Source organism: Pedobacter sp. BS3 (assembly GCF_008274585.1).
Taxonomy (GTDB): domain Bacteria; phylum Bacteroidota; class Bacteroidia; order Sphingobacteriales; family Sphingobacteriaceae; genus Hufsiella_A.
Genome location: NZ_VTRT01000006.1, coordinates 288358 through 382644 on the forward strand (window position 1 = coordinate 288358; position 94287 = coordinate 382644).

Below are 94287 nucleotides of genomic sequence, written 5' to 3' on the forward strand. Positions count from 1 at the left end.
GGATGGCGGAATACACCTGATAAACGGTAACCAGATAGAAATTACCACCAATGAACTGATCGGTAATGATAAGCAGATATATATTACGTATGAAAGTTTCCCTAAAGATGTTCGTGCCGGTGAGGTGATTTTGCTCGACGACGGTAAGATCCAGATGCGTGTGATAAGTAGCAATAATAAGGATACGGTATTGTGCGAAATTATTCATGGCGGCGTGCTGACATCCCGTAAAGGGGTAAACCTGCCTAACACCAAGGTTTCTATTCCTTCGTTAACCGAAGAAGACCTGGCAAACCTGGAGTTTGCGCTTCAGAATGATGTGGAGTGGATCGGCTTATCGTTTGTACGAACTGCCGATGATATTATAGAGCTTAAGCGCATTATTTCGCGTAGCGGAAAAACTGCCCGTGTGATAGCTAAAATTGAAAAACCCGAAGCCATTGATAACATCGACGCTATTATTGAAGCTACCGATGGCGTTATGGTTGCCCGTGGAGACCTGGGTGTTGAAATGCCGATGGAACAGGTTCCGGTACTGCAAAAAATGATTGCAAGCAAATGCCGTGAAGCCTCAAAGCCGGTAATTGTAGCAACACAAATGCTCGAAAGCATGATCACCACGCCGCGGCCAACACGTGCCGAGGTTAACGATGTGGCCAACTCGGTACTGGATGGTGCAGACGCCGTGATGCTGAGCGGTGAAACATCGGTAGGCGAGTTCCCCGTAATTGTGATTGAAACCATGAGCAAGATCATTCGCAATATCGAGGAAACAGCTTATCCGTATCATACACCAAAACATCTTAATCCTGATTCTCCAACCTATATGTCTGATGCGGTATGCGGCTCTGCCGTTTACCTTTCTGAAAAAACCGGTGCCGTAGGTATTGTGTCGATGACTTCTTCAGGCTATACTGCTTTCGAGATCTCAAGCCATCGCCCAAAAGCAAGCACATTCATCTTTACCAGCAACCAGGCGCTGCTCAACTCATTAAGCCTGCTATGGGGAGTCCGGGGTTTTTATTATGATAAATTTGAAAGTACCGATAACAGCATAAGCGACGTTAACCGGATATTAAAAGCCGAAAATATGATTGCTGCTGGCGAGGTGGTGATTAACACTGCGGCTATGCCGATTGAGAAAAAGGGCAAAACCAACATGATCCGCGTTACCGTGGTTGATTAATAAAGCGCACTGCTCTGTAAGCTAAGGGTTACGAAGTTAAGGCTTGGTAACCCTTTCTGTTTGTGATGTGTAAAGCAAGTATTAAAAAGCACCCGGAAAAGCTTCAGAACGAAACCTTCCGGATGCCCTCAAACATGAATTAAGGCTGGGAGTTTATGATACTTTTGCGGTAAGGGTATTGCCGCTTATGGTAAGCGGATAAATTTTCAACGTACGTGTACTGCCGGCAGCTCCCTGCGGCCCCTGTATAACGCTTCCGCTGGTCGAGTATTCGGAGTAATGCGTCTGGCACTGGATCAGGTTTTGTGACTGTAACCAAACCAGTTCGCCTCCTTCATGCGGACAAATGGATTCGGTGGCTACAAAGGATGACGTAGTATTTCCGGCGGCAACCCTGAAAAACAACACGCCATTGGTGGCGGTCTGGTCGCCAACATTCTGTAACTTGCTGCTTAGGTCTACGCTTACCGTACTACCATTATTGCCACCGCCATTATTGCCATTGCCGCCGTTTCCGCCATTATTTGAAGGGGAGGCATCATTTTTCTTTCCGCACCCTTGCATGCAGGCCCCGCTGCAAACCAGGACAACTCCTAATCCGAGAGATTTAATAAATTCATTGCGTTCCATATTTTTATCGTTTTAATTGGTTTAATAAATTTTTGACCGGGTATCGGCATTTTTTGATTTAAACAGGGTGAAATTCCGGGAAATGGTAAACCCGAAGCGTACGCCACCATTGGTCCATGATTTTTTAGTGTTCGGAATAAAATTATTTTCCAGGATAGATTCTGAGTTCATGAAATCCAGGGAAAATACATGGCCGCCCGTTTCTATTTCAATACCTACGCCAAGCGGATTATAATAGGTTTGCGATACTATCGGGGGGCGTGATAAACCGTTAACCCAGGTATAATCGGCAACAAAAGAGATCCGCCTGGTCAGCTTCAGCCGTCCGGCAATACCTATGCTGAACAGGTTTTCAGGATCGTCCGGGTCGGTGGTTATATTCCGGTGAAGCCATGCTGGCAAAAGCTCAACGGATAAGTGAGAGGAGAATTTGCGGGCTATAATTGGTTCAACAAGATATGAGAGCCGGTTTGAATACGGGCTAAACTCGCTGCTGCTGCGTGGCTCACGCATGATCCATCCCGTTTGCACCAGCGCTGTGACGGTAACCGGCATAGAGCCATCGTTTTTCTGCTGCAACACTTTGTATTTTAAAAAGGCATTGTAGGTTTCGTTCTGCCTGCTGCGGCCTATCCCTATGGTTAACCGGTCTGTAATACCGTAATCCAGCCCGATGAACAGATCTGAAGCCACATCAAGCCCGAACAAGGTGTGCGAACCGCCAAACTGTCCGCCGATATCGCCAAAATGATGACGAATACGAAGATCCAGGTCGTGTTTTTTCTGGGTTTCCGATGAATGGGATAAGACAACCCGCGTTGATTTAAAAGTAGCCTCAACAGTATTGTATGCGTTACTGCTGTCTAACTTTGCCAGTAAAGAATCTGCCTGCTGTGCCTGTGCCGTAACAGCCAGAAACAACGGTAGCATCCATCCTAATTTCATATTAATATTATTTATGATCATTGTATTTTTATATAGATCTGATAAGGAACTAACCATTATGTTGAACCACATTGCTCCCTTTAAGACTCTGAGCTGCAATTACTTCACAGCTTAAACTGGTTAGCACGGGCTTCGCCTTTTGATTTTTTAATTCTGACTTATTTATCTATTTAACCGGGCTCAGTGTTCCGTTTACATGCACCTGGATAACCTCTGCTATTTTGGTGATAATAAGCGTCGGGATTTTGATCTGGTGATCGGCACAGGCAACATCGAAATTAGCGTTCAACGTTACAACACCGTTTTTTACCGTCAGCGTTCCGGGAATACTGCGCTGTTTGCCGATACCGTGAATTAAAAGTGTCCCGTTGGCCGTTACGTGATATTCGCCATCTTTACTCAGGTCAACAGGCTTATTAAAGCTTCCTGTAAACCTGGCCTGCGGGTATTTATCGCTTTCCATATAATTTTCATTAAAATGTTCCTGCATCAGCCCTTTATCAAATTCAAAGCTTTTAACAGGCACCTGAAAGGCGAATTTCCCGCCGGAAGCAACCAGCACGCCGCTGCCTTTATTGCTGGCGGCCTTAATATCTTCAATAGGCGTTGAAGAGAAAAAGCTGATCTTTAACGCTTTGCCGGCATAGTTCTGCGCTTTAAGAAATAAAGGCGCCATGCCGCACAGCATGATAAAAATGCTACCTGTTTTTTTTAGGGATATCATAACGCAGGTTTAATGAAATTCCACTGGAGTTTAGATTTACTTTACCTTCCCCAACGCCCGTTAACGGGATTTTGACATAAGGTTCGATGCCCAACTGGAAGCCTTTTTTAAGCTTCGTATAGTACGTTGCCGAAATACTGCTTACGCTGAAATAGTGCTGATTCTGATTGATCCTGGTCAGTGTATAACTATCCCGGCCGGATTGGGGCGTGTAGTTGAACACGTAATTCTCTCTGAGCATGAAATAGCTCGACAGCCCGGCATTGATGGCGATGCTTCGCCGGCTGTTACCGGCAACGGTATATGAGCCTAACACCGGTACTTCAAGCACATTGCAGGATGCATCGATGCCTGCAATAGCGCTTCTGCGTGACGGATTATTAAATGTGTAATTATACGCAGAGGCCGAATATCGTTTTTCGCTGTACCGTAACCCGGTCTGAATGCCCAGCTTTTTGGTTATCATCAGGTTGGCCATCACGCCAACGCCCAGGCTACCTTTACCGCCAATAACGGTGCTGGCGGAATTAAAGTCGGGGCCTACATTAAATACAAGGCTTAATGCCGGCTTTTGACGGGTTGTTTTTTTACCGGTAGACGCAATTTGTGCCGCTGAATCTGTCCTGGCACCTGGAATTTGTGGATTATTATCTATTCTGCCTGGCTGGATATCCGAATTCAGCGCTGGCTCAACGTTTTGTATTGCAGGTACATTGGCCAATGGAGCTGATTGATCATCGGCAGGATGATGATCAAATCCGTCCGGAACATTGATTGGTTTGCGAACCTGTTTCACGGACGGATTTATTCCCTTTTCGTGATATAGTTTCTGATGCTGAATATTGCGTCCAGGTAATGCCGCTATTTTTTCTGTTTTAGCAGGTGCTTGCTGTATCTGCTTGTTCTTTTCGGGTTTATCTAATTTCTTATTGTGAGACGAATATATTTCATGCTGTGCCGGGAATTGATTGTACAGAACCAGGCCCGCCGCCAGGAACAGCAGCAGGATTGCCGCATTTCTGAACAGGATAAAACGATCCCGTTTACGGAGCATTTTCTCCATTTTCGCCCAGGCTTCGGCATCAAAGTCCAGATCGGCCTCTGTAACCTTCTTCCTGAAAGCATCATCAAACCTGTTATCGTTCAGCTCAGTCATTGACGTTTATGTTTAATGAATGAGAAACAGGACTACCGGCTTCCCTCAACATTCTTTTTAGCTGCTCCCTTGCCTTAAATAAATTAGACTTGGAAGCTCCTGTGGATATAGACAGCATTTTTGATATTTCCTCATGCGAATAACCGTCTATCACAAAAAGATTAAAAACAGTACGATATGCCAGCGAGAGCTTTTGCACCAGGCTGATCAGATCTTCGTAATGCATCCGCGATAAAATGCTTTCTGCGTCTTCCACATCATGTTTATCATTTAATTCTTCCATTTCAATACTTTTAATTCTTCTCCTGTAATAATCTATTGCCGTGTTTATCATGATGGTGCTCAGCCAGCTTTTAAAGCTTTTTGCCGAATCATAACGGCCGATATGTGTAAAAACCCGCATAAAACCATCGTTCACAATTTCAATTGCCTCTTCTTTGTCTTTGGCATACCGGAGACAAATTTTCATCGAAAAGCTATAAAAGAGCTGGTATAGCGCTTTCTGGCTTTTCCTGTTGTTTTTTCTACAACCGCTGATGATATCCTGAATTGGCAAAATGTTCACGTGCAAATTCTAATTGCTTTACTGACAGGTACGCAATACCTGATATGCGGGTTGCCTGTGCAATAAGAAATTTATAAAGAAATTTTCCGGGAACAAAGAACATGATGCTAATGCGCTTGTATATCAATTGCTTACATATTGTATTCCTGGTTCGTCCTGAGTGATTTTTACGCTTAAAGCTCAGCCATTTCAGATCACGGCACACAACATTTTGCCTGTAAGCCTGTTATTAGAGCTGTTATGCCGGAGCATCCTCAGCATGTTAAATTAAGGTGGGTAGAACGGGTATCCCGTTTAATGGATAGCCAGTTCAGGTTACCCGGCACTCATTTCAGGTTCGGGCTGGATCCTTTATTAAACCTGATACCGGTTATAGGCGATCTGTCGGGTTTTGCCGTTTCGGCAGCGCTGGTGATAACTATGGCCAAATACGGCGTCAGCAGGAAAGTGCTTATCCTCATGGTTATTAACGTGCTGGCAGATGCGCTGATAGGTGTTATCCCGTTTATAGGGCAGGTTTTTGATTTTGTGTACAAGGCTAACGACCGCAACATCAGGCTGCTTAAAGCGCATTACGAGGAAGGTAAGCACCAGGGTAGCGGCAACGGTATTCTGCTGCTTTTACTGATACTGTTCCTGGTTTTTGTATTCGCACTTGCTTTTATTGCCTGGTGGCTGGTACGGTGGCTTTTCTCCCTGTTGTAATTTTAAACCGGCTGAGCCACAGCTCTCATGGTTTCTTCGGCCGCGGTAAACAGCTCATCTTTGTATGAATGATAATCGCTGACAAATTTGGTTACCCGGCTCTTGAGCACTTCCCATTTTTCATTTATCTCCAGCCCTTCTTCGGGGAGTATGTTCCTGAAAACAAGCTCCAGGTTCTCAATATAGTTCTGCAGGTATGCACACATCAGCTCGCGGTTGGCATCCAGAACGCGTAGCTTACCTCTCAAATGTTCTATCTTCACAGAACGGTTTCCGCCCGGACTCACTACATTGCTCTCTAACAGTTTTTTAAAGAAGCTTATTTCGTTGCCAAAGTACCTGTTGTCAGACATCCATTGCCGGGTAAGGTTATATTTTTCCTGTAAAGTGATAGGTTTATTATTCATGGTTATAATTGCTAAGTAAAAATTCAAAATTCAAGTCCCGTATCCCGAATCGTTCCTCTCGGGACAGGCAGTACGGGAAAATCCCGGGCATTCGGGATAAAAACCCATAATAGTTTTATAGGCAACAGTATAAAAATATATTTACGCGTTAGTTTATAAGCCCTGTTTAAATTTTATATAAGGGTTTTACAGGCTTAATTAAGAGGGTGTCTCAAAAGCCCCCTATGGTCATTCTGAGCCTGTCGAAGGATTGGCTCATTATGGCTACAGGCGCTTCCCCCGAGACTTTGGGGTCAGCGTGACTGTGAATAGATGGTTTTACTGACTTTTGAGACACCCTCTGGCTTCCCGCCGCTGCTGATGTCCCCACCAGCAGTTCTGCATAACTTCACTTTTTTATTTTTAAACAGACTCTATAATTGATTTGACACTAAATGTTAGGTGAAAAAAATATCCGGAAGCCTTTCACCTGACTTCCGGACAAGGGACTTATTAATTACAACACGGTTATTTCTTTTTTTACCGATTTTTCGGAAGCTGTTTTTCCAAGGTGCAGCTTCAAAATACCATTGGCGTACCTTGCGGTTATGCCGTCTTCGCTAACATTTTCGGGCAAGCTGAAAGAACGGGTAAATGATGTTTGCGTAAATTCTTTGCGGGTATATACTTCATCATCCTGCTGTTTCTCCGTATGGGTTTCTGCGCTGATGCTCAGCACACCATTTTCAATGGCTACTTTAAAGTCATCTTTCTCAAAGCCAGGTGCAACTACTTCAATGTCATAATTCTTCCCCCGGTCACAGATATTTACCGCCGGGATCTTTTTTAGCCACTTTTTGTCAAACAAACTTTCGGTGTTTGTAAAATCTTCCATCAACGACCATATTGACGGAACGGCCTTGTTTTTTACTAATGTTGACATGATGAAAAAATTAAGATTACCGGCGTAAAATTCTGTAAGGCAGCGTGATTTAAAAATGATGGTAATCATTTAATAATATGATGTGCGGAACGGAATTAAAGCATGAGGAGCTCTCACGCCGGGAACGCAAAAAGTTATCTTTGAGCACTGTATGTAAAAACCTCTGCAAACTGTGTGTGAAACATGCCACGCTAAGTGGCCAGGTTCTTTCTGCGTAGTGCTTACGAGGAATTATATTCATACACCTGTCTTATCAGGATGCAATTCATCATCCTTTTGATAATTAGTAAATTGTAATATTTATTCTAACCTAATATATGATTTAGGATTGTATATTTTATTTTAAAATGGTGCGGTTTTAACAGCCATACCCGGTTATCTTTGATAAGATAAGCAAAGGCCGGTTAATCATTAGCCCGATTAATTTGTCTAACCGTTAAAATTATAAGCACTAAATAATGAAGAAGCTAATTGTATATTTTCTTGCCTTTGGCCTGGGTTTAGGCCTTCATGCTCAAACCTCCGTTAAAAAAAATACCCGTACAAAACCTGTCGTTAATAAGCGGATGAATGTGGTATTCTTCCTGGTAGATGATATGGGTTGGACTGATATTGCCATAAACGGCAGTAAGTTTTACGAAACCCCTAACATCGACCGCTTTGCCAAAGAAAATGTACGTTTTACGCAGGCTTATGCGGCGTGCCATGTTTGCTCGCCTTCCCGTGCCAGCATGTTAACCGGTAAATATCCGGCTCATATTAACCTGACCGACTGGCTGCCCGGGCGTAAAAATTTCCCGTTCCAGAAGCTGCAGAACGTAGTAGTTAATCAGCATATTCCTTATGAGGAAATTACCTTGCCCGAAGCGCTGAAAGCCAATGGCTACCGTACCGCTATTATCGGCAAGTGGCATTTGGGCGATGATTCAGCTTCCACTGCCCGCCAGGGATTCGATATCCACATCCCGTACGGTTATAACCGCGGATGGCCCAACAAAACCTATTTCTCGCCTTACGGGATGGAAGGCCTTGAGGGTGGCCCTGACGGTGAATATCTGACCGACCGTATTACCAACGAAGCGCTGAAATATATCGAGCAAAATAAAGACAATCCCTTTTTCCTTTTCCTGTCGCATTTTGCCGTTCATGATCCTATCCAGGGACGTCCGGACCTGGTAAAAAAATATCAGGAAAAGCTGAGATCCATGCATTACGAGGGTAATCCCTATATCCTGGAAGGAAATCCCGATACCAGCCACGCCTATACGCGAAGTGAGCTGGATGCCCTGCTGAAAGATCCGCGTTATAAAGGCTATGGCAATTTGCCCAACCGTATTGTTAAGATCAAGCAGTTCCAGGACAATGTGAATTTTGCCGCGATGGTTGAAAGTGTCGACGAAAGCCTCGGGAAAGTACTGGCAAAGCTAAAGGCACTGGGCATTGACGACAATACTATCGTGATATTTATGTCAGACAACGGCGGAATGTCGGCCATGAACATGGGAAACCCTAAACGTAAAATATCGCCGGACCGGGTTGATAAAGAATTTTCAACGGCCAACCTGCCGTTACGGGGCGGTAAAGGCTGGATGTATGAGGGCGGCATCCGTGAACCTATGATCATGAAATGGCCTAACCACAGCAAAAAAGGAGCAGTATGCGATGTGCCGGTTGACGGTGTAGATTTTTATCCTACCATCATGAATATGCTCGGTCTTAAAGTCCCCGCCAGCCAGAATGTGGATGGAGTTGATATATCACCGCTGCTAACAGGTCAGAATATTGAAAAAAGAGCTCTATACTGGCATTTCCCGCATTACAGCAATCACGGTTTGCAAAGTCCCGGTGGGGCAATACGCTATGGCGATTACAAGCTGCTGGAATATTTTGAAAACAATACAGTGCAGCTGTTCAATCTTAAAAATGATCCCGGAGAGCAGCATGACCTTTCAAAGTCAGAGCCGGCCAAAGTAAAAGAGCTAACCACCATGTTGCACAATTGGCGTAAAAAGGTAGGCGCTAAAATGATGCCCCCTAACCCCGATTACGTTCGTACGCCATAAGTTGGTCGGCAAAAAGGGCTATAGCATGATCAGGTCATTTTGTCTTTGGGCTCTCCTGGTGTTCCCGTTGCAGGCAGTTTTTCCTCAGGCAACGCTGAAATCGGGAAGAAGCTCTACGGTCAAAGAGCTGACCGTTTCCGGGGCCCAATACCGGGATCGTGTTCAGGCAGTATGGATTGCCCAGATGGCCGCGGCTATAATGGGTTTCCCGTTCGAGCATAAAACCGCATCGGTAAAGTGGATAGGTGACTATACAAAGCCACTTGCTGCCGCGATGGTCGACGACGACTGGTATTATGAAATGGTAGCCATACGGGCATTTGAGAAATACGGCATCAATATGAGCGTTCAGCAGTTGGGCAAACAATGGCTGGAAAATTCATGCGGAACCTGGGGATCAAGTGAGCAGGCCCGGTTGCTGATGCAGCGTGGCGTTGATCCGGCAGAGACGGGGCATCCCCGGTATAACAAATTATGGTTTTCTATCGGGCCGCAATTTAGCGCCGATGTTTACGGAGCGCTGGCTCCCGCCATGCCCAATGTTGCCGCTGTCATGGCCCGCAAGTATGGCCACATTAACGGTTATGCCGAGGGTGCCGACGGCGCTGTTTTTATCGCGGGTATGGTGAGCCTGGGTTTCTCGGAGAAAGATCCGCAAACCATTGTTCGCAAAGCAGCCCGGCTTATTCATCCCTCATCACCATACCGGAAATGTATTGACCTGGTTATCCGGCTGGCCGATGCAGGTAAGCCGGCTGCAGAAATTTTCAATGCGGTTGAAGATCGCTGGCATATCGAATACCCGGCAACCAACAACGCCGTTGCCAATGGCGGTATTGTAGCTGCCAGCCTGTGGTTCGGCAAAGGCGATTTCCTGAAAACGGTAAACCTTGCCTTTGGCGCTGCCGATTTTACAGACGCCGACTGCAATGCGGCAAACGCCGCCGCCGTAATTGGGGCTATGCAGGGCATGAAAGGTATTCCTGCCAACCTGGTTGACGGCCTTCATGACCGGGTAAAAGGCGAGAAGATGGGTAGCCTGGTATTAACGCCGGCTGTTGATGAATCTATTTCCGGCCTGGCAGAACGTACCGCCGCTATCGGGATAAAAATCCTGCAGCAGCATGGAGCAAAGTTTTCCGGCAAGCAGCTAAGCATCCCGGTTCAGGAGCCTGTAACGCAGCCGGCAGAGCTGTTCAAGCTGGCCGATCTGATGCAATACTGGAACCCGGACTGGACATTGGAACGTGCCGGATTTGGCGGTGCGGGCGGTGGTATGGGCGGCATCCGTGGCAACACCTATTTAGACGGCGAAGTGCTGGCAACCTATCCCCGCGATGAAGTGAAAGGCCTGCTATTGCGCCGGACGCTAAAAGTGAATGGTGAAAAAGCACTGGCTCTTGATGTGGCCGCTGACCCGGGAAGAGTGTGGAGGTTGGAAGTATATGCGGATAACGAAAAACTGCTGAACAAGCTGATAACGGAAAATGAGAAGGAACGCCAGTGGCAGCATATCAGCATTGGCCTCAGCCAGTTTGAAGGACAGACCATTGTGCTGCGCCTGTATCAGCGAGTGCTGGTTAAAGGCAGGGAAGCCGGAAATGCCTATTGGAAGAGTATTAAAATCAACTAATCACAAAATGATATGAGAAAGATATTTTCGTTACTGATCTTAGCTGTTGTATTTACTACGGTTAAAGCTACAGAGCCGCCAACTCAACGTCCTAATGTGATCATCGTATTATCTGATGACCAGGGTTATGGCGATTTGTCCTGCTATGGCAACCCGGTTTTAGAAACGCCTGCGCTGGATAAGCTGCATAACGAAAGTGTGAGCTTCAGCAACTTTCACGTATCACCGCAATGTACGCCCTCACGTGGCGAGCTGATGTCGGGTTTGGATGCGCTGCATAATAAAGCCTCTTCGGTTGGAGCCGGACGTGGCATTATACGCCGGGATGTGATTACCATGCCCGAAGTATTTAAAGAAAACGGTTACCGCACCGGGATATTCGGAAAATGGCACCTGGGCGATGGTTATCCCGACAGGCCTATGGATCGCGGCTTTGAAAAATGTGTCTGGTTCCAGGGTTGGGGTTTGCTTTCGGAGGCCGAATTTGACAACGATTATTACCGTACACGTTACCTGGATGGTTTAAAACCGGTGCAATCAGAGAAATACTGCACCGATCTGTGGTTTGACCAGGCTATGAAATGGATGGGCGAAATGGCGGATAAAAAACAGCCGTTCTTTACCTATTTATCACTCAACGTAACACATGGGCCTTTTTATTCGCCTCAGGAAGATTTCGACTATTACAGCAATAAGGGTCAGGAAAGATCGGTAGCCTCCTTTTTCGGGATGATCCGGAACATGGACAACAATATGGCCAGGTTGGATAAATGGCTGGAGGCAAAACACCTGAAAGACAACACCATTTTAATTTTCATGAATGATAACGGCGGTACAGGAGGCATAACAGTTTATAACGCGGGCATGAAAGGACGAAAAGAAAGCAACTATGATGGCGGGCATCGTGCAATTTGTTTTATCCGCTGGCCCCAGGGCTTTGGTAAGCCCCGTGTTGTAACCGATGCTGCCGAAATTCAGGATCTGCTGCCATCGTTTATCGACCTGCTGGATTTTAAGCTGAAGAAAGAGCAGCAGTTTGACGGGGTAAGCCTGCGCCCGGTTCTTCGTGATCAGAAGCCCATGGCCGACCGCATGTTTGTGGTGCAGTTTGGCGGAAACAAACAACCCGACAAATATTTCGGCTGCGTGGTTTGGAACAACTGGAGGCTGGTTGGTAAAAGTGAGTTGTATGACATTAGCAAAGACCCCGGCCAGGAGCATGATGTATCCGGCAGCAATCCCGATATACTGCACAAAATGCAGGCTTTTTATGAAAACTGGTGGAAAAAGGTTGAGCCCGATACCCGCGAACTGGTTCCTGTAGTAATAGGCTCTGATAAAGAAAACCCGGTAACACTGCTCTCTAACGATTGGGCCGAGGGTTATGTGAACACGCAGTGGGCTGTGGCGCAGGGCAAAGGTGAGCCAAACGGCGGCCCCTGGCATATCTATGCCGAAAAAAGCGGAAAATACCGCCTGGAATTAAGCCGCTGGCCGTTTCATCTGAACCGTGCTTTAACCCTTGCCGGGCCGGCTAAAGCCGTTGGCGGAACAAAGCTGCGAACCGGCAAACCCCTGGATATTGCTTCGGGTTGTGTTTCGTTGAATAACGGCGCCGCGGTTACAGTTAATAGCAAGCCAAACGCTACAGCTATCCCGGTAGAAATCAATATCAAGGCGGGCGAGAATACCTTACAAGCCTGGTTTAAAGACAAAAACGGGCAGGATGTGTGCGGCGCCTATTATGTGCGTGTAACACGGCTGGGAAATTAGACAGTTGAGATGTTCCATATTAAAAGCTTTTTTCAAAGTAAGCGTACAGGCTTGTTAGCTACTGTATTGATGTACATTACAGGCTCACAGTTGCTCATTGCGCAAACGCTCCCAATAGATGATGTAAACCCCTTTATAGGAACCGCGAACCAGAAAAGTGCGAAACCAAACTGGAAGAATGGCGAAACATTTCCCGGGGCAATGGTGCCCTGGGGAATGGTTTCTGTAAGTCCGCACACGGCGCCCGATTCTAAAAGCGGTTACCGGTACGGCGAACCGTATCTGTATGGTTTTGGACACGTACAGCTCAGTGGCGTTGGCTGCGGCGATTTAGGCAACATTGTGCTAATGCCGACTTCAGGCAGTGTTGCCGCAACTCCCGAAGGCTGGAGATCAGCTTATCACGATGAAAAAGCGTCGCCCGGTTACTATAAAACCGTGCTGCAAAGCGGTATTATAGCCGAAATGACGGCAACAACCCGTACAGGTATCAGTAAATATACCTTTCCGGCAGATACCGGTAATATCCTGATAGACGTTTCTGCAACGCAGAATAAACGCATGATGCCGGCTCCCGGTTATGTCAAAATTGTATCGGGCACCGAGGTAGAAGGCTGGACAGAAAGCGGGCACTTTTGCGGAGCGCCAAACCAGGTGCAAAAAGTTTATTTCGTAGCCCGTTTCAGTCAGACGGCAGTTAGCAGCGGAACCTGGACAGCTACTGGTATCGCTGCCGCAGCAGAGCAATCAGGTCGTGGCGTGGGAGCTTTCCTGCGTTTTAATACCAGTCGCAATAAAGTGGTTGAGGTAAAAGTCGGTATATCTTACGTCAGCATAGCAAATGCACGCTTAAACTTAGCTGCCGAGCAAACCGGTTTCAGCTTCGATGCCATTCATCATAAGGCCCGCGAACTTTGGAATACTACGCTTTCGCGGATTGAAGTTGAAGGCGGAACACAGGCACAAAAAACGATATTTTATACCGGCCTGTATCATATACTGCTACATCCCAGTGTATTTAACGATGTGAACGGCGATTACCAGAAAATGGGACATACCGGCATCGCGAAAGCCAGAGGCTATACCCGTTATAACGTTTTTTCGCTTTGGGATACCTATCGCAACCTGCATGTATTTTTAACACTCTTTTATCCCGAAAGGCAGCACGATATGGTTAAAACGCTGCTGGAGATGTATAAAGAAAGCGGCTGGCTGCCCAAATGGGAGCTTGCCGGAAATGACGCCCTGGTAATGGTCGGCGATCCGGCGCCCGTTGTGCTGGCCGGAACGTATTTCAATGGCCTCCGGGATTTTGATATTAAGCTGGCTTATCAAGCTATGAAACACAATGCTACAGATACGGCCAATAATCCCATCCGGAAGGATCTAAAAATCTATCTTGAGCATCGTTATGTGCCGGTAACCACCCGCGGCTCGGTATCAGAAACATTAGAATATGGCATATCCGATTATGCCATCGCCCAAATGGCCAAAGTAGCCGGTAATGAAAAAGACTACCGGCAATTTATGGAGCGGTCGCAGTACTACAAAAACTTATACGATCCCCAAACGGGATTCCTGCGGCCTAAAAAAGCAGACGGAAGCTGGGTTGAGCCGTTCAACCCCGATGAATTTAAGGGGAACGGATTTATAGAAGGCTCGGCCTGGAACTATTTATTTTGTGTGCCTTACGATATACCCGGCCTGTCACAAGTAATGGGTGGTGATAGCGTGTACATAAAACGCCTTCAGCAGACTTTTGACGAACGTAAATTTGTGCTGTACAATGAGCCGGATATTGCATATCCCTATTTTTTTACGCATTTTAAAAACGAGGCATGGCGTACCCAGAAAGCTGTACGGGAAGGCATGAAAATGAATTACAATACCACACCCGGCGGTCTGCCCGGCAATGACGATTGCGGGGCGTTATCGGCGTGGTACGTATTCAGCGCTATGGGCTTTTATCCGGCCAACCCGGTCAGTGGCGAATTCAGGCTGGGAAGCCCGGTTTTTAGTAAGGTCACTATACACCTCAATCAAAACTATTATAAAGGCAGAACCTTTGTAATCAATGCAGCCCGTACTTCTGAGCAGAATAAGTATATTACGTCACAAAAATTAAATGGCCGACTGTATGAAAAACCGTATATTACCTACCGGGATATTGAAAATGGCGGTGTAATGGAGCTAAATATGTCGGATACGCGGAGACCTGCCACTGTTTCAAAAAAACTTTTGCCACGATGACAAAAATAATGAATATGAAAACGCTGTTTTTCTATTATCGATATTTCTTGCTGAATTGAGCTATGGGCAGGTAAATTATTATACGTTTAATTCTGATTCAATCTTGACCGAGGAGGGTGTTCGCTCAAGCTTTAATGTAGCTATGAAAAATATGCCGGCCAATTTTATAATTGTGCCAACAATCTATCATAGAATAACTAAGAAAGACTCTATCCTAAATTATGTATCCTTTGTGGCGCAAAGATGTGATTCCTGCACTGATAAGACATTCAAATTTACATTTAAGCAGGATTCGGTTTTTTTTATTGCTTGGGAAAAAATTGCCTGAATTTAAATTAACTGATTTAAGGGGAGATGAGTTCTCTTCTTCTCAATTAATTGGTAAATCAGCGCTGCTTAATTATTGGGCGATATACTGTGTTCCATGTGTTGCAGAAATGCCGGAGCTGAATAAATTAAAAGAAAAATATGGAGACAAAATGAACTTTGTAGCCTTTACAGAGAACACTTGCAAGGATGATGATTTGATTAAATTTCTTGAAAAACACCCCTTTAATTATTATATATTACAAAATGCAGAGAATTATAAGAAAACTTTAAAGATATCTGCTATACCTCGTAATTTATTCATAGATAAAGAAGGGTATGTTAGGTATATACAAGGAAATTTTCCTTATACGGCATTTGATCTGGAAAAAGGAATTAAAAAGTATGACGACAATAACTATTTTGTAAAAATAATTGAGGAATTAACAGCTATACAGTAGCTAATGACAGAAAAAGGGTAGAATGTTATGAGATAATAACAGAGCACTTTCCTCCTCTAAAATTTCTTTGTAGAAGGGATTTGGGATGAGGCTGACCAACCTAATGACAAATAATATAGCAATGAAGCACCTCAGTAAATTACCAATTAAACAATTCATTCAACGTTATTTATTAATTGTACCGCTTTTGTTTAGCACCTTATGCTATGGCGAAGCCTCGGCCGGCATTTTGCTGGCTAAAAGCAAAGTAGCGCAACTGGCTATTGTTTTGCCCGGTGAGCCTTCTCCTACCCGTCAGTTCGCGGCGGCGGAGCTGGCAAAATATCTGCAAAAGATCAGCGGGGCCACGTTCCAGGTTGCAGGTTCTCCGGCAAAATCCCGCAAGGTGATCCGGATAGAGCAGCGTAAAGAAATGGCCTACGAAGATTACCGCATATCCGTTCGCGATGGTAACATTGTGCTGGCCGCCGGTTCAGACCGTGCGGTGTTGTATGCTGTTTATGATTTTCTGGAGCGTTTAGGATGCCGCTGGATCGCTCCGCAACTTGCTTTGTATAACGGTTTATCAGAGTACATTCCACATCAGCCCACCTTATATTACAAGGTTAACCATGAAATAAATGAGCATCCGGCGTTCGCCTATCGTAAGCTGGATATTGAAGAGGGAAAATCGCATACCATTGAGAACCTGAAACAGTTGGTTGACTGGATGCCCAAATTGCGGTACAACACCCTGATGGTTCCATTGAATTACCAGGGCAAAGGCCGGGTAAAGTGGGATAAATGGCGTGAAGCATTAACCCCCGAATTACGGAAAAGAGGCATCCTTATTGAAGTGGGTGGGCACGGCTACCAGAATTACATTAATCCGGGTATGGAGAACGGTAACCTGTTCAAGCAGCATCCTGACTGGTTTGGGCTGGATAAAGACTGTAAGCCTGCAACAGATGATTACCTGGTTTTCAATACCGAGAATCAGGATGCCGTAAATTATTTCATCAAAAGTGTATTGGAATACCTGCGGCAGCATCCGGAAATTGACATTTTTGATTTATGGCCTCCGGACGGCGCCCGTTGGGCCGAATGTCCCGACTGGCTGAAACGAGGTACGCCCGAAGACAGGCAGGCCAAGCTCATCAGCAAGGTTGACTCGGCTGTTAAGGCGGTATATCCTCATTTAAAGCTGCAAATCATTGCCTACGCTAAAGCATTATTACCGCCTCAGCATGAAACGATCAGTAAGCAGGTGATGGTAGACTTTTGTCCCATAGACCAGAATTTTGAATACCAGATCAACGATAGCCGCTCTGCGGCTAATCAAGAGTACGTAACCGCCTTACTGGACTGGCGTAAGAAGTTTGACGGAGATATCGGCCTGTATTCCTATTTCAGGAAATATGCCTGGAAATCCCTGCCCAACGTAATACCGCACTTCATACAGCGGGATATGCAATGGTACGCCAAAGTGCCTTTACAGGGGATTACAACGTATGCCGAACCCGGCGACTGGTACACGTATGAGCTTAACCATTACATATTGGGTTATTTAGCCTGGAACCCGGATGTTAAGGTAGATTCATTGATACAGCTATATTGCAAAACCCGCTATGGTGCGGCTTCAGCTGTAGCCGAAAAGGCGTATGCTGCCCTTGAAAATACGGTACGCATTTACGGAAGCATCCGGTTTTCAAGCCTGAAATCGCCCGAAGCTATCAGCAAGGCAGTAACCCTGTTACGCGACCGGCAACAGGCTGTTAAAGAGGCCGCGGCTTCGGCTCCGGCAGAAATACAGGCTAATTTCGGCAGGCTTCAACTGATGCTGCAATATGCCATTCTTGATATACGGGTACGGGAAGCACTGGCTATCAATGCTTCACCGGAAGTACTTTCAGACCGCGTACAGGAAGTGTTAACGTTTTTTAAGAATAATGGCGATAAAGGTATAGTGATCGTCAACAAAGAGGATAATGTTAAAAGCTTAACGCGATATTACAACAGGTATAAGTAAGATTTAATTCTCTTATCTTTACTTACTTTGCTCATCGGGATTTATAATCCAGGTGGCCATAATTCCGGATTTCAAATCCGGCACTAATAAGGTCAGGATTTCAAATCCTGACCAGTAATAATTAGTTACCTATTAATGATATGAATAAATCAGTCTGGCATATCGTTAGAAAGGCAATACCGGTGGCAGCGTTCTTGTTCGCAGCAATGAGTATACCGGCATCCGCACAAAAAGCACGACTAAATAGCTTACCCCAGCTTCACCTGGACAAGCAGCAGTTAGATAAGCTTATTCTGCCCGTTAGCAGCTGGAAACCTTACCCGGATATTACCCGTGCGGAGAAATTCGAGGCTGTTCCCTTAGCGGTGAGGCAGGCTTATATTCATGAAGCGGAGCAGCTATTGTCAAAAAAATGGGAACCTTTGCCGGCCAGCGTTTTCCTGGAATATGTACGCAGTGGCAACCGGAGCAATTACGAGGATTTGTCGTTTGAGCGAAGACATCGCCTGGCGACATTCGTACTGGCTGAATTATTTGAACATAAAGGACGGTTTACCGATGAAATTATCAATGGAACATGGGCAATTTGCGAAGAATCTTTCTGGGGGGTACCGGCACATTTATCGCTTCAAAAGGCAGGCTCTGGTTTGCCGGATGTGAATGACCCGGTGGTGGATTTATTTGCCGCCGAAACAGCTGCCGAGATGGCCTGGGTATATTACCTGTTTAAGCCAGAGTTGGATAAAGTTAATCCATTGATCGCGGAACGTATTCACGATGAGGTCAACAAACGTATTTTAATTCCCTATCTAAACCATACTGACTGGGCCTACCTGGGCTTCCAATGGCAAAAAAATCCGGGTTCGCTACGGCGGGTAAACAACTGGAACCCCTGGATCAATTCGAATGTGTTAGCTGCCGCACTGATCCTGTCGGAAGGAGAGCAGCGCAACCAGGTGATCTATAAAACCATGCAAAGCATCAGTAATTATATAGCTCCGTTCCCTGCTGATGGCGGAAGCGATGAAGGGCCGGGTTATTGGGACAGGGCGGCAGGTGCCTTACTGGATTACCTGCAGCTGCTCAAAAGCGGCTCCGGCGGTAAAATTGACGTATTTGGGAACAGCCTCATTAAAAAGATGGGTGCTTATATCTACAAAGTATACATCAAAGACCGGTATTTTATTAATTACAGCGATGCCACTCCGCGTACAGATCCTGACCCTGCTTTGCTTTACCGTTTTGGCCTGCAAACCAAAAATGATACGCTGACTCATTTTGCAGCATATATCGCCGGAAAATCCGGTTACGGACAATCCACATTGACCAGTTATTTTGGCGTGCTGAACCGGGTACTGCCCGCTTTATTTGTTTTGAATGATCTGTTGAAAACAGAAGCTAAAGAACCATTGCTCAGGGATGTATGGTTTCCCGGTATCCAGGTAATGGCGGCACGAAGTCGTGCGGGAAGCGCTGAAGGGCTTTATCTTTCGGCTAAAGGCGGCAATAATGATGAAAGCCACAATCATAATGACGTAGGCAACTTTATTGTTTATGCAGACGGCAATCCGGTGCTTATTGATTTCGGACCGCAGGCGTATACGGCGCAAACGTTCAGCAGCAAACGCTACGAGCTGTGGAATAATCAATCGGCTTATCATAATCTTCCGACTATTAATGGCGTGATGCAGCAGGCCGGGGCCAGCTTCAAAGCAGAAAACGTATCATATTCGGCAGATTCGCGTAAAGCACAGCTGGCTTTAAATATAGCGCCGGCATATCCCGAAGGGGCAAAAGTAACATCGTGGATAAGAACCATTACGCTGCACCGGGGTAAAGAGGTAACGCTTAACGAAAAGTTCCGGTTAAAAGAGGTGAGCCAGCCTGTTATAGAAAACTTTCTGACGCTGTTGCCGCCAGATACAGGTAAGCCCGGTGTGATCAGCTTAACCGATACCCTGAGCGGGAAAACACACCGGATATTTTATGATCCGAAAAAATTTTCGGTTGGAACCGATACCATGATATTGCCAAAAGAGGCGATAGATGATAAGATCAAAATTGGTGGTTGGGGAAATGTGCTGTACCGGCTAAGGCTGGCTTATATGCCGGAAAAACCTGAGGATGAGATCCAGATTGTAATTAAATAATATTACTCCGTCACCTTATCGCCACGCAATAACCTGTAGCGTTGCCGGGCTTCGGCCAGTAACAGGCTGCCTGGATAATCCGTAAGTATTTTCTGGTAGCAATCTGCCGCTTTTTTGGTATCGTTAAGCTGATGCTGGTAAATATCGCCGAGCATGAACCAGGCATCATCTGCCCAGATGCCGGTGCTGTAATTGCTGGTTACTTCCTGTAACGCGTTAACCATTTGCTGCCAGTTATGTTGCTGCTGGTATATTTTCGCCTTAGCCATCAAAATATCATCGGCAAGCGAAGTTCCGGTTTGTTCTTTGGTAATGCTGTCTAAGCTGGCAATGGCTTCATCAAGCCTGCCTTTATAAATCAGCAGATCCGCGTAAGCGTAATGTTTTAAAGCCATGCTATCGGCTGGATTGTCGCTATGCTCGGCAATAAGCAGGCTCAGGTTCAGCGCATCGTTGGCAATAAGCTGCGATGTGGAGCCTTTCAGTACATCCGTTTGCGCCTTTGCCCAGGTAAAATCGCCCATAAAATAGGATAAACGGGCGTTTCTGAATTTTGCCTCCTGAGCCAGTGGATCGCCGGGAAACTGCTTTTCAACCTGCCCGTATAATAAGCTTGCCTCCCAGGGGCTATTATCCCGGATGTATATATCGGCAAGATCCAGCTTTGCCTGAGCCAGCATGGAAGCCGGCAAACGGGGCAGTGCGATCAGCTCTTTTAATAAAGTTTCTGCTTCGGCGGATTTATTTAAGTGATAAGCCTGCAAATGTGCCAGCTGTTTCATAGCAAAGGCTGTGCTGACCGATCGACCGTATTTGCTTAACAGCTCCAGGTAACCGGCTTCCAATTGTTGCAGTTGTGCTGCCGAAAATGTGCTGCCTGTGGTAAGCAATTGGTACTGGCAGTTTAATAATTGCACTTTTGCCGGGATATAGTTTGGATTACCTTCGCCTTTGCCAATAACATATTGCAGTGCCTGGGTGGCTTCCTGGTATTTATTATTCGCCATAAATATGCCTGCCATATCATATATCCGCTCGCCATTTTCGTTAAGACGTTTATCCAGGGCAATAGCCTGTTTCAGGGCCATGTCGAACTGTTGCTGCTGTAAATATTGCCAGGTGAGCAATTCTGCGTAAGCGGTATTCTGCGGCTCTTTCTGAATACGTTTTAATAAAGCTGTTTTTAAAAGATCGTAATCCTTATTATCGTCAAATACCGATGCCATTACTTTTTCGGCCTGCGGCAGCAAAGCCTGGTTTTTACTCATAATGTTCAGGTACTCTTCAACCAGCATGGGCTTATTTTTGGTAAACCGGTAAACCGATACCAGCTCAAAGGCAAAGGCGTCGTTGTTATGAAGGCGCTCACGACCATTTAGCAACGTTTTTACAACATATTCAAAATTTTCTGTCCGGTAAAATGCAGTTGCCAGGTTGCGTATGTCTTCTTCGCTGGCCGGCATTGTCCTGATCAGCCCGTTCAGCCAGTCCTCGGCCTGTTTTTGCTCACCTTTTTGCTGCAAAACACGGCCATAATCTATCGCGTAAGTGTAATTATCGGGATAGGTTTTACTTAATTTTCGCGTGAGCTTTTCGGCTTCGGCATACTGCTTCAGTTGCAGCAGGCTGTTAAGGTACGGCTCGTAGTAAAGTGAAGCATTATTATTGTATAATTTCTGATATAGGGTTAACGCTTTCTCAAAATCGCCATTGCGGTAATATTGTGCGGCAAGAGCATCGTCTGCACTATATTGTGCCGAAGCCGATATGGCGATGCTGATGCATATTAGTATTGCCAGGAGTAATCTCATAATTATAGCGTTTAAAAGTAACGATTTATGGGCATGTTTATTGAGCTTTTATATACCCGGATGCTACGTGGACGATGTAAAATTATAGTTGCATAGCAGCGTTTTAAAAAATAACCAGTTATAATTACTATCGAAGCAAATAAGCAGGTGAACGGATATGATTAAAAGGATAGGACGATATTGCCTAATGTGTTTGAGTGTGTTGTTAGTGCAATGCGGTTACCAGAAGAAAGCAAAAACTATTCCCCTGGAAGTGTTTTTCCAGAACCCGGTTAAAACCAGTTTCCGGATTTCTCCCGACGGTAATTATATTTCGTTTCTGCAGCCTTACGCTAACCGGCTGAATATTTACGTGCAGGCCCGTAACGGCAAACCGGTTCGGCTAACCCACGAAAAGGAGTTTAACGTTGCATCGTATTTCTGGGTGAATAACGATAAGCTGTTTTATACCAAGAACAGTGTAGATAAGCGGGTTACGCAGCTTTTTTCGGTTGAGCGTGCTAATGGCAACGTAACAGATCTGCTGCCTGCGGGCAATTTTAAGGTACTTTTTTTAAACCAGTCGCGGGTAATAAATAATGAGCTGCTGCTGGCTATCAATATGCGTGATTCATCGGTTTTTGATGTGTACCGGCTTAATGTAAATACATGCAGCCTGCGTTTAGCAGCCGAAAATCCCGGCAATATTGTTGACTGGCTTGCCGATAGTAAAGGCCAGATCCGGGTGGCCCGGGCCAGCGATGGTGTGAATGAAACTTTACTGTTTCGCAATAGCGAGAACGAAGCGTTCAGGCCGGTACTATCCAATAATTTTCAGACCCGTATAGAGCCTATCGGCTTTTGCGAAAAACGGGCTGACTGCATTTTTGCGCTATCCAGTAAAAACCGCGATAAGGCGGCGCTGGTCGAGCTGAATTGTTCTACCGGCAAAGAGGAGAAAGTGATTTTTAAGCATCAGGATGTGGATGTTACCGGAGCCAGCTATTCGCAGAAAAACGGGAAACTGGTTTACGCTACGTACGAAACCTGGAAAAAACAACGGTTTTACCTGGACGATACGTTAAAGCATCTTTACCAGGACATTGAAAAACTGCTTCCGGGTAACGAGGTTAGCATTGTGAGCACAGATTCCGCACAAAAGCAGCTGATTGTACGTACGTTTACCGATAAAACCCCGGGCGCTTATTATTGCTACACACCGGCTAACAAAAAGCTGGTCAAGCTTGGCGATATTAATCCCAACCTTCCGGCCGAAGAAATGTGCGCCATGAAACCCGTTTCGTACAAAAGCCGCGATGGTATTACCATTAACGGCTATTTAACCCTGCCCAAAGGCTCAAAAACAAAAAACTTCCCCGTCGTTGTTATTCCGCATAGCTGGCCGCATAACCGAAATTCATGGGAATACAATGCCGAAGTGCAGTTCCTGGCTAATCGCGGATACGCCGTTTTTCAGGTAAATTACAGAGGATCGAAAGGTTATGGAAAGCAATTCTGGGCGGCCGGCTTTAAGCAATGGGGCAGCAAAATGCAGACTGATATTACCGATGGTGTTAACTGGTTGATTGAAAACAAAATTGCCAACCCCAAGCGGATAGCCATCTATGGCGCCGGTTTCGGCGGATATTCTGCGCTGTGGGGTGCCACTTTTGAGCCTGGTTTATACCGTTGTGCGGCCTCCTATTCGGGCATTTTAAACTTATTTACGTTCATTAAATCCATTCCCCCGTATTACCGGACATCGTTAAAAATGTATTACGAAATAGTGGGAAATCCCGAAAAGGATATGGATTATTTCAGGGCTGTATCCCCGGTATTTCATACTGATAAAATAAGGGTACCTTTGCTTATTGCCCAGGGGGGCAAAGATCCGCGGGTTAACATTAGCGAGGCCAACCAGTTTGTTAAAGAGGCAAAAAAACGCGATATACCTGTAATCTACCTGGTAAAAGACGAAGAAGGCATCTATTTTGTTAAACCGGAGAACCGGGAGGAATTTTATCGTAACCTGGAGAAGTTCCTGGCCGATAACCTGGGCAAATAGTTAAGCGTATGGCCGCCGAGAAATCCTTTTACCGTAAAAACTTTGCGCTTATCGTTATCTTTTTGCTGCTGGTGACGGTATCGCTGGTAATTGCCTGGCTGCTGGCCTATTCGCTTATAAAACGGAACGTTGAAAACGATTTTTCTTCGGCTAAAATAGATGTTCAGGAAGAAGTGGTACAGCCATACAATGATTTTTTCCAGAACCGTATTCCCGAAATATCCTTTTACCAGGGCTACCTGGATTCCTCATCGGTTGCTAAATACATCGATACCGCATTTACCAGATATGCCTTTGTGAGCAAGGTGATATTTTACGATACCCAGGTTAGCAATCATAAAATAAAAGACGGTCTCCGGGTAAATAAATTTGCCATCGGCCCCAAGGTGGTGATGCAGTTTAAGCGAAATACTAAACCGGTAGTGCTTTTCACCAGCACCCATCCGCATACGCTTTCGCTCAAGCTGGCTGATGAGTTCAATAAAATAGCCATCAAGTTTTCCGCCTATATTGAATCTGCCGATACCACTAAAGTTTTGAGTAACGATGATATTTTCAATACGTTTTATGCTATTACGCCTAACCGTATTACCTATATGAACATCCCGCGAAGGGAGGAGATCAGGATATATAAGGATTTGATGCTGAAAGAAATGCCGTTTTCTGCGGTATATGAGCAGGATGTGCTGACATTTTATATCGACCCGCTGAAGTTACGCATTAAAAATCCGCACCCTGAACTATACCAGAATATCAGCATCAGGCCTTTGGTGTATGAGGAGCTGAACAATAATCCTGAATTTATTTCAACCGATATTCCATTACCGGGAGCATTGGCCGATTATAAATTGTATTTCAGCTCGCTGCACAGCTACCTTAACAAAGAAATCAACCGGCGTTTTTTGCCTGTGGCTTTTATGATATTGTTAATTTACAGCTTTTTGCTGGGGATAGCTTACCTCATTTATCGCAACCTGAACATTAACAGCAAACTGTTTAAGTTGCAATATGATTTTATCAATAACCTTACGCACGAGTTTAAAACACCGGTTAGCGTGATAAAAATCGCCGGCAATAATATTCGTAGCAGCAAACAGTTATCTGATAAAGAACGGGCGCATTACGGAAAGATTTTAGATGAAGAAGCCGATAAGCTAAACGATTTGATGAATAAGCTGTTGTCGTTTACACAGATAGAAAACCGGTCGATCAAGTTAAAGGAAGAAGAAATTAACCTGGAAGTGTTTACACAGAATATCATTGATGCCTACCAGATCAAGCATCCGCAGTTTGATATCAGTTTCGATATTGATGAGGATATTACCTATTTTAAGTCAGACCCGGTATTGTTGAGCAGTGTATTCACTAATTTGATTGATAATGCGTATAAGTATTCGCCGCCCGACAGAAAGATGTTACATATATCGATACACAGGATCAAAAAAAATATCCTGTTTAAGTTTACAGATGAAGGCATTGGCATGGAAGAAAGTGAATTAAAGCATATTTTTAAGAAGTTTTACCGTATACAAAGCCAGTACAATCAGCAGGGTAGTGTAGGCCTGGGACTGGCGTTTTGTAAAGAGCTGATTAATTTTATGAACGGCGAAATTACCGTGAGCAGCAAACCCGGTAAAGGCTCTGAATTTATCATCAGCTTACCGGATGATTACTCGCTGTAATATCGTGATTTTTCAGTTACTTTTACCCGGGGAAGTTTTGACTTTTGATTTTTAACTTTTTACTTAGCAATTATGAGCAGTAAAATAAAGATAGCACTTATTGAAGACGATGAAAACCTGCGGTTCCTGGTAGCGCATCGTTTAAACGAAGAAGGATTCGAGGTAGTTGAATCGGGAGATGGTAATGCTGCTGCATCGCTCATTATGAGCGAAAACCCGGATATTGTGCTGTTAGACTGGATGCTGCCGGGAAAACAAGGCGATGAAATATGCCAGATTTTACGTGAGCAGGGATATGGCGGACTGATCATTATGATGACTGCCAAGGCACAGGACGTAGATAAAATAGAAGCGTACGGGCTCGGCGTGTCTGACTATGTCACCAAGCCTTTCAGCATGGATGTGCTGGTAGCGCTGATAGATAATAAGATAAAGTATCTCATTAATAACGAAAAGGCAGAAACTTATCGCTTTGGCGATATGGAGCATCATCCCAACACGCACTCGCTGATGCGTAACGGTAAACGGATAGAATTGACCATCCTGGAAAACCGGATTTTGCTTTATTTCATGAAAAATAAAAACCAGGTTATTAACCGCGATGATCTGATGATGGAAGTGTGGGGCTACAACTCTGATGTAAACACCCGCACGCTGGATATGCATGTGGTACGTTTACGCAAAAAGATAGAAGATAACCCCGATACGCCCCGCTATTTGCAAACCGTACGCGGTATAGGCTATAAGTTTGTAGTGTAACCGGTCGCTTCCAGCTCACGCCAAGTGCGTTAAAGATTGCTGAATTGTATTGTTAAATTGTTCTGTTTGCGCTCGTTTGTAAAACGAGCGCATTAATATCCGGCGTTTGTAACGCCGCAAATGATATGAAAAGTTACAACTAACGGAGGTGAGGACGGACAACGAACGACTTATCTCAAATCTCATCTCTCAAATCTTACAGCTGATAATAAAAAAGCCGCCCGAAGAATCGCTCTGCGGACGGCCAGATTAGGGTAACCGGAAAAACTAAATTATGGTGATAACTTAGTAAGGCTTTTTATTTCTTCTTTTTGTGTACTTTTTTTGCCGGAGCCTCTTTTTTTGCAGTGTCTGCTTTTGCTGTTGCATCATGTTTTGCATGTTTTACAGCTTTAGGTTTTGCTGCTGGAGCGGTTTGAGCGAAAGCGCCGCAAGTAAGGGCTGCTAATGCTACTGCTAAAATTGTTTTTTTCATAATTATATAATTTGATCTTTTTGTTTCCTCAAATCTGCATTAGTAATATGAAGATTTGGTGAAGAAACGTGAACAAATTCATTACAAAAAAATACGCTGGTGTTAGTGGGTTTTAAATTCCAGACCGATGCGTGTTCCCTGTCCAATTTCGGAGCTTATGCTGATACTAATATCATGGAATGCGGCAATGCTTTGTACAATAGCCAGACCCAGGCCATAACTTTCGGTATCGGTAGCGTTGAATTTAGCAAAGCGGTTAAATGCCTGTTCAATTTGCCGGTTATCCATGCCAATGCCTTTATCGGTAATGTAAAGCTGATAGCTGTGGTTGGTGAGGTTATCGCTGATGATAATTTTGCCATTATCTTTATTGTATTTAATGGCATTGTTAATCAGATTAATGCACAGCGTATGCAGTAAAGCCTGGTTGCCGGTAAGGCCGAAATTATGCTGCAGCCGGTTTTCGAATGTAATGTTGCGGCTTGCTATGCGGTCTTCCAGTTCCTCGTAAATATCGGCTATCAATGCCGGCATAGAAACCCGGTCTGTTTTATTGAATTGCTGATTCTCTATTTTAGATATCAGCAGCAGGCTGTTTGTAATGGCTTTAAGCCGGTTGAGTGTGCGCAGCGAAGCGGAGATCTTATTAAGGTTCTCTTCCGAAATATCCGGCTGATTAAGCAGATTTTCAAGGCGGGTACGCAATATCGAGATGGGCGTTAGCAATTCATGTGATACATTGGTGATGAATTGTTTTTGGTTAAGCAACTGGTCTGATATGCGTTGCATCAGTTTGTTGATGCTGCTATCAAGCAACCTGAAATCGTCGGTAGTGGTATGAGCATAATCGTAATTAAAATGAATAGGATCATCCACCTTATTTAACTTCTGGTCGATAATGCGGTAAAATGGCGCCAGCAGAAAACGGGTAAAGGCCAGATCGGCCGCCAGGGTTAATATTACCGATGCCAGTAAAATGATCAGTGTATAAAACATGATGGTATTTTCCAGCCGGTCAAGCGCAAGCATGGTTTCGCCAATTTCCAGCCGGTATGTTTTTCCGCCATAGCTAAAGTAGTTTGCCAGCACCAGGTAATCCTGGGTTTCGTCTTCTATCTTTCGTTTTTCTTTAGTGAAAACCGGGGCGGTGTTCACCGAGGCGTTGTCGCTTACCTCGTTCAGCTCAATATATTCTTCTTTTAAAATGTTGTAATCGGTAAAGGTAGATTGTTTGTTCAGCAACTCCTCAATTTCCTCGTCAGAAAGGTGTGATACCAGCTTATTACGTTTATCAATTAAGCGTTGTTGCAGGTTACTGGTAGAAATACGATCAATAAAAGCAATGATCAGGACACCTAAAATAGCAATTACAGCAATTTTGGTGAAGGTATTGTAAAGCGCCAGCTTATGTTGCAGTTTCACAATATAAAATATTAAACGTAGCTATATTCCGGATTACAAATCCGGTGTTTATAACCACCGGGATTGCAAATCCCGATGAGCAAATATGGCTTAATTTTTTACTTTTTACTTCTGAATTTTTACTTAACTATCAGATATTAATGCGGTATCCGATACTGCGTACGGTTTCAAACCAATCGATAGGTGCGTGCTGTGCAAGCTTTTTACGAAGATTTTTTACATGAACATCCACAAAATTAGAATCGGAATTAACTTCCAGGATATCACCCCACACGTGTTCTGTAATATTTAGTCGCGGAATTACCCGGTTCTTATTTAATACCAGGTAGTTGAAAATCTCAAACTCTTTTTTGGTGAGATTAATGCGCTCTCTGCCAAAGCTTACGGTACGGTTCTGTATGTTCAATGTGAAATCGTGCACTTTAAACTCGTTCTTTTCCAGCTTATGCTTACGGCGGGTAATAGCGTGCATGCGGGCAAGTAGTTCGCTAAGCGCAAATGGCTTGGGCAGGTAATCGTCGGCGCCGGCTTCAAGCCCGTTAATGCGGTCGTCGAGGGCGCCGCGGGCAGTTAATACAATAACTGCATCATCGCGGTTTGGCAGCTCTTTCAGTTGTTTAAGCAGGTCAAGCCCATCGCCATCAGGTAAGCCTAAATCGAGCAAAATGAAGTCGTAATTATTAATAAATAATTTTTCTTCGGCCGATTTTTTTCTTCGGGCCATATCGATGATAAAGCCTTCTTTAGCCAGGTATTCCGCAATCTCAAGGCCCAGGCTTTTTTCATCTTCAATAATAAGTACGTTCATTTCTGAATAAAATTACAAACAAATTCATTAGTTTTTAAAACGATAATAAGTATTTGTAGTTTTACTATGTAGTTAAAACAACAAGCATCATTTTTCATGAGATTACCAATAGAGCGTAAACCTGTTAAAGTTTATCCGGATTCAAAACGTGTAATAGCCCGGTTCTTTTATAATGGCGAAGACCGGGCAAAAGAAGTTATAGCCCGTGTAATGGACATCGAAGAAAGTGCCGTTTTTACCTTTATTTCACCCATACTGCAGGAGTACTCCAAGCGCCACCGCAACATTACCCGCATTTTGCAGCGCCACTGCGATAAATTAAAGCACCTTTTCGAAGATTTGGATATCGATTATCAAAATCTGACGCTTTACCGTAAATTACTTATCGGTTCTTATTTCACTCATGAATATTCTATTGAATCGGCGGCATTTTTTAACCCATCCATTATTGAAGACCCTAACCAATCGGGTTTGGAAGATGGTGAAAAACGGCTGATCATCAGTTACCGGGCCGTAGGCGAGGGGCATATTTCATCCATTGTATTCAGGCATGCATTGATAGACCGGCATCAGAATATTACGGTTATGCCTGTAGGCGATTATGTTGACGAAGCCGAGATTGTGCGTAATGCCCGTTATCATAAGAAGCTGTTCTTTGAAAAGGCGCTGGCATCGATGATCGATGTGAATGTGCTGAAAGAGCTGGAAGCCAAGCTGGATGAGCATTTTGAATATACCACGCTGCGAAAGATCATCATCGATTCGCAAAACGGCGAAACCGACCAGCTTAAACGAATGGAATATGAAAAAATATTATGGCTTTCTGATTCATATTACGAGATCATTTTTTCATTAGATACGGATATTTCAGACCGGGTGATATTTCCCATATCTGAGTTTGAACGGAAAGGTATTGAAGATGCCCGTTTTGTAAAATTTGTTGAAGATGATGGCCAGGTGATGTATTACGCTACCTATACAGCTTATGACGGCTCCCTGATCATGCCTAAGCTGCTTCAAACTAACGATTTTTATGATTTTAAGATCCGCCCCTTATTTGGCGCCGGAGCGCAGAATAAAAACCTGGCCCTGTTTCCGCGGCGTATTAACGGGCAATACGCCATGATGTCGCGTATTGACGGCATTAACAACTACATTATGTATTCTAACAACATTAATGTGTGGGAAAAGCCTATCAAATTGCAATCGCCAAGGTTTACCTGGGAATTTGTTCAGATAGGAAATTGCGGTTCGCCGATAGAAACCGAATACGGCTGGCTAATGATCACTCATGGCGTTGGCCCGATGCGTAAGTATTGTTTAGGGGCGAGTCTGCTGGATTTAGAAGATCCTACAAAAGAGATCGGTCGACTTTCTGAGCCTTTGTTAGTACCAAACAGCGACGAGCGTGAGGGTTATGTGCCAAACGTGGTTTACTCCTGTGGTTCTTACATTAATAACGGTCAGCTGGTTATTCCGTATGGCCTGTCGGATTATTCGTCATCGTTTGCTACCGTTGATATGAATACGCTATTAGATAAGCTGAGACATTCGGAAGAGTAGTATTTGTTGCGAAGGTTGCATCTTGTTAGCGCTCGTTTGAAATACTGTCTGTGGTAACTTTGACAACTTTCTAAAAGTTGTCAAAGTTAAAGTCTTAGAAAAGTAATAGCAGTACTACTTTAACCAAACTAAACCCGACAGGAGCGGCAGCCCCGATTGCAATGAGGGCTATAGCGGATGGCGGGACTGCTTTCATCGATATTATGCTGTCGGTGCTTTTCAAAACAATATTTTTGAAATTTTATTTTTTACCATTACCTTAACGGCATGTACGCATATATCAACGGGCGTTTGGTGTTTAAATGTCCCACGTATGTGGTAATAGATGCCGGTGGCGTTGGTTATCATATCAATATTTCGCTCAATACCTATTCTAATTTGCCCGATCACGAACATTGTAAGCTGTACACCTGGCTGCATGTAAAGGAAGACGGGCATACGCTGTACGGTTTTGCCGATGAGGGGGAGCGTCGTTTGTTTCTTCACCTGATCTCCGTTTCGGGTATCGGGCCGAATACCGGGCGCATGATACTTTCGTCCATAACGCCGGCGGAGATACAAACTGCCATTGTAAAAGGTGATGTGCCGCTGATACAACGTATCAAGGGCATCGGGCCAAAATCGGCGCAGCGCATGGTGCTTGAATTGCAGGATAAGCTGAAAAAGGAAGGGCCGGATACATTGATCGCTGTTCCGCAGAATAATTCGGCACGCGATGAAGCCCTCTCGGCATTAGTGATGCTGGGCTTTGCAAAAAATATGGCCGAAAAAGCGCTCGATAAGGCCATTCAACAAAATAATGAAAAATTATCGGTTGAGCAATTGATAAAAATTGCGCTTAAAATATTATAATTACGCCTCAATTTCGATTAGTGGGTTTGAAAAGGATAATACCCTATAAACTTTTAGGAGCTTTAGGTTTTGTCGGTTTGCTCTGGCTGGGTAAGGCAAATGGGCAAACTGTGCCATCGGGAAAAGCCGATAGCCTGGACCTGAAATATCCTTTTAAAGACTCCCGGCAGCTGGAGCTTAATCCAACGCCGGGCTTTAAGCTGCCTAATCCTTCTAACATTCAACGTACGGTAGAGTTTGACCCGGTTTTAAAATTATACGTTATTCGTGAGAAGATCGGTGAGCATCTATACCGTCCGCCGCAATACCTTACCATTGAAGAATACCAGAAATACGAGGATGAGCTGGTTAAACAGAGCTACTGGCGTGAGCTTTCAGATTCGCCGATAGCCGAGGCCCGTGCGCCCGGTTTCATTCCACCTATCCAGGTTAACAACAAAGCGTTCGAGAAATTATTTGGCAGCTCGGTTATTGATATCCGTCCGCAGGGTTCGGCAGAAATGACCCTGGCGGGAAAGATCAATAAAAACGAAAATCCGTTATTTAACGAGCGCCAGCGTACGCAGGCCAATTTTGATTTCGACCAGCGTATACAGATGAACGTGGTAGGCCAGATTGGCGATAAATTGCGTATAACTACCAATTACAACACCGAAGCACAGTTTGATTTTGAGAATCAGGTGAAGCTTGATTATACCGGTAAGCCGGATGAGATCGTGCAGAAAATAGAAGCCGGTAACGTAAGCCTGCCGCTCAGCTCGACGCTTATTACCGGTAGCCAGGCATTATTTGGGTTGAAAACACAATTGAAGTTTGGCCGCTTAAATGTAACCAGCATATTTACTCAGCAAAAATCGCAATCCAAGGAAATAACCATAACCAACGGTTCTCAGCAAAACGATTTTCGTATAACGGCCGATAATTACGAGGCCAATAAGCACTATTTCCTGGCTCAATATTTCAGGAATAATTATAACAAAGCCCTGCAAAATGCGCCACTCATTACCTCGAATATTAATATCACTAAAATTGAGGTTTGGGTAACCAACCGGAATAACAGCACTACCGATTCGCGTGACGTGCTGGCGTTTCTGGATTTGGGCGAAAATGCTCCTTACAACACGGCCATGGTGCACGGCGGAACGTCGGTTTACCCGGCCGGTTTCCAGGGCCCGGGCTTTACCCAGCAGTCTAACGACCTGCTTGCTAATCTTCCGCCCGATGCACGGCTAACCAACTCCAATGCCATTAATGCCTATTTCCAGGCTAACGGCGCTACCGATAACTATGTCAAGCTAACTTATGCCCGCAAGCTTACCGATAAGGAATTTACGCTGAATACCAAGCTGGGCTACATCTCGTTAAACGCGGCGCTGAATGCCGATGAAGTGCTGGCTGTGGCTTACCGGTATACCGTAAACGGTGTGGAATACCAGGTGGGCGAGTTCAGCACCGATGTGGCTGTTGACCCGGCAACGCCTAAAGTGCTTTTCGTAAAATTATTAAAGAACGAAACCCTGAAAACCAGGCTCCCTACGTGGGACCTGATGATGAAAAACATTTATTCATTAGGAGCTTACCAGGTAAGTAGCAGTAATTTTAACCTGAACATTGTCCGGCTGGATGAGAATACAGGTGTAGAACAACCGGTATTGAACGAAGGTGCTCAAACAACCGGTAAGCTCTGGTTGCAGGTGTTGGGTCTGGATAACCTGAACCAGCAGCAGGACAGAAAGCCCGACGGTTATTTTGACTTTATTGATGGCGTAACCATCGATGCGCTTAACGGGCGTGTTACGTTCCCAACCATTGAACCCTTTGGCTCAGACCTGGCCGCTAAATTTGCCGGGGAGCAGAACCTGATCGATAAATATGTGTACCAGGCTTTGTATGACTCTACCAAGGTGATTGCGCAGCAATTGTTTACCCGGCAAAACCGGTACATCATCAAAGGTACGTACCAGTCTGAGGTAAGCTCAGAGTTCCAGCTAAACGCTATTAATATTCCTCCCGGTTCGGTGCAGGTTTACGCCGGTACGCTGCCATTGCAGGAAGGCGCCGATTTTACAGTCGATTACAATATCGGGCGGGTGCGAATCCTGAATCAGGCGCTGTTAAATTCAGGGCAGCCCATACGCATTAAAATGGAGAACAACGAGTTGTTCGGGCTGCAGCAGCGTTCGTTGTTTGGTTCGCGGTTTGATTACCGGGTGAACAATAAGCTGAACCTGGGCGCTACCATCATGAACCTTACCGAGAAGCCGCTTACCCAGAAAGTAAATATCGGCGAGGAGCCTATCTCTAATACCATTTGGGGAATGGATCTGAATTACAGCTCTGATTCACGCTGGCTTACGCGGATGATAGACAAGCTGCCGTTTATCGATACCAAAGAGAAATCAACCATTACCTTTAGCGGTGAGTTTGCCAACCTGATCCCGGGACATCCGGCCGCACTTAATTTTGCAGGCAGCAAGGGCGGCAGCAGCTACCTGGATGATTTTGAATCGTCACGCTCTGTAATTGATATTAAAAGCCCGGTGAACTGGCAGATAGCCGGTACACCACAGCTGTTTGCCGAGGCCAATGCGCAGGATCTATCGTACGGATTTAACCGTGCCCGGCTGGCGTTTTACACGATAGACCCTATTTTCTTTAACCGGAGCAGCTCACTGAACCCCGGTAATATAAAGAATAACCGGAACGAGCTGTCAAACCACTACGTTCGCGAAGTGATGGAGCAGGAGGTATTTCCGTATAAGCAATCTACAACGGGGCAGCCGTTAACCCTGCCAACGTTCGATTTGGCATTTTACCCCACCATCCGCGGGCCGTACAACTATACTACCACCGGTTTAAATGCCAATGGAACCCTGACCAACCCGAAAAATCGCTGGGGCGGTATTTTCCGTAAGCTGGAGTCAACCGATTTTGAAGCGTTGAATATTGAATACATTGAAATGTGGCTGCTGGATCCGTTCTTGTACAAGCCGTCGGCGCAGGGCGGGGATTTGTATTTTAACCTCGGAAGCATCAGCGAAGACATTCTGAAAGATGGGCGGAAATCGTTGGAAAACGGCCTGGCCCCTGATGGCGACCCGTCAAAGTCTGATGTAACCATTTGGGGCCGGGTTCCGAAATTGCAGCCGGTCATCCAGGCATTTGATAACAATCCATCGTCCAGGGCTTTCCAGGATGTGGGTCTGGATGGTTTATCAAGCACCGAAGAGCGCAGCTTTTTTGCCGACTTTCTGAACCAGGTTCGTGGCCAGCTCAATGCCCAGGCTATGGCTGAACTGGAGAATGACCCCTCATCCGATAATTACCAATACTATCGCGGAAGCGCCCAGGATAACATCAGCGCCGGCATTTTAAAGCGCTATGAACTGTATAACGGAACGGAAGGCAACAGTAAAACCACCGAACAATCAAAAAGCGAAACCGGCATAGAAAATACGGCATCAACTTCTTTGCCTGATGGCGAAGACATTAACCGCGACAATAACATGTCGCTGACGGATGAATATTTCCAGTATAAAGTTTCTATCCGCCCGCAGGATCTGATTGTGGGACAGAACTTTGTTACCGATAAGGTTGTTGCCAATGTAAAGCTGGCTAACGGAAGCACGCAGCAGGCAACCTGGTACCAGATCCGTATTCCCATTTCGCAATTCCAGGAAAAAGTGGGCAATATTGAAGACTTTAAGTCCATTCGCTTTGTGCGGATGTTCATGACCAATTTTGCCGATACAACCGTGATGCGCTTTGCCAAATTACAGTTGGTTAGAGGCGACTGGCGTGGATATAATACTGAAAAGGCTTTGGATAAGGTGATTGCGGATCCGGGTTTAGGTTTGAGCCCCGGCCTGGATAATTCTACGTTAGAAGTAGGAACCATTAACATTGAAGAAAACGGTAAACGTACGCCGATACCTTATGTCGTTCCGCCGGGCATTGAGCGGCAGCGTGATTACAGTAATTTCAGGGGCGAAACACAGCAAAACGAGCAGTCCTTATCACTAACCGTAAAAAATCTTCGCGATGGTTACGGCCGGGCGGCTTTCCGTACCACGTATAACGATTTCCGTTCATATAAACGCATCCAGATGTTCATCCATGCCGAGGGCGACCAATTGCGTGATAAGGACCTTTCGGCATTCATCCGCATTGGTACCGATAACCAGGATAACTATTATGAATATCAGGTGCCGTTAAAAGTAACACTTCCGGGCTCACGCGATCCGTATGCTATATGGCCGGAAGACAATAATCTCGACCTGGAATTAAGTAAGCTGCAGCAGGCCAAGACTGCCCGGAATGCAGCCATCCTTAACGGAACGGCAGCGGTAAATGTGCCGTTTTACTACAGCGACGGCAGCAACGTCATTGTGGTAAAAGGTCAGCCGGATTTGAGTAAGGTCAAGGTGTACATGCTGGGTATTTTAAACCCGTTAAAAGGTGCGGTTGGAACCGATGACGGCCTGGATAAAACCGGGCAGGTATGGTTTAACGAGCTCCGCTTAACCGATTTTGACGAGCGTGGCGGTTGGGCCGCGACAGCCCGTGTAAATGCCAAGCTGGCCGATTTTGCCGATGTAACCGTTTCGGGAAGCATGAGCACCATCGGTTTCGGTTCGATAGACCAGCGGGTGAGCGAGCGTAGCCGAAGCGATAACCGCCTGTTCGATATTTCATCGTCCATGGAACTGGGCAAATTTTTCCCGGCCAAAACCGGCATCAAAATACCGATGTATATTAATTACTCATCGCAGGTTATTACGCCGCAATACGACCCGGCGAACCAGGATATCGAGCTTAAGAATGTAATTAAAACACTGCCGCGTTCACTGGCAGATTCCATTTTGTTTGTCTCACGTGATTATACCACCCGGCGGGGCATTAACTTTACCAACGTGCGCAAGGTAAAAACAAATCCCAATGCAAAATCGCATTTGTGGGATATTGAGAACCTGAGCGCTACGTATGCCTTTACCGAATATTATCACCACGATTATATCAATTCCCTGACGTTGCAGCGCACCTACAGGGCGGGATTGGCCTACACGTATAACGGACAGCCCAAAGTGTACACGCCGTTTGCCAAGCTGATAAAATCCAAGCAGCTAAACCTGCTGCGTGATTTTAATTTCAGCCTGCTGCCATCGGTGCTTAATTTCCGGATTGATGTAGACCGTTTGTACTCTGAAAATACCTTGCGGGATAACGACCCGAACAATACCATCCCGATAGCTACCACGTTTAACAAAACGTTCAACATGACGCGGGTATACGGCATTAGCTGGAACCTGAGCAAATCGCTTCAGCTTGACTTTAATGCAACCAACTACTCGGTTATTGATGAACCTGAGGGACGCATTAACGGGTTAAAACGCAATACCATCTGGCAAAATCTTAAAAAACTGGGTCGTACCACCGACTATACGCATACGCTGAATATTAATTATAACCTGCCTGTTAATAAAATCCCCGGACTGGATTGGGTAAACGTGGTGGCCCGCTACGGTACAACGTTCGATTGGCAGTCTGAACCGTTATTAACTCTGCGTGACCCCAATATTGATTACGGAAATACTATCCAGAATTCACGCACTATACAGGTAAATCCAACGCTTAATCTGATAGGATTATATAATAAATTTGGTGTTATCCGTCGCAGCAATAATGCTAAGGAGAAAGATTTTGCAGGAGTAATGCTCGGTTTACTGACCAGCATAAAAAATATCAGCGGGGCTTATACCCGTACCGAAGGTACTTTCCTGCCGGGATATTTACCTAAAACAAATATCCTGGGATACGATTTTGACGCCAATGCCCCGGGCTGGGGATTTGTGCTGGGCAGCCAGCGTGACATCCGTGGACGGGCGCTTACCAATGGATGGATCACATCAGATACCCTGCAAAATCAATATTATTTAACCAGTTACAAGGAAGAAATTAACCTGAGAAGTACGCTGGAGCCGGTGCGTGATCTACGTATTGAGCTTACAGCATTACGCAGCCGCAGCTTTAATTACTCCACCAATTTCCGGTTTGATAATACCATAAACGATTTTGCCAATTTAAGCCCCGTAACTACCGGCGATTACAGCATATCGTATTTTTCATTGCGTACGGCATTCAGCAAAACCAAGGATAACGGTAAGTCAAATTTATTCACGCAGTTTGAGAACTACCGGGCGGTTATTTCACAACGCTTAGGAGCGATGAACCCCAACTCATCCGGCCAGACCGACGGTTACGCCGATGGTTACAGCAAAAACTCGCAGGATGTGATTGTAGCGGCGTTTATGGCTGCTTATACCGGTAAGGATGCTAATAGTTCCAGCCTGGATAAATTCCCGAGAATACCTGTTCCCAACTGGCGTATTACGTATAATGGTCTTACTAAAAATGAGTTCTTTAGTAACTTGTTTGCCTCTGTTGATTTAACGCATGGTTATAATTCTACGTATAACGTAAACGGCTTTACCACGCTGATACGTTACCAGGAAACGAATGGTCATTCGAGTGCCCGCGATGTTAATAACGACTTTTTGCCTTATTATCAGTTCTCGCAGGTGACCTTGTTTGAGCAGTTCGTTCCGCTGATCGGTATTGACGTGCGCATGAAAAATAACATGACGGCCAATTTTGAGTATCGCAAATCACGGTCGTTGAGCCTGAGCTTATCCAACAGTCAGCTGGCGCAGCAGAACGAAAATAATATTGTGTTTGGCTTAGGTTACCGTACTACTGGCTTCCGTTTCCCGTTTGGGTTGTTTGGCGGCGCTAAGCTGAACAATGACCTGAACTTCAAACTGGATTTCTCGTTAAGCGACCTGAAAACCATCATTTACCGTGCCGATGTGGAAGATCCGGAAGTATCCTCGGGAGCTAAGAACATCAGCTACCGGCCATCCATAGATTATGTCATCAATCAGCGTTTTAACCTTCGGTTGTATTACGATGGCACCATTACCAAGCCTTATACCTCGCAAACGTTTAACACCTCGTACAGCAATTTTGGTGTGACGTTACGGTTTATGCTGCAGTAGTAATTCTGATACAGCGGTGCATATAAGGCCCGGCGGGTAAGTCGTAATAGCTGCATCCCGGTAAGAATTTATCCCTCCTTTTCGTCAATAATATGTTATTACAAAATTGTGATATTATTATCCAAATAGTCTGCCAATAATAAAGCCGCTTTTTATATTGGTTCTAAATCTGGAATCTTGCGCTAAATGGTTTATATGAAAAATAGAGCGGCACTCTTGTTTATTGCACTGCTAAGCTATATATCTCTGAGCCTGTATAATGTGACTGCACTTGCGCAAACTATCCGGCTCACAGCAATGAAACCGGTGTTTTATACACAAAATGGAAAGAAGTTTATTACAAGTAATGATAAGGAAGGCTGGCTGCCGCAGATTGCCGGCAGACAATTTACTGATGGAATTAATACGTATCTCAACAGTGAAATAACCTATCTATTGAACGGTAAATACAGCCGTTTTGAAGTGTGGGTAGGTGTTGAACATAAACTGGAAGACGACAAGACAATATCATCTGCTGACCAGAAAGAGGATGCTGCAGAAAGATCAAAACCTAAGCGGAGAGTGGTTTTTAAGATCTTTGCCGATGGAAATCAGGTGTTTGACAGCGGTATGATGGATTGGGAAACCCCGGCCAAAAAAGTACAGGTAGATGTTTCGCACGTTAAAGAGCTTGAGCTGATTGTGCGTGATGCCGGAATCGCCGGTGGCTCTAACCGTTCAAAGGATATAAAGGGTGTAAACTGGGCTGAGCCTGTTTTAACCATTGCAAAAATAGCTGCTTCCCAGATGACCTCAACGGAAACTGCATACCAGGTTAAAGGAAATAATGCCACGTTAAGCCTGAATAAAAATGGTGAAATAATGGGGTTGATCATGGATAAAAACCGGGTTGCCTTACGCGGAAGCACACGGTTGGCCCAATGTCGCCAGCTAAAACCGGCAGAAGTTAAAAAGCTGCCCGATGGAGGTATCCAGTTTACGCGGCTCGTAGAAGATAAATCGGGTAACCGCTGTACGATAACCGACAGGTTCAGGCCAACGGTTAATTCTATACGATGGGAAACGGATATTTATAGCAGCGGAAAACCCTGGTCAACAGCTATTATCACTTCATTAAGCTATCCTGTTACTGCCGGTACCCGGTTTTGGACATCATGGTCGCACCCGGACCTGGAAGGACAGGGTGGATGGAACAATACTGATTTGAAGACCGAATGGAGCGATCCGCTGCAAACCAGAAAATTTACAAACAGTTCCCGGTGGTTTGGTGGCAACCCGATAATGAGTGTACCCACTTCGGGCGATATATTTTCAATCCCGATCAGTACTATTATTGACTCTAAAACCGCGACAGGTTTAAGCTTTATACAATCGCCGGAAGATAGTTTGCTTTACATGAAGCTCATCACAACAGCCGATGGAACCGTAGAGTACCAGCGACGCTATCATCGTTTAGGAGCTGAAAAGCACGTCAGATTTGCGATAGACCTGGTTCCTCATGTTGATGACTGGCACAGCGGTTTAGCCTGGATGGTTAACCGTTATCCTCAATATTTTGAACCTGTAAATGCGAAAGCGCTGGATGTTGGGCTGTGGGGCTTATTCCAGTTGGGAGGGTGAGCTGGATACTGCCAGGCTAAAAAAAATGAATTTCAGATTCAACTGGAAAGCAAGCTTTGATTTTCCTTATATGGGTATGTTCCTGCCTCCGGTAGAACAATGGCAAACCTTTGCTACTTCTGCCGAAGCAGCAAAGGATCCGTGGGTACGAAGCCCTTACAAGGGAGCGCCAACATCGCGTAAGCAATTAGAAGCCTATTCAAAACTGATGCGTGGTTACGGTTTTCATGTGCTTAACTACTTTAACGTCACCGAATTTGGCACGCGTGTTAAGGGCCCCGAAGCCGTTAATAAGAATATCAAGGAAGAAGATCTATGGAAAAACTGCACCGATTTTCTTTACGCAAAAATAGCCGATGGTATTCTTTACAATGACAATGGGAGCTACTATAGAACCTGGGGACAAGCTGTGGTGATGGATGCGGGGGCAAAAAATTACCAAAACTTTTTGCTGGAGCAGGCAAAACGGCATATCGATTATCTGCCATCCTCATCTGGTATTTGCATCGATCGCATGGATTGGCTGCGTTACTTTAATACCCGTGCTGACGATGGTATCTCATGGTATGAAGGCCGACCCGCCCGATCACTGTTCAATTCCTGGAAAAACCTGATGGATAAAATAGGACCGATGATGCATGATAACGATAAGGTCATTTTTGTCAACCCGATGGTTTCTATGCGTTTAGACATGATGAAACAGGTAGATGGAATTTACAGTGAGCATAATGAACACGGCCCCGGACTTAACTCCAGCGTATTTCTTGGATTATGCATGCCGGTTTGTGCCTGGACCTGGAGCGAGAGCTCGCTGATGCCCGATCCCGATTATTACATGCAGCGCTTTTTGTACCTGGGTGTATTTCCTTCTGCACCTGTACCGGACAATAATCATGAAATTCGCCCAGGTAAATTTGCAGATACATGGTATTTGAAATACGGCCCTTTATTTAAAGCATTAAATGGCAGAAAGTGGTGCTTAAAACCTCATGCCGCGGCGGTGGTTAAAAATGATGCCAAAGCGAACCTGTTTGAAGTTCCCGGTGGGTATGCCTTAGCTATTGTATTGGCCGATAGTAATAAAACCAGCACAAACATAGCTTTAAATGCGAAGGAATTAGGCTTATCTGGTAAGTACAGTATTGATGCGCTGCTGCCAGGGGGTGAGAGTGCTGTTCCGGTTAAATCTGAAATGATTAAAAATACAATTCTGTTGACGGTTCCATTGCAGAGCCGTTGTGCTGTGGTGAGAATCAGGCAGTAATTTATAATAAAGAATAACCAAACCATTAAATCTAAAGTTTCAATGAAATTTAACCAGGCGTACATACTCTCTATATCGTTTATTTCGGCATTAGGAGGGTATCTTTTCGGCTTTGATTTTGCAGTAATATCCGGAGCCTTACCATTTTTAAGAGCAACATTTGTCTTATCAGCAGCATGGGAAGGCTTTGTTACCGGCTCTCTCGCCTTGGGTTGCATAGCAGGCTGTTTATTGGCGGGCAAGCTGGCCGATCGTTATGGGAGAAAGCCGGGTTTGATCACCTCGGCCGGGATTTTTGCGATATCTTCGCTCGGGATGGCCTTTTCACACAGCCTTACTCAATTTATCAGTATGCGCTTTATGGCCGGCGCAGGTGTGGGCATGGCGTCTATATTAAGCCCTTTATACATTGCCGAAATATCGCCGGCGCACATGCGTGGACGAAATGTGGCCATTAATCAGCTAACTATTGTTATTGGAATATTTATAACCAATCTGGCTAACTATTGGCTTGCAGGTATAGGCCCGGCTGCGTGGCGATGGATGTTTGGCCTGGGAACAATTCCTGCTACCCTGTTTCTGATCGGGGTGATATTTTTACCGGAAAGTCCGCGATGGTTAGTTAAGGCCGGGCGAACGGAGCAGGCGTTTCACATCCTGCAAAAGATCAGTGCCGGAGAATTTGCCAGCTCAACGCTGAAAGATATTGAGCAGAGTATGGATCACCGGATGAATGTTTCATATAAGGCAGTTTTTGCAAAAGCGGTAAGGCCTATTGTTATTACAGGCATGATACTGGCCGCCTTTTCACAGTTTTGCGGTATCAATGTGATCTTTAATTATACCTCAACCATCTTTGAATCTGTTGGTGCAGATCTTAACCGGCAGCTGTTTGAAACCGTAGCTATCGGTATGGTGAATATTCCCTTTACGTTATTGGCAATGTGGCAGGTAGATAAGTTAGGCCGGCGACCCTTAATGCTTATAGGAACAATAGGGTTGGCGATACTCTACCTGATAATAGCTTTTCTGCTGCGGGAGCAGGCAACTGCCGGTATTGTGTCTGTATCTGTACTGATCGCCATTGCCCTCTATGCTACAACACTGGCACCGGTTACATGGATATTGATATCTGAGATATTCCCTAATAATATACGCGGTACCGCATCTTCGGTAGCAGTTGTCAGTTTATGGGGCGCTTATTTTATCCTGGTATTTACATTCCCGATTCTTGCCCATTACCTGGGTACATACGGGCCGTTTTACCTGTATGCAGTTATTTGCTTTGCAGGATTTTTGTTCGTGAAATTCAAAATCAAGGAAACCAAAGGGCAGACACTTGAGCAGTTAGAGCATACTATCGGGCATTAACAGATTTTCATAAATGCCGCCAATGTTTAGTAGGTTGTTGCGGTAAGACTTTAAGTTTGGCTGCCTTTTGACAGGCAGCCAAAATTTATACTGTAAAATTGAAATTTTAACAAAATACAAGGGGGGAACTATCCTGTATAGAATGCCCCCCTGGGAGTTTTATATCATTCTTTTATAAAAGTTTGTGAAAGCGGTTGCCCGTTAATTTCTAATTTTAAAATATAGGCGCCTTGGGGCAGTTTATTAATATATAGTGTGGTTTCTGTTGTATTGGGTTGTGCAATGGTTTTTAATACAACTTTACCGTCTGCCTGTATAATGCTGATAGCAGCCTTATTTGTAATGTTTTCGTGCCGGATGGTTAATTTATCTGTGGCCGGGTTAGGGTAAACAGAAAATCTGTACGAATCAGCATTTTTCACAGATTTTACTTCACTATAAGTATAGCTTCCATCCAGATCGAGCATTTTTAAACGATAGTAGGCAACTCCTGAAAAGTTAATTGCATCGCTGCCTGAATACGTATGTGTGCCCGAAGTGTTTTTAGCAGGTACTGTATTTACAGGTGTGAAGCTTTGACCGTCTAAGCTGCGTTCAATGATGAATTTATCGGTGTTAAGCTCTGATTCTGTAGTCCAGCTTAAAGCAACAGTATTCAGCTTTTTAACTGCATTAAAAGAAGTTAGCTTCAGTGGCAGGGTTGAGCCTGGTGTGAAAGAAATGCCTTTGAAAATATAGTTTGCAGACGGAGCGGTGATCAGTGTGGTAAGGCCCGGAGCGGCTGTTGAGTTGTATATATCGGGATCGGTAAACTTCAGCACTTTGTAAACGGAGTTAACCGGGTCGTATGCTGTGGCATACAAAGTGGCGTTACCTGTAGCATTTAGTTGTCCTACCAAACCTCTGAATTTTAAATTGTTTGCATCGTTAGCATCGGTCCCGGTATAGATCTCGTATTTTAAATCCCAGTACCCGGATACATTTTTGACGTATTTTTTAATACTTCCCTTGTGCCCGGCTGTTGTACCGTCATCGGTGGCAAATAATACATCGTTACCTACAATTGAAGCATTGGCATCGTAAATTACATATTGGCAAATATTAACGGGTACGCCTCCCGAGCCTGTGGCTACAGAAAAATCGGCTCCCAGAAGGTTAGTGACTGTAGCTCCCGATGCAGTGGTTGGTATCGCGGTAGAAAACTCGCCTAAGCGAATAGCTGCGGCATTGCCCAGGGCAGCGGCGTTGCCCGAAGTATATAGCTGTCCTGAAAAAATACCGGGAACCCGTAAATTGCTTTGCGTGGTTTGTACCTGGTTAAACACATCAACATTTCCGGTGCCTGCATTATTATTGATGTAAAAAACACCCCCGGTAGTAAGGTTTGCGGATCCGCCGCCGGCATATAATCCCGTGCCGTCGTTTAATGCGACCGTTCCGGTTAGCCTGGCGTTGGTGACATTGCCGGCAACACTACCATCTCCGGTTGAAAACACGCCGGCCGGCAATGTATACGATTTCAGGATACTTGATGTGCCACTGCTGCCGTATAGCTGTATTTTAGCCAGATCGCCTGTGCCGTTGGTTGCAATGGTTCTGCTGTCGCCGGCGTTTTTTGCATAACCGCCAACGGCCAGGTACATGCCATTAGGTGATAGCTGGTAATAGCCTTCATTTGTACTACCTCCATCGCCCACAAGGCCACTAACGGTATGTGTATTGACTAATACACCACCGGTAGTATATTCATCCAGGTAAATGGTAGAATAAGTGCCTGAAACGGGGGCGGTACTGTTATCGCCGGAGCGAACTATTAGTAAATTACCTGGTGAAAATGATTGCGAATACGCTGAAACAGCGGATAGCAATGCCATACAAAGTGTAAGTTTTTTCTTCATGATGTTTAAGTTTATGGCTGATTACAGCCGGTTTTATAATTTATTGTTTAGTTTTCTGAAGCAGGTTGATATAATCTGTGTAAACCAGTGGATTGGTGTAAAACTCTCCGTTGCTATTCAATCCAAATGATTTTTGCAGAAATAACGGGTTTAAAAACCAGGAATCGGATGCCGGAGTAACACGTTTTACATAGCCTTGCTGTAATAACGGATACGTTGCCAGAACTACATTATTCTGCTTAAAATAACGATAATAGGTATTCAGGTAATGCGGAATATACCAGGATTGAGAGAGGAACATCTCTTCCCATTGCTGGTATGGTATTTTTCCAGTATTCACTAAGCTTAGCCATTCATAAACTTTAAGATTTTGCGGCAGGTTATATTTTTTTATGAATGCCTGTCCTTTGGCACTTGCAGCTATAACATCGTTAAAGTGCTTATTGTATAAGCGGAATAAGGAGAATTCGGGAACAATAATGGGTTTGTCCGGCATTAGCGTGCGTACGTAACGGAATGCCTCTGCTATTTGCAGGGTATCTGCAATGTGCAGGTGGATGGCTAAGCCGGTGATCTCCTTATTGTTTTGGGCAAACTTTATTAATTCTGAAACGCCCGGTTTTTGCTGCTGCTTTTTTTCAAAAAGTGCCGGAAGAGAGCCTGCATAAAGCTGGGGTTGTTTCCATCCGGGATGATTTTTATAGAAGCTGATCACATGGTGCATTAAGCGCCGGGTAAAAATTACCAAGGGTACCTGATGTTCCTGGTTGTATTGCAGATCGCTTTCAATAGTTTCCAGGTTGGGCTCGTTGCCTAACGTAAAAATATTTACGTACGGGCCAACGCGGTTCAGGATGTTATCAACAGCAGCGAAATAGGTTTTTTCTCTTTCAGACCCGGGCTCCGGCATGGCCAGCTTTCTTTGCGCAAAGTCCCACCTGAGCCCGAATACAATTTTATATCCTTTTTTGCCGGCTTCTGTAACTTTTTGTATTGCCGTATCGGTTTCAAGATTTAGTTTGCCGTCGACATAATCTAAAATACGTGGCGTTGTTCTGAGCCATTGCACCTGTGTTTTAGCAATGTATTTGAAATTAATGTTTTCGGGATTGTGATTGAAATTCAATCCCAATTGCTGTGCGAATGTGGTTGCTGTGCAACAAACGCTTATCAAAATACAGGTTAAATACTTCATAGTTTCATTAATGAGCATAAAAGCTGTTCGCCCTCCTGATATCGGGCATTAATTTGTTGTTTTCCCATTTTACAGGTACCACTGCGGGGCGGCAGGTTACAGGGAACTTATCGGCCATCAGTCCACGTGGATTGAAAAAGGTTGTTGACCACCAGTTGCCTGCTTTATCCTGGAAAAGATTGTTGTGCCCGCCTGCAAGAATAGCCGGGTAACGTGGGCCGTAAGGGCCGTAAATATTATCGGCTTCGGCTACCACCACATCGTAGCTGTATACCGTTTTGGTTTTTTTCTCATCTTTTAAAAAGGTATACGTGCCATCAGGTAGCGGAACCGACCATACGGTTTGCAACAACTGGTATTTACCATGATGCTTATCCAGCCAAACACCTTCAATGTAGGGTTCCGGCTGGTATGGCGTTTCTTTAAAGGTTCTGAACGGTTCGGCAATATCGCTCAGGTCTTTGTTCATGCGGGCAATATAGTGGTTATGTCCAATCAGGTAGACTTCACCATTCGTGTCTTCAAACAGGCTGAGATCGATATTGTTAAATATGGCCTTATCTTCGTTGCCTTTAATGTTTTTATATGGGCCTTCCGGTTTTCCGGATATGCTTTCAAGTACAAAAGAGCCGTTTCCTCCATTCAGACAGGCTATCATTAACCATTTTTTGCTGCTTTTAACATAGTGCAGCTCGGGCGCCCAAACTGCTCTGTACAATGAGTCAAGCGGATCGCCGTTAACGGATTTAGCCCCGGCTGGTATGGGTTTGCCTTTGCGCTGCCACGCTGCCGCGTCTTTATCAAAAGACCATATTCTGCCAAGACTGCTCCAGTGTTTCATGTCTTTGGAACGCCACAGGTACAAGCCATCATTATAGTCCCAGCAGTGGATGTTACCATTGGGAAAAACTCTTCCAGGTGTAGCTGTGGTTCCTGTTAAATAGAAATATCCATCAGGGCCATACATCACATAAGCATCCCGCATCCATACATCCAGGATTGGTTTGACCGATGAGGGTACAGTTAGCTGCATGCTGCCAACGGGTGCTACCGGGTTACTGAATGCCGTTTGCGAGGTTTGGTTACTTGTTGTTTTATGCTGCGCACATGCCTGCGTAAGAAAAACAAGGAATACCTGGCTGATGATGATTGTATATTTTAGTTTTTTAAGTAACATACTATAGGGGTTTTAATAGGAGAATGTAAACGGTTATGATGGTCATTGTTTACCTGTTAGTTGTTTTATGGTCTGTATTTCTGTGAGACTGAAAGGCGTACCATCTTTTCTGAAAATATCGTGAAACCATAATTCCGGTTCTTTCCCACTGGGCATTGGCGTGTCCCATGCATAGATGGTATTGGTTTTACCCGAAACAAGCCCCCAGTTAATGGCTCCGATATTATCCTTTTTTAATAAAGGCATGATATTGCAAAAAAGACTGCCGTTTCTGCGGGCCATGTATTCGCTGCAGATTATCGGGCGATTGTATTTTTTCAGTTCTTTTATTTCTTCCAGGTGATTATCGGTATATGAATAGTTATGGTAGGTAATGATGTCTGAATTTTCAAGCTGGAACTTATTCAGGTCGCTGAATTTTTCATTCTTGTTCCAGATAGCGGCGGTAACAGGCTGCGAAGGGTTTACAGCTCTTGCCCAGCTGAATACAGCCTTTAGCAGGGGCAGGCTTTTATTAACGTTTTTATTGTTACCGGGTTCATTGTACAGATCCCAGGCTAATATGCGGTTGTCGTTTTTAAAGGTGGTCATTACATCCTTTACATAGGCTTCCAATACGTTCAGGGTATCCGGGTGGGTATAGATCATGGTGCCGGGATCTCTTACCCAACCGCTATTATGTATCCCGGTTTTAGGTTCAGGTTGTTTACCGGGGGCATACGTATCGTTCCAGCAATCGTCAAAAAATACCAGTATGGTTTTTATACCGTGTTTGTGAGCGATGCCCAGGTAGTTATCCAGGCGGTTTTTAAAGCCTGTTTTATCCGATGTCCACAATATATGGTGCAGGTACACCCGCATGGCGTTGAAGCCCAGTTGCTCAGCCCATCCTAATTCCCTGTCAATAGTTTCAGGGTCGTAGGTGTCTTTCTGAAACATTTCTAACTGGTTGATGGCAGTGCTTGGCTGAAAATTACAGCCTCTGGGCCAGGGTTGTGTTTTATACCAGTTGTTTGCCTTTTCTTCGCTCCATCTCTGGGCCTGAACGTTCAGGCTGAAAATGGCTATCAGTAACGTAAGCGCAAATACACATCTCATCTCGAATTATTTTAGTTGGATTTTGTTCATCCCAAGTTAAAAGAGAGTGTCTAAAAAGTCTGCTACGGTCAGCGTGATTGTTCATTGATTGGCTTTTTAGACACTCTTCTGTTAGCATTAATTATTACCGTAGCCGGGATTTTGGACACAAAGCTTGTTAGCGCTTATCTCTGACTGAGGGATCGGGAATAATACTTTTTCGGGGGTAGCCTGTGTAGCCGGAACTCCGCGGGCGAGGGCCGATGATATGAATGTTCCCTGGCGGATCAGATCCTCCCTGCGTTTGCCTTCTGAAATAAATTCCCAGCCCCGTTCTTTAAATATGGCTTCCCTGAAACTGGCCTGATCGGGAGTATTGACCAGGGTAAGGGCTGCCAGACCGGCACGTGCTCTTACCTGGTTGATCAGGGTAAAACATTCGGTAGGAGGAATTGCGTTTAATTCATTTAACGCCTCTGCACGGCTTAGCAGAATATCGGCATAGCGCAATATGGGAACATCGTTACCGCTGTTATTGCCTATGGTATTGTTATCCCAGTATTTAAAGCTCCGGGCATTATCACCGGCTAAAATATTAACGGTTGCATTAGAGTTGTTGATGTAACTGGTACAGATCAGCGAACGACGTTGATCATTAGAGGCCATGCTGTTAACAAAGTCGGTCCGTAAACGATATTGTGTAGCGAAATTGGCCATGGTTGACTGGTACACATATTCGGGTAATTGTGGTGTGCTTTTGAAGCCGGCAGGCAGAGCCCCGGCCATAAACCAGTTGCCGAAATCTGTTTCGTTTCTGCACTGTAGAACCAATATCATTTCTTTATTGGTCATCCCTTCATTTTCTACCCGGAATAAGTCTTTAAAGGCATATTGAGTGGTTGTGTAATAATTAAGGCTTATTACAGACTGACAGGCATCGGCAGCTTTTTGCCATTGTTTAGTGTTAAGGTAAAATTTAGCCAATACAGCGTAAGCTACCCCTTTATTGAAACGGCCATAGGCTTCTTCCTGTCCCGGGTTTGGCAGGTCTGCTACAGATTCTGTCATCTCGGTAGCGATAAAATCCTTCATTTCATCATCTGTCGCCCTGGCCAGATCGCCTGGTTGCGAAGTAGATGTTCTCAAAGGTACAGGACCGAAGAAACTATATAAGGTGGCATATGAGTATGCCCTTAATGCTCTTGCTTCGGCTTTGAACAGTTTTTTATTGGCATCAGATGTATTTACATTATCAATATTCTCGATAACGCCATTGGCATCACGTATGCAGCGGTAGGCAGGAGCCCATATATCGGCCTGGAATGTGCCGAGATTAGCATCCCAGGTGAAATTAATAATGTTGATCAGCTGGGCGTTTTCTGCACCTCCCGAATTGAAAGCCATATCGGTGCACATTTCCGAATTATTGATAACAAACCGTGAGTTTTGCTGGGTTTGCTGTTGTGCATAAGCCGAGTACAACAAGGCTTTTATACCATTCTCTGAAGTGAGTACGTTTCCCGGAGCAAATTCGGAGTTAGGAGTAACTTCCAGCGCTTTTTCGCAAGAAGCGAAACCTGCGGCTACAGCCAGCAGCAAGATATATTTAATTATATTTTTCATCATTTTTGGAATTAGGTTAAAACTGCACATTAAGGCCACCTGTAAATGTTCTGGTTAATGGGTACGAGTTATAATCAACTCTTAATATGTTATCGCCAATAGCGTTAACAGCCGGATCGGCACCTGAATATTTAGTGAACGTGTACAGGTTCTGCCCGTTTATAAAGATGGTTGCATTACTGATGAATTTATTTTTTGGAAGAGGTAGTCTATACGATAAACGCACAGATTGTAATCGTAAATAAGAAGCGTCCTCTACTGTTTTGTTGGTCACGTTTTTAGAACCTTGTACATCGCCCGGTATAAATGATGGATATTCGTTGGTTGGATTAGTTGGGGTCCACCTGTTAAGGTATAATTCGGCAAGCTTGTTCCTTCTAAAATCTACGGGATAGTATGAATCAACAAGGCTGCTGTTCAGCATTTTTGCGCCATGCGAACCTTCAAAGAAAATGGCCAGCGAGAGTCGTTTATAACTAACGTTAGTGTTAAAGCCATAATAAAAATCCGGAAGTGCATTGCCGAGAATTTCTCTATCGCTGGCATCAATTATCTTGTTGTCGTCTTTGTCTAAATATTTCAGATCACCGGGACGTACACCGGCCGGCGCTTTAGAAAAATCATCGCCAGTTTGCCATACGCCTATAACAACATAGCCGTAATATGAACCTATAGATTCGCCGGGTTTTAATATGCTGTATTCGCCAATATTGCCGGGGCCGCTGCCAATAACCTGAGAAACACCACCTAAGCTTAATATTTTATTTTTCAGTGTAGTGATGTTAAAATTGGCATCCAGTTTAAAATCTTTATCCTCAATAATTACTCCATTCAGGGCAAACTCGAAACCGGCATTCCGCATACTTCCTACGTTTTCTGTCCGTGCGCCAAAGCCGGAACTTAATGGCTGCGGCACACTGTACAGCAGGTTGAATGTTTTGCGATTGTAATAATCAATGCTTCCGGTAAGCCTAGAGTGAAGCAGTCCAAAATCCAGCCCGATATCGGTTTGCCTGGCCGATTCCCATTGCAAAGATGGATTGGGACTTCTGGAAGGTTGTAACGATGTTACCCGCTGACCGTTAAAAACAGCGTCTCTGCCGGCGGCATAAGTAGACAAATACAGGTAGTTATCGTTGGGCTGGTTACCGATGGCACCATAACTTGCCCTAAGTTTAAGATCATCAACAAGCGTTACATTTTTCAGGAAATTTTCCTGTTTAATTTTCCAGGATACTGCCGCAGAAGGGAAATATCCGAACTTGTTTTCCGGGCCAAACCGGGCTGAACCGTCGGCTCTGATAGATGCTGTAAACAAGTACTTGTCTGATAATGTATAGTTTACGCGGCCTAAGTATGATACCAGGATATTTTCCTGACGGCCATTACTTACGCCATTAAGCGTTTGATCGCCTGTACCTAATGCATTATAGGTGAGATCGGGTAGTGCAAAAGATCGGGCGTTAGCTACTAATGAGCTGGACGTATAACGTTCATAGGTAGCTCCGGCCACTCCCGATAATTTATGCTTCCCAAAGGTTTTGTTAAAATTTAAGGTTCCTTCTGCCAGGTAATATCCCCTTTTACCATCACGCACATCGGCATAGCCGTTGTAGGATGCACCGGTTAAGGTAGAAGGGTCTATCCAGAAATAGCGTTGTGCATCGTTTATATCGGCTCCTACGCGTACTTTAGCGGATAATGAAGGGATGAAGAAATATTCTGCATAAATGTTGCCAAATGTACGATAAGTGTCTCCAACCGAATATTGTCCATTAATTACAGCCAATGGGTTATCCATAGGAGCCATTAGTGGAGAGCGATAGTAGGAACCATCAGTGTTATAGGCCGGTGCTGTAGGGTCATAGTTTTGAGCCATGTATAATGCACTGGCATTATCGTTTAAGCCGGTTCCGTTAGCATTGTAATGATCGCGTATGTACGCGGTAGCCAGACTGATACCTACATTGTATTTTGATGGAACGCTTGTTTCAAGGTTTACCTTGGCATTATACCGTTTGGTAGAAGAATTTAACATTACACCATCCTGATCGAAATAGCCGGCCGAGATATAATATTTGGTGTTCTGGTTACCTCCGCTAAATGAAACATCGTGCGATTGTATGGCCGCTTTCCTGAAAAGTAATTCCTGCCAGTCGGTATTATAATTGGTACCCGTTACAGGTATATACGTGTTGGTATTTAAATTGCCATCGGCTATAATACCGTTAATGGCAGCTGTATATTCGTCGCCTGTCATGTAACGTTGAGTATTACTCACTTCCTGCCTACCGTATGTTGCATTGTAGTTTACGGTAAGTTTGCCGGCTTTCCCTTTTTTAGTGGTGATCATCACTACGCCGTTAGCGCCGCGTGAACCGTAAATAGCTGTCGCCGATGCATCTTTTAATATCTCTATGGAAGCAATGTCAGATGGATTTAAGGTGTTTAAAGGTGTCCTGTTATTCGGGTTATTGGTGGTTCCACCGGGGCTTGCCGAACCGACAGCTACTGCGTCATTAATGGGCATTCCGTCAATGACATACAGTGGTGCATTATTCCCGGTTATAGAGGTAATACCCCGTACCTGGAGGCTCATGGCGGCTCCGGGCTCACCGCTTTTCTGGTAGATCTGTACGCCCGGCGTTCTTCCCTGTAAGGCCTGTTGTACGTTGATATTAGTTCCTTTGGTAAGATCATCTGCTTTGATAGAGGCTACAGAGCCTGTTAAGTCACTTTTTTTAACAGTTCCGTAACCGATAACAACAATTTCGTCTAAAGCTGTGCTTTCGGGCTCTAAACTTACATTAGCGATGGTTTTACCATTTAAGGCTATTTCTTTGGTTGCATAGCCAATGTACCTGAAGATCAGCGTGGCATTAGTTGAATTTACACGAATGGTAAACTTCCCGTTTGCATCAGAGGTGGCGCTACCGGATGCGCCTTTTACAGCAATACTTGCGCCAATAAGCGGTTGGCCGTCTGTGCTGGTTACGGTACCTGTAACATTGGTTTGCTGGGCTTGTAGTTTGCCGCACAAAACCATTGTAAAAACGGTAAACAGATATATCAGCCTGTTCCCGGACAATGTAGTAATTAATCGGTTCATATTGGTTTATTTTAATTTAGATAGTTAATCGCAAGGGCTTTGGTTATTAATAATTTGTTGAAACTGATCTAAGAAGCTGTATGATTTCTGGTTACGCCCGTTCAGTTGTTCTACAGATCTGTTCAGGAATAAGCCGTTTAACACCCAAGGGTCTGTATCGGCTGTAAAATCTGTATTAAGCGGATAAGCTTGCCGTAACGCGTAAAATGTAAGGTAAACATTGCCCGTGGCTTTAAAAGCCTTATATGCTGTGCATAAATAATTCTTTTTAGCTTCAAGATAGGGCGAGTTGCTCCAGAACGCGTACCATTCTTCCGCAGGCCGCGGATTTTTTAAGGCATAATCAATATATTGATAATTCTTAGTAATGCTGGCAGACGGAGCATAGATCTTATCAGTTGAGCTGGCGTTGGCTGCAGTGATAAAGGCCGGGGCAATAGCCGTATTATTGTACGATTTCCAGTATTTCATCAGCGAGAATTCGGTGACCAGCATCTTCTGATCTTCCCGGATTTTGTCCTTTGCAAAATTTAATGCGGTGGTCATCTCGGCATCTGTACTGTGGTGAATGTGCAGATCAACCCCGGCCAGGTAAGAGGTGGCCTTGGCAAACGCAAGCAGATTGGTATAGCCTGCATTGCTTTGCCTGTCTGTTAAGTACAGGTTGTCAAATGATCCTAAAAAAATAGGTTTGTTTATATTATTCTGCACAAAGTAGGTGTGCACTTTGTCACAGGCCGCTTTATAAAAACTGTTTAAAGGCTCATTCCAGGTAGATTGCGCTGCTTCAATAAACGGTTCGTTACCTACAACAATTACATCCGTATAAGGCATTACTTTAGCGAGCAGCGTATTGATGAAATTGAGGTAATTGTTCCAGTCAGTGCTATTGACCGCCGGAAATCCGTTTGCTAAAAAATTAAACTTCAGGTTCAGAACGGTATTATAACCCCTGGATTTTAAGCTGTTAAAAGCGGCTATTTTTGCATCGGTATTGATGGTTCCGGCTTTATAAACATCTATGAATTCAACAAAACATCTTACCCATTTTGTTTTAGTATCGGCCAGATCCTGCATGTCGGCAACGTCAACCTGCTCATTCAGGTTTACGCCCATTTTATAGCTGTAATCACTGGTAGCTGGTGGTTCCGGCTGTGCTACGGTTGCCTTACTTTTCTCTTTCTTGCAACTGCCGGTTGTTAGTCCCAGCAGGATCAGTGCAGCAAATAATTTTGAAACATTTTTCATTTCTCTGGTTAATTATAATTTAGTTATTGTGTTTGACTATAGGTTTGGGTAGCGCATGGTATTGCAGCGCCAGTTGTGCCCATTTTTTTTGCATGTCGGCTACCTTTTCGGGATATTTTGCTGCCAGGTTGCTGGTCTCTGAACGATCCTGAGATAGATCATAAAGCTCCCATCCTGATTTAGCATCAACGCGTACGATTTTCCAATTACCCTGCCTTAATGCAGCAGCGCCATTATGTTCCCAGAATAGTTCATCATGCAACTGCCCGTTTATTTTTCCGGTGAAAACAGGAAACAGGCTTTTGCCGGGAGTCGGGGATATGTCATTGCCCTCAAATGTTGTCGGGTAAGATGCTCCTGCTACCTCAATACAGGTCGACATCAGGTCTATGAGATGTGCGGGCGTATGATTGATGCTGTTTTTGTTCTTTATTGCCCGTGGCCAGAAGGCGATAAATGGCGTGGAAATTCCCCCTTCATGTTCTTTTGATTTCCAGTACCTAAATGGTGTGCACGATACATTGGCCCATTGAGGGCCTATACCGGCGTAAGTGGTTTGTGGGCCGGGCAATACCTCTTTGTTAACCGGGTAGGCTATTGTTTGGCCGTCTCTGGTGGCGCTGGGCCGGTCAAATCCCGGTCCGAAAACAGATGGATTTTCCGGGCTTGCTCCGTTATCAGACATGAACATGATCAGTGTGTTATCTAACTGCCCGTTCTTTTTTAGCTGGGCAATTACTTTACCAACATTCTGGTCTAAACGATCGATCATGGCCGCATGTACCGCCATGGCCCGGGCATCCCATGCAGAATCCACATTAGTTTCCCATTGTTTATCCGGGTACATAAAATCAGATAGTTTTACGGTTTTCGGATCAAGTAATCCAAGCTTTACCATGCGTTGGTAGCGCTGTTCGCGGATATATTTCCAGCCTTTTTTATAGGTATTCTCATACTTTTTAATATCCTGCTCTAATGCCTGTAACGGCCAGTGAGGGGCTGTAAAAGCCATATAAATAAAAAACGGATCTTTCTTTGCCGAAAACTGGTTGATATAAGCTGCCGTAGAATCGCCAATAACATTGGTATAATAAAAATCTTTCGGAACCGCTGGCACTGGCTTCGTACCGTTTACAAGGGCAAACGGATCGAAATAATCTACCACGCCCCATATATTTCCATAATATTTCTGAAAACCTTTATGTGTAGGATAAGATAGCGTATCAGAAAAATCTCTGTCAGTTATTTCATGGTTCAGCCATTTCAGTTGGGTTTCCTTGTCTGGAAAAGCCTCCGTTTCTGATACATGCCATTTACCCACCATTCCGGTTTGATAACCGGCTTGTTTTAAAACCTGGGCAATAGTAACCGCATTGGGTTGCAGAAATCCCCGGTAACCGGGTGTATGCTGATCTGTTGTCATATTGCCGATACCGGCGGTATGCTGGTATAACCCGGTTAACAATGAAGCTCGTGAAGGACAGCAGCGGCTGTCGTTATAAAAGCTGCTTAACCGTATACCCTGTTTGGCCAGCCAGTCGAGGTTAGGGGTATGAATTTCGCCGCCGTAGCATCCAATGTCAGAATAGCCCATGTCATCAGCCAGAATAATAATAATATTAGGCTTGGTATTGGCGGTAAAAGCGAAAACATGTAGCTGGGTACAAGTGAATAAAACAACCAGAATTGTTCTCAGGTACAATAAAAATTTCATAACAGGTTAATTGGTTTTTGATAAGCAATTTTAGGTCAAAATGTTCCATGTCCATTAGTACAAATGTTTAAATATTAAGCACTATTGTTTAGAATGCAGGATGCCGGGCTGTTTGATTGAACAGGTAAAGAATTTTATTTCCATATTCGTATAATACACCACTAAGCCAGTTATTTATGCGGTATATCAGTATTATTGTTTACCTGTTTTGTTGCCTGAATTGTTACGGACAGGCTCAGGATATACGATTCAGAAAAATTACTTCTAACCAGGGACTATCGCATAATACGGTGTATGCCATTACTCAGGATGCGGAAGGGTTTATGTGGTTTGGTACGCGGGAAGGTCTGAACCGGTATGACAGTTATGAGATTAAAAATTATTATATCAAAAATGCCGGGTTAGGCGAATCTGCAAATAAAATAAGTTCATTACTATGCCATAACTCGCTGATATACGTAGGCACAGACAATGGATTATATGTATATGATGCTAAAACTAACCGTTTGCAGGATAGCAGGGTTTCGCCCAATAAATTAACTGTATTGTTTCTCTTTGAATGGCAGCAGGCTATCTACGTGGGTACAACTACAGGATTATATAAGTTATGGAATAACCGGTTTGAGCTGATAAGCAGAAAGAATAGTGCTGCAAAAGCCATGTGTTTGGTGGCCGATGACTATTTTTTGTTAGCTGCAAATAATAACCTGGAGCTGATTAACAGCAAAGGGCAGGTGCAACGCGTATTCAATGCATCGGCTTTGGAAGCCTTATCTCGTAATGATTTCAATGTATTTAATATCTATAAAGATGCTAAAGGACGGATATGGCTTTCAACTAATTATGGTCTTTACAATTATAATCCGGAAAATCAACGGTTCAACCGCATTCAGTTTGCAACAACCGAAACCCGTGAAACCAACACCGTCAGGTCTGTTTCGAGAAAGCAGAATACCCTATTTATTGGTACTGAAGACGGTCTTTACCTGTATAACCTGAAAACCGGACACTCCGGAAATTATTTGCAGGCATTTAACAGTAATCCACGGAAGTTAAACGATAAGGCCATTTATTCAACCTATATAGCCAAAGATGGTTCTGTATGGCTTGGAACATATTTTGGAGGAGTAAACTATATTCCGCCGAGCGACTTTGGGTTCAGAACCCTGATGCCCAACGATAAAATAAACGGCTTAAGCGGAAAAGCCATCAGCCAGATGATGGAAGATAGCCAACACCATATCTGGATAGGAACAGAAGACGGAGGCATTGCCATCTATAATCCGGCTACAGATGCCTATATGCATGTTAACAAAACCAGCTCGCCCTTTTATTTGACGGTAAATAATGTGCATGCCATACACGATGATGGCTACGGAAATATTTGGGTAGGTACCTTCCTGGGAGGTCTGCATCAGTTTGATATCCGCAGCAATAAAACCATTGTTTATACCCATCAGCCGGGCAATGCAAAATCCCTGTCTAATGATATGGTATACGCTGTTTATCGCGACAGCAGGGGCGTGCTATGGGTTGCAACCCAGAACGGGCTGAATATTTTTAATTATCAAACCCGGACTTTCAGTCTGTTCAGACCCTCAGTTTTTGGGAATAAATTTATTTATGATATCGCCGAAGATAAAAACGGTGATTTGTGGTTTTGTACCCGTTATGATGGTATCTTCCGGTTCAATCCCATCAATAGCCAGCTAACGCATTATGCTGCCGGGAATAAATATCCGGTATTAAAAAGTAACCAGGTTATCAGTGTGTATAAAGACAGCAAACAACACCTGTGGTTTGGTACGCTTGATGGCGGCGCTACCAGGTATGACATTGATCGCAATGTTTTTAAAACCTATACCATGGCAGATGGGCTGCCCAATAATAATGTTTACGGAATACTGGAAGATGATAATAAAGATATATGGTTCACAACCAACCGCGGTATTTCAAGGCTTAACGTGCAAACAGGCAAGTTTACCAGTTTTGATACGAAATACGGGTTGCCCTCTAACCAGTTCAATTTCAAATCCTACCTGAAAACCAGCGAAGGGCTATTGTATTTTGGTAGTATCAATGGAGTTTGTTTCTTTAATCCGGCTATTATAGCCTCAAGGCGTACCGTTCTCCCGTTGCGGTTTACCGACTTTCAGCTTTTTAATCAAAGCGTAGAACCTCAACCCTCAGGTATACTTGAAAATCAGATAGATTATAGTGCTGAAGTAAGTTTAACCTATAGCCAGAACGTATTCACCATAGCTTATGCTGCAATAAACTATGCAAATCCGGGTAGTACGAATTATGCCTATTACCTGGAGGGATTTGAGAATAAATGGAATTATGTGGGTAATAAAACCAGTGTTACCTATACCAACCTTTCGCCCGGCAAATACGTTTTTCATGTAAAAGCGGTAAATGCCGACAGAACAGCCAATAGTGCTGAACGTATATTGAAAATACGGGTATCACCGCCGTTTTATTTAAGCCGGGTCGCTTATTTGCTGTATGTTCTTTTGCTGCTTGCGTTGGTATGGGCTTATGCAAGATTTATAAAGTTTGTGCATAAAAAGCAGCTGGAAGTAAAGTTAGAACGGCTTGAAAAGCAAAAGATCACTGAAGTAACGCAGCACCGGTTAAACTTTTTTACGTTTATTTCTCACGAGTTTAAAACGCCGCTGACGCTCATCCTGGCTTCAATCGATAAGTTTATAGAAGAGCATGGAAGTCAGTTCAGAAAAAGTGTTGAATTATCCAGTATTAAGAATAATGCCTCCATCCTGTTTAAGCTGATACAACAGTTAATGGAATTCAGAAAAATAGAAACCGATCACGCTGCTATTAATCTTTCAAAAAAAGATATTGTAGGGTTTATTCGCGAGCTTTCAGATTCGTTTATAACCATTGCGGCGAAAAAAGGAATTGAGCTTGAATTTCACCCTGCCGTTGAGCTATTTGAGTGTTATTTTGATGCAGATAAAATGGAGAAGATCTGCTTTAATATCATATCAAATGCCATAAAAAATACTTCTTCGGGAAAGATATCCGTAAGCCTGGATATACGGGATAAGGATATCAATGCCAAATGGCTGACCGTTATGGTGAAAGATACCGGAAGAGGAATGTCGGCAAAAGAACTGAAAAATGTATTCAATCCATTTTATAAATCCCAGGAAAACCAGGCAATTAACCGGGAAGGCAGCGGCATTGGCTTGGCATTGGTAAATAGCCTGGTTAAATACCTTGGCGGAGAGATAACTATAGACAGCGAGGTAGACCGTGGTACTACCATACAAATTACCGTGCCGGTAATGATGCATCTTAATGATGCTGATCTTCATAATAAAAAACTATCGGTGGTTACTGTCCCGGAGCAATCGCCGGAGCCGGAAAGGCAAAACACGGTTAATGATAACGAAATAATATCAACAGCAACAGATAACAATCAGGCAATGCAAGTGAAATACACTCTGCTGGTTGTAGAAGATAATAAGGAGCTGCTCACGTTTCTGTATAAACATTTTTCGGCAGCATATCATGTAATTACGGCCACCAACGGCCTGTTAGCACTAAAGAAAATAACAAAAAATCCGCCGGATATTATCATTAGCGATGTAAAGATGCCCCGTATGGATGGTTTTGAGCTTTGCCGGAGAATTAAGAACGACAAAAAATATAGCTATATACCCGTAATACTACTGTCGGATAGTACCACAGAAAATATTAAGATCGATGGCCTCGATACCGGGGCCGATGCCTATTTAGGTAAGCCGTTTAACCTGAAAGAGCTTGAACTGTTAATTACCAATACCATTAAATCCAGGGTTAAGCTTAGAGAATATGTAATAGGTATTGGGAAGCTGGTCGCAGAAAATCTGCCGAATAATAATAAAGACCAGGAGTTTCTGACCAACCTGAACGATGTGCTGGAGAAAAGTTTTTCAGATACTTCGATCACTATCGAGGATATTGCGGAGCAGCTGCACATGAGCAGAACCACGCTTCATCTGAACCTGAAAAGGATATTAAATAAAAGCGGGACAGAGCTGTTAAATGAATACCGGCTGAAAAAGGCAGCAATAATGCTTGAAAACGATATGCCTGTTAATGAAGTAGCGTATTATTGTGGCTACGGCGACCCTAACTATTTCAGCCGGATATTCAAGAAGATCTATCATAAAACGCCATTGGCCTATAAGAGAGAATATGCGGCTAATAACTGATACGTATATTCCCGAATACGACGAATTATAGTTGGAGCAACCAGATTCTTTGGGTTATAAGGCTTTACCCATAGACGTTTTATTGGTACGATTATCTTTCGTTTCAGAACAAATTGTTTTGAATCGTACCGGTGGTTTTTGTATACTTGACGTAAAACTTTTGAATTTCTAATATGCAATTTCTAACCAAATTATTTCCCAATTCCGGATTAAAGCGCAGCATGTTGCTGCTGATACCCGGTTTACTGTTGCTAAACAATACATTAACCGCTGCACCGGTAAAGCCGGCAAGCTCCTGGTTTGATGAAATGTTACAGACCTGCACATCGGCAAAAACAGAGTGGCAAAAAAACGCCAAAGAAACCTGGGCGGCCTTACGTGCCAAATATAACAGCAACACTACGGCCATGCTTGAAATGAGCTGGGAGGAGCGTGACAATATCTGGAACGCAAATGTTCCGCCGGAAAATATCTACCCGGTGCTGGCCGCTCGCTATCAGCGGGCATACCGTACGTCCTGTAACGAACGTGGTGTTGCTCCTCAATCGCTTGACACTAACGTTGTTAACCTGGATGGATTAAAAAAAGTTCGGGCCGTTTACCTGCAATCGCGAAAAGCAGAATACGTTATTCTTACGCCCAAACCAGGCAGTAAACCTGCCATTAATAACGCGGCCGTATATGGCGTACGCCCGGGACATGAGCTGATTTATCGTGTAGCGGCAACAGGAAAACGTCCGCTTACATATTCGGTAAAAGGGCTGCCCGCCGGTTGTACATTTGATAAAGCCAGCGGTGTGATACACGGCGTGGTGAATAAAGCAGGCAATTATACCCTGACCCTGCATGCGGAAAATCAATATGGATTTGCCGAAAAGACAGTTACCCTGAAAGTTGGCGATGCCATTGCGCTCACGCCGCCTATGGGCTGGAACAGCTGGAATTCCTTTGCCTGCGATGTAACGGCGAAAGATATCATCAATACAGCCGATGAGCTGATAAAAACCGGGCTGGCCGATTATGGCTGGTCGTACGTAAATATTGACGATTGCTGGATGAAGCTGCCCGGTCAAACCGATATGGATAAAAGCGCTGTAAAAACAGCCGCGGAAGAATTTATGAGCCGCAAGATGCCCGGCCGTAAAAAAGGAAATCGCATCCGGTTTAACGAACCGGAAGTTACTGGCAATACCCGCGATGCAAACGGTAATATTATCTCCAATGCCGATTTTAAGGATATGAAAGGTCTGACCGATTATATTCACCGTTATGGCTTAAAAGCCGGTTTATATATTTCGCCCGGCCCGTTAACCTGCCAGTGCTATGAAGGCAGTTACGGGCACGAAACCCAGGATGCCCGCCAGTTTGCCGATTGGGGTTTTGACTACCTGAAATACGACTGGTGCAGCTATGGTAATGTGGTTGAGAAACCAACCCTGGAGCAGGCTATAGCGCCTTATAAACTCATGGGCGATGCATTGAAGAAGGCCGAGCGGGATATCGTATACAGTTTGTGTCAATATGGACGGCAGGATGTGTGGAAGTGGGGGCCTGATGTGGGTGGCAATTGCTGGCGTACAACTGGCGATATCCGTGATACCTGGGCCAGTGTACTCAAAATAGGCTTCGGACAAGCCGGGCTGGAAAGCTTTGCCGGGCCGGGACATTGGAACGACCCCGATATGCTGGTTGTGGGCTATGTGGGCTGGAGCAAGAACCTGCGGCCAACTTACCTGTCGCCGAATGAACAATATACGCACATCACCTTATGGAGCCTGCTGGCCTCGCCATTGCTGATAGGGTGCGATCTGACCCGGCTGGATGATTTTACCCGCGGACTGCTGACCAATGCCGAGGTAATTTCAGTTAACCAGGATGCGTTGGGTAAGCAGGCTGCACGTATGGTCAATGCCGGCGATGTACAGGTGTGGGTTAAGCAACTGGCAGATGGCACTGTTGCAGCAGGCGTTTTCAACACCGGCGACAAACCGACGGATTATACCTTAAAGCTTTCTGATCTGAACCTGCATGGTACGTATCAGGTACGGGACCTGTGGCGGCAGCAGGATGCAGGGAAAACAACCGGAACATTTGACGTAAAATTAAACCGGCATGGTGTTCAGTTGTATAAGCTTACAAAACTTTAAAAAATAGAAACAGAATTGTTTATGTAAATTGTATATATTAGCCGGAACAAAACAAAATAATATGAAATCAGGATGGTTAAAATAAAATCAGGAAGAGGTATCTTTAACTATCAGCAGGTTCCATCTAACTAATAAACATAAAAAGTAAACCAATGAAATTTAAGTCAACAATCAGCGTGCTTCTTTTATTAACTGTTACATTTGCCGCTATGGCGAAGAAGCCTAAAACAAAAGTTATTGCCCATCGTGGTGTCTGGAAATCTACCAACCTGCCGCAAAATTCAATTGCCTCATTAGATGCAGCTATTAAGCTGGGATGTTACGGCTCTGAATTTGATGTGCATATCACCAAAGATGATGTGCTGGTAGTGAACCATGATCCCGATTTTTATGGTATCAAAATAGCTACGGCCACCTACCAGGATCTGCTGGCCAAAAAGCATCCCAACGGCGAGTCAATTCCAACCCTGGAAGAATACCTGACAGAAGGCCTGAAACAGAAAAAGACCCGCCTGATATTAGAGATCAAGAGCTCAACCAGTAAAGAGCGTACCATTAAAAATGCCGAAATGTGCGTGGCTGCCGTACAAAAGCTTAAAGCAGACAAGCTGGTAGATTATATCATGTTTGATTTTGATGCCGGTAAACGTGTAGCCGAGCTGGTGCCTCATGCTAATATCGCTTACCTTAACGGCGATCGTAGCCCGGCGGAAGTAAAAGCAGTAGGCTACAACGGTATCGATTATCATTTCAGTGTTTTCGATAAACATCCCGATTGGATTGCAGAAGCCAAAAAAGAAGGCGTAAGCATTAACGTCTGGACAGTTAATACAAAAGAAGACATGCAGAAGTTCATCAGTCAAAAGGTAGACTTCATCACCACTAACGAGCCCGAACTATTGTTCGATGTTTTAAAAGGAAAGTAGATGGAAAAATTCGACCAGCGGGTTGACAACTATATTGCCAAATCGCCTGATTTTGCAAAACCCGTGTTGAATTACATCCGTCAGGTTGTACATAAAGCCGTGCCCCAGGTTATCGAAACGATAAAATGGGGCATGCCTTTTTTTGAATATAAGGGCAATGTTTGTGGTATGGCCGCATTCAAGCAGCATTGTGCGTTTGTGCTGTGGCACGGCAGCCAGTTGCCTGACCCGCATCATATTCTAAAAAAATCCGAAGATGGCGATATGGGACAGTTGGGACATATTACCAAGCTGGAAGATCTCCCGTCCGGATCCATCCTGACCGAATATCTCCAGGCAGCCGTCCGGCTGAACGAAGCCGGTGTAAAATTAAAGCGGGAAAAGCCTGTTAAAGAAAAGTTACCATTAGAAGTTCCTGCCGGTTTACTTGCCGAACTGGACAAAAATCCCAAGGCTTCATCTGTTTTCTATGCATTCAGCTACTCGCATAAAAAAGAGTACGTAGAATGGATCACCGAGGCTAAAACAGAAGCAACCCGCTCAAAACGCATAGCCACCACTATTGAATGGCTGTCGGAAGACAAATCCCGGAACTGGAAATACCAGCGCTGATTGTTAGCTGAACGTAAAAACTAAGGCAACCTCATTAACATACCAACTGGTATGTATATTTTTGTTTCGTTATGCAGGATACCCGTACTCAGATACTGAATAAAAACTTTGAGGCAATGCGTAAACACGGTTTTCAGGGTTTACGCACCGATAAGGTAATAGCCGGATTAGGTATTACCAAGGGCGCATTTTATCACTATTTCCCCACTAAAATGGATGTCGGCTATGCCATTGTGAACGAAATTATTGCACCTCAGTATATCAGTGACTGGGCCAATCTGGTGCGGGAAGATCTTCCGGTAATTGACGCTATTATTGAGGCGTTAAACCGGATAAAAGGCTATTCCAATCCGGAAAACATCCATCTGGGATGTCCTTTAAATAACCTGATACAGGAAATGGCACCTTTGGATGAAGGTTTTAGAGATGCCCTACTGAACATTGTGGATACAGAAACTCAGCTTATTGCCCGGGCATTAGCTCATGCCCAGCAACAAAAACAGGTTCGTAACAACTTTAATCCTGAGCATATCGCCGTATACATCATTTCATCGTTAGAAGGATGTTATTCTATAGCCAAATTGTTCCAGAGTTATGAGCTGTTTTGCAATAGCTTTGATGAATTAGTGGGTTATGTTAACCGTTTAAGGGAATAAATTTTTTTAATAACAACATACAAACTGGTATGTATAAAATAATAAACAAGATGAAAATAGCACTTATCGGAGCCGGATTTACAGGCTCGGCAGTTTTAAATGAAGCATTAAGCAGGGGAATGGAAGTGACCGTAATTGTCCGGCATCCCGAAAAGGTAACCGTTAAAAGTAATAATCTGCATGTAGTTAAAGCAGATGTATTGCATGAAGACATCAGCGGTTTACTGGCCGGGCATGATGCGGTTATCAGTACCTATAATGCAGGTTGGGACAATGAAAACCTGTATAACGATTTTATAAAAGGTTCGGAGAACCTACAAGCCGCTGCGAAAAAATCAGGCGTAAAACGACTGCTGGTAATAGGCGGAGCCGGAAGCCTGGAAGTAGCTCCGGGTGTGCAGGCTGTAGATACACCGGAATTTCCGGCAGCCTGGAAAACAGGTGCGACCGCGGCACGCGATTACCTGAATATTCTTAAAAAAGAAGAACAACTGGACTGGACTTTTTTAAGCCCCGCATTTCACCTGGAGCCTGGTCAGCGTACCGGCAAATTTCGCCTGGGTAAAGATAACCCGGTGGTTGATGCGAACGGAGAGAGCAAAATTTCTGTTGAAGACCTCGCTGTAGCTTTGCTTAATGAAACAGAAAACCCGCAGTTTATCCGTCAGCGGTTTACAGTAGGATATTAAGTTATTGGCAGGTTAGCGATCGGGCGAAGCTCCAGCTTCGTCCGTTTTATACTTAAGTCTCCGGCTATAAGTAATAATATTCTCCGGCCGAGTTTCGTGTCTTCACGAAACTTCTCTGATACCGGCTCATGGAGACACAAACCGGGGCGTTGGTAGTACCAGGAAAAAGAAGGTAGCTCAAAAGTAAATAACACCGTCCGATCGGGCGAAGCTCCAGCTTCGTCCGGTTTACACTTAAGCCTCCGGCTATAAGTAATATATTCCGTCGCCTTTTTGTATCTTTAACAATGATACCCGAAATTAAAATTACCACCGAGTTTCCTGATTCATTACAGGATTTGATAGCGGCCACGTTGAAATATTACCCTGTTGGATTTGATATACCCAATACGCAGTATAGTGGTTATCAGAACCTGTTGAAAATAATTGAGCAAAAAATTGACCTGCTGATAGACCAAAAGCTACCTGACGAATGTGAGGCGCTGGTTAAAAGTGTAAGAGAATCCTTTGGCGACTATGCTATAATTACCGAATTTGAAAGGCAGTTTCCCAATTATTGTTTAACTATAAAACTACTGCATAAAGATCTGGATGAAATAAGCATTTATTATTATCTGAAATTAAAGATCTCGCTTTTAACCAATTACTTTACCATATTTTATAATGAACTCATTCATCATAAAAATATACCGGCCTGGCCAGGACGTTTTGTACCTTTAAGAACATCTGTCATTTCATCAAACATTATGCTTGTTGATCAAGAGCAGAAGTATTTAAACATATTAGCTGCTATAGTAAAAGAGTGTTTCCCCAATTACACGTTTGTAAATCATCGTTTATTATTCAATAGAAGAGTTAGGTACGGAACCCCACATGGTATGGAGGATAATAATTTAACTATCCAATATCCACTTTATAATTTTTTATTTGATAATGATCATACTATTTCGCCAGATACCATTATTGCATTTTAAAAAAACGTGAAAGTTGGCCTCGTTAACTAAGTCACTTTACCACCATACTTGCTTACCATTTTCGTATGTAAATATACGCTCTTCATGCCCGCGATCCATATCGTGAAGCAATAGCAATGTATTTGATGGAATGTTGAAATATTTCAGTTGCTGGTCATGAGCAATCTGAGTTCCTAACGAAATCCAATTATTGCCGTTCCACATTTTTAATTCATATTTATCTCCTATTATTATAAAATTGGTATCGTTTCTGGGGCAATAGCGTACATAGCTTATCCGGGTGGCATGGGGCAACTCTAAGCCTGCCCATCCGTACGATGATTTTCCGCCCATGAAATAGGTGCCAGGATCATTATCAAATGCATTCTTATATGGAGTTCCTGCGTCGGCAGACACTTCGGGGTAACCCATAACTTTGACCCCTTTCAGTTTAGATAATACCCCCGCCTGGTTTTTGCCATAAAACTCAACTTCTGCCACACTGGCGTTCTTTTTTTCCGGTCCCAGAAATCTTACGTATTTGAATTTTTGAGGGGAATTAATAACCAACTTTTCATATCTGTCTGACGGATGAGTAATTTTGAATAAGGTGACGGAATCTTTAAAATCAGATCGGTTTGCTCCCTGGATTTTAGAGCCAACGGATGCTTTTATATTTTTAATATTGGTTGTCCAGTTCGGATTTTTTCGTGTTAGTGTTAAATTGATCCGGTGTTGATAATCAGGGATAATTTCCCTTAAATTTCCATCTTTTTGAAGTATAAACGGATTACTGGCAGGAATGTATTGATTGCCATAATAATACATAATGATATATGCCAAATCAGAACCCATATTTTTAAAATAAGCATAATCACCCTTAATTGAGCCCCAGCTTTGTGCTTTCCAATCCGTTTTAGCGTAAGTACAAATAACTGCATTATGGAAGCTGTGCCCGGTAGCAGGCTTTTTAACTTTGACTTTAATATTGTAGCATTTGTTGTACTCATGGGTAACATCAATCCGCCTTCTGTTTAACAAATATTCAGGTACTTCTTCTTTGTTATCGGGTTGAGGTATATCCTGAAGCGCAAAGGTCATTCTGTAAGCTTTGGATATCCTGTAGGTAAATTTATTTTTTCGTTTAAATGGGATGGTAGCTCCCTCAAAAGGAAAGTTCTCACCATTTTCTAATAATAGTGTATTCCAATAATGTCCGTTAGGACGATCTCCCCATAGTGGTGTGTAATCAATGCCCACAGGTATGCCATGAGCTCTAAAAATCAGAGCTGTATGCGCTATAATTTGCAGGCAGGATCCTCGCTTGGCCAGCAACATATTACTTGCAGAAATATCAAAAGGATATTCCCAAAGAATGTAATTAGTATCAAGAATTTTTTCGAGAGAGATGTTAACACTTTTAACGGTCTCAATAGTGCTTCTGCCTTTAATCGTATCAAAAAGTGGTTTATAGGCATAAAAAAAGATATTACGCCAATCTTCGGGCTTTTCTCTTAAAATTCTGTACGGTAAAAGATATTCGCAAAAATTATCGAAAGATATATTTTTGTTTTTGTCCGTTTGGTACCAGCGGAAGGCCTGGTCGATATTATCAATCAGGAAGTTGGCCTTAAGCGTATCATAATCCCTGACTATATCCAACTCATCTACTGCCGGATTACCAAATTTATTTAGAATAGAATCCCATTTTGCCCTGATAACCGGCGAATTTTTATAGATAAATTTCTTTCTTTTATGATAGCTGTTAAAAATGGTAAAAATGCTGTCGTAATTATGTATCTCATCACCATCAACATAATACTTATCCGGCATATTACTGATTAAAAAATAAGCTGCCTTTAATTTTTGCTTTTCACCGCTATACTTATAATGGTTTATTACCTTTTCAAGTTCAGTCCTGTTTGATGACATTGATAAAACCGTTTCTACATTCGCTGGTGTTTTAGCACATGAAATAAGGTATAAAGAAATTATAAACAATAAAAAATGTTGTTTAGCAGGCATTGGTTGTTATTTGAAGTTTGGTTGAATTTAATAATAAAATAACAATTACCCTATATTTACATACTTCATCTGTACTATAACCTGAATATAAATCACTTTTGAATGGCTCACTTCGAAAAGCTAATTGTATATTGTTATATGTTGGTGGCCTTATCGGCGTCAATGTGTTTTCATAGCCGTTCATTTATTATCGGGTGTTTAATTGCGGCAGTTTATTTAATAATAAAGTCCTCCGGTATTCTAATTCGACCATTCCTGAAATTTATAATAATGCTCTGCCTTGTTGTACTTACCGGGTTGCTTGCTTTCTTCTTTAAATCACATTCAACGTCCGGTAGGCTGCTAATCTATAAAATATCTCTACCCATGTTGAATGAGCACTTCATTAATGGGGTTGGTTGGGGGAAGTTTCCTAATAGTTACATGCATTACCAGGAAAAGTATTTTGAATCAGGAAAGTATACAATATCAGAATTACTTTTAGCCGGAAATATACATTATGTTTATAACGATTATTACCAGGTTATCCTTGAACTGGGAATTATTGGGGTAGCAATTGTTATTGGCTATGGTTTTCTTATTTACTTCACAATATCTAATCCTGGTAAGAATATTGGAGTTTCGTTATATCAGGTTGCTATTTTTAACCTCATTGCACTTTCGGTTGCAGCAATTTTTACGTATGTTTTTGAAGTTCTCTGGTTTCAGCTTGTTCTTATTTTATCTGTAGTTTATATATGGCAGCAGAAGCTAAGTCTTAAATCAGGCCGGGTTTGGCTGGTTGCTATTTTTATAACAGGGGCTTTGATGGCACACCATTATGGCAAATACATCCTGCATTACCAGGCTTACCAACAAACTTCGGAAGCCCGGCTATTATTTAAACAGGGATTTTATGACGAGGCTGTCAAGCTGTGCTCCGAGAATTACACCAGGCTTAGACATGATGAGAAATTCCTCAGTTTGTACTCAGAAGCATTACTTTATAATGGTAATTTTGAACGTTGTGAACGTGTATTGGCTGAACTAATTGCTATAAGGAATAATTACATTTATCAAAGGTGGCTGGGGCAATGCTACATAGAACAAAAGCGATATAATCAAGCGGAAGTCGCCTTAATAAAAGCCATCAACATGGTTCCCAACCGTTTTTCGCCAAGATTTGATCTGTTTAACCTGTATATTGGGCAAAAGCAATATAATAAAGCCTATAGCACGGGCAATGCCATTATGCAACTGCCGGTAAAAGTACCATCTTCAATTACCGCGTTTATTAAAAAACAAACCGCAGAGCGTATGATTTATCTAAAAAAATAAAAATATTTTTTGTTTTTTTAAAACTATAGCTAACTTAGGTATAACTAATTAAAACCAATTATACCTAAATGAAATCAAAATTTACTTACACTTTATTCCTTTTATTGCTGATAACAGGGATATTTTATGCCTGCCGCAAGGAATTTTCTAAACCGGATGCCGCCACGCTTGCAAGAGACCTGGCGGACCCAAGTAAACCTCTAACCATAGCAACCGGTAAATTCTATTACCGCTCACTGATTAAACGGGAGGGAAAAATAGTACCCAAAACCGGGAATTCTGTTTCGTCTGAAAAACGGGTCAATAAAAAATATTCGCTCTTTAGTAAAGCAATGCAACTGGAATCATCTAGGTATTATTATCTGGAAATGCCTATAGTGTATAACCAGCGGCATTCTTTAATTGTTAATGAAAATGATGCATCATCTGCCAATGACGTTAACCAAAAAGTTTTAAGGGCCAGCTTTGACCGGCTGGTAATTTATAAGGACAAGCAAACCGGTGTTGTAAACCAGCGCATTATTACCTTTGTGCCCGATGCGGCTTGTATTGGCAAATTCTCAAAAAATGTAAAAAGCAACCGTACCGGCAAATTAGATAAAAATTTTAGCGGTTGGCTGGTTTATCAAAAGTGGGACGGGACTAAGCTGTTTGCCATAAAAATCAAGAACGGCAAACCAGCCGGCCGGCTAACATTTAAACGCGTTAAAAAGAATACTAAACCAACCAAAAACCAAGTTAAAAACTGGGTATGCGTAACATACCATTGGATAGAGTATGAAATTACCTGTTTTACAGTTAGTGCGGAAGAAGGGGATGAAGAAGTTTGCTTTTGGGTACCTACCGGTTATGAATGGGATGAAGAGTCCTGTCATGATGATGGTGTAAATGAAAATCCCGGCGACCCGGAATGTTATGAGGATGATTCTTGTGGGGGAGATGATTGCGAAGAATGTGTAAGTACGCCTTTATTAGATGCTATTTTAAAGAGTACATCAAGCCTGACCGCCGCACAAAAAGCTAAAATCGAAAGTCTTTTAAGTGAAATGAAAGATAATTGTGTAGGAGAAGCAATATATAATTATATGACAAATAATTCCTATACATTTAATTTCTCTGTAAATTCAACAATGTCATATCCGGCAGCGTACAATCCATCTAGTGATGCAATTACAATGCAAGATCCTCAAACTACATCATGGCAAGCATTAGAAGAAGAACTTTTTCATGCATATCAGAACAAGACAATTTCAGGTGGTATAGCACAATATCAGAATCAAGCAGGTTCAGCAAATATTGAATTTGAATCAAAAGTAATAAGGGATATTAACCTATTGATGAATGGTTATATAGGAGGACTTGCAGTTCTAGGAAGTGGTTATACTGATTGGCTTTCTGATATAACAAATGGTTTTACCCAATTCCCGAGTAGTTATTCTACAACAATGGGTTCAGGATATTATATCTTTATGGAGACATTTGTTCAGAACAATCCTGGGTATTCAAGCACATCGATAAATTATCAGATGCCGCCACAAGCTATGTTTCAATTAATTAATAATTCTTCATGCACTCATTAATTTTCTTTATATGAAACTCTTGAATATAATTTTAGCATTATTGATAGCTAATAATCTGTGGGCTCAAAACAAAAAAACTGAGATAAAGGCAGAACGTAATGTATATATCTATAATAGCCCGGAGGATGGTAGATATAAAAGTACAGGGCCTAATAAGTTGATTTCTGTCTACAGAAAAAATTCTATACCGATGGCCTATGATAAGGCTCTTAATTTAAGTCGACTTTCAAATGTTGCATATGCCACTCAAAAGCCTATAACACAATCTGTCATGGAAGTGTTTAGTCGCGGTAGGCTCTCTGAATTAATGCAGGAAAAACCATTATTGGTTAATATGTACATAAATGATAAAGGGAAAATAATTGCGATTAAGTATTTTATAAACGCTAATTCTCAGATAACGCCGGTTGAACTTGAAAAGCTTGAAGATGCACTTAAGAAAAATGTCTCTGTTACTTTCGTAAAGGATGAAGATAATAAAGACTTAATGTGGCCTATATCACAGACAATTTCTTTTGACAAAATTCTAAACAAGACCTATCGATATTAATCTGAAATCCTATAGGCGGGCGGAGTTAGCGATCGGGCGAAGCTCCGGCTTCGTCTGTTTACACTTAAGCCTCCAGCTATAAGTAAATTTTATCTATGTTAAAGGAAAATGGGCTGCCAATTGTTGATTTAATAAAAACTATTCATCATTATTACCCAATAGGACTTTTAAACGAAGAAGCTACAGCACATTATCCCGGTTACCAGGAATTGTGTTTATTGTTGGAAAGAAAGATTAATGATATAATTAATAATAATTTACCAGAGCATTGTTATAAATTATTCATTCAGCTAAAAGAACAATTTAGTAATCAGAAATTTACGGTGTTTGATGAAAACTATTTGCAATTTCCGGCCTATTCGTATAGAATAAATATTAGTGAAATACAAATTGAAAATTTCAGAATAATAACCGATATTAAAATTAAAATATCAAATCTTGCTTCATACTATACTATTTTTAAAGAGATTACCATATTTGACAGAGTGGCCCCTTTAGGCCAAACATCAGAGCGCCTTGCCATGTATGTAATAATTAACAAGGTTGATGATATGGAGTTGGCCGGGATTTGTGATACAATAAATAATTTTTTTTCAGGCTATGAATACCTTGATCATCGATTACTGATGAACATCAAAATTACAGGTGGTGTTCCGCATGGTTTACAGCATCTTGACAAAATCACTTTTCCAATCTACTCCTTTCTTTTTGATAATTATTTAGAATTCGTTAACCATATTGTTAAGTAGCCCCTTCCGGCCAAGTTTCGTGTCTTCACGAAGCTTCTCTTATACCGATTCATGATGACACGAACAAAGGCGTTAGGTACTAAGCGGAATTATTGTAGTTGCTCACTCAAACACCAGGTAAGGCCTTATCTTATTCAGGGTTGCTTCGTCCAGCAGCACAATTTTCCGCAGATCATCAACCGAATGGTAGTTGCCATGTTGTTTACGGTATTGGATAATAGCATTCATCTGCTTATAAGTGAGATAAGGGAACCGTTTCAGATCATCAAGCGTAGCTGTGTTAACTGGCAACGGTTTAATTAATGTAGCGTTGATACTCACCTGGTTTTCAATTTGCTGATACCTCAAAGAATCCATTCCCCACACTTCCATTAATTGTTCTTTGGAATGAAATCCGCCCAGACGATCCCTGTATTTAATAATACGGCGGGCAAATGATGCCCCAATCCCTCTCACTTCCAATAAGCTAAGCGAATCGGCGCTGTTCAGCTCTACGTTAACTGCCGGACGGGCTGCATACGTTTTCTTTTCGTACGGCTGTCGTTGGTAACTTGACGGAATATCGATATACGGTTCCAGCCGGTTGTAGTCATCAGGGGTAATGGAATAGATCTTTTTCAGGTCTTCCTTTTTGTAAAAACGCCCGCCCTTCGAAACATAATTACGAATGATATGCGCCTGCCGCCGGCTTAAGCCCAGTTTCAGCCAGCCATCTTCCTGTAAATTATTAGGATCAAACACAAAATACTGAGGTTTGGCTTTTACGGCATCCATATTTACCTGCCGGTAACTGTATACATGGGCAGGTTGTGCCGAAGCCAGAAATGCCTCGGTTTCTTTAATAAAGGGCTCAAATTGGTAAGCTTTCCCTGCCGGTTCAATAGATTCCAACAGGATTGGAAACAGCGCTACCGCAACGATAATGATGCAAAATACCAGCAGCCCGTTAAGTTCTTTTTTGGTAAAGTCCCAAACCGGTTTCATGTATCTTTTAGGTCAATATTGGCTATTTTAGCCTAAATTTAACAGATATTTCAGAAATTTGAAGCCTGGGGGGGAATTTTTAAAATAAAACCGTATGTCGATAATAACCAAAGAGGAGTTTGCCAAAGCAATCAAGCTCAATAAGCTGCGTATGCCGGGGTTGGCTTCGCTGATGATGGAGCTGATGAAGATCAATGACGTTAATGAGGCATTTGCCAAAGCACAGCACCTGCAAGGCGTAGATTTTATTGACAAAATACTGGAAGTTTTGGGGGTTAAGGTAGAGATCAGCGAAACTGCCCTGCGAAATATCCCTAAGGAAGGCGCTTTTATCGCTATTGCCAATCATCCCTACGGTGGCATAGAAGGCCTGGTACTACTTAAAATATTGTGCACGGTGCGGCCTGATGCCAAGCTGATGGCTAATTTTATCCTGAAAAAGATCCCCAACCTGAGCGATTATTTCATCGCGGTTAATCCGTTTGAAAATATTGACCATTCATCAAGCATCAGCGGAATTAAGAATACGCTTGAACTGCTCAGGCAGGGTACGCCGATCGGTATTTTCCCGGCAGGTGAGGTTTCAACCTTTAAAATAGATACTCAGCAAATAACAGATAAGCTGTGGCACCCCGTAGTTGGAAAAATTATAATGAAAGCAAAAGTGCCGGTTTTGCCTGTCTATTTCCACGGCAATAACGGATTGTTGTTCAACTTGCTGGCGCTCATTCACCCCACCTTACGTACGGCCAAATTGCCGTCAGAGCTGTTTAATAAGCATGGGCATACCATTAAGGTACGCATTGGCAAGCCCATTGATGTGGAGGATATACCTTATGAAAATAATGCCACCAGGCTGCTTGGCTACCTGCGGGCAAAAACGTATGTGCTGGGTGCCGGACTTGAGAATGAGAAAAAACTGCTGCATCCCAGAAACCTGTTCAAAATAAAAAAATACCCGGAACCCGTTGTTCCGCCTGTTGAAACATGGGTAATGGAAGCCGAAGTAGAAAAGCTCCGGAAAAATTACCAGGTATGGTCAGAAAAAAATTACGAGGTATTTATAACCCCGACATCAAATATCCCGGGTATTATCCGGGAGATCGGTCGCTTACGCGAGATAACTTTCCGCGAAGTAGGCGAGGGAACCAATAAGGCTATTGACCTGGATGGCTACGATATTTATTACAACCAGCTATTTATCTGGGATGTAGATGCCAAAATGGTTGTAGGAGCCTATCGCATTGGTAAAGGCGATGAGATTTTTTACAGCATGGGCAAACGTGGCTTTTATACGGCTGAGCTGTTTAAGATCAAAGAGCAGTTTCAGCCGGTATTGCGCAGAAGCCTGGAGCTGGGCCGTTCATGGATACGGAAAGAATACCAGCAAAAGCCCTTACCGCTGTTTTTACTGTGGAAAAGTATCTTAAAGTACATGATCGATAATCCGCAGTACCGCTACATGATAGGGCCGGTGAGCATCAGCAACAGCTTTTCTAAAGTATCCAAGTCGCTGATAGTCGATTTTATCAGCAAATACCATTTTGACCATGAACTGGCGCAATATGTGAAGCCCCGCAAAAAGTTTAAGGTAGATTTTTCCAAATTTGATGCAGAACTGTTGCTGGATGGCAGCAATTCGTTAAAGAGCCTGGATAGCCTGATATCTGATATCGAAATTTCGCACATGAAAGTGCCGGTATTGCTCAGGCAGTATATGACAGCGCTGAATGCTAAAATTATCTGCTTTAATATAGATCCTAAGTTCTCTGATTCACTGGATGGCTTTTTGATTGTAGATCTGGAAAAAGTTCCGCACGAAATGATTGAAAAACTGGGCAAAAACCTGTAATTGCCTGATACGGGGTAAATAAACCGGCAAACAATCTGTTAACCCTGCACGTTGCGTAAACATTATCTACTTGTTTACCTATGAAGCATGTGTGCTTATTTTTAGCCGGTATATTGCTTGTACTTGCAGCAGAGGCGCAGGTAACAGCCCGCCAGATTGCTGCAGATGCCGCTGCATCGGCACTGAAAAGAGGTAATTGGATTGCCGGGGGCGATATCGGCTCTACCAGTTATAACTTTACGTCAAAGGTTTTCCAGATCAGTATTTCGCCAAGCGGAGGTTATTTTTTTACCGATAACCTGGTTGTTGGCGCTATTTTGCCATTGGCATTAACAGATTACGGTGATGGCCACACGTTTAGCTATGGAATTACCCCGTTTGTCCGTTATTATTTCCCTGAAGGCGCTAACAGCGGCAGCCGTTGGTTTATTGAGGGCGCTGCCGGGCTTTCAGATAGCTCAAACAGCGAGGGAACCAATACACCGGCTTCGCTGGTTACAGGAGCCTACGTGGGCTATGCACATTTTGTAGCCAAAAATATAGCACTTGAAGGCAAATTAGGCTATAATTACAGTAAAGCTGATGTTGATGCCGGAGGGAACTCGTCGGGTATAGGTTTGGGCTTCGGATTGCAGATTTACCTGCCCTGGTAAAACAAAAAAGCAGAAAGACTTAACTCTTTCCGCTTTTCGTTTTCAAATTCTCCTGTACTTATTTAACTTGTCCAGGTGTAGTGTAAGGTAATACCTGAGGATCAAAGCTGGCCCATCCTGCTGTCCAGTCGGTGGTGCCGAAGGCGCCTTTATAAGCAACTTTCTCAAAAAATGCATCGGCTACCTTCGCATGTGTAAAAGCAGCTCCCGACGCAGCGGCAGAACCTGATTTAACGGTGAAGTTCGGTTTGCCGTAATAAGTAGTATTTGTGCTGGCTTTGAAATCTGAACCGTATCTTAATGGATCGGTCAGCAGGTCTGTTATAGAACCGCCGGAAACAAAGGAGTTATCAGCTCTTAATGCGGTTTCGAACAAGGCTTTTGACGTAGTGTTAATACCTTTCACTTCATTAGATTTTGCATTACAGCCGTATACCAGGTTGTTTTTAATAACCAATGTGCCGGCAACGAAGTTTGCTGATGAGTTAGAGCCGCTGGTTGGCAAAGCATCGTCAATAAAAATACCTTCGGGGTAATTAGCGAAAACAGAGTTGAACAAGCTGATCGATGAATTACGGCGTATTTGTGCGGCATGCTGGAAGTTAGCGTTGATGCCACTGGTAGAAGTTCCGGACGTCATCGGGCCAACAATGGTCATGTTGCTGAAAACGGCAGACGTTTTAGGTGAATTTGCCGTGCCATTGGCATCGTTATCTGATTCAAAACCGTTTGAGCCGGAAACATCGGCTACTACCTGTGCCCGCTGTGCCAGCCCGAACTGAATTTTACCGGAAAAGCCGTTATCGGTATCAAAGTCATCATCCCATGCGCCGATAGATAATAAGTGCTTACAATTTACAGTACCGCCAAACCATTCAAAAGAATCGTCGCCAGAGCGGTAAACTTCTACATATTCTATGGTAGTACCAGAGCCTACGCCGCCAAAGGTTAATCCGTTGATCTCAGCGTCCGGTAGTAAGGGAATACCGGCAAACTCAATCCGTACATATTTTAAAATACCAGAATTATCTGCATCGTCTGTGCCGCCGAACTGTGCTTTTTCACCAATGCTGGCCGGAATACCTTCTATAGCCACGTTGGTACCTGAATTCACATTAGCTTTACCCAGCAGAATTACGCCACCCCAGTCGCCTTGTGCACGTGCGCCGGCCGGTTGTGATGAGGTGAATACAATCGGTTTATCAACGGTACCTTCGGCAGTGATTTTTGAGCCGCGGGATATAATTAATGCACCTTTGGTTGCTTTATCGCCTTTTATGATAGTGCCCGGCTCTATAGTTAAGGTAGCATTTCCGGTAACAAACACATTGCCTTTCAGTAAGTAGATCTTATCGGCAGTCCAGGTAGTGCTTGCCGTAATATCACTGCTGATCACAACCATGCCGTTGTCGTCTCCCCCGTTATCTGAATCAGAGCTCTTTTTGCAACCACCGGCAAGAATGCCAATTGTTAAAGCGAAAAATAATACGTGTTTTTTCATACTTTTTTAGTTTTTAATTTTTCTCATACAAAGGAAGAAACAACTGTTAACCTGTGTGTTAAGCGGTTTTTAAATAATTATTAAACAACAGCAGGGTGGGTTAACAGAAATTTAACAGTAACTTTTCTGTTGGTGGTTAGTTGCTGGCCGGGTGGTTTTTGATTTTTTGTAAATAATAGTAAACTTGCAGACCAATGATAAAAATTAATACTATGCGTTACCTCATTTACATACTTTTTTTCCTGGGGATCAACAACGCCTTTGCTGCAAAGGTTGATACGGTAGAAACTGTCAGCGCCTCTATGAATAAAAAGATAAAGGCCGTTATTATTACACCTGATGATTATACGTCGGGAAAAGATTTCCCGGTGCTGTACCTGCTGCATGGGTATAGCGGTAATTATTCCAACTGGCCGCAAAAAACCGCCATAAGCCAGTTAGCAGACCGGTATCAGATGATGGTGGTTTGCCCTGACGGCGGTTTTGGCAGCTGGTACCTGGACAGCCCGGTAGACAAAAGCTGGAAATATGAAACCTATGTAACCAAAGAGCTTATCGGTTGGGTAGATAAAACGTATCATACCATTAAAAACCGTACCGGCCGGGCTATCACCGGCTTAAGCATGGGCGGTCACGGAGCGCTTTACCTGGCTTTCAGGCACCAGGATCTGTTCGGGGCGGCCGGCAGCATGAGTGGTGGAGTAGATATACGCCCGTTTCCACTGAAGTGGGATTTAGCTAAACGCCTTGGCTCGTATGCAGAACATCCCGAAAACTGGGAAAAGAACACGGTTATCAATTTAGTGAACCTGCTTACACCCAATTCGCTGGCCTTAGCCATTGAATGCGGAACCGAGGATTTCTTTTACCAGGTAAACCTGAACCTGCATAATTTATTGCTTGAGCGTAATATCCCGCATGATTTTACAACCCGTCCCGGTGCACATAACTGGAACTACTGGAGCAATGCTATTTATTACCAGACCCAGTTTTTTGCACGATATTTTGAGGCGAACGCCAAGGGATAATGCAATTCAGCAATATAGCGATTGAACAATTCAGCAATTGGATAACTAACCATTTTCTAATCATTATCTTTGTCCTGTTCCGGAATAACTATCCGGCAAGATATGATCAAAGAAACAGAATTGGTGCTCCTGCCGCACGAGGTGTCAGATGAGCAGGCATACAAAACCAAAGCATCAGCCCAACTGCATATTCCCCTTAAGCGCATTACGCATGTAAAAATTGCCAGGCGCTCTATTGATGCCCGCAGCAGGCAGGTAATTTATCGCGTTAAGGCGCTGGTATATATCGATGAACAGTCCGTTCCGGAAGTATTCCATGTAAATTATCCGCCTGTAGGCGATAAAAGACCGGTTATTATAGTAGGAGCAGGCCCCGCCGGACTGTTTGCGGCATTACGTTGCATAGAGCTGGGGCTGAAACCGATCATCCTGGAACGCGGAAAAGATGTTAAACAGCGTCGCCGCGATCTGGCCGCTATTAATAAGGAAGGGATGATCAATCCCGAATCCAATTATTGTTTTGGCGAAGGCGGGGCCGGTACCTATTCGGACGGCAAGCTCTACACCCGGTCTGATAAACGGGGCAATGTGAATACTGTACTCCGGACATTGGTAGCTCACGGTGCTGCAGAAGATATCCTGGTCGATGCCCGCCCGCATATCGGTACCAATAAGCTCCCCGGCATTATAACAGCCATCCGCCAAAGTATTCTGAATGCGGGTGGCGAAGTGCATTTTAACTGTAAAGTGACCGGTTTCCTGCAATCCGGCGGCGTTGTGAAAGGCGTTAAAACAGCCTCAGGCGATACTTATGCCGCAAATGCGGTAATTCTGGCAACCGGTCATTCAGCCCGCGATATTTTCCATATATTCAAAAAAGAAGGCCTGCTGCTTGAACCGAAACCTTTTGCAATGGGCGTCCGCATCGAGCATCCGCAGGCGCTCATAGACCAGGCTCAATATCATTGCGCTGTACGCGATGAACACTTGCCGCCATCGTATTACAGCCTGGTAGAGCAGGTAGACGGTCGCGGCGTATTCTCATTCTGCATGTGCCCCGGCGGAATTATTGCACCTTGTGCAACAGATCACAATGAAATTGTAGTAAATGGCTGGTCGCCCTCAAAGCGAAATAACCCGTATGCCAATTCAGGTACCGTAGTGCAGGTAAACCTGGACGATGTGCCCGGGGCAGCCAATGATCCGTTCAGGATGCTGGATTTTCAGGCCGCGGCTGAGCAGAAGGCTTTTTTGTACGGCGGCGGAAACCTGGTGGCGCCGGCTCAGCGTATGGTAGACTTTGTTGAAGGTAGAATATCTGTCAACCTGCCGGAAAACTCTTATCTGCCCGGAACAAAAAGCGTTGCTTTGCATGAAGTTTTACCTCCAATGGTTTATCACCGTTTAAGAAAAGCCCTGCCGGTTTTTGGGAAGAAAATGCCCGGTTATTATACAAACGAAGCTATCCTGGTTGGTGTTGAATCCCGTACATCCTCGCCTATACGCATTCCCCGCGATAAAGAAACATTGCAACATCCACAATTAAAAGGACTATTTCCTTGCGGCGAGGGAGCCGGTTATGCCGGTGGAATTGTTTCGGCAGCTATAGATGGCATGAATTGTGCGGAGGCAATAAGTAAGTGGTATCATAAAGATTGAGTTAGCGCTATGAACAAGAAGACACTAATTATAGGAGCAACACCAAACACCGGCCGGTATGCCTATCTGGCAGCTAATAAATTGGTTGCCTACGGACATGATATTGTGAACGTGGGAATTAAACAAGGGGTAGTTGCCGGTATCCCGATTGAAAAGCCTGAAACGATACATACAGATATCGATACAATAACGCTATATATTGGCCCGCATAGCCAGCCGCCGCTGTACGATTATATTTTGCAAACCAAGCCAAAACGTATCATTTTTAATCCCGGCACGGAAAACCCGGAATTAGAGAAATTGGCCAGAATCAATGGCATTGAACCTGTTGAAGCGTGCACACTGGTATTGCTTTCTACAGGGCAATATTGATCTTTCTATCAGAAATAACCCAACCCTGATCTGTTGCATGTTCCGGCTCGGATCATTTATCAGTCAACCTGTTCCCAGGCTGGAATTGTAAATTTGTTGTGATGTTTTGATGGGTATCCTGGTAAGCGTGGAAAGTTCTTTCATTAACTTTTGTATATTACCTGCGGCTAACCAATCAGCATATTTAAATGGATACCAGAAGAGAATTTATCAGGAAATCACTTTTATTATCAGGAGCAGCAGGGCTTTCAACCGTTATTCCGCCGTCAATTCAGCGGGCGCTGGCCATTAACCCCGAACCGGGCAGTACCTATTTAGATGCGGAGCACGTCGTTATCTTAATGCAGGAAAACCGCTCGTTCGATCACTGTTTCGGTTCATTGCAGGGCGTACGGGGCTTCAACGATCCCCGTGCATTCAGGCTGGCAAACGGAAACCCGGTCTGGCTGCAAACCAACGCCGTTGGTGATACGTATGTCCCGTTCCGGCTCGATATCCGTAATACCAAGGCAACCTGGATGGGTAGTCTGCCGCACGACAGGTCTTCCCAGGTTGACGCATATAATAACGGGCTGCATGATAAATGGCTGCTTGCCAAACGGCCTTCCAATAAAAAATATGCCGATATGCCTTTAACACTGGGGTATTATAACCGTGAAGATCTGCCGTTCAATTACGCTTTAGCGGATGCGTTTACCGTCTGCGATCAGAATTTCTCATCGGCCATGACCAGCACCTGGCCTAACCGGCATTACATGTGGACCGGTGCGATACGGGAGCAACCTCATTCGGCAGATTCCCGGGCGCACATCCGTAATGACCTGGATTATGCCGAGGCTAAATGGAGAACCTTTCCCGAATTGCTTGAAAAGAATGGTATCTCCTGGAAGATATACCAGAATGATCTAACCTGCGGCGGCGGTTTTGAAGGCGAGGAGAGAGCGTGGCTATCTAATTTTATTTGTAATACGCTCGAATATTTTTCGCAATATAATATCAAGTTTGCTGAACGGTATACCCAGGGGCTTCAGGAACAACTGGCAAAGCTGCCAGCCGAAATAAGTGTACTTGAAAAAAAGCTTGAGGCAATGGCTTCAACAGATAGTGCATTTGAAAAAACACAAAAGGCAATAGAAAAAAAACGTGAAGTATTGGCTAATGCTCAGGCAGAACTCAGGGTATGGACAAAAGCCAATTATGATAAGCTGCCGCAGAGCCAGAAAAACCTGTTTGAAAAAGCGTTTACCACCAACAAAGAAGATCCCGATTACCATACGCTGGCCCCGTTAACCTATTCAGACAATGGTACAGAGCGGACGGTTACTATTCCTAAAGGCGATATCTTCCATCAGTTCAGAAAAGATGTGAATACCGGTAAGCTGCCTGCAGTATCGTGGTTAGTAGCGCCGCAACGGTTCTCAGACCATCCTTCCGCACCCTGGTACGGTTCCTGGTATGTTTCAGAGGTGCTGGATATCCTTACCGAAAATCCCGAAGTATGGAAGAAAACCATTTTTATTCTTACCTATGATGAAAATGACGGCTACTTTGACCATGTACCGCCTTTTATGCCGCCGCATCCTACCCGGCCCAATACCGGAAAATGCTCTGCCGGCATAGATACGGCAATAGAATATATCCCTCTGGAGCAGGAGCTGAAATTTGGCGTTCCCGAAAAATCTGCCCGGGGTGCGCATATTGGTCTGGGGTACCGCGTTCCTATGATCATTGCCTCGCCCTGGAGTCGTGGTGGACGCGTAAATTCCCAGGTGTTTGACCACACTTCCATGCTGCAGTTTTTAGAAAACTTTCTGAGCAAAAAAACAGGCTCCGCAATTACCGAAGACAATATAAGTGCATGGCGGCGTACCGTTTGTGGCGACCTCACCTCCGTATTTACAGCTTATCAGCTCCAGGGAAAGGAAAAAGACTTTGTACTCAAAAGAGATCCGTTCATTGAAAAGATTTACAATGCCCGCTACAAGCAGGAACCGTCGGCTTATAAAGCGCTTTCAACTGCTGAAATAACGCAATTGAGAGAGGATCTGTTCACCCTGCCGGTGATGCCGGAGCAGGAAAAAGGGATACGGCCGGCCTGTGCTTTACCTTACCAGCTATACGCCGATGGAAATTTAAGCGCTGATGGCAAACGTTTTGAGCTGCAGCTAAAAGCCGCAAAAGATATCTTTGGCAAAAGAGCAGCCGGATCGCCATTTACGGTATATGCGCCGGGAAATTTCAGGGCCGAAGATCAAAAAAACGGTTTTGATAAGATGCGTAACTGGCAATACGCCGTTGCCGCAGGCGACAGCCTGACGGATACATGGGCTACCGATGCATTTGAAAATGGGCTGTACCATTTGCGTGTATATGGCCCGAATGGTTTCTGCCGGGAATATGCAGGAGACGCTGCCGGCCCTAATATCCAGGTTTATTGTGATTATGAAAGAGAAAAAGGCAATGCCCAAAAATTGAGCGGAAACATTGTATTGCTTCTGAAAAACCTGGATCCGGACCGCGACTACACCATCAGGCTTACAGATGCCTACCAGAAAAATAAGGTACAGCAAATGCCGTTAAAACAAAACGGGAAACTGCAGATACCGGTTAACCTTCAGAAAAGCTTTGGATGGTATGATGTAAGCGTACAGGTGCAGGGCTACCCGCAATTTCAGAAACATTATGCAGGTCACGTAGAAACAGGCAAAGAAAGCTTTACCGACCCGTTAATGGGCCAAGTGGTTTGAGAGCGTGCTGGTTAGAGAGGCGATTTTTAATAGTTGACAACTGACAGTGGACAGTTGACAATGGACAGTTGACAGTGGACAATTGACAGTTGACAATGGACAATGTCTGTATGGAGTCATAGCGTATAGCCCGGCAATCTAACATGCAACAATTGAACAATCTCTAACAATTAAACAATATCAGCTATCGCAATCCTCAATCACAATTTAACTTTATCATTAGCATCTATTAAACAATTTAGCTTAATTTGTAAGCTATTTACATCACAAGCCGGTATATGGAAGTTAAGGCAGGCGAACTTTTAGAACAAATTAATTATCCCTCTGATTTAAAGAAGCTTAAGGAGGCTGATTTGTTAAAAGTGTGCCAGGAGTTGCGCCAGTATATTATTGATGTGGTTGCTGTAAACGGCGGCCATTTCGGCGCCAGCCTGGGAGTGGTTGAGCTTACGGTGGCTTTACATTACGTGCTAAATACGCCTTACGACCAGTTGGTCTGGGATGTGGGGCACCAGGCATACGGGCACAAAATCCTTACCGGCAGACGCAATGTTTTTCATACCAACCGTTTATATAAAGGAATTAGCGGGTTCCCGAAACGGGGAGAAAGCGAGTATGATACCTTTGGGGTAGGGCATTCATCAACGTCCATATCCGCCGCTTTGGGTATGGCAGTGGCTTCCCAATACAAAGGAGAAACCGACCGTCAGCATGTGGCCGTTATTGGCGATGGGGCGATGACCGCCGGACTGGCTTTCGAGGCCCTGAACCATGCAGGAATAGAAAACTCGAACCTGCTGGTTATCCTGAACGATAACTGCATGTCGATAGACCCCAACGTAGGGGCCTTAAAAGAATACCTTACCGACATTACTACCTCAAAACCCTATAACCGCTTTCGCGATGATATATCGCATGTACTCACTAAAATTTCGGAATTAGGCCCCAATGCGCTCCAGATAGCCAAAAAGCTGGAAAAAAGCATCAAGGGAACCTTGCTTAAACGAAGTAATTTCTTCGAAGCCTTGAAGTTCCGGTATTTCGGCCCGATAGACGGTCACGATGTGAAGCACCTGGTTAAAGTACTGCGTGATCTACGTGATATTCCCGGGCCTAAGCTGCTACACTGTGTAACCGTAAAAGGTAAAGGTTTTGCACTGGCAGAAAAAGATCAGACCGTGTGGCATGCTCCCGGTTTGTTTGATAAAATTACCGGTGAGATTAAAAAAACGGTTTCTGATAAACCCCAGCCGCCAAAATACCAGGATGTTTTTGGACATACCATTGTAGAGCTCGCCGAGAAAAATCCTAAAATCATGGGTATAACCCCGGCCATGCCATCAGGAAGTTCATTAAACATCATGATGAAAGCCATGCCCAAACGGGCGTTCGATGTGGGTATAGCAGAACAACATGCCGTAACATTTTCTGCCGGACTGGCTACCCAGGGATTGATACCCTTCTGCAACATTTATTCCAGCTTTATGCAGCGGGCTTATGACCAGGTTATCCACGATGTGGCGATACAAAACCTGAACGTGGTGTTCTGCCTGGACAGGGCGGGCATGGCCGGAGCCGATGGCGCTACGCATCATGGCGCTTATGATTTGGCGTATATGCGCTGCATTCCGAATATGACGGTTGCTGCACCTATGAACGAGGAAGAGCTGCGCAATCTGATGTTTACCGCCCAGCAGGAGAATATGGGACCTTTTTCCATCCGTTATCCGCGTGGTCAGGGCGTAATGCCCGACTGGCAAAGACCCATGAGGGCCATTCCTGTGGGTAAAGGGCGTAAAGTTGCCGATGGTGAAGATGTGGCTATTTTAACTATTGGTCATGTCGGAAATGAAGCTGTAAAGGCTTGTGTTGAATTAAATGCCGAAGGCATTCATCCCGCACATTACGATATGCGCTTTGCAAAGCCGCTGGATGAAGAATTATTGCACGAAGTATTCGGAAAATTTAAGCATGTAGTTACCGTAGAAGATGGCTGTTTGCAGGGAGGCATGGGAAGTGCCATACTGGAGTTTATGGTTGATCATAACTATGCGGCACAGGTTATCCGCCTCGGTATTCCTGATAAAGTGATAGAGCATGGTGAGCAGCCCGAACTCTGGGCCGAATGTGGCTATGACGCTAAAGCCATCGCCGAAGCCGTGAAAAAAGTAGCGGTTTTACGACCCACCAAGAGTATTGCCGGGTAAGACCAAGCAAGATTGATTGTAATCATTAACAGGTAAATAATAAAGAAAGCCGTATTGAACATCTCAAAGCGGCTTTCTTTATAAAAGAGTTGTTTTGGAATACTTATCCCAGTTTTGCCTTCAGGTTCTGGTCAATAGCGTCCAGGAACTCTTCGGTGTACAGGTAATCGGTACCATGCTCAACTTTGGGTTTAATGGTAATGGCCAGGTCTTTGGTCATTTTTCCACTTTCAACAGTTTCAACACAAACCTGCTCAAGCGTATGACAGAAATCAACCAGCGCCTGGTTGTTATCCAGCTTGCCACGGAATTCCAGTCCGCGGGTCCATGCAAAAATGGAAGCTATCGGGTTGGTTGAAGTCGGGTTACCTTTCTGATGTTCGCGATAATGGCGGGTTACCGTTCCGTGAGCAGCCTCAGCTTCCATGGTTTTTCCATCAGGAGTAACCAGTGTAGAAGTCATCAGTCCTAATGAACCAAAACCTTGTGCAACAGTATCAGACTGTACGTCGCCATCGTAGTTTTTGCAGGCCCATACAAAGTTACCGTGCCATTTCAGGGCAGAAGCAACCATATCGTCAATTAAACGGTGCTCGTAAGTCAGACCATTTTTATCAAATTCAGCTTTAAACTCATTTTCGTAAATCTCCTGGAAAATATCCTTAAAGCGACCATCATATTTTTTCAGGATGGTATTTTTGGTTGACAGGTACAACGGCCATTTTTTCATTAAGGCCTGGTTAAAGCAAGCACGGGCAAATCCTTTGATAGACTCATCGGTATTATACATCGCCAATGCCACGCCATCGCCTTTAAAGTTATATACCTCGTATGATTGCGCTTCGCCGCCATCTTCGGGGGTAAAGGTAATGGTCAGCTTGCCTTTTCCTTTGGTAACAAAATCGGTAGCACGGTACTGATCGCCAAAAGCATGACGACCGATGCAGATCGGGGCAGTCCAGTTAGGTACCAAACGGGGAACGTTGCTCATCACGATAGGTTCACGGAAAACAGTTCCATCCAGGATGTTACGGATAGTACCGTTAGGCGATTTCCACATCTGTTTCAGGTTAAACTCTTTTACACGAGCCTCATCGGGAGTGATGGTAGCACATTTTATCCCTACGCCGTATTGCTTAATGGCGTTAGCGGCATCAATGGTGACCTGGTCATTGGTTGCATCGCGGTGTTCAATACCTAAGTCGAAATATTTAATGTCCACATCCAGGTAGGGCGTAATCAGTTTATCTTTGATGAATTTCCAGATGATACGGGTCATTTCATCGCCGTCAAGCTCTACTACCGGATTGGCTACTTTAATTTTTTCCATGATAATCTATTTATACGCGTTTTGATTCAGGTGGCAAAAATAAGAAGATCGGTTTACTTAACAAGTAACTAAATGATATTCTGGTAAATGATGATGTTTGTGTGAACTTTTGTCGCGGTATAATGTTTATATCATAAAATAACTATTGCCAGATTAACTATAAAAGGTACATGGTTTTTATACCTGATATTGTTAACCTGGTTATGTGCTTTGACTTTTAACTTTTGACCTTCTACTTTTAACTTAAACACTATGAGTAAGCGCACTAAATTTTACCCCGGTTTTGATGATGAAAACCAGGACAGAGATAAAGAATTGAAAGATGAGCTGGATGAAACCAGGGATATTGATGATCTGAAATTTAATCCCGATAAAAACAGCTACGAGATAGATGTGGATGATGACGGTGACCCGGATTATGATCATCCTGACCCGTATGATACCGATGCACCGAATGGCGAAGATGATAACTCGGATTGGGATGAAGCCAATCCTTATGTAGGTACCCAGGAATACGATAAAGATGCTTCGCTGGAGCATGACGCCGACCAACTGGGTATGCATATTGATGACGGTTCAATTGTAGAAGTTGACCCGGTAGATGAAAAGTTAGCTGAAACACCCGAAGATTACCGGGATGACCTGGACGAAGAAGGTTATCCGAAAAACGATAGAAATAATTTAAAGTAGCCAACTCTCTCAATCTGGTATTGAGCATAGCGATAGCTGATATTGTTTAATTGTCAGAGATTGATCAATTGTTAGATTGTCATATATGCTATGAACGATACAGACATTGTCAATTGTCAATTATCAACTGTCCATTATCCATTATCCATTATCCATTATCAACTGTCCGTTGTCCACTGTCCTGTGCAAAACTCACCGCATGTTTAAAACTTCCTCATGCGCCGGGATAAATTATCACCTAACTTTACAGCAGTTCTTTAACATCACCTGTCCTGGTTTTTTAATAGCATTATTAGAAATTAAAAGGGAACCATGTGCAAATCATGGGCTGTCGTGCAACTGTAATTCTGTATCTCATGCAGAAGAGCCAGACACCTGCCGGATAAGGATTGTCAAAGCTTTCACGTAAAAGGTTTTGATAAAAGTCTCAACGATGTATGGCCTTTACCGGCCTGCCTTTCCGTCTTTTGTCAATTCCTGTTTTTAAATTTTAATGTATTAAAATATGCAACAGGAAGAAGTGTTATTGCAGGAAAACAAGGATCGTTTCGTTATCCTGCCGATCAATTATCCCGCCATTTGGGAGATGTACAAACGTCACGAGGCCAGCTTCTGGACTGCCGAAGAAATAGACCTGTCGCCCGATCTGAAAGACTGGGAAGCATTAAGTCAGGGCGAACGGCATTTTATCAGCCATGTGCTGGCGTTTTTTGCAGCCAGCGATGGTATTGTGAATGAAAACCTGGCCGTGAATTTTATGAGCGAGGTGCAGGTGCCCGAAGCCCGCTGTTTTTACGGGTTCCAGATCATGATGGAGAACATCCACTCTGAAACTTATGCCTTACTGATTGATACCTATGTGAAAGACCCGGTTGAAAAAGACCGCTATTTTCACGCCATTGAAACCGTTCCCTGTGTAAAGCGAAAAGCCGAATGGGCATTGCGGTGGATAGAAAAAGGCACATTTGCTCAGCGGCTGGTGGCCTTTGCTGCGGTAGAAGGTATCTTTTTTAGCGGGAGCTTTTGCTCTATTTTCTGGTTCAAAAAACGCGGTCTGATGCCCGGACTGACATTCAGCAATGAACTGATCTCGCGGGATGAGGGCTTGCATTGCGAATTTGCCTGCCTGTTGTACAGCATGCTTAACAACAAGCTCAGCAAGAGCGAGGTATATGAAATTATCAGCGATGCGGTGACCATTGAAAAAGAGTTTGTTACCGATGCGTTGCCCGTAGACCTTATCGGGATGAATGCCCGCCTGATGCAGCAGTATATTGAATTTGTTGCCGATCGCTGGTTGGTGGAGCTTGGTTATCCGAAACTGTACCATGCAACTAATCCGTTCGATTTTATGGAAATGATATCGTTGCAAGGCAAAACCAATTTCTTTGAAAAACGGGTAGGCGATTACCAGAAAAGCGGCGTACTAGCCTCTAAAGAAGAGCAGGGCTTCTCGCTGGATGAGGATTTTTAATGAGTAGTGAGTATAGCGTATTGAGTATTGAGAGAATGGACAATAAACTTCGTTTTACTCAACCCCGAATAGTCGGGATTTCACTATGTTCAACTTTTAACTTTTAACTTAATAAGGCATGTTTGTAATAAAAAGAGACGGAAGAAAAGAAACCGTAAAATTTGATAAAATTACCGCCCGGATAGATAAATTAAGCTATGGGCTGCACCGGCAGTATGTAGACCCCATAGAGGTGGCAAAAAAAGTGATCGATGGTTTGTACGATGGGGTAACCACTTCAGAGCTGGACAGCCTGGCGGCGGAAACTGCAGCATCGTTAACTACTCGACACCCCGATTATGCCTTGCTGGCTTCGCGGATAGCCGTGTCGAATCTGCATAAAAACACCGTTAAATCTTTTTCGGAAACCATGTACCGGCTGTACAGCTACAAAGACCCCAAGACTGGGAAAGATGCGGCCCTGATAGCCGATGATGTCTGGGAGGTTATTAAAGGCAATGCCGAATTGCTGGACAGCACCATTATTTACGACCGTGATTTCAGCTTTGACTATTTCGGCTTTAAAACTCTCGAAAAATCATACCTGCTTAAGCTGGATGGTAAGATTGCCGAGCGGCCGCAGCACCTGTTTATGCGGGTAGCCATCGGTATTCATAAATCAGACGTGGAAAGCGCCATTAAAACCTACAACTTAATGAGCGAGCGCTGGTTTATCCACGCTACGCCAACGCTGTTTAATGCCGGTACGCCCAAACCGCAGATGTCGAGCTGCTTCCTGGTAGCCATGAAAGACGACAGCATTGAGGGTATTTACGAAACCCTGAAGCAAACCGCTAAAATTTCGCAGAGCGCCGGCGGCATTGGCCTGAGCATACACAATGTGCGGGCAACCGGTTCGTATATCAGCGGCACCAATGGAACCAGCAACGGCATTGTGCCCATGCTGCGGGTATTTAACGATACCGCCCGTTATGTAGACCAGGGCGGGGGCAAGCGTAAAGGCGCTTTCGCGATTTACCTGGAACCCTGGCATGCCGATATCTTCGAGTTCCTCGATTTAAAGAAGAACCACGGTAAGGAAGAATTGCGTGCCCGCGATTTATTCTATGCGCTTTGGGTGTCAGACCTGTTTATGAAACGGGTGGAAGCCGATGGCAACTGGAGCCTGTTTTGTCCGCACGAAGCGCCCGGACTATCAGATTGCTATGGCGATGAATTTGAAGCGCTTTATGAACGTTATGAGCAGGAGGGGCGTGCCCGCAAAACGGTGAAAGCGCAGGAACTCTGGTTCGCCATTCTGGATGCGCAGACCGAAACCGGAACACCTTACCTGTTATATAAGGATGCTGCCAACGCTAAATCCAACCAGCAGAACCTGGGAACCATAAAAAGTTCTAACCTGTGTACCGAGATCCTCGAATATACATCGGGCGATGAAGTGGCGGTATGTAACCTGGCATCACTGTCGCTGCCGCGATATATTACCGATGGTGAGTTTGATCACGAAAAATTATACGAGGTTACCTACCAGGCTACCATAAACCTGAACCGGATTATTGATAACAACTATTACCCGGTAGAAGAAGCCCGGCGGTCCAATTTACGTCACCGGCCTATCGGCCTTGGCGTTCAGGGACTGGCTGATGTGTTCATCCTGTTAAAGATGCCGTTTGAGAGTGAAGAAGCCGCCCGGTTAAACCGCGAGATATTTGAAACCATTTATTTTGCCGCTATGACGGCTTCGGCCGATTTAGCCGCGAAAGAAGGTGCGTACGAAACCTTTAAAGGCTCGCCGCTTTCGCAAGGAAAATTCCAGTTCGATTTGTGGGGCGTACAGCCTGATAGCGGTCGTTGGGATTGGGAAAGCCTGCGCATGCGGGTGATGAAAGACGGTGTGCGAAATTCCCTGCTGGTGGCACCGATGCCTACGGCTTCAACCTCGCAGATTTTGGGCAATAACGAATGTTTTGAACCATACACATCCAATATTTATACCCGCAGGGTATTGAGCGGCGAGTTTGTTGTGGTAAACAAGCACCTGCTCCGCGACCTGGTTGAACGTGGTATCTGGAACAATGAGTTAAAGGATAAAATTGTACTGGCAAACGGTTCCATTCAGCAAATAGATGAAATTCCGCAGGATGTAAAGGAATTGTATAAAACCGTTTGGGAAATAAAAATGCGTACGGTAATTGATATGGCGGCCGATCGTGGAGCCTATATTTGCCAGTCGCAGTCGCTTAACCTGTTTGTCAATGCGCCAACAGCGTCAAAGCTAACCTCCATGCATTTCTATGCCTGGAAGAAAGGGCTGAAAACCGGCATGTATTACCTGCGTACACAAGCAGCTTCACAGGCTGTGAAATTTACGGTGGTACAAAGCCAGGCCGATCGGCAGGTAGAGCCTGTCATCCAGCAAACAACCGTAGTTGAAGCCGAGGAAGAAATTACCGGTGCCGTTTGCACCATGGAAGAAGGTTGTGTGTCGTGCTCAGCATAAGATAAATAAAGAGTAAAGAGACAAGAAGCAAGACAGAAAAATTGTCTACCCGCTCGGCGGAATTTGCAATTCCGTCGTTGGTAACACCGGATCTTAAATCCGGCATGCTTAAGGTCAGGATTTTAAATCCCACACGAAGCAAGTAATGCGACAATTTGAAATGCACCCTGTAAGACTTATAAAAGAATAATGTTAATTTTGTAATTGAGGGCTGAATGATGAAATTATTATTAAATATTCAGGATAGCGAGGCTACTGCTTTTTTAAAACTAATCGAGGATAATCCTTATGTAAAAGCTGAGCATATTACAGCGCCTGATATGGAGTTATTAGCGGAGATAAAAGAAATAAAGACGGCCTTTAAGCACGTAAAACGTATTAAGGAAGGAAAATTGAAAACCAGGCCTGTCGAAGATCTTTTAAATGAGCTTTAATGTTTCCACAATTGCTTATTTTGATAAGCAGTTAAAACGACTTGTTAAAAAATATCCTTCATTAAAGGGCGAATTTGTGGAGCTATTAAATTCGTTAAGGGAAACTCCTGTATTAGGATCACCCATTGGTAATGACTGTTATAAAATTCGTTTAGCCATATCTTCCAAAGGGAAGGGAAAATCAGGAGGAGCAAGAATCATCACGTATGTTGCCATTAAGGAAAGTAGTGTTTTTCTGCTTTCTATTTATGACAAATCCGAAAAGGAAAATATAAGTGATAAAGAACTTCTTAAATTGCTTGAACAGGTATAAAGCAAAAACAGTTTCCGCTGTTTCTAAACGGTTTTTTGAGCTAAACATTTAATTTATTGAATCAAATGGCAAAGCACGAGATCATCCCCTGCGAACGTTGCGGCACAGCCATCGAGTGCAAAGCCAATTCGTACACCAAATGTCAGTGCAGCAGGGTACACCTTAACCTGAATGAAGTACAATATATCAGTGAGCAATACGATGGTTGCATGTGTGCAAAATGCCTGCTTGAATTAAAGGAAGAATATCAGCATCAGTTAGTGGCAGAATTTACGATTTCAGATTGATGAATTGCCAGATTGTTATATTGTTACCTGTTATGGGTTACGTGTTACGGGGCCCATAACTCATAACATATTTCTGCTTCCGGTCTTTTCTGACTTGGGGGCTATAAGCTATGAACCATGAACTATAAGCTACTTTTTCCGCCCCTTTCTCAAAACTACTTACTAACTTACAGCGTTTTACTATCAAAGTCGTTCAAGATGGAATACAATAAGCTGACCCCCGAAGAAGAATACGTGATTTTGCATAAAGGTACTGAAATGCCTTTCACAGGAGAATATACTAACCTGAAAGAACCTGGTACTTACGTTTGCAGGCGTTGCGATGCGCCATTATATCGGTCGGAAGATAAGTTTGAGTCACATTGCGGCTGGCCCAGTTTTGATGATGAGATACCCGGAGCGGTAAAGCGTGTTCTGGACAGGGACGGAAGGCGAACCGAGATTATCTGTGCCAATTGCGGTGCACATCTGGGGCACGTGTTTGAAGGCGAACGTTTTACGCCTAAAAATACCCGTTATTGTGTGAACTCCATTTCAATGAAGTTTATACCCGCTGCGAAATAAAAGTAACATTATATTGCCTGTATCAATGCATACCCGGTTTTTATTTGCTGAACCTGAATTTCTGGGCAATTTTACGCGTCAGCTAAAATTAGAGTGGGATGCTTATGGAACAGGGCCCTACAGCCTGGTTTTACAGCAACAGATGGCCTTGTTAGAGGAAATGGCCGTTATGAACAGCCGTGTATTCAGCGTATTTGATATAAAAAAGATAAAATATCTTTTCTATACAAAAAATCTGTTTAAATTTTTAGGAGTTGAAAATCCCCATGGAGATGAACGCTGGGAAAGTAACTACATGACCAGGCTGGAAGATATAAAGCTGTTTGAGAATTATGCACGGGTAAGACAACAAATAAGAACCATGTTATCGTATGAAGAGCGCTTAGGCCAAATTGCCGTTGTATGCGGTGCTTTTCTGAAGATGACGGATAATAAATTAAAACGTACCTTATTCCAAAGCAAACCTGTGCTTTTTGACGCTGACGGAAACGCAGATATAAATTTTGATGCGTTAAGTGATATTCAGTTCCTGATGACAGATCAGCCGGGGTACTGGATAAGAGTAGCAACAGGCGACCGGGTTTTCCACTGGCATTCGATGGACGGAAGACTGAAAGAAAAAGACTTACTGTCATCCCGTGAAAAAGAACTACTGCTTTTATGGTATGGAGGGCATTCGATACCCCAGATCGCAATCCTTCAACAGGTAAGCATACAAACGGTGAAAAATCAGTTTAACGCTATGCGTAAGCGGTTCTTCGCCCGTGATACCACAGCCTTGCTTCAACTTTGCATGATGACAGGTGTCTTAAATGCAAACACTCATCAGCTCATTGGTTGATATAATCGATCATAGCAAATCTTTGGTTTTTGTCTGAACGAACGCAGTGAAGCTCTCTCTAAACATCAAGTGCTATCCATTGGAGTCTTATGGACAGCATAACAAACTTTATAACTATAGCAATTAATGGTACGTTGTACTATTGATTACCCATAAAAATTGCTATATTATTGCAGCTGGTTATCACTTAAAGGTGGTCGACAGACAGCAGATTTCTACCGGAGAATTGGCCTTTTGATTTATACACGATAGAAAAACTTTGAGTGGTAATTATAGTATACAGGCAATAATTGTGTGTAGCTTATGTTATTCCCCACACCAGAATTTATGCAATTAAAACAGATTATATTATTCATTTAATCCTTAAAAAATAGCTTATGAAAAAAACAGTACTCCTCGCATTAGCTCTGATTGCAATGCAAGGCCTTATGGCTCAAACCATTCGTTATGTAAAAGAAACCGGTTCCGGGGATGGTTCCAGTTGGAATAATGCCAGCAATGACTTACAGGCAATGATTGATGCAGTATCCGCGGATCCCAATGGCGGCGAAGTATGGGTAGCTCAGGGTACCTATTACCCTTCAAAAACCAACAACAGGGATGATTTCTTTCGAATAAAAGCTAACAATATAAAACTCTACGGCGGATTTGAAGGAACCACGGAGACCTCTATCAGCCAGAGAGATATTGTAAACAACGTGTTGTGCGATTAAAAAAAAGATAGAAATGAAAGAAAAGGTTGCGCATTTTACTGAGAAACAGTATATTAAAGA

General features: G+C 43.9%; 69 protein-coding genes and 1 riboswitch (1 of these 70 only partly in view). Of the genes, 45 read left to right on the plus strand and 24 right to left on the minus strand.

Annotation, left to right across the window (positions count from 1 at the left end; genetic code table 11):
- Positions 1–1186 carry the 3' portion of a pyruvate kinase gene (gene pyk, locus FW774_RS16330; protein WP_149349278.1) on the plus strand. It extends 245 nt beyond the left edge of the window, so 1186 of the gene's 1431 nt are visible here — the last part of the coding sequence; its start codon lies beyond the left edge, outside the window; the stop codon is at positions 1184–1186.
- Between the two features lie 153 nt (positions 1187–1339).
- Here the strand turns inward: pyk and FW774_RS16335 are convergent, their stop codons facing one another.
- The 6 genes from FW774_RS16335 to FW774_RS20470 form a co-directional block, all read right to left on the minus strand.
- The gene (locus FW774_RS16335) at positions 1340–1816 is read right to left on the minus strand and encodes a ubiquinol-cytochrome c reductase iron-sulfur subunit (RefSeq protein WP_149349279.1); all 477 of its coding nucleotides are present in this window, start codon (positions 1814–1816) and stop codon (positions 1340–1342) included.
- 21 nt (positions 1817–1837) lie between these two features.
- The gene (locus FW774_RS16340) at positions 1838–2761 is read right to left on the minus strand and encodes a DUF5777 family beta-barrel protein (RefSeq protein ID WP_149349280.1); all 924 of its coding nucleotides are present in this window, start codon (positions 2759–2761) and stop codon (positions 1838–1840) included.
- Between the two features lie 166 nt (positions 2762–2927).
- On the minus strand, positions 2928–3485 hold the full coding sequence (locus FW774_RS16345; RefSeq protein ID WP_242457861.1) for a YceI family protein: 558 nt from the start codon (positions 3483–3485) through the stop codon (positions 2928–2930).
- On the minus strand, positions 3460–4641 hold the full coding sequence (locus tag FW774_RS16350) for a PorT family protein (RefSeq protein ID WP_149349281.1): 1182 nt from the start codon (positions 4639–4641) through the stop codon (positions 3460–3462). Before FW774_RS16350 ends, FW774_RS16345 begins: the two co-directional genes overlap by 26 nt.
- Positions 4634–5206 (minus strand): RNA polymerase sigma factor, encoded by a 573-nt coding sequence (locus tag FW774_RS16355; RefSeq protein ID WP_149349282.1) that lies wholly within the window; start codon positions 5204–5206, stop codon positions 4634–4636. The genes FW774_RS16350 and FW774_RS16355 overlap by 8 nt, the downstream gene beginning before the upstream one ends.
- On the minus strand, positions 5166–5411 hold the full coding sequence (locus FW774_RS20470; protein ID WP_187774928.1) for a hypothetical protein: 246 nt from the start codon (positions 5409–5411) through the stop codon (positions 5166–5168). The genes FW774_RS16355 and FW774_RS20470 overlap by 41 nt, the downstream gene beginning before the upstream one ends.
- 35 nt (positions 5412–5446) lie before the next feature.
- Here FW774_RS20470 and FW774_RS16360 point away from each other — a divergent pair, with 35 nt between their 5' ends.
- Positions 5447–5911 (plus strand): DUF4112 domain-containing protein, encoded by a 465-nt coding sequence (locus FW774_RS16360; RefSeq protein ID WP_149349283.1) that lies wholly within the window; start codon positions 5447–5449, stop codon positions 5909–5911.
- A gap of 2 nt (positions 5912–5913) precedes the next feature.
- Here FW774_RS16360 and FW774_RS16365 read toward each other — a convergent pair whose 3' ends face one another.
- Together FW774_RS16365 and FW774_RS16370 are read right to left on the minus strand one after the other, a co-directional pair.
- Entirely contained in the window at positions 5914–6318 is a 405-nt protein-coding gene (locus FW774_RS16365; protein ID WP_149349284.1) for a hypothetical protein, read from the minus strand.
- A 496-nt stretch (positions 6319–6814) separates the two neighbouring features.
- Positions 6815–7240: an Hsp20/alpha crystallin family protein gene (locus FW774_RS16370; protein WP_187774929.1), complete on the minus strand. Its 426-nt coding sequence runs from the start codon at positions 7238–7240 to the stop codon at positions 6815–6817.
- A 458-nt stretch (positions 7241–7698) separates the two neighbouring features.
- Between FW774_RS16370 and FW774_RS16375 the strand changes: the two genes are divergently transcribed.
- The 7 genes from FW774_RS16375 (at position 7699) to FW774_RS16405 (ending at position 19884) form a co-directional block, all read left to right on the plus strand.
- Positions 7699–9303 carry a sulfatase gene (locus FW774_RS16375; protein WP_149349286.1) on the plus strand — a complete coding sequence of 535 codons (1605 nt, stop codon included), beginning with the start codon at positions 7699–7701 and terminating at the stop codon, positions 9301–9303.
- A 25-nt stretch (positions 9304–9328) separates the two neighbouring features.
- Positions 9329–10936, plus strand: coding sequence for an ADP-ribosylglycohydrolase family protein (locus FW774_RS16380; RefSeq protein WP_149349287.1), 1608 nt, complete (start codon positions 9329–9331; stop codon positions 10934–10936).
- A 12-nt stretch (positions 10937–10948) separates the two neighbouring features.
- A complete protein-coding gene (locus tag FW774_RS16385; RefSeq protein ID WP_149349288.1) occupies positions 10949–12709 on the plus strand; it encodes an arylsulfatase in 1761 nt (586 codons plus the stop codon).
- A 9-nt stretch (positions 12710–12718) separates the two neighbouring features.
- Complete coding sequence (locus FW774_RS16390; RefSeq protein ID WP_149349289.1) at positions 12719–14959, plus strand: GH92 family glycosyl hydrolase; 2241 nt, start codon at positions 12719–12721, stop codon at positions 14957–14959.
- Positions 14960–15189: 230 nt separating this feature from the next.
- Complete coding sequence (locus tag FW774_RS16395; RefSeq protein ID WP_187774930.1) at positions 15190–15726, plus strand: TlpA family protein disulfide reductase; 537 nt, start codon at positions 15190–15192, stop codon at positions 15724–15726.
- A 121-nt stretch (positions 15727–15847) separates the two neighbouring features.
- Positions 15848–17734 carry a DUF4838 domain-containing protein gene (locus FW774_RS16400; RefSeq protein ID WP_187774931.1) on the plus strand — a complete coding sequence of 629 codons (1887 nt, stop codon included), beginning with the start codon at positions 15848–15850 and terminating at the stop codon, positions 17732–17734.
- Positions 17735–17874: 140 nt separating this feature from the next.
- Entirely contained in the window at positions 17875–19884 is a 2010-nt protein-coding gene (locus FW774_RS16405) for a heparinase II/III family protein (RefSeq protein ID WP_149349292.1), read from the plus strand.
- Positions 19885–19886: 2 nt separating this feature from the next.
- On the opposite strand, the gene FW774_RS16410 is transcribed toward FW774_RS16405, so the two are convergent.
- Positions 19887–21695: a tetratricopeptide repeat protein gene (locus tag FW774_RS16410; RefSeq protein ID WP_149349293.1), complete on the minus strand. Its 1809-nt coding sequence runs from the start codon at positions 21693–21695 to the stop codon at positions 19887–19889.
- A 157-nt stretch (positions 21696–21852) separates the two neighbouring features.
- Between FW774_RS16410 and FW774_RS16415 the strand changes: the two genes are divergently transcribed.
- The 3 genes from FW774_RS16415 to FW774_RS16425 all read left to right on the plus strand — a co-directional run bounded on the left by FW774_RS16415 (position 21853) and on the right by FW774_RS16425 (position 26180).
- Positions 21853–23739, plus strand: a complete 1887-nt coding sequence (locus tag FW774_RS16415; RefSeq protein WP_149349294.1) for an alpha/beta hydrolase family protein — start codon at positions 21853–21855, stop codon at positions 23737–23739.
- A gap of 8 nt (positions 23740–23747) precedes the next feature.
- On the plus strand, positions 23748–25421 hold the full coding sequence (locus FW774_RS16420; RefSeq protein WP_149349295.1) for a sensor histidine kinase: 1674 nt from the start codon (positions 23748–23750) through the stop codon (positions 25419–25421).
- 72 nt (positions 25422–25493) lie between these two features.
- The gene (locus FW774_RS16425) at positions 25494–26180 is read left to right on the plus strand and encodes a response regulator transcription factor (RefSeq protein WP_149349296.1); all 687 of its coding nucleotides are present in this window, start codon (positions 25494–25496) and stop codon (positions 26178–26180) included.
- A 298-nt stretch (positions 26181–26478) separates the two neighbouring features.
- On the opposite strand, the gene FW774_RS20475 is transcribed toward FW774_RS16425, so the two are convergent.
- The 3 genes from FW774_RS20475 to FW774_RS16435 all read right to left on the minus strand — a co-directional run bounded on the left by FW774_RS20475 (position 26479) and on the right by FW774_RS16435 (position 28885).
- Complete coding sequence (locus FW774_RS20475; RefSeq protein ID WP_187774932.1) at positions 26479–26655, minus strand: hypothetical protein; 177 nt, start codon at positions 26653–26655, stop codon at positions 26479–26481.
- A 102-nt stretch (positions 26656–26757) separates the two neighbouring features.
- A complete protein-coding gene (locus tag FW774_RS16430; RefSeq protein ID WP_149349297.1) occupies positions 26758–28077 on the minus strand; it encodes a sensor histidine kinase in 1320 nt (439 codons plus the stop codon).
- A gap of 130 nt (positions 28078–28207) precedes the next feature.
- A complete protein-coding gene (locus FW774_RS16435; protein ID WP_149349298.1) occupies positions 28208–28885 on the minus strand; it encodes a response regulator transcription factor in 678 nt (225 codons plus the stop codon).
- A gap of 96 nt (positions 28886–28981) precedes the next feature.
- Between FW774_RS16435 and FW774_RS16440 the strand changes: the two genes are divergently transcribed.
- The 6 genes from FW774_RS16440 (at position 28982) to FW774_RS16465 (ending at position 42610) form a co-directional block, all read left to right on the plus strand.
- Positions 28982–30448: a glycoside hydrolase family 130 protein gene (locus FW774_RS16440; RefSeq protein ID WP_149349299.1), complete on the plus strand. Its 1467-nt coding sequence runs from the start codon at positions 28982–28984 to the stop codon at positions 30446–30448.
- Between the two features lie 267 nt (positions 30449–30715).
- Complete coding sequence (ruvA, locus tag FW774_RS16445) at positions 30716–31300, plus strand: Holliday junction branch migration protein RuvA (RefSeq protein ID WP_149349300.1); 585 nt, start codon at positions 30716–30718, stop codon at positions 31298–31300.
- 26 nt (positions 31301–31326) lie between these two features.
- Positions 31327–38355 carry a cell surface protein SprA gene (gene sprA, locus FW774_RS16450; RefSeq protein ID WP_410522745.1) on the plus strand — a complete coding sequence of 2343 codons (7029 nt, stop codon included), beginning with the start codon at positions 31327–31329 and terminating at the stop codon, positions 38353–38355.
- Between the two features lie 195 nt (positions 38356–38550).
- Positions 38551–39975, plus strand: a complete 1425-nt coding sequence (locus FW774_RS16455) for an NPCBM/NEW2 domain-containing protein (RefSeq protein ID WP_187774933.1) — start codon at positions 38551–38553, stop codon at positions 39973–39975.
- 25 nt (positions 39976–40000) lie between these two features.
- The gene (locus tag FW774_RS16460; protein ID WP_149349302.1) at positions 40001–41239 is read left to right on the plus strand and encodes a hypothetical protein; all 1239 of its coding nucleotides are present in this window, start codon (positions 40001–40003) and stop codon (positions 41237–41239) included.
- A 42-nt stretch (positions 41240–41281) separates the two neighbouring features.
- Entirely contained in the window at positions 41282–42610 is a 1329-nt protein-coding gene (locus FW774_RS16465; protein ID WP_149349303.1) for a sugar porter family MFS transporter, read from the plus strand.
- Positions 42611–42774: 164 nt separating this feature from the next.
- Here FW774_RS16465 and FW774_RS16470 read toward each other — a convergent pair whose 3' ends face one another.
- The 8 genes from FW774_RS16470 to FW774_RS16505 all read right to left on the minus strand — a co-directional run bounded on the left by FW774_RS16470 (position 42775) and on the right by FW774_RS16505 (position 55651).
- Positions 42775–44508 carry a T9SS type A sorting domain-containing protein gene (locus FW774_RS16470; protein ID WP_149349304.1) on the minus strand — a complete coding sequence of 578 codons (1734 nt, stop codon included), beginning with the start codon at positions 44506–44508 and terminating at the stop codon, positions 42775–42777.
- A gap of 40 nt (positions 44509–44548) precedes the next feature.
- A complete protein-coding gene (locus tag FW774_RS16475; RefSeq protein ID WP_149349305.1) occupies positions 44549–45703 on the minus strand; it encodes a hypothetical protein in 1155 nt (384 codons plus the stop codon).
- A 7-nt stretch (positions 45704–45710) separates the two neighbouring features.
- A complete protein-coding gene (locus FW774_RS16480) occupies positions 45711–46880 on the minus strand; it encodes a family 43 glycosylhydrolase (protein WP_149349306.1) in 1170 nt (389 codons plus the stop codon).
- 42 nt (positions 46881–46922) lie between these two features.
- The gene (locus FW774_RS16485; protein WP_149349307.1) at positions 46923–47978 is read right to left on the minus strand and encodes a cellulase family glycosylhydrolase; all 1056 of its coding nucleotides are present in this window, start codon (positions 47976–47978) and stop codon (positions 46923–46925) included.
- 117 nt (positions 47979–48095) lie between these two features.
- Positions 48096–49583 (minus strand): RagB/SusD family nutrient uptake outer membrane protein, encoded by a 1488-nt coding sequence (locus FW774_RS16490; RefSeq protein ID WP_149349308.1) that lies wholly within the window; start codon positions 49581–49583, stop codon positions 48096–48098.
- A gap of 13 nt (positions 49584–49596) precedes the next feature.
- The gene (locus tag FW774_RS16495; RefSeq protein ID WP_149349309.1) at positions 49597–52689 is read right to left on the minus strand and encodes a SusC/RagA family TonB-linked outer membrane protein; all 3093 of its coding nucleotides are present in this window, start codon (positions 52687–52689) and stop codon (positions 49597–49599) included.
- A 24-nt stretch (positions 52690–52713) separates the two neighbouring features.
- Positions 52714–53937 carry a hypothetical protein gene (locus FW774_RS16500; RefSeq protein WP_149349310.1) on the minus strand — a complete coding sequence of 408 codons (1224 nt, stop codon included), beginning with the start codon at positions 53935–53937 and terminating at the stop codon, positions 52714–52716.
- 19 nt (positions 53938–53956) lie between these two features.
- Positions 53957–55651 (minus strand): arylsulfatase, encoded by a 1695-nt coding sequence (locus tag FW774_RS16505; RefSeq protein WP_149349311.1) that lies wholly within the window; start codon positions 55649–55651, stop codon positions 53957–53959.
- Positions 55652–55827: 176 nt separating this feature from the next.
- Here FW774_RS16505 and FW774_RS16510 point away from each other — a divergent pair, with 176 nt between their 5' ends.
- From FW774_RS16510 to FW774_RS16540, 7 genes are all read left to right on the plus strand, one after another.
- On the plus strand, positions 55828–59874 hold the full coding sequence (locus FW774_RS16510; RefSeq protein ID WP_149349312.1) for a hybrid sensor histidine kinase/response regulator transcription factor: 4047 nt from the start codon (positions 55828–55830) through the stop codon (positions 59872–59874).
- A 173-nt stretch (positions 59875–60047) separates the two neighbouring features.
- Positions 60048–62021, plus strand: coding sequence for a putative Ig domain-containing protein (locus tag FW774_RS16515; protein ID WP_149349313.1), 1974 nt, complete (start codon positions 60048–60050; stop codon positions 62019–62021).
- Between the two features lie 152 nt (positions 62022–62173).
- On the plus strand, positions 62174–62947 hold the full coding sequence (locus FW774_RS16520) for a glycerophosphodiester phosphodiesterase (RefSeq protein ID WP_149349314.1): 774 nt from the start codon (positions 62174–62176) through the stop codon (positions 62945–62947).
- Positions 62948–63559 carry a YdeI/OmpD-associated family protein gene (locus tag FW774_RS16525; RefSeq protein WP_149349315.1) on the plus strand — a complete coding sequence of 204 codons (612 nt, stop codon included), beginning with the start codon at positions 62948–62950 and terminating at the stop codon, positions 63557–63559.
- Between the two features lie 71 nt (positions 63560–63630).
- A complete protein-coding gene (locus FW774_RS16530) occupies positions 63631–64215 on the plus strand; it encodes a TetR/AcrR family transcriptional regulator (protein WP_149349316.1) in 585 nt (194 codons plus the stop codon).
- A gap of 50 nt (positions 64216–64265) precedes the next feature.
- Positions 64266–64904, plus strand: a complete 639-nt coding sequence (locus tag FW774_RS16535; RefSeq protein WP_149349317.1) for an NAD(P)-dependent oxidoreductase — start codon at positions 64266–64268, stop codon at positions 64902–64904.
- Positions 64905–65191: 287 nt separating this feature from the next.
- Positions 65192–65878, plus strand: a complete 687-nt coding sequence (locus FW774_RS16540; RefSeq protein ID WP_149349318.1) for a hypothetical protein — start codon at positions 65192–65194, stop codon at positions 65876–65878.
- Positions 65879–65914: 36 nt separating this feature from the next.
- On the opposite strand, the gene FW774_RS16545 is transcribed toward FW774_RS16540, so the two are convergent.
- Positions 65915–67789, minus strand: coding sequence for a transglutaminase-like domain-containing protein (locus tag FW774_RS16545; RefSeq protein WP_187774934.1), 1875 nt, complete (start codon positions 67787–67789; stop codon positions 65915–65917).
- A 195-nt stretch (positions 67790–67984) separates the two neighbouring features.
- Between FW774_RS16545 and FW774_RS16550 the strand changes: the two genes are divergently transcribed.
- The 4 genes from FW774_RS16550 (at position 67985) to FW774_RS16565 (ending at position 72078) form a co-directional block, all read left to right on the plus strand.
- Positions 67985–69199: an O-antigen ligase family protein gene (locus tag FW774_RS16550; protein ID WP_149349320.1), complete on the plus strand. Its 1215-nt coding sequence runs from the start codon at positions 67985–67987 to the stop codon at positions 69197–69199.
- A gap of 68 nt (positions 69200–69267) precedes the next feature.
- On the plus strand, positions 69268–70779 hold the full coding sequence (locus FW774_RS16555; protein ID WP_149349321.1) for a hypothetical protein: 1512 nt from the start codon (positions 69268–69270) through the stop codon (positions 70777–70779).
- Between the two features lie 10 nt (positions 70780–70789).
- Positions 70790–71329, plus strand: a complete 540-nt coding sequence (locus tag FW774_RS16560) for a hypothetical protein (protein WP_149349322.1) — start codon at positions 70790–70792, stop codon at positions 71327–71329.
- Between the two features lie 95 nt (positions 71330–71424).
- Positions 71425–72078, plus strand: coding sequence for a hypothetical protein (locus FW774_RS16565; protein ID WP_149349323.1), 654 nt, complete (start codon positions 71425–71427; stop codon positions 72076–72078).
- 102 nt (positions 72079–72180) lie between these two features.
- Here FW774_RS16565 and FW774_RS16570 read toward each other — a convergent pair whose 3' ends face one another.
- On the minus strand, positions 72181–73062 hold the full coding sequence (locus FW774_RS16570; RefSeq protein WP_149349324.1) for a helix-hairpin-helix domain-containing protein: 882 nt from the start codon (positions 73060–73062) through the stop codon (positions 72181–72183).
- A gap of 94 nt (positions 73063–73156) precedes the next feature.
- Between FW774_RS16570 and FW774_RS16575 the strand changes: the two genes are divergently transcribed.
- Both FW774_RS16575 and FW774_RS16580 read left to right on the plus strand, forming a co-directional pair.
- Positions 73157–74914: a lysophospholipid acyltransferase family protein gene (locus tag FW774_RS16575; RefSeq protein WP_149349325.1), complete on the plus strand. Its 1758-nt coding sequence runs from the start codon at positions 73157–73159 to the stop codon at positions 74912–74914.
- An 80-nt stretch (positions 74915–74994) separates the two neighbouring features.
- Positions 74995–75567: a hypothetical protein gene (locus FW774_RS16580; protein WP_149349326.1), complete on the plus strand. Its 573-nt coding sequence runs from the start codon at positions 74995–74997 to the stop codon at positions 75565–75567.
- Between the two features lie 58 nt (positions 75568–75625).
- Here the strand turns inward: FW774_RS16580 and FW774_RS16585 are convergent, their stop codons facing one another.
- Positions 75626–77068 (minus strand): hypothetical protein, encoded by a 1443-nt coding sequence (locus FW774_RS16585; RefSeq protein ID WP_149349327.1) that lies wholly within the window; start codon positions 77066–77068, stop codon positions 75626–75628.
- Between the two features lie 194 nt (positions 77069–77262).
- Here FW774_RS16585 and FW774_RS16590 point away from each other — a divergent pair, with 194 nt between their 5' ends.
- The 5 genes from FW774_RS16590 (at position 77263) to dxs (ending at position 85081) form a co-directional block, all read left to right on the plus strand.
- Entirely contained in the window at positions 77263–78096 is an 834-nt protein-coding gene (locus FW774_RS16590) for an alpha/beta hydrolase (protein ID WP_187774935.1), read from the plus strand.
- Positions 78097–78198: 102 nt separating this feature from the next.
- The gene (locus FW774_RS16595) at positions 78199–79755 is read left to right on the plus strand and encodes an NAD(P)/FAD-dependent oxidoreductase (protein WP_149349328.1); all 1557 of its coding nucleotides are present in this window, start codon (positions 78199–78201) and stop codon (positions 79753–79755) included.
- A gap of 9 nt (positions 79756–79764) precedes the next feature.
- On the plus strand, positions 79765–80127 hold the full coding sequence (locus tag FW774_RS16600; protein ID WP_149349329.1) for a CoA-binding protein: 363 nt from the start codon (positions 79765–79767) through the stop codon (positions 80125–80127).
- Positions 80128–80315: 188 nt separating this feature from the next.
- A complete protein-coding gene (locus tag FW774_RS16605) occupies positions 80316–82874 on the plus strand; it encodes a phosphocholine-specific phospholipase C (protein ID WP_149349330.1) in 2559 nt (852 codons plus the stop codon).
- Positions 82875–83152: 278 nt separating this feature from the next.
- Complete coding sequence (gene dxs / locus FW774_RS16610) at positions 83153–85081, plus strand: 1-deoxy-D-xylulose-5-phosphate synthase (RefSeq protein WP_149349331.1); 1929 nt, start codon at positions 83153–83155, stop codon at positions 85079–85081.
- A 103-nt stretch (positions 85082–85184) separates the two neighbouring features.
- Here dxs and FW774_RS16615 read toward each other — a convergent pair whose 3' ends face one another.
- Positions 85185–86411 (minus strand): NADP-dependent isocitrate dehydrogenase, encoded by a 1227-nt coding sequence (locus FW774_RS16615; RefSeq protein ID WP_149349332.1) that lies wholly within the window; start codon positions 86409–86411, stop codon positions 85185–85187.
- A 252-nt stretch (positions 86412–86663) separates the two neighbouring features.
- Here FW774_RS16615 and FW774_RS16620 point away from each other — a divergent pair, with 252 nt between their 5' ends.
- The 9 genes from FW774_RS16620 (at position 86664) to FW774_RS16660 (ending at position 94227) form a co-directional block, all read left to right on the plus strand.
- The gene (locus tag FW774_RS16620; protein ID WP_149349333.1) at positions 86664–87101 is read left to right on the plus strand and encodes a hypothetical protein; all 438 of its coding nucleotides are present in this window, start codon (positions 86664–86666) and stop codon (positions 87099–87101) included.
- A 256-nt stretch (positions 87102–87357) separates the two neighbouring features.
- Positions 87358–87499: riboswitch (cobalamin riboswitch) on the plus strand.
- Positions 87500–87606: 107 nt separating this feature from the next.
- Complete coding sequence (locus FW774_RS16625; protein WP_149349334.1) at positions 87607–88575, plus strand: ribonucleoside-diphosphate reductase small subunit; 969 nt, start codon at positions 87607–87609, stop codon at positions 88573–88575.
- Positions 88576–88693: 118 nt separating this feature from the next.
- Complete coding sequence (locus FW774_RS16630) at positions 88694–91075, plus strand: ribonucleoside-diphosphate reductase subunit alpha (RefSeq protein ID WP_149349335.1); 2382 nt, start codon at positions 88694–88696, stop codon at positions 91073–91075.
- 215 nt (positions 91076–91290) lie between these two features.
- Positions 91291–91509: a hypothetical protein gene (locus FW774_RS16635; RefSeq protein ID WP_149349336.1), complete on the plus strand. Its 219-nt coding sequence runs from the start codon at positions 91291–91293 to the stop codon at positions 91507–91509.
- A complete protein-coding gene (locus FW774_RS16640) occupies positions 91499–91822 on the plus strand; it encodes a type II toxin-antitoxin system RelE/ParE family toxin (RefSeq protein WP_149349337.1) in 324 nt (107 codons plus the stop codon). Before FW774_RS16635 ends, FW774_RS16640 begins: the two co-directional genes overlap by 11 nt.
- A 65-nt stretch (positions 91823–91887) precedes the next feature.
- Entirely contained in the window at positions 91888–92109 is a 222-nt protein-coding gene (locus FW774_RS16645) for a cysteine-rich CWC family protein (RefSeq protein ID WP_149349338.1), read from the plus strand.
- Between the two features lie 198 nt (positions 92110–92307).
- Positions 92308–92673 carry a methionine-R-sulfoxide reductase gene (locus FW774_RS16650; protein WP_149349339.1) on the plus strand — a complete coding sequence of 122 codons (366 nt, stop codon included), beginning with the start codon at positions 92308–92310 and terminating at the stop codon, positions 92671–92673.
- 25 nt (positions 92674–92698) lie between these two features.
- Positions 92699–93514, plus strand: coding sequence for a helix-turn-helix transcriptional regulator (locus FW774_RS16655; RefSeq protein ID WP_149349340.1), 816 nt, complete (start codon positions 92699–92701; stop codon positions 93512–93514).
- A 428-nt stretch (positions 93515–93942) separates the two neighbouring features.
- A complete protein-coding gene (locus FW774_RS16660) occupies positions 93943–94227 on the plus strand; it encodes a hypothetical protein (RefSeq protein ID WP_149349341.1) in 285 nt (94 codons plus the stop codon).
- Positions 94228–94287: the final 60 nt, after the last annotated feature.

Excerpts from the sequence above, each read along its gene's own strand:
- FW774_RS16410 (WP_149349293.1), bottom strand. The coding sequence starts at position 21,695 with ATGAGATTACTCCTGGCAATACTAATATGCATCAGCATCGCCATATCG.
- dxs (WP_149349331.1), top strand. The coding sequence starts at position 83,153 with ATGGAAGTTAAGGCAGGCGAACTTTTAGAACAAATTAATTATCCCTCT.
- FW774_RS16595 (WP_149349328.1), top strand. The coding sequence starts at position 78,199 with ATGATCAAAGAAACAGAATTGGTGCTCCTGCCGCACGAGGTGTCAGAT.
- FW774_RS16650 (WP_149349339.1), top strand. The coding sequence starts at position 92,308 with ATGGAATACAATAAGCTGACCCCCGAAGAAGAATACGTGATTTTGCAT.
- FW774_RS16590 (WP_187774935.1), top strand. The coding sequence starts at position 77,263 with ATGATAAAAATTAATACTATGCGTTACCTCATTTACATACTTTTTTTC.
- FW774_RS16460 (WP_149349302.1), top strand. The coding sequence starts at position 40,001 with ATGAATTTCAGATTCAACTGGAAAGCAAGCTTTGATTTTCCTTATATG.
- FW774_RS16660 (WP_149349341.1), top strand. The coding sequence starts at position 93,943 with ATGGCTCAAACCATTCGTTATGTAAAAGAAACCGGTTCCGGGGATGGT.
- FW774_RS16615 (WP_149349332.1), bottom strand. The coding sequence starts at position 86,411 with ATGGAAAAAATTAAAGTAGCCAATCCGGTAGTAGAGCTTGACGGCGAT.
- FW774_RS16345 (WP_242457861.1), bottom strand. The coding sequence starts at position 3,485 with ATGATATCCCTAAAAAAAACAGGTAGCATTTTTATCATGCTGTGCGGC.
- FW774_RS16475 (WP_149349305.1), bottom strand. The coding sequence starts at position 45,703 with ATGAAGTATTTAACCTGTATTTTGATAAGCGTTTGTTGCACAGCAACC.
- FW774_RS16545 (WP_187774934.1), bottom strand. The coding sequence starts at position 67,789 with ATGTCATCAAACAGGACTGAACTTGAAAAGGTAATAAACCATTATAAG.
- FW774_RS16625 (WP_149349334.1), top strand. The coding sequence starts at position 87,607 with ATGCAACAGGAAGAAGTGTTATTGCAGGAAAACAAGGATCGTTTCGTT.
- FW774_RS16415 (WP_149349294.1), top strand. The coding sequence starts at position 21,853 with ATGATTAAAAGGATAGGACGATATTGCCTAATGTGTTTGAGTGTGTTG.
- FW774_RS16585 (WP_149349327.1), bottom strand. The coding sequence starts at position 77,068 with ATGAAAAAACACGTATTATTTTTCGCTTTAACAATTGGCATTCTTGCC.
- FW774_RS16535 (WP_149349317.1), top strand. The coding sequence starts at position 64,266 with ATGAAAATAGCACTTATCGGAGCCGGATTTACAGGCTCGGCAGTTTTA.
- FW774_RS16640 (WP_149349337.1), top strand. The coding sequence starts at position 91,499 with ATGAGCTTTAATGTTTCCACAATTGCTTATTTTGATAAGCAGTTAAAA.
- FW774_RS16360 (WP_149349283.1), top strand. The coding sequence starts at position 5,447 with ATGCCGGAGCATCCTCAGCATGTTAAATTAAGGTGGGTAGAACGGGTA.
- FW774_RS16500 (WP_149349310.1), bottom strand. The coding sequence starts at position 53,937 with ATGAAAAATGTTTCAAAATTATTTGCTGCACTGATCCTGCTGGGACTA.
- FW774_RS16420 (WP_149349295.1), top strand. The coding sequence starts at position 23,748 with ATGGCCGCCGAGAAATCCTTTTACCGTAAAAACTTTGCGCTTATCGTT.
- FW774_RS16400 (WP_187774931.1), top strand. The coding sequence starts at position 15,848 with ATGAAGCACCTCAGTAAATTACCAATTAAACAATTCATTCAACGTTAT.
- FW774_RS16495 (WP_149349309.1), bottom strand. The coding sequence starts at position 52,689 with ATGAACCGATTAATTACTACATTGTCCGGGAACAGGCTGATATATCTG.
- FW774_RS16525 (WP_149349315.1), top strand. The coding sequence starts at position 62,948 with ATGGAAAAATTCGACCAGCGGGTTGACAACTATATTGCCAAATCGCCT.
- FW774_RS16580 (WP_149349326.1), top strand. The coding sequence starts at position 74,995 with ATGAAGCATGTGTGCTTATTTTTAGCCGGTATATTGCTTGTACTTGCA.
- FW774_RS16570 (WP_149349324.1), bottom strand. The coding sequence starts at position 73,062 with ATGAAACCGGTTTGGGACTTTACCAAAAAAGAACTTAACGGGCTGCTG.
- FW774_RS16550 (WP_149349320.1), top strand. The coding sequence starts at position 67,985 with ATGGCTCACTTCGAAAAGCTAATTGTATATTGTTATATGTTGGTGGCC.
- FW774_RS16470 (WP_149349304.1), bottom strand. The coding sequence starts at position 44,508 with ATGAAGAAAAAACTTACACTTTGTATGGCATTGCTATCCGCTGTTTCA.
- FW774_RS16560 (WP_149349322.1), top strand. The coding sequence starts at position 70,790 with ATGAAACTCTTGAATATAATTTTAGCATTATTGATAGCTAATAATCTG.
- FW774_RS16630 (WP_149349335.1), top strand. The coding sequence starts at position 88,694 with ATGTTTGTAATAAAAAGAGACGGAAGAAAAGAAACCGTAAAATTTGAT.
- FW774_RS16455 (WP_187774933.1), top strand. The coding sequence starts at position 38,551 with ATGAAAAATAGAGCGGCACTCTTGTTTATTGCACTGCTAAGCTATATA.
- FW774_RS16655 (WP_149349340.1), top strand. The coding sequence starts at position 92,699 with ATGCATACCCGGTTTTTATTTGCTGAACCTGAATTTCTGGGCAATTTT.
- FW774_RS16425 (WP_149349296.1), top strand. The coding sequence starts at position 25,494 with ATGAGCAGTAAAATAAAGATAGCACTTATTGAAGACGATGAAAACCTG.
- FW774_RS16620 (WP_149349333.1), top strand. The coding sequence starts at position 86,664 with ATGAGTAAGCGCACTAAATTTTACCCCGGTTTTGATGATGAAAACCAG.
- FW774_RS16380 (WP_149349287.1), top strand. The coding sequence starts at position 9,329 with ATGATCAGGTCATTTTGTCTTTGGGCTCTCCTGGTGTTCCCGTTGCAG.
- FW774_RS16575 (WP_149349325.1), top strand. The coding sequence starts at position 73,157 with ATGTCGATAATAACCAAAGAGGAGTTTGCCAAAGCAATCAAGCTCAAT.
- FW774_RS16390 (WP_149349289.1), top strand. The coding sequence starts at position 12,719 with ATGTTCCATATTAAAAGCTTTTTTCAAAGTAAGCGTACAGGCTTGTTA.
- FW774_RS20475 (WP_187774932.1), bottom strand. The coding sequence starts at position 26,655 with ATGAAAAAAACAATTTTAGCAGTAGCATTAGCAGCCCTTACTTGCGGC.
- FW774_RS16515 (WP_149349313.1), top strand. The coding sequence starts at position 60,048 with ATGCAATTTCTAACCAAATTATTTCCCAATTCCGGATTAAAGCGCAGC.
- FW774_RS16335 (WP_149349279.1), bottom strand. The coding sequence starts at position 1,816 with ATGGAACGCAATGAATTTATTAAATCTCTCGGATTAGGAGTTGTCCTG.
- FW774_RS16370 (WP_187774929.1), bottom strand. The coding sequence starts at position 7,240 with ATGTCAACATTAGTAAAAAACAAGGCCGTTCCGTCAATATGGTCGTTG.
- FW774_RS16340 (WP_149349280.1), bottom strand. The coding sequence starts at position 2,761 with ATGAAATTAGGATGGATGCTACCGTTGTTTCTGGCTGTTACGGCACAG.
- FW774_RS16555 (WP_149349321.1), top strand. The coding sequence starts at position 69,268 with ATGAAATCAAAATTTACTTACACTTTATTCCTTTTATTGCTGATAACA.
- FW774_RS16375 (WP_149349286.1), top strand. The coding sequence starts at position 7,699 with ATGAAGAAGCTAATTGTATATTTTCTTGCCTTTGGCCTGGGTTTAGGC.
- FW774_RS16510 (WP_149349312.1), top strand. The coding sequence starts at position 55,828 with ATGCGGTATATCAGTATTATTGTTTACCTGTTTTGTTGCCTGAATTGT.
- FW774_RS16490 (WP_149349308.1), bottom strand. The coding sequence starts at position 49,583 with ATGATGAAAAATATAATTAAATATATCTTGCTGCTGGCTGTAGCCGCA.
- ruvA (WP_149349300.1), top strand. The coding sequence starts at position 30,716 with ATGTACGCATATATCAACGGGCGTTTGGTGTTTAAATGTCCCACGTAT.
- FW774_RS16485 (WP_149349307.1), bottom strand. The coding sequence starts at position 47,978 with ATGAGATGTGTATTTGCGCTTACGTTACTGATAGCCATTTTCAGCCTG.
- FW774_RS16540 (WP_149349318.1), top strand. The coding sequence starts at position 65,192 with ATGATACCCGAAATTAAAATTACCACCGAGTTTCCTGATTCATTACAG.
- FW774_RS16605 (WP_149349330.1), top strand. The coding sequence starts at position 80,316 with ATGGATACCAGAAGAGAATTTATCAGGAAATCACTTTTATTATCAGGA.
- FW774_RS16645 (WP_149349338.1), top strand. The coding sequence starts at position 91,888 with ATGGCAAAGCACGAGATCATCCCCTGCGAACGTTGCGGCACAGCCATC.
- FW774_RS16530 (WP_149349316.1), top strand. The coding sequence starts at position 63,631 with ATGCAGGATACCCGTACTCAGATACTGAATAAAAACTTTGAGGCAATG.
- FW774_RS16565 (WP_149349323.1), top strand. The coding sequence starts at position 71,425 with ATGTTAAAGGAAAATGGGCTGCCAATTGTTGATTTAATAAAAACTATT.
- FW774_RS16505 (WP_149349311.1), bottom strand. The coding sequence starts at position 55,651 with ATGAAATTTTTATTGTACCTGAGAACAATTCTGGTTGTTTTATTCACT.
- FW774_RS16350 (WP_149349281.1), bottom strand. The coding sequence starts at position 4,641 with ATGACTGAGCTGAACGATAACAGGTTTGATGATGCTTTCAGGAAGAAG.
- FW774_RS16600 (WP_149349329.1), top strand. The coding sequence starts at position 79,765 with ATGAACAAGAAGACACTAATTATAGGAGCAACACCAAACACCGGCCGG.
- FW774_RS16405 (WP_149349292.1), top strand. The coding sequence starts at position 17,875 with ATGAATAAATCAGTCTGGCATATCGTTAGAAAGGCAATACCGGTGGCA.
- FW774_RS16365 (WP_149349284.1), bottom strand. The coding sequence starts at position 6,318 with ATGAATAATAAACCTATCACTTTACAGGAAAAATATAACCTTACCCGG.
- FW774_RS16520 (WP_149349314.1), top strand. The coding sequence starts at position 62,174 with ATGAAATTTAAGTCAACAATCAGCGTGCTTCTTTTATTAACTGTTACA.
- FW774_RS16635 (WP_149349336.1), top strand. The coding sequence starts at position 91,291 with ATGATGAAATTATTATTAAATATTCAGGATAGCGAGGCTACTGCTTTT.
- FW774_RS16435 (WP_149349298.1), bottom strand. The coding sequence starts at position 28,885 with ATGAACGTACTTATTATTGAAGATGAAAAAAGCCTGGGCCTTGAGATT.
- FW774_RS16465 (WP_149349303.1), top strand. The coding sequence starts at position 41,282 with ATGAAATTTAACCAGGCGTACATACTCTCTATATCGTTTATTTCGGCA.
- FW774_RS16440 (WP_149349299.1), top strand. The coding sequence starts at position 28,982 with ATGAGATTACCAATAGAGCGTAAACCTGTTAAAGTTTATCCGGATTCA.
- FW774_RS16480 (WP_149349306.1), bottom strand. The coding sequence starts at position 46,880 with ATGTTACTTAAAAAACTAAAATATACAATCATCATCAGCCAGGTATTC.
- FW774_RS16385 (WP_149349288.1), top strand. The coding sequence starts at position 10,949 with ATGAGAAAGATATTTTCGTTACTGATCTTAGCTGTTGTATTTACTACG.